The organism is Cytobacillus sp., from assembly GCF_964223445.1.
Classification (GTDB): domain Bacteria; phylum Bacillota; class Bacilli; order Bacillales; family Cytobacillaceae; genus Cytobacillus.
Map to the genome: position 1 here is coordinate 1 of NZ_CAXQGS010000132.1, position 98789 is coordinate 98789.

The 98789-nt window shown below is 39.9% G+C and carries 86 protein-coding genes; 13 read left to right on the top strand and 73 right to left on the bottom strand.

Annotated elements, in window-relative coordinates:
* Both ACEQ1T_RS22780 and ACEQ1T_RS22785 read right to left on the bottom strand, forming a co-directional pair.
* On the bottom strand, positions 1-811 hold an 811-nt coding region (locus ACEQ1T_RS22780), incomplete at its 3' end, for an APC family permease (protein WP_370224875.1).
* A 138-nt stretch (positions 812-949) separates the two neighbouring features.
* Positions 950-2338, bottom strand: a complete 1389-nt coding sequence (locus tag ACEQ1T_RS22785; protein WP_370224877.1) for an aspartate aminotransferase family protein — start codon at positions 2336-2338, stop codon at positions 950-952.
* Positions 2339-2604: 266 nt separating this feature from the next.
* On the opposite strand from ACEQ1T_RS22785, the gene ACEQ1T_RS22790 reads away from it, so the two are divergent.
* On the top strand, positions 2605-4014 hold the full coding sequence (locus ACEQ1T_RS22790) for a sigma-54 interaction domain-containing protein (RefSeq protein ID WP_370224879.1): 1410 nt from the start codon (positions 2605-2607) through the stop codon (positions 4012-4014).
* A gap of 101 nt (positions 4015-4115) precedes the next feature.
* Here the strand turns inward: ACEQ1T_RS22790 and ACEQ1T_RS22795 are convergent, their stop codons facing one another.
* The 32 genes from ACEQ1T_RS22795 to ACEQ1T_RS22950 all read right to left on the bottom strand — a co-directional run bounded on the left by ACEQ1T_RS22795 (position 4116) and on the right by ACEQ1T_RS22950 (position 40780).
* Positions 4116-5330: a CaiB/BaiF CoA transferase family protein gene (locus ACEQ1T_RS22795; RefSeq protein ID WP_370224881.1), complete on the bottom strand. Its 1215-nt coding sequence runs from the start codon at positions 5328-5330 to the stop codon at positions 4116-4118.
* Positions 5331-5393: 63 nt separating this feature from the next.
* Positions 5394-6566, bottom strand: a complete 1173-nt coding sequence (locus ACEQ1T_RS22800) for an acyl-CoA dehydrogenase family protein (protein ID WP_370224882.1) — start codon at positions 6564-6566, stop codon at positions 5394-5396.
* Between the two features lie 41 nt (positions 6567-6607).
* On the bottom strand, positions 6608-7408 hold the full coding sequence (locus ACEQ1T_RS22805; protein ID WP_206837157.1) for an enoyl-CoA hydratase-related protein: 801 nt from the start codon (positions 7406-7408) through the stop codon (positions 6608-6610).
* A gap of 33 nt (positions 7409-7441) precedes the next feature.
* On the bottom strand, positions 7442-8365 hold the full coding sequence (locus ACEQ1T_RS22810) for a hydroxymethylglutaryl-CoA lyase (protein ID WP_370224883.1): 924 nt from the start codon (positions 8363-8365) through the stop codon (positions 7442-7444).
* 196 nt (positions 8366-8561) lie between these two features.
* Positions 8562-9341 carry an enoyl-CoA hydratase/isomerase family protein gene (locus ACEQ1T_RS22815; protein WP_370224885.1) on the bottom strand — a complete coding sequence of 260 codons (780 nt, stop codon included), beginning with the start codon at positions 9339-9341 and terminating at the stop codon, positions 8562-8564.
* A 99-nt stretch (positions 9342-9440) separates the two neighbouring features.
* Positions 9441-10703, bottom strand: coding sequence for an MFS transporter (locus ACEQ1T_RS22820; RefSeq protein WP_370224888.1), 1263 nt, complete (start codon positions 10701-10703; stop codon positions 9441-9443).
* Positions 10704-10964: 261 nt separating this feature from the next.
* The gene (locus ACEQ1T_RS22825; protein WP_370224889.1) at positions 10965-12494 is read right to left on the bottom strand and encodes a 2-isopropylmalate synthase; all 1530 of its coding nucleotides are present in this window, start codon (positions 12492-12494) and stop codon (positions 10965-10967) included.
* Between the two features lie 66 nt (positions 12495-12560).
* A complete protein-coding gene (locus ACEQ1T_RS22830) occupies positions 12561-14363 on the bottom strand; it encodes an acyl-CoA dehydrogenase family protein (RefSeq protein WP_370224890.1) in 1803 nt (600 codons plus the stop codon).
* Positions 14364-14453: 90 nt separating this feature from the next.
* A complete protein-coding gene (locus ACEQ1T_RS22835) occupies positions 14454-15233 on the bottom strand; it encodes an enoyl-CoA hydratase/isomerase family protein (RefSeq protein ID WP_206837140.1) in 780 nt (259 codons plus the stop codon).
* Between the two features lie 167 nt (positions 15234-15400).
* Positions 15401-16375, bottom strand: coding sequence for an NAD(P)H-dependent flavin oxidoreductase (locus ACEQ1T_RS22840; protein ID WP_370224891.1), 975 nt, complete (start codon positions 16373-16375; stop codon positions 15401-15403).
* An 81-nt stretch (positions 16376-16456) separates the two neighbouring features.
* Positions 16457-17227, bottom strand: coding sequence for a citryl-CoA lyase (locus tag ACEQ1T_RS22845; protein WP_370224892.1), 771 nt, complete (start codon positions 17225-17227; stop codon positions 16457-16459).
* Positions 17228-17270: 43 nt separating this feature from the next.
* Positions 17271-17684 carry a PaaI family thioesterase gene (locus ACEQ1T_RS22850; RefSeq protein WP_370224893.1) on the bottom strand — a complete coding sequence of 138 codons (414 nt, stop codon included), beginning with the start codon at positions 17682-17684 and terminating at the stop codon, positions 17271-17273.
* A gap of 26 nt (positions 17685-17710) precedes the next feature.
* Entirely contained in the window at positions 17711-19852 is a 2142-nt protein-coding gene (locus ACEQ1T_RS22855; protein ID WP_370224894.1) for an acetate--CoA ligase family protein, read from the bottom strand.
* 1 nt (position 19853) lies between these two features.
* Positions 19854-21761 carry a TRAP transporter permease gene (locus ACEQ1T_RS22860; protein ID WP_370224895.1) on the bottom strand — a complete coding sequence of 636 codons (1908 nt, stop codon included), beginning with the start codon at positions 21759-21761 and terminating at the stop codon, positions 19854-19856.
* Between the two features lie 117 nt (positions 21762-21878).
* Entirely contained in the window at positions 21879-23051 is a 1173-nt protein-coding gene (locus ACEQ1T_RS22865) for a TAXI family TRAP transporter solute-binding subunit (protein WP_372530256.1), read from the bottom strand.
* 412 nt (positions 23052-23463) lie between these two features.
* On the bottom strand, positions 23464-23874 hold the full coding sequence (locus ACEQ1T_RS22870) for a Zn-ribbon domain-containing OB-fold protein (protein WP_370224897.1): 411 nt from the start codon (positions 23872-23874) through the stop codon (positions 23464-23466).
* Between the two features lie 2 nt (positions 23875-23876).
* Positions 23877-25046, bottom strand: coding sequence for an acetyl-CoA acetyltransferase (locus ACEQ1T_RS22875; protein ID WP_370224899.1), 1170 nt, complete (start codon positions 25044-25046; stop codon positions 23877-23879).
* A gap of 46 nt (positions 25047-25092) precedes the next feature.
* The gene (locus tag ACEQ1T_RS22880) at positions 25093-26277 is read right to left on the bottom strand and encodes an acyl-CoA dehydrogenase family protein (RefSeq protein WP_370224900.1); all 1185 of its coding nucleotides are present in this window, start codon (positions 26275-26277) and stop codon (positions 25093-25095) included.
* Between the two features lies 1 nt (position 26278).
* Positions 26279-27442, bottom strand: a complete 1164-nt coding sequence (locus ACEQ1T_RS22885) for an acyl-CoA dehydrogenase family protein (RefSeq protein ID WP_370224901.1) — start codon at positions 27440-27442, stop codon at positions 26279-26281.
* A 12-nt stretch (positions 27443-27454) separates the two neighbouring features.
* On the bottom strand, positions 27455-27874 hold the full coding sequence (locus tag ACEQ1T_RS22890; RefSeq protein WP_206837110.1) for a MaoC/PaaZ C-terminal domain-containing protein: 420 nt from the start codon (positions 27872-27874) through the stop codon (positions 27455-27457).
* Between the two features lie 23 nt (positions 27875-27897).
* A complete protein-coding gene (locus ACEQ1T_RS22895; protein ID WP_244671076.1) occupies positions 27898-28329 on the bottom strand; it encodes a MaoC family dehydratase N-terminal domain-containing protein in 432 nt (143 codons plus the stop codon).
* A gap of 165 nt (positions 28330-28494) precedes the next feature.
* Positions 28495-29235 (bottom strand): 3-oxoacyl-ACP reductase FabG, encoded by a 741-nt coding sequence (gene fabG, locus ACEQ1T_RS22900; RefSeq protein WP_370224903.1) that lies wholly within the window; start codon positions 29233-29235, stop codon positions 28495-28497.
* Positions 29236-29616: 381 nt separating this feature from the next.
* A complete protein-coding gene (locus tag ACEQ1T_RS22905; protein WP_206837104.1) occupies positions 29617-30420 on the bottom strand; it encodes an IclR family transcriptional regulator in 804 nt (267 codons plus the stop codon).
* Positions 30421-30782: 362 nt separating this feature from the next.
* Entirely contained in the window at positions 30783-31670 is an 888-nt protein-coding gene (locus ACEQ1T_RS22910; RefSeq protein WP_206837101.1) for an NAD(P)-dependent oxidoreductase, read from the bottom strand.
* 93 nt (positions 31671-31763) lie between these two features.
* On the bottom strand, positions 31764-32414 hold the full coding sequence (locus tag ACEQ1T_RS22915) for a GntR family transcriptional regulator (RefSeq protein WP_370224904.1): 651 nt from the start codon (positions 32412-32414) through the stop codon (positions 31764-31766).
* 48 nt (positions 32415-32462) lie between these two features.
* A complete protein-coding gene (locus ACEQ1T_RS22920; RefSeq protein ID WP_206837096.1) occupies positions 32463-32816 on the bottom strand; it encodes a Rieske (2Fe-2S) protein in 354 nt (117 codons plus the stop codon).
* Between the two features lie 19 nt (positions 32817-32835).
* Positions 32836-33933 (bottom strand): amidohydrolase family protein, encoded by a 1098-nt coding sequence (locus ACEQ1T_RS22925; protein WP_206837092.1) that lies wholly within the window; start codon positions 33931-33933, stop codon positions 32836-32838.
* Between the two features lie 180 nt (positions 33934-34113).
* Positions 34114-35199 carry an Ldh family oxidoreductase gene (locus tag ACEQ1T_RS22930; RefSeq protein WP_206837089.1) on the bottom strand — a complete coding sequence of 362 codons (1086 nt, stop codon included), beginning with the start codon at positions 35197-35199 and terminating at the stop codon, positions 34114-34116.
* 20 nt (positions 35200-35219) lie between these two features.
* Positions 35220-35930 carry a 4-carboxy-4-hydroxy-2-oxoadipate aldolase/oxaloacetate decarboxylase gene (locus tag ACEQ1T_RS22935; protein ID WP_370224907.1) on the bottom strand — a complete coding sequence of 237 codons (711 nt, stop codon included), beginning with the start codon at positions 35928-35930 and terminating at the stop codon, positions 35220-35222.
* A 29-nt stretch (positions 35931-35959) separates the two neighbouring features.
* Entirely contained in the window at positions 35960-37927 is a 1968-nt protein-coding gene (locus ACEQ1T_RS22940) for a TRAP transporter permease (protein ID WP_370224908.1), read from the bottom strand.
* Between the two features lie 73 nt (positions 37928-38000).
* Positions 38001-39014, bottom strand: coding sequence for a TAXI family TRAP transporter solute-binding subunit (locus ACEQ1T_RS22945; protein WP_370224909.1), 1014 nt, complete (start codon positions 39012-39014; stop codon positions 38001-38003).
* Positions 39015-39391: 377 nt separating this feature from the next.
* On the bottom strand, positions 39392-40780 hold the full coding sequence (locus ACEQ1T_RS22950) for a sigma-54 interaction domain-containing protein (protein ID WP_370224958.1): 1389 nt from the start codon (positions 40778-40780) through the stop codon (positions 39392-39394).
* A gap of 216 nt (positions 40781-40996) precedes the next feature.
* Here ACEQ1T_RS22950 and ACEQ1T_RS22955 point away from each other — a divergent pair, with 216 nt between their 5' ends.
* The 4 genes from ACEQ1T_RS22955 (at position 40997) to ACEQ1T_RS22970 (ending at position 45774) form a co-directional block, all read left to right on the top strand.
* The gene (locus ACEQ1T_RS22955) at positions 40997-41545 is read left to right on the top strand and encodes a hypothetical protein (RefSeq protein WP_370224910.1); all 549 of its coding nucleotides are present in this window, start codon (positions 40997-40999) and stop codon (positions 41543-41545) included.
* Positions 41546-41657: 112 nt separating this feature from the next.
* Complete coding sequence (locus ACEQ1T_RS22960; RefSeq protein WP_206837072.1) at positions 41658-43172, top strand: sodium:solute symporter; 1515 nt, start codon at positions 41658-41660, stop codon at positions 43170-43172.
* A gap of 28 nt (positions 43173-43200) precedes the next feature.
* Positions 43201-44307: a zinc-binding dehydrogenase gene (locus ACEQ1T_RS22965; RefSeq protein WP_370224912.1), complete on the top strand. Its 1107-nt coding sequence runs from the start codon at positions 43201-43203 to the stop codon at positions 44305-44307.
* 18 nt (positions 44308-44325) lie between these two features.
* Positions 44326-45774: an NAD-dependent succinate-semialdehyde dehydrogenase gene (locus tag ACEQ1T_RS22970; RefSeq protein ID WP_370224913.1), complete on the top strand. Its 1449-nt coding sequence runs from the start codon at positions 44326-44328 to the stop codon at positions 45772-45774.
* A gap of 61 nt (positions 45775-45835) precedes the next feature.
* Here ACEQ1T_RS22970 and ACEQ1T_RS22975 read toward each other — a convergent pair whose 3' ends face one another.
* The 17 genes from ACEQ1T_RS22975 to ACEQ1T_RS23055 all read right to left on the bottom strand — a co-directional run bounded on the left by ACEQ1T_RS22975 (position 45836) and on the right by ACEQ1T_RS23055 (position 63067).
* Positions 45836-46216, bottom strand: coding sequence for a VOC family protein (locus tag ACEQ1T_RS22975; RefSeq protein ID WP_370224914.1), 381 nt, complete (start codon positions 46214-46216; stop codon positions 45836-45838).
* Between the two features lie 108 nt (positions 46217-46324).
* Positions 46325-46888 (bottom strand): Fe-S-containing hydro-lyase, encoded by a 564-nt coding sequence (locus ACEQ1T_RS22980; RefSeq protein WP_206837064.1) that lies wholly within the window; start codon positions 46886-46888, stop codon positions 46325-46327.
* Between the two features lie 11 nt (positions 46889-46899).
* Positions 46900-47745, bottom strand: a complete 846-nt coding sequence (locus tag ACEQ1T_RS22985) for a fumarate hydratase (protein WP_206837061.1) — start codon at positions 47743-47745, stop codon at positions 46900-46902.
* A 22-nt stretch (positions 47746-47767) separates the two neighbouring features.
* On the bottom strand, positions 47768-49309 hold the full coding sequence (locus tag ACEQ1T_RS22990; protein ID WP_370224916.1) for an FAD-dependent oxidoreductase: 1542 nt from the start codon (positions 49307-49309) through the stop codon (positions 47768-47770).
* Positions 49306-50058, bottom strand: coding sequence for a succinate dehydrogenase iron-sulfur subunit (gene sdhB / locus ACEQ1T_RS22995; protein ID WP_370224918.1), 753 nt, complete (start codon positions 50056-50058; stop codon positions 49306-49308). The genes ACEQ1T_RS22990 and sdhB overlap by 4 nt, the downstream gene beginning before the upstream one ends.
* 18 nt (positions 50059-50076) lie before the next feature.
* Positions 50077-51852 (bottom strand): succinate dehydrogenase flavoprotein subunit, encoded by a 1776-nt coding sequence (gene sdhA, locus ACEQ1T_RS23000; RefSeq protein ID WP_370224920.1) that lies wholly within the window; start codon positions 51850-51852, stop codon positions 50077-50079.
* Positions 51853-51902: 50 nt separating this feature from the next.
* Positions 51903-52541: a succinate dehydrogenase gene (locus ACEQ1T_RS23005; RefSeq protein ID WP_370224921.1), complete on the bottom strand. Its 639-nt coding sequence runs from the start codon at positions 52539-52541 to the stop codon at positions 51903-51905.
* The gene (locus ACEQ1T_RS23010; protein WP_370224923.1) at positions 52523-53881 is read right to left on the bottom strand and encodes an MmgE/PrpD family protein; all 1359 of its coding nucleotides are present in this window, start codon (positions 53879-53881) and stop codon (positions 52523-52525) included. The genes ACEQ1T_RS23005 and ACEQ1T_RS23010 overlap by 19 nt, the downstream gene beginning before the upstream one ends.
* Entirely contained in the window at positions 53878-54795 is a 918-nt protein-coding gene (locus ACEQ1T_RS23015; protein ID WP_206837043.1) for a CoA-binding protein, read from the bottom strand. Before ACEQ1T_RS23015 ends, ACEQ1T_RS23010 begins: the two co-directional genes overlap by 4 nt.
* Positions 54796-55995, bottom strand: a complete 1200-nt coding sequence (locus ACEQ1T_RS23020) for an ATP-grasp domain-containing protein (protein WP_370224925.1) — start codon at positions 55993-55995, stop codon at positions 54796-54798.
* Between the two features lie 51 nt (positions 55996-56046).
* Positions 56047-56709 (bottom strand): GntR family transcriptional regulator, encoded by a 663-nt coding sequence (locus ACEQ1T_RS23025; RefSeq protein WP_206837038.1) that lies wholly within the window; start codon positions 56707-56709, stop codon positions 56047-56049.
* An 89-nt stretch (positions 56710-56798) separates the two neighbouring features.
* On the bottom strand, positions 56799-58262 hold the full coding sequence (locus tag ACEQ1T_RS23030; protein WP_370224927.1) for a DASS family sodium-coupled anion symporter: 1464 nt from the start codon (positions 58260-58262) through the stop codon (positions 56799-56801).
* 23 nt (positions 58263-58285) lie between these two features.
* Positions 58286-59638, bottom strand: a complete 1353-nt coding sequence (locus ACEQ1T_RS23035) for an MmgE/PrpD family protein (protein WP_370224929.1) — start codon at positions 59636-59638, stop codon at positions 58286-58288.
* Between the two features lie 13 nt (positions 59639-59651).
* Positions 59652-60512, bottom strand: coding sequence for a CoA ester lyase (locus ACEQ1T_RS23040; RefSeq protein ID WP_370224931.1), 861 nt, complete (start codon positions 60510-60512; stop codon positions 59652-59654).
* Positions 60513-60562: 50 nt separating this feature from the next.
* Positions 60563-61207, bottom strand: a complete 645-nt coding sequence (locus ACEQ1T_RS23045; protein ID WP_206837027.1) for a GntR family transcriptional regulator — start codon at positions 61205-61207, stop codon at positions 60563-60565.
* A 37-nt stretch (positions 61208-61244) separates the two neighbouring features.
* Positions 61245-62513: a TRAP transporter large permease gene (locus ACEQ1T_RS23050; RefSeq protein WP_370224933.1), complete on the bottom strand. Its 1269-nt coding sequence runs from the start codon at positions 62511-62513 to the stop codon at positions 61245-61247.
* Positions 62510-63067, bottom strand: a complete 558-nt coding sequence (locus ACEQ1T_RS23055; RefSeq protein WP_206837020.1) for a TRAP transporter small permease — start codon at positions 63065-63067, stop codon at positions 62510-62512. Before ACEQ1T_RS23055 ends, ACEQ1T_RS23050 begins: the two co-directional genes overlap by 4 nt.
* Positions 63068-63282: 215 nt before the next feature.
* On the opposite strand from ACEQ1T_RS23055, the gene ACEQ1T_RS23060 reads away from it, so the two are divergent.
* Genes ACEQ1T_RS23060 through ACEQ1T_RS23070 form a run of 3 tightly spaced genes read left to right on the top strand, consistent with a single transcriptional unit; the run spans position 63283 to position 65358 of the window.
* Positions 63283-63423, top strand: coding sequence for a hypothetical protein (locus tag ACEQ1T_RS23060; protein ID WP_206837017.1), 141 nt, complete (start codon positions 63283-63285; stop codon positions 63421-63423).
* Positions 63420-64400 carry an NAD(P)-dependent oxidoreductase gene (locus ACEQ1T_RS23065; protein WP_370224936.1) on the top strand — a complete coding sequence of 327 codons (981 nt, stop codon included), beginning with the start codon at positions 63420-63422 and terminating at the stop codon, positions 64398-64400. Before ACEQ1T_RS23060 ends, ACEQ1T_RS23065 begins: the two co-directional genes overlap by 4 nt.
* Positions 64321-65358, top strand: coding sequence for a DctP family TRAP transporter solute-binding subunit (locus tag ACEQ1T_RS23070; RefSeq protein WP_206837012.1), 1038 nt, complete (start codon positions 64321-64323; stop codon positions 65356-65358). The genes ACEQ1T_RS23065 and ACEQ1T_RS23070 overlap by 80 nt, the downstream gene beginning before the upstream one ends.
* A 258-nt stretch (positions 65359-65616) precedes the next feature.
* On the opposite strand, the gene ACEQ1T_RS23075 is transcribed toward ACEQ1T_RS23070, so the two are convergent.
* The 6 genes from ACEQ1T_RS23075 to ACEQ1T_RS23100 form a co-directional block, all read right to left on the bottom strand.
* Positions 65617-66690, bottom strand: coding sequence for a tartrate dehydrogenase (locus ACEQ1T_RS23075; protein ID WP_370224937.1), 1074 nt, complete (start codon positions 66688-66690; stop codon positions 65617-65619).
* On the bottom strand, positions 66687-67268 hold the full coding sequence (locus tag ACEQ1T_RS23080) for a FumA C-terminus/TtdB family hydratase beta subunit (protein ID WP_035330508.1): 582 nt from the start codon (positions 67266-67268) through the stop codon (positions 66687-66689). The genes ACEQ1T_RS23075 and ACEQ1T_RS23080 overlap by 4 nt, the downstream gene beginning before the upstream one ends.
* 21 nt (positions 67269-67289) lie before the next feature.
* Complete coding sequence (locus ACEQ1T_RS23085) at positions 67290-68132, bottom strand: fumarate hydratase (RefSeq protein ID WP_035330509.1); 843 nt, start codon at positions 68130-68132, stop codon at positions 67290-67292.
* The gene (locus tag ACEQ1T_RS23090; RefSeq protein WP_370224939.1) at positions 68129-68803 is read right to left on the bottom strand and encodes a GntR family transcriptional regulator; all 675 of its coding nucleotides are present in this window, start codon (positions 68801-68803) and stop codon (positions 68129-68131) included. Before ACEQ1T_RS23090 ends, ACEQ1T_RS23085 begins: the two co-directional genes overlap by 4 nt.
* A 175-nt stretch (positions 68804-68978) precedes the next feature.
* A complete protein-coding gene (pcaC, locus tag ACEQ1T_RS23095; RefSeq protein WP_035330511.1) occupies positions 68979-69359 on the bottom strand; it encodes a 4-carboxymuconolactone decarboxylase in 381 nt (126 codons plus the stop codon).
* Entirely contained in the window at positions 69359-69835 is a 477-nt protein-coding gene (locus ACEQ1T_RS23100; protein ID WP_370224941.1) for a PaaI family thioesterase, read from the bottom strand. The genes pcaC and ACEQ1T_RS23100 overlap by 1 nt, the downstream gene beginning before the upstream one ends.
* A gap of 497 nt (positions 69836-70332) precedes the next feature.
* Here ACEQ1T_RS23100 and ACEQ1T_RS23105 point away from each other — a divergent pair, with 497 nt between their 5' ends.
* On the top strand, positions 70333-70515 hold the full coding sequence (locus ACEQ1T_RS23105) for a hypothetical protein (protein ID WP_076256156.1): 183 nt from the start codon (positions 70333-70335) through the stop codon (positions 70513-70515).
* Positions 70516-70609: 94 nt separating this feature from the next.
* On the opposite strand, the gene ACEQ1T_RS23110 is transcribed toward ACEQ1T_RS23105, so the two are convergent.
* Positions 70610-72151, bottom strand: coding sequence for a DHA2 family efflux MFS transporter permease subunit (locus tag ACEQ1T_RS23110; RefSeq protein WP_370224942.1), 1542 nt, complete (start codon positions 72149-72151; stop codon positions 70610-70612).
* A 188-nt stretch (positions 72152-72339) separates the two neighbouring features.
* Between ACEQ1T_RS23110 and ACEQ1T_RS23115 the strand changes: the two genes are divergently transcribed.
* Positions 72340-73230, top strand: coding sequence for a TetR/AcrR family transcriptional regulator (locus tag ACEQ1T_RS23115; protein WP_370224944.1), 891 nt, complete (start codon positions 72340-72342; stop codon positions 73228-73230).
* Between the two features lie 115 nt (positions 73231-73345).
* The gene (locus ACEQ1T_RS23120; protein ID WP_370224945.1) at positions 73346-74836 is read left to right on the top strand and encodes a spore germination protein; all 1491 of its coding nucleotides are present in this window, start codon (positions 73346-73348) and stop codon (positions 74834-74836) included.
* 25 nt (positions 74837-74861) lie between these two features.
* Here the strand turns inward: ACEQ1T_RS23120 and ACEQ1T_RS23125 are convergent, their stop codons facing one another.
* Positions 74862-76277 (bottom strand): FMN-binding glutamate synthase family protein, encoded by a 1416-nt coding sequence (locus ACEQ1T_RS23125; protein WP_206836994.1) that lies wholly within the window; start codon positions 76275-76277, stop codon positions 74862-74864.
* A gap of 131 nt (positions 76278-76408) precedes the next feature.
* On the opposite strand from ACEQ1T_RS23125, the gene ACEQ1T_RS23130 reads away from it, so the two are divergent.
* The gene (locus ACEQ1T_RS23130; protein WP_206837721.1) at positions 76409-76567 is read left to right on the top strand and encodes a hypothetical protein; all 159 of its coding nucleotides are present in this window, start codon (positions 76409-76411) and stop codon (positions 76565-76567) included.
* 38 nt (positions 76568-76605) lie between these two features.
* On the opposite strand, the gene ACEQ1T_RS23135 is transcribed toward ACEQ1T_RS23130, so the two are convergent.
* From ACEQ1T_RS23135 to nirB (ACEQ1T_RS23175), 9 genes are all read right to left on the bottom strand, one after another.
* Positions 76606-77688, bottom strand: coding sequence for a nitric oxide synthase oxygenase (locus ACEQ1T_RS23135; RefSeq protein WP_370224946.1), 1083 nt, complete (start codon positions 77686-77688; stop codon positions 76606-76608).
* Positions 77689-78143: 455 nt separating this feature from the next.
* Entirely contained in the window at positions 78144-79829 is a 1686-nt protein-coding gene (locus ACEQ1T_RS23140) for an alpha-glucosidase (protein WP_370224947.1), read from the bottom strand.
* A 297-nt stretch (positions 79830-80126) separates the two neighbouring features.
* Positions 80127-81134 carry a LacI family DNA-binding transcriptional regulator gene (locus ACEQ1T_RS23145; protein WP_370224949.1) on the bottom strand — a complete coding sequence of 336 codons (1008 nt, stop codon included), beginning with the start codon at positions 81132-81134 and terminating at the stop codon, positions 80127-80129.
* A gap of 164 nt (positions 81135-81298) precedes the next feature.
* A complete protein-coding gene (cobA, locus tag ACEQ1T_RS23150; protein WP_370224950.1) occupies positions 81299-82780 on the bottom strand; it encodes a uroporphyrinogen-III C-methyltransferase in 1482 nt (493 codons plus the stop codon).
* Between the two features lie 22 nt (positions 82781-82802).
* On the bottom strand, positions 82803-83618 hold the full coding sequence (locus tag ACEQ1T_RS23155) for a uroporphyrinogen-III synthase (protein ID WP_370224952.1): 816 nt from the start codon (positions 83616-83618) through the stop codon (positions 82803-82805).
* A 24-nt stretch (positions 83619-83642) separates the two neighbouring features.
* The gene (gene nirD, locus ACEQ1T_RS23160; RefSeq protein ID WP_206836978.1) at positions 83643-83969 is read right to left on the bottom strand and encodes a nitrite reductase small subunit NirD; all 327 of its coding nucleotides are present in this window, start codon (positions 83967-83969) and stop codon (positions 83643-83645) included.
* A 15-nt stretch (positions 83970-83984) separates the two neighbouring features.
* A complete protein-coding gene (gene nirB, locus ACEQ1T_RS23165; protein ID WP_370224953.1) occupies positions 83985-86399 on the bottom strand; it encodes a nitrite reductase large subunit NirB in 2415 nt (804 codons plus the stop codon).
* Positions 86400-86455: 56 nt separating this feature from the next.
* The gene (locus tag ACEQ1T_RS23170) at positions 86456-88591 is read right to left on the bottom strand and encodes a molybdopterin oxidoreductase family protein (RefSeq protein ID WP_206836972.1); all 2136 of its coding nucleotides are present in this window, start codon (positions 88589-88591) and stop codon (positions 86456-86458) included.
* Positions 88592-88613: 22 nt separating this feature from the next.
* Entirely contained in the window at positions 88614-90986 is a 2373-nt protein-coding gene (nirB, locus tag ACEQ1T_RS23175; protein WP_370224954.1) for a nitrite reductase large subunit NirB, read from the bottom strand.
* A 322-nt stretch (positions 90987-91308) separates the two neighbouring features.
* Here nirB (ACEQ1T_RS23175) and ACEQ1T_RS23180 point away from each other — a divergent pair, with 322 nt between their 5' ends.
* Positions 91309-92820 (top strand): NarK family nitrate/nitrite MFS transporter, encoded by a 1512-nt coding sequence (locus ACEQ1T_RS23180; RefSeq protein WP_206836969.1) that lies wholly within the window; start codon positions 91309-91311, stop codon positions 92818-92820.
* A 56-nt stretch (positions 92821-92876) separates the two neighbouring features.
* Here the strand turns inward: ACEQ1T_RS23180 and ACEQ1T_RS23185 are convergent, their stop codons facing one another.
* From ACEQ1T_RS23185 to ACEQ1T_RS23205, 5 genes are all read right to left on the bottom strand, one after another.
* Positions 92877-94883, bottom strand: coding sequence for an LTA synthase family protein (locus tag ACEQ1T_RS23185; protein ID WP_206836966.1), 2007 nt, complete (start codon positions 94881-94883; stop codon positions 92877-92879).
* Between the two features lie 648 nt (positions 94884-95531).
* Positions 95532-96206 carry a lysozyme family protein gene (locus tag ACEQ1T_RS23190; protein WP_370224955.1) on the bottom strand — a complete coding sequence of 225 codons (675 nt, stop codon included), beginning with the start codon at positions 96204-96206 and terminating at the stop codon, positions 95532-95534.
* Between the two features lie 214 nt (positions 96207-96420).
* Positions 96421-97344 (bottom strand): NAD(P)-dependent oxidoreductase, encoded by a 924-nt coding sequence (locus ACEQ1T_RS23195; RefSeq protein ID WP_206836960.1) that lies wholly within the window; start codon positions 97342-97344, stop codon positions 96421-96423.
* Entirely contained in the window at positions 97341-98102 is a 762-nt protein-coding gene (locus ACEQ1T_RS23200) for a hydroxypyruvate isomerase family protein (protein WP_370224956.1), read from the bottom strand. Before ACEQ1T_RS23200 ends, ACEQ1T_RS23195 begins: the two co-directional genes overlap by 4 nt.
* A gap of 36 nt (positions 98103-98138) precedes the next feature.
* A partial coding sequence (locus tag ACEQ1T_RS23205) for an MBL fold metallo-hydrolase (RefSeq protein WP_370224957.1) occupies positions 98139-98789 on the bottom strand: 651 nt, incomplete at its 5' end.

A 98789-nucleotide genomic window follows, 5' to 3' on the forward strand; every position in this document is an offset into this window, starting at 1 on the left:
TAACAAGATTGGATTGAGCAATTTCAGAGGGACTTAGCACACGGGAAACGCCGATAATTACCGCAATATACCAAACAATTGCCATAATAACAGATACAATTAATAATTTACCAATTTGCTTCTGTGGAAGCTTTATTTCTTCTGCTGCCTGTGGAATGACATCAAACCCAACAAACATGAATGGCGTCATGATCACAACGGTAAGTATCCCTGCCATTCCTTTTTCAAATAATGGCTGCATATTTTGTGTGTTTCCTGAAAAAGAACTGCCTGTTATTAATAAAACACCCGCAATTAAAATTAATAATGTTAAAATGAACATGGCAGCAGTAGAGAATTTAATGCCGCGATAATTTATCCAGGCGATAAAAATAGAGCCTATGATACCTACCCCTGCCCATGTTATCGTAACATCCCAATCTGCCACTGTGTATAAGTAGCCTTTACTATAATTAGGGATCAAATACTCAAAAACCGTTGGCAGTGCAACTGCTTCGAACGCAACTACAGAAACATACCCTAAAATTATTGCCCATGTAGTTATAAAACTGGCTACCCTGCCCATGGCTTTAAAACTATAAACATGTTCCCCGCCTGCCAATGGAAGAGCCGATGCCAATTCTGCATAGGCTAGACCAACAAAAGTAACAAGCAAGCCTCCAATAACAAAGGCAAGAATAGCACCCAATGAGCCAGCTTCTGTAATCCATAGGCCTGCAGTAACAACCCAGCCCCAGCCTATCATTGCCCCAAATGCAAGAGTAAGTACATCACGGTTTCCTAGTGTTTTTATAAACCTGTTTTCACTCATTCGCTTACCTCCACTCAAATTTTTTTGATGAAGAAAACCCAAGCAAACCCTCTATTAGTCTAAATATAATTAATTTTCTGATTTTTTATCTGTTTCTAGTGCCTACTCTAATGAATAGGCACCAATCAATATTAACTATTAAACACTTTGTAATTTTAAACTCTTTTCAACCGCCTGAATGGCATCCGAGAAGATCGAAATCATTTTTTCAATTTCTTCTTTATTAATAATAAGCGGTGGTGAGAGGGCTATTATGTTTGTTCCTCCAAAGGTAACGGCCCTCACAATTAATCCTCGGGTTAGACATTCTTCAACCAGCTGTTGGGCAGCCATTTTCTCAGGTTTAAAGGGAATTCCCTTTTCCCTATCCTCAAACAATTCAAATGCGCCAATCAAACCCTTTGCCCGTGATTTTGTCACCAGCGAATGATTCTCAGTCAAATATTCAAAGCCTTTTTTCAGTTCTTTTTCCATCTTACTTGCATGAGCCGGCAAATTTTCTTTTTCAATAATTTCGATATTTTTTAAAGCAACTGCACAGGCAGCGGGATGACCGCTATAAGTAAATCCATGGAATAAGACATCATCCGACAATTCAGCCAAGCTGTCCCTTAAGCGTTCAGTAATCGCGACCGCTCCCAGCGGAATATAACCACTCGTTATTCCCTTCGCCATACACATGACATCAGGTATAACATTCCAATGATCGACTCCGAACATTTTTCCTGTCCTGCCAAAACCGCAAATAACTTCATCAGCTATCATTAAGATGCCGTATTGATCACAAAGCTCCCGCACAGCTTCTAAATATCCATTCGGCGGGATAATAACTCCGCCTGCCCCCTGAATCGGTTCCACTATAACCGCAGCAATCTTTTCGGGACCTTCATTTTCAATAATCCCCCGAATGCTTCTGGCAAAGTCCGGATCGTTCTTGTCACCTAATTCACAATTCGTTTTGTGGGCTGCAGCATGGAGAAAATCTGGGGCCAGTGAGGTTGTCATATTTTGAAATTGCTGAATTCCCGTTGCGCTTGTCGCCCCTATTGTAATTCCATGATACGCACGCTCTAAACCAATTATCTTGTTTTTCTCCGGCTGCCCCTTCATTTTCCAATAATGCCTCACAAGCTTAAATGCAGTATCATTTGATTCAGATCCGCCAGAAGTATAGAAGAACACATTTAAATCACCGGGTGTAATGCTTGCCAGCTTCTCTGACAGCTGAATAACCGATTCGTGGGATAGGTTATTGAAAGAGGAACTATAAGCAAGCTTGCCCATCTGCTGGCTCGCTGCCTCCCCGAGATCTTTCCTGCCATGTCCTACATTTACATTCCACAGTGATGCCAGTGCATCAATATAACTTACGCCATTTACATCGGTTAAGTATATCCCTTTCCCTTCTGTAAAAACCCGTTTCGGACCGCTCTCCTGATGCTGTCTTAATGAAGATGTTGGATGCAAATAATGCTTTTTATCTAACTCTAAAAGTTTCATGATTTGATCTTTATTATACGTGGTCATTGCGATTACCTCCTTATTATGATGAATAATATAAAAGTTACATAAAAAAGTATTTTGCAAGTTTTATGCCAACAATCTATTACTGCTAGATAGAGAATCAATGAGCTTCAGCTGCGAGTTTAATGCTTCTGTGCATTAGTAATAATGCATTTCTGCATTAATATTCATTATTCTAAATATTATGAATTGTTGATAACTGCTTAATATGCTATTATTTCATTACCAGACTCTATTACCTCAATTTATTAAAAAATGCGGGTGAATTTATGGAAATTTGCGAGCTCACACATTATAAGAATTTGAACCATGAATTGGAGACAATTATTAATACCTGTTTTGATGAAATTTTTGTTACTGACGGCATTGGTACAGTCCTTAGAGTGAATCCGGCCGGAGAGGCATTTTATGGGATGAAGGCAGCTGAAATAGTAGGAAAAAATACGGAAGAACTGGCGAGAAAAGGGCTGTTTTCCCCCTCTTTGTTTCCGATTGTTAAAGAGCGGAAAGAGAGGGTATCAATGATACAAAGAACAAGAACAGGGCAAACTATTCATTGCATCGGAAATCCCTCTTTGGACACAGAAGGAAATATAGAGTTCATTGTTTTTACCTCCAGGGATCTGACTGAAATCAGACAGCTTCGCAATAAGATTGAGCGTACCGAACATTTACTTGAAAGCTTTCAGGAAGAGCTAGAAGAATTAAGGCGGTTTCATAATAAAGATGAAGAAGATTTTATTTCTTTTTCACCCGATATGCGAAAAATAGTGAAAATGGCAGATAAAATTGCGAAGGTCGATTCAACTGTTCTTGTTACAGGAAAATCCGGTGTCGGAAAAGGTGTAATCGTATCTCACATCCATAAAAAAAGCAAAAGAAGTAAGCAGCCTTTCATACATATTAATTGCGGTGCAATACCGGAGTCTCTTATTGAATCAGAACTTTTTGGGTACGAACCAGGCGCCTTTACAGGTGCGAAAAAAGAAGGCAAAAAAGGATTATTCGAAGCGGCAAATGGCGGTACATTATTTTTGGACGAAATAGGCGAGATGCCCCTTAACCTTCAGGTAAAACTATTAAAAGCCCTTCAGGAAAATGAAATTCAGCGGATTGGCGGCACCAGACCAATACCCGTAGATACCAGAATTATTGCTGCAACAAATAAAGACTTGGAAACAATGGTGGAGGACGGAACATTCAGAGAAGATTTATTTTACAGGTTAAATGTGATTCCCATTTATATTCCTCCTTTAAGTACAAGACCAGAGGACATTTCATACTTAATGGATCACTTTTTAGAAAAATTCAATAAAAAATATGGAATATCTGCCTATCTAAGCCTGAAAGCAGAAAACAAGCTAATTAATTACAGTTGGCCTGGAAACGTTAGAGAATTGGAGAATTTAATGGAGCGTTTAGTTGTTATAGCCGACAGGGATGAAATTCAATTATCAGATTTGCCGCAAAAGATTGTTAGCTCAACAAACGGCCATAAGCAATATACAGTCCATATTAATGAAATTTGCACACTAAAGCAGGCACACGAGGAATTGGAAGAACAATTAATAATAAAAGCTTATAAAAAATACCGAAGCTCCTATAAAGTCGGCAAAGCCCTTGGCATAAATCAATCAACTGCATATAGAAAAATTCAAAAATATATAAATGACCATTAAAATAACTCCTGGCTATTTGGCCAGGAGGTTAGAATTCAATTAAACTCTCCTGTTGGCTTCTGTACAAATACTTACCTGGATATAACAGTAATCTCTCTCATTTACCGGGTTTGTGCTTTTTCTTCATATGTTTGAACAATTTTATTATTTAACAGGGCCTCAATCTTCGCTTCATCATACCCAATCTTTTTCAAGATATCCTTAGAATTTTCTCCCAGCTTTGGAGGAGCTTGTTTAATCTCTGCTGGTGACATGCTTAGTTCAAAGGGAAGCCGGGGAAGCTTAAACCCTTCGATGTTCGAATGTGCCAGACTCTCCCACATTTTAATGGCTTGAGCCTGCTCATCCTCAACAACTTCTGAAATCTTTTTTACCTTTGAGCTCGGCACCCCGGCTTCTGCTAAAAGTTTTACCCATTCATCAGCTGGTTTTGATTGCAGTATGTTTTCAATGGCAACTCTCAAATTTTCTCTATTTTCAACTCTTTTAGGATTCGTCTCATATCTTATGTCTGTAACCCATTCCTCTTTGCCCAGCACTTTGCATAAACGGCTAAATAATGAATTATTGGATATTCCAATCATGACGGGTGCATCGCTTGCATAAAAAGCCCCATATGGTGCAAAGGCAGTATGGCCTGCACCATTCTTTCGGGGTTCCTTTCCTGTAGCAAGCCAGGATAGCATATGATAGCCAACCCAAAAAACACCTGTTTCATAAAGAGAGGTTGTTACCAGCTGGCCTTCTCCCGTTTTTTCTTTATGAAAAAGGGCAGAAATAATGCCAATGGCTCCCCACATTGCACTTCCCTGATCCAGTACGGAAACTGGAACTCTTGCAATCTCTGACCCTTCTGCCCCGTTAATCCCGATAATGCCGGAATCTGCCTGGGCGATTGCATCGTACCCGGATCTTTCCCGCAAAGGTCCGTTCTGTCCGTAAGCCGATAAAGAACAATAAACAAGGGAAGGATTAATTTCTTTTAATTTTTCGTAACCAAGTCCCATTTTTTCCGCTTTCTTGTAACGGAAGTTCTCTACAAACACATCAGCTTTCTCAACAAGATCGTAAACAATTCTTCGGCCAGCATCCTGCTTGAGGTCAATGACAACAGACTTTTTATTGCGATTTATATGAAGGAAATAAACGCCTTCCCCTTCCCAAAAAGGTCCCATGCCTCTTGAGTCATCTCCAGTAACCGGCCTTTCAATTTTGATAATTTCAGCTCCTAAGTCCGCGAGAATCATAGTTAAACTGGGGCCGGAAATATTTGTAGTAATATCCACAACAGTAATACCTGATAACGGTCCTGCCATCCTTGTTCCTCCTTCTTATTAAAGAGAGGACCAAATAATATTATGGCCCTCGGGTTTTGGTTTTTAGAATGAACGCGGCAGCCCTAGAACATGCTGGCCAACATAGCTTACGACGAGGTTGTTGGTAATAGGAGCTACGATAAACAGCCGGGCTTCTCTAAATTTACGTTCAATATTGTATTCCTTAGCAAAACCATATCCGCCATATGTGTCCATGGCTGCATTTGCTGCACGCCAGGTCGCTTCTGATGCAAGGTATTTAGCCATGTTTGCTTCTGCACCGCAATCCATACCTGCATCAAACATCTCGGCTGCCTTATCACGCATTAGCTTCGCTGCCTGAATATCCATATAGGCCCTTGAGATTGGGAATTGCACTCCTTGATTTTGCCCGATTGGCCTGTTAAAAACCACACGCTCATTTGCATATTGAACCGATTTATCTACGAAATACATCCCATCCCCAATCGATTCTGAGGATATTAAAATGCGTTCTGCATTCATTCCTCCAAGCACATAGCGGAAGCCTTTGCCTTCTTCGCCAATCAGGTTTTCAGCTGGAATTTCAGCTCCTTCGAAAAAGACTTCAGTTGTTGCATGATTGATCATCGTATCAATGGGCCGGATATCAATTTTATCTGCCTGTTCCTTCATGTCCAGAATAAATAGGCTAAGTCCATCCGTTTTCTTTTGCACCTGGTCTTTCGGAGTCGTTCTAGCCAGGAGCATCATTAAATCTGAATGCTCAGCCCGGGAAGTCCAAATCTTTTGGCCATGAACGATATATTTGTCTCCCTTTCTCTCAGCAAAAGTTTGGATGCTCGTTGTATCACTGCCTGCTGTTGGTTCTGTAATGCCAAATGCCTGAAGCCTTAATTCACCACTGGCAATTTTGGGAAGAAATCTTTGCTTTTGCTCCTCGTTTCCGTGCCGAAGCAATGCACCCATTGTATACATTTGAGCATGGCAAGCTCCAGCATTGCCTCCTGAGCGATTTATCTCCTCTAAAATAATGCCTGCTTCTTTCATCCCAAGGCCAGCTCCGCCATATTCTTCAGGAATGAGCACTGACAGCCAGCCTTCGTCAGTCAAGGCTTTGACAAATGCTGTAGGGTAGGCATCTCTCTCATCTGTATCTCTCCAATACTCTTCAGGAAAGCGCTCACATAAAGTGCGAACACTTTTCCGAATCATTTCATGTTCAGTGTTTTCCATTGTTTGTGTATTATTTGCCATCTCTGTTCCCTCCAAAATAATAAATATATTTAAGAATTTCTTTACTTACCTTTCCAATGGGGTGGGCGCTTTTCATTAAATGCATAGATCCCTTCCAAACGATCTTCGGAATTTGCACATCTATAATAAGCCTCCAGTTCAAATGCCAGCCCTGTTGCTAAATCTGTTTCTGTTCCTTTATTTACTGCTTTTTTTAATGCTTTTAAAGAAAGCGGTGCATTAGCAGCAATAGTTTCGGCCAGTTTAACCGTTTCTTCAATGAGTGTTTCGCTTGAGAAAATATGATTGATGATTCCAAGCTGCTTTCCTTCTTCAGCGCCAATCCGTTTGCCTGTGAAAAGCAATTCCTTAGCTATCCCTATAGGAATGATGCGAGGGAGAAGCTGTGTTCCCCCAATACCCGGAATAAGGCCTAATTTAGATTCAGGAAGGCCCAATCCTGCATGCCGGGCCGCAGTTCTAATATCACAGCTTAGGGCAATTTCCATACCGCCTCCTAATGCATATCCATTTACTGCTCCAACTACCGGATATGGAAACTCATGGATTTTCTCTGTTACTTGTTCAAAATAGTCATGCTGTTTTTTCCATTCTTTTTGTGACATGCCATTTCGTTCTTTAAGATCAGCTCCAACGCAAAAACTTTTCGTGCCAGATCCCGTCAAAATGAGTACCCTTACATTTTCGTCATATTTTAATTCATCCAGCACTTGAATTAATTCCAATGCCATTTTTGTATTCAAGGCATTCATTGAATCGGGCCGGTTTAAAGTTAATAAGAATATGCCTTCCTGTTGGCCAGGACTTTCGAGTTTAATCGTTTCATATGTTTGGACCAGCATCTTACTCATCCCTTCAAATGTATAATAGTTGTTTCAGTTCGGTACCGGATACCTTCGGGAACTCTTTCCTGCTTTGGCTACTTGCCCCGGCAAATCATGGCCAAGTATATCCTTTAATTTTTCAGAAGCAGCAATTAGTGTATCAAGGTCAATGGAGGTTCTCACTCCCATTTCCTCCATCATGTGAACAACATCTTCTGTACATACATTACCTGTAGCGCCAGGAGCAAATGGACAGCCTCCGATTCCTCCAATTGATGCATCGTAAAGTCTGATGCCCGCCTCCATACCTGCGAGTATATTTGCCATTCCCATCCCTCTTGTATTATGAAAATGACAGCCGAATTCAAAATTTCTCCATTCATCTGAAACCGCTTTTGCTAGGTCATATACCTGTTTTGGATTAGCCATGCCAGTTGTATCTGCTAGTGTAATTCTTTTGATGTTATGTAAAAGGAGGGTATCTACAATTTTCATGATGCGATTCTGAGGGACTGTTCCTTCAAAAGGACAGCCGAATGAAGTTGCGACTGTTACATTTAATCCAATATCATACTTAGATGCAAATTGTGATAAAACCTTAAAGCTATTCAGAGATTCATCCGTTGACTGGCGGACATTTTGCTGATTATGTGTATTACTTGCTGACAAAACATAATTAACAGACCTGACTCCATTTTCTTTGGCAATTTCAAGCCCTTTTAAATTGGGGACAAGGGCAACAAGCTCCATCTTTGCCTCATGCTGCTGAATCTGAGAATAGAACTCTGACGTGTTCGCCATTTGCGGCACTAACTTGGGATGGACAAAAGAACCAAACTCTACCTCAGAAACCTTTGCCTCATGCAATAAATTAAATACATCAAGCTTCTCTTCTGGTGTCAGTATCATGGATTCAAGCTGAAGGCCATCCCGAAGACCGACTTCATAAATCATTACTTCGTTTACTAACTTCATAGAATTATTCCCCCAATAGACAGCTGGAAAAATATTAGCTTTATATAAATAGGATACTGTATCCAATCTACAATTTCAATTATTATTATGAATATTCTTAAATTTTTATATATTTAAATCTTATGACCTTTGTTTTTTGTTTTTCCTCCTTCATTCTTGGGAAGCATACTATGGCATTACTTTTATCCATTTACACCTATTTCCCATGAAACTTTGGCTTCCTCTTTTCCAGAAATGCCAGCGTTCCTTCTTTTTTATCTTCAGTTGACATTAAAAATGCCTGGGCTAGTTTTTCTAACATAAGTCCTGTTTTCAAATCGGTTTCTGTTCCGATATTTATTGATAATTTAGCGAGCTGGACTGCTAGCGGGCCTTTATTAATAATGAATTCAGCAATTTCCTCTGTTTTTTCCTGAAGTTTATTAGGTAAAACGACTTCTGAGACAAGCCCACACATTTTTGCCTCTTCAGCAGAGATGATTTTTCCTGTCAGGATCATTTCTAATGCCTTTCCTTTCCCTACAAGCCGTGCCAATCTTTGTGTGCCGCCTGCTCCTGGGATGATGGACAAATTTAATTCCGGCAGGCCCATTTTTGCATTTGTTGAAGCAATTCGAATGTCACATGCCATTGCAAGCTCGCATCCGCCTCCTAGAGCATAGCCATTAATCATGGCAATAGTAGGTTTAGGATAGCTTTCAATATATTCATAAACCTGCTGCATCCCTTTTTTTCTTAAAGTTTCCAATGCTGTTCTATCCTTTAACTGTGAAATATCTGCACCTGAAGCAAAGGATTTTTCTCCCGCCCCAGTAAAAACAATACATCGTATTGATTCATCCAATTCCAACTCGTTAAGAGCGGTTTGAAATTCATTAACCGTTTCCGAATTAAGTGCATTCCTAACCTCCTGACGATTTATTATTATATAAGCAATCTGACTATTTCTCTTGACTAAAATGTTTTTATATATCATCTAAATCCTCCTCGATATTTCAACTAATACACTATTATCAATAGTGTTTGAGAATAATATTTTCAGGGCTGAATGCAATCTGAAATGCATTTGAACAATTTAACTCTTGGTATTTACGACAGCTTGACCGCCACTAATATTCGTATTTTGAGCGTGCCCGAGTTTCTCAGGTAATTTAAAGGACGCCCAGCTTGCAAGTAACGCAAAAACAGCCGCTAATCCAAAAGATATTAAATGAGTGTCAAACCTTTCATATCCCCACCCTCCAATAAAAGATCCAATAGCACCTCCTATCTGATGTACTAAAAAAGCCCAGCCATTTAATATTCCCAAAAGTTGAATTCCATAAAAATCGCCTAGAATGGCAGACGATATTGCTATGGACCCTGCCCATACCAAGCCCCCAGTAACTGATACAAGAAACAGCTGCCATGGACTTGCCGCGTATACTAAACCAAGGAAACCTCCGCCGCGGACCAAATAGATCCAAAAGAGAATATTTTTTCTTGGGTAGCGATCTGCAATCGATCCTAAAAATAAAGTACTGAATATAGCTACAACTCCAATTGTCCCGACACCGTAGGAAGCAGTCATAGGCTTAAAATGATGATCCATTAACATAGGGACCGCATGGGATCCCATCAGATTCATGCCAAAACCACAGGCAAACATCCCAAATACAATCTGCCAATATGCCTTTGTTTTAAAAGCATCTTTCCAAGTAATTTCCGGCAGTATATCCTTCAAAATTGTATCCCTGTGAACAACGGAACCATCTGCCCCCTCAGGTACATCTTCCCGCATTACAAAAATTGCCGAAGGAAGCACTACACATATGAATAACACTGCAAACAATAGAAGAGTTTGCTGCCAGCCAACTAAATCAATTAATATAGCTTCAACAGGAGTCATGATTGCGATTCCAGCCATACCGCCTGTAGAAAGGTAGAAGAGTGCCTTTCCCCTTTTGAGAACAAACCACTTGCTGACGATTGGAGCTAAAGTAATATTGCTTAAAAAGGAAAGACCCAGTGAAAGAAAAATTCCAAATGAAAAGAGGAATGAGAAAAATCCTATTGAATTTATTGTCCATAATATTGATAAACAAACTGTAAGTAAGCCGGTTAACAAAACAAATTTAGTACTATAACGTTTTAAAAGCAATCCAGCCAGAGGCATTCCAATGCCATAAATAATCATGCCAATTGCAGCGACTATGGAGAACTCAGTTCTGGACAATCCAAAATCGAGCATTATCGGATTAACAAGCGGACCAATTCCCATTCGAAGTCCCATGGTGAGAAGCACGATCACAGAAGCTGAGGCAACTATGTACCATCCATAATATATATCCTTTGTCATGGCGTGATTCTCATTAAAGTTAATGCTGAATCCCTCTTATCACTAAAACCATACAAATCTATGATTTCAACAGCCCCAATCATATAACTTCCTCCCTCTTCTTCACTCCTAAATTCTTTCCTTTTCCATCATCGGTACTTAATTCAAAGGTGCTTACTGCAATAAAAAATAAAGGAATATTATGATTAACATTCCTTTTTCAAGATGGCAGTATTAAATTTATATTCTAAAAGGGATCACCAATATATTTTAAAAGTAAATTTATAATGTAACATTTTGTTCAATTTTATTTTTAATTCGATTAACTGCCATAATGTATGCATAAGCACTTGCTTCAAGGATATCGATACTAATTCCCCGCCCCTGCGAGACTGCCTCTTCATTTTTTATTTGCACATAAACTTCTCCTTGAGCATCCTTCCCCTTTGTAACTGAAAGAATTTTATAATCAAGTAATTCAATATTCAAATCAATGATTTTATCAATAGCATTAAAAATAGCATCAACTGCACCATTCCCATATGCGCCTTCCTCTTGCACCAGTTCGTATTTATCAAGTAATTGAACGGATGCGTATGGCTGTTCTGGTGTGGAATACGAGATATAAAGTGCTTTCAATTTATAGTATTCAATTTCATTCGTTATCTCCTTATCCAGCAATGTAATTATGTCCTCATCTAAAACCTGTTTTTTTCGATCTGCAAGGTCCTTGAACTTTTTAAATACAAAGGATAATTCCTCATCACTTAAACTATAGCCAAGCTCAGCCAATTTTCCCCTTAATGCATGCCGGCCGGAAAGCTTCCCTAATATAAGGCTGCTTTCTTTTAAGCCAACTGTTTCTGGTTTCATAATTTCATAAGTCTCTTTATCTTTTAATACACCGTCCTGATGGATGCCGGATTCATGTGCAAAGGCATTATCCCCAATAATTGGCTTTGTAGCGGAAATTGGCATGGCTGTTAAACGGCTAACAAGCTTACTAGTTTTAGCTATTTCTTTAAGATTCATCGTTGTTCTCTTTCGGAAGTAGTCATAGCGAGTCTCCAGTGCTAAAGCTACTTCCTCTAAAGGAGCATTACCCGCCCTTTCTCCAATACCATTCAGGCAGCCTTCGACTTGAGTAACTCCAGCTTCAATCGCCGCAAGCGAATTCACGGTTGCCATTCCTAAATCGTTGTGGCAATGGCAGCTTAATATTACCTTATCAATCCCTTCCACACGATTTTTAAGTATTTTAAATCTTTCACTATATTCCCATGGAGTTGTATATCCTACGGTATCCGGATAATTTAATACTTTCGCTCCAGCCTCAATTACTTTTTCAGAAATAGAACATAAAAAGTTCATATCGGAACGGGTTGAATCTTCAAATGAGAATTCAATATGATCAAAAAATTGCCTAGCATATCGAACTGCTTCTATTGATTTAGATATCACTTGTTCCTCTGTTAGATTTAATTTTTTCTCCATATGAATAGGAGAGGTCGCTATAAAAATATGAATTCCAACATTTTTTATCCCTTCAAAAGCTTTTACTGCAGCATCAATGTCCTCTTTATTTGTTCGTGCCAAACTCACCACTATCGGTTCATTTACAGCTTTTGCTACAGCGCGCACTGCATTTAAATCTCCGGGAGACGCAGCAGCAAAACCTGCCTCAATAATATCAATGCCCAATCTCTCCAGCTGCAGGGCTATTTCAACTTTTTCCTTCTGGTTTAAATTGACACCTGGAGTTTGTTCCCCGTCCCTTAACGTTGTATCGAAAGTGTAAATTTTTTTATACATATTTATAGCTCCTCCCTATTTAAATATATCTTTCTATAAACAATAAACTAAGCAGAAGCAGTTCATTCAAACACAGCTTTTTAATATGCATGCCTCTAATTCATTTAAAAGTTCATTTACAGCTTCAGAAGGTATGTCCTCCCAATCAATTATTGACTCTAACCACTTATCTAATGATCTATCAAAAATACCTGTTTCAGCTGGGGGTTGAACGTATCTTTGAAAATAATGCATAAATACGAACAACTTTCTGTATCCGCCATTTTCCGAGATCTGATAATCTGCTTCTTGCAGCAGCAGACTGGAAGCACAAATATGATACATATTATTCATAAGGCGTTTTGCTGATATTTCATGTTCCATGGTCTGTTCTAAAGTGATTGAATCAAATTGTCTTTGCAGTTTCTCTGCTTTCTTCAGGCAAAGTTTAGCAGCACGCTGTACAAAAGCATTGTTTAGACTGGATAGCCGTTTTTCAAAATCAGTCATGAATGCATTTCCTGCATGGTCTTTATTTATGGCTCTTAAAACATCCAGTGCAACAATATTTGTGGTACCTTCCCAAATGGAGCCTAAATGGGCGTCCCGGACTAGTTTAGGGTTAACCCATTCTTCTATATATCCATTCCCTCCGCGTATTTCCATTGCTTCTGCTGTTATATAGCGAGCGCGCTTGCAGATATATCCTTTAAGCAAAGGTGTCAATATTCGAAGTATGAGTTTATATTCCTCATTTCCGCAATCTGATTTATCAAAAACATCAGCGGTGTAAAAGATCATTGAAGCTGCTGCTTCAGTATCAAGAAGTATTTCAAAAATGTTCTCTTTCATCAATGGCAATTGGATAAGTGCATGGCCAAAGGCTTTTCTCCCTCTGGCTGTATATAGCGCTTCTAAAAAGCTTCTCCTCATCATCGCAGCTGAACGAACTGCATTGGATAGCCGGGATGAATTTACCATAGACATCATTTGCTTAAATCCTTTATCAATATTACCGACCACATATCCTGTGGCCCCCTCAAAAGAAACCTCCCCCGAGGCCATATCCTTTGTGCCCAGCTTATCTTTCAGCCTGTTTATACGATATCGGTTCCGCTCTCCGTTCTCCAGCTTATTTGGCACCAAAAACATAGCCAATCCTTTTGTTCCTTTTTCAGCTCCTTCTGGGCGAGCTAATACTAAAGCAACATCAGCACTTACATTTGAACAAAACCATTTATCACCCCAAAGCTCCCAATGATCCCCAGCCTTTTTAGCCACTAAAGTATTCTCCCCAACATCGGAGCCGCCTTGTTTTTCTGTCATGAATTGAGCAGCCGTCCAAAGCTGGCTCATATCTGTACTTGTCAGCCGGGATAAAAAAGATTTCTTAATTTCTGGCGAGGCAAATTGATCTATGACTCTAGCTGCAGAATCGGTCATGCTCATAGGACAGCATAGTCCAAATTCGGATTGAGCAAATAAATACCAGAAGGAATATTTTAATAGTCTTGAAAACCGAGTTGGCCACCCCATTACACCAGGCTGATGAGACATTGCTACAAGCCCAAACTGACTGTACCCAATTTCCTCCATTTGTTGATAAGCTGGGTGATAATTCACCTGATCAACCCGGTCTCCGTATTTATTAAAATGATTTAATTCCGGTGGATGGCGATCCGCTTCCCTGGATAAATCATCTAATTTTCCTCCGGCGACAGCGCCAAGACTCGATAGAAGAGGGAGAGCGCGTTTATATTCTTCTTGGGGAACGTAGAAATGAATTAAAAAATCCAAATTCAAATCAATGTCATAAAAATTAATTCCTCTAGGCTCTGGCATTCCACCTAGTTTAGCTTTTGGTTTCAGTTCGTTAAATATTTCTTTCATCTTTTAACCCCTTTGCAAAAAATTAATAGCCATAATTATGACGAAATTAATTACTCTGCCTGTCCTCAAGAATAAACGAATTTATCTAAGTTACCTTCCGGAAAAGTTAGGTTCCCTTTTTTCAAAAAATGCTTTCACGCCTTCCTTAAAATCCTCTGTCTGAAAACAGATATCTTGCCCCTGGGCTTCCAATTCCAAAAGGAGTTTTAAGTCCTTATGCAAGTGCTGATTCATCATTTTTTTTGTCATCCCTATAGAAATGCCTGATTTTTTAGTTAACTTTTCTGCTATATTTATTGTTTCTTGGAGTAAAGATTCAGCAGGTACAACTCTATTAACAATACCTATACGCTCTGCCTCAAAAGAAGAAATTCTTTCACCCAAAAACATTAGCTCTCTTGCCCGATGGGGTCCAATTAGCATAGGAAGGAAATGTATGGCTGCGAAGTCTGGAATTAATCCAACGTTTACAAAACTTTGGACAAAAAATGCCTCGTCTGAAGCAATAATTAAATCGCACAGCAAAGTAAGGCTAAAACCCGCTCCAGCTGCTGCTCCGTTGACTGCGGCAATAATTGGTTTCTCAATTTCAAGTATCTTTAATAATAAGGGGAAAGATTTTTGAAGCCTTTTTCTGCCTTCAAGGGGTTTTAACTCTTTCAAAGCAGATAGGTCTCCTCCTGCAGAAAATGCTTTATCCTGACCGGTAAGGATGATACATTTTATTTCGTCATCATTTTCTGCTTTTTCCAATGCAGAGAGCAATTCCATTCTCATATCCATTACTAAAGCATTGCGCATTTCAGGTTTATTCAGCCGAAGAAGAGAAATGCTGCCTAGTTTTTCCTCCAAAAGATATTTATATTCCAATAGAACCTCTCCTTCCTAATTTTTATGAATTTTAAGAAGCTAAACTTAACAAAAAGTTTTATTAATATAAAACAGCGAAAACATCTATATATAAGGAGAAAATGCAGAAGAGGAATTAAAGTGTTTTCCTTATAGGGAAAGAAAAGCTTATTTATAGTTACCCAGCATTAATGCCCCACTGGCTGCCAAAATTGATTCATTTTTTTTATTACCGATTCTGCTTCTATAATGATTCCATCAATGATTTCCTGAACGCTTGGATATTGATTGATCCGGCCAATTACCTGCCCAATTGATAATACACCTGCATTAATATCACCTTCACCAATCAGTACTTTATAAGCTTCACCTCCAATAATCGGCAATAATTCTTCTATTTTGGCATTCTGGTCTTCCAATTCAAGTACTTTAAGGGCAGCTTTATTTTTATAAACCCTGTTTGGTTTATTGATAGATCGTTTAATAACTAAAGTGTCTGTTATATTGGCGTTTGTTAATGTTTCTTTAATATTTTCAGGCAAGGGTGATTCCTGACTCATTACAAATCTGGTTCCCATTTGTATACCTTGTGCTCCAAGAGATAAGGCCGCAATCAACCCACGCCCATCATTAAAACCTCCAGCTGCGATTACTGGGATATTAACTGATTCTACAACTTGAGGAATCTTTACCATCGAGGTAACTTCATCTGCTCCAGGGTGCCCGCCACATTCGTAACCAACGATTACAACAGCATCACATCCTAATTCCTCAGCTTTTCGTGCAAATCTAACAGATGGTACGACATGAACAACTTTTACTCCCGCTTTTTTTAATGGATCCATAAATTTAGCCGGGCTATTGCCAGATGTAAATACAATGCTAACCCCAGATTCAATAACGCCCTCAACATATTCGTCCATAGGTTTCCGAATTCCGATCGCCAGATTCACACCAAATGGTTTGTTTGTTTTTTTACGAACGAGCTCTATATCATCTATCATTTCCTTTTTTGAAGGATATGTACCTGCAGTTATTAATCCTAAACATCCTGCTTCTGAAACAGCTGAAACGAGGGGCTCACGCCCTAATCCTTGTAAGCCGCCTTGTATAATAGGATATTTTATTCCCAGCAATTTAGTTATATCCGTTTGGATTGTCATAAGCTCCCCTCCTGTAATATGGAAAATTTAAATTGGATCATACTCTGAAATTAGAGTATGACCCTTTAAATAAAGGAAGGTTTATCCTTTATAATCAGTATGTTCTTCAATGTAATCGAACAGCTGCTGGCCGATACTTTCCTTTCTGCCAAGTTCGATTTCTTCTACAATATGAGCCACTAATCCAACAGCTCTTGAAGCAACTGCAAATGATTTTACAACACGGTAATCTATCTCCATGTCAGCCATTATGGCACCAATTGCACCAACAGCATTTAAAGTTATTGTTTTTCCTTTTTTCTCACAAAATTGTCTATGAATCTCTTGAAGAAGTTGTGAGTTTTTCCCTTTAAAACCTAACGTTTCAGCAATCTCGAATAATTTGACAGTTCGGGGGTCGTCGGGTTTATGAACGGGATGGCCAAACCCTGGGAGCTGTTGCCCGTTTTCTTGTCTTTCATTTATTATGATAGAAGCTAATTCTTTAATATCGTATTCTTCTCCATATTTTTGAAATGCTTTTTGAAGCATTTCGGCAACATACTCCATTGCACCAAGATAAACAGTTCCTGCTCCCAGCAATCCAGCCGCTACTGCGGATTGAACAGACTCGGGTGCACCCAGATAAGTTAAACGGGTTGAAATGGAGCTTGGCGTAAAACCATGCTCACAGATAGCCACTAATACTGCGTTAAGCATTTTGGATTCATTTTCTGTTGGTTTTCGATGCTTTGCACCCAGGAAAGCCATATCTGCAAGTGTAATATTTCCAATTAAATCCTCGGTCAAGTTATACCCATGTACAAAAATCTTATCTGTGGCTGATTTTCCGATTTTAGTTTGAAATTCCAATTTTTCTTTTCCTCCAATACGTTAAATTTAGAAAACATAATCACTACTTCAAAATGGCAAATGTACCCAATGCAGATCCAACAGTTAGTCCCTTTTCATTAAAAGCTTTTGACTCTACAAATTGAATGCGGTTACCTGAGTTAATTAGAGCAGCACTCGCATACAAAGTACCTTCCTTAACAGGTGCAATAAATTGAGTTGTTAGAGAAATGGTCGCAACTCGCACTTCTCTTTTAGATCGAATTGCTGCTCCAATAATTGAGTCTAAAATAGAAGTTAATGCTCCTCCATGCATTACGCTATTTGAATTCAAAAGCTCTTTTTTTACCGGCATTTTGATAATGACATCCCCCGGCTCTAAGCGGTCAAAAGATATACCCATATGCTTCCAAAAGGGTGACTCTTCAAATTCATCTTTCAACCATTGTAAATACGCACTGGCACTGGTATTTTCCATTTTATCTCTCCCAGTCTAAAAATGAATTAAACAGAAACAGATCTTTCGACTCTACTCTTCCAAACAATAATTCCATCTAATGCTGCTATCCCTTTACCCTCTTCAAAAACCCATATAGGATTAATATCCATTTCACCAATTGACCTCCTATGATGTGAGGCAAATTGGGATACCTTTACTAGTGCCTCAGCAAGAGCTTGAATATCTCGCTTTTTTCCACCTCTTATACCCTCAAGCAATGGATATCCTTTTAATTCTTTTAACATATCATGTGCTTCGTGAATTTGGATCGGGGCCCGTCTAATGGAAATATCTTTTAGTACCTCTATGAAAACACCTCCAAGCCCACAAACAATCATTGGTCCGAATTGAGGATCTTCCTTTACACCGATAAACATTTCAGCTCCTTCTTCCTGAATCATCTCTTCTGCAAGAATTCCATCAATTTGGGCATTTGGAGAATATTGAAGCACTGACTGCAAAATTTCATTATATGCTCTTTCCAATTGAACAGGATTATGAATGTTAACCTTAACACCACCTGCATCTGTCTTATGCAGGACATCTGGGGATATCACTTTACATACTAATGGATAGTTTAGGTTATCTTTTACTTTCTCCAGGTGGCTTCTATCTTTTATTATCGTTCCATTTGGAACTCGAATTCCTAATATTGAAAGTTCCTTCTTAACGCGTTCTTCTGTCCATATTCCCGTCAATTCATTCGATCCGTCATCTTGTAAAAATGCTGGTGCTGACGAATCTAACATCTGGTCGTTACTAAAATGCGAAAACTCCACTAAGTATTTTAAGGACAACATTGTCTTATAAGATGTAGGATATACAGGGACCCCTGCTTCCTGTAAAATTGTACGCCCCTTTCCTGTTAATTCATTTGTTCCGGTTATCGTCACTATAATTGGTTTATCTGTTTTTCGATCGATCTCAACTATTTTCTGGCAAATCTTCGTTCCAAGTTCTCCTCCAAAAGTAGTTTGAAAGACTATTGCGTCGACCTGATCATCTTCGATTAATACCTCTAGTGTCTCGGTCAAAATATTTTGTTCTTTAAGAGCTTGTGCAGTAACGTCAATTGGGTTTAATGCAGATCCATATGATGGAATAATTGATTCTATTTTGGCTGCCGTTTCTTTGGACAAACGTACCATCTCTAATCCCAATACTTCACTATAATCGGCCATGGCAATCCCTGCTGCACCAGAGTTTGAAATCGTAACAATACGATTCCCATTTGTTTGTTTACCCCTCGAAAAAATCTTCATTGCATCAATCATGTTATCCACGTCATTTACTGTAATTAATCCAAACTGTTTTGCAATAGCCTGGAATGCATCTTCAGATCCTGTTAATGAAGCAGTATGGGACATTGCTGCTTGTCTGCCTAATTCCGAACGCCCAGACTTTAATAAAATGACAGGTTTTTTTAACGATTTAGAAGTTTCTGATAATTTTATCAGCATTTCTCCGTCCGGGATTGCTTCAAGATAGCCTGCAACAACATTTGTATCCGGATCTCCCAGCATATACTCGATACAATCAAAGGAATGTATATCCATCTGGTTGCCCGTATTAACTACATATGAAAAACCAATGTTTTCCTCTTGAGCTAACCCAAACAGCGAAAAACCTATTGCTCCACTTTGTGATGCAAAGCCGACATTCCCAGGTTTAAAACCTTTTTTTGTTTCAAAGGAGGTTGCAAACCCTAATGGAATGCTCTCTTTGACGTTAAGCAAACCGACACAGTTTGGACCTAAAATATGAATCCCTGCTTGCTTGGCCTTTGCAAAAACTTTTTCTTGAAGTGCCTTTCCTTCCTCACCAACCTCTGCAAACCCTGAACCAAAAAGAATTAAGTGGTGAACTTGTTTCTTTTCACATTCATCCAGAATTTGCAGCATTCTTTTGGAAGCTACAGCAATTAATGCAACATCCACTTCACCCGGTATATCCAAAATACTTGAAAAGCAGGGTATGCCCTCGATTTCTTCATATTTAGGATTTACGGGATAGATGTTTCCTTTAAAGTTATGGTGAATCAAATTTTTAATAGGCTTGCCGCTAATGGATGAGAAATCCTTTGAAACTCCTACAATAGCTATTGATTTTGGGTTTAAAAAACGGTCAATCGCATCAACTTTCGACATGTTAAACCTCCTGATTTTTTTCTATACTTACATTTATAGGTTTTATAAATTTATGTGAAAATAAAATAAGTAGAGCTATCGTTAAACCGATAATATCAGTCATCAGTCCAGGAATTAGCATACAGAGACCAGAAATTAAGACCAGCAAACGTACAAAATAATTTTGTAATCTCCCAATCCCCACAAGATAACCTTCTAATGCAGATGCAAGAATAAAAACTCCTATTAATGCTGATATTACACTGGTCACGATTTCAAGCGGATCACCGCGGCCAATTAATGCCGGCTGGTAAACAAAGAAAAATGGAACTAGAAACGTGACAATCCCTAAACGAACTGCTGTGAACCCTGTTTTCATTGGACTGGCCTTCGCGATCCCGGAAGCTGCAAAAGCTGCTAAGGCGACTGGTGGCGTGATGTATGAAACGGTTGCCCAATACACTACAAACAAATGAGCTGCTACAGGATCCACACCAATTGTCACGAGTGCCGGTGCCATAATAATAGCCAAAAACACATAGACAGCAGATACGGTCATACCCATTCCCAAGATAAAACTAGTTATAGCTCCGCCAATTAAGATTAGAATCATACTATCTCCAGCTGCAGCAACGAGTTCCCTTGAAAACGAGAACGAAACCCCCGTTGCTGATAATGCCCCGACAATAAAACCTACACCTGCAATAATACAAACAATTTCAGCTAGGACTTTTCCTATATCTACAAACATATTAAATAATTGTTTTTTGTTCATTCTTGTGCTTTTGTTAATCATTGCAATTATTAACAGCACTAAACTTGCATAATAAGCTCCCTGTCCTTCAGAATTCAGAACGACTAAAAAGACAACCAATAAAACAAGAGCAAATAAATAATACCAGCCACTTTTTAATGTTTGGAGCAAAGAAGGAATCTTTTCTTTGGGTAATCCTTTTAAATTATTTTTAGCTGCATATCCATCGGCTTGGACAATTAACCCCATGTAATATAATAAGGCAGGGATTGCTGCTGCCAGGGCTATTTCATAATAAGGGATAGCCAAAAAGGAGGCCATGATAAAGGCTGCTGATCCCATGATCGGTGGAGTAATTGATCCTCCTGTTGATGCCACTGCTTCAATGGCACCCGCATAATGAGGTTTATATCCTGACTTTTTCATTGCAGGTATTGTCATTGCGCCAGTTGTAATAACGTTTGAAATGGCGCTCCCACTTAACATGCCGAAGAAAGCACTACTCACAATTGCAACTTTTGCCTCTCCGCCCCGGTATCTCCCAAATAAGGATTGTGCTAATTTAAAAAAGAAATCTCCTCCACCTGAGTGAGTTAATACTACCCCAAAAACAAGGAAACCAAGAATTAAATTACCAACTGTTATTAAAGGAATTCCTAAAACACTATTGGAACTCATAATATGATTTCTTGCTATAGTTAAGAAATCATATGATTGTCCTTGAAGGAAACTAACTGGCACACTTGTAGCTATTAAAGGATAAAGCGAAATTAGAAAACAAACAATTGATAAAACTAGTCCGCCTGTTCTCCTTAATGCTTCAAGTAAAAGAACCCAGATAACGATACTGAAATATGTGGCAATAGGAGGTGCTGTCCATTCCCACCCTTCTAAAATCATTCGTTCTCCGTTTAGCCCAAAATAAATCAATATACATAAAGAAACTGGTGCAAAAATGTAATCAAACCACTTTACTTTTTGCCCTTTTTTTGCTGGAAAAATAAGAAAAGATATTGGTATGAAACAAGCTAAAATATAGTAGAGATAGGAATTTTGTATCGGATTAAAACCAAAAAGCTCCAAATAAAAAAGCATGTTTATCGAAAGTAAAAGGCCAATGATAGTAAAAACAACTACAATAATCTTTAATACTTTATTTAACCTTTCGACATTCATTAAATTTCCCTCCGAACAAGTAATATTTTTGATTTTATTACTCTCCTTTTCCTAAATCCGTATTAAAAAATAATGTCAGCCACCCTTGCTGGCTGACATTATTTTTTATATCGGGAATTACTTAACAAGTTCTGCTTTTTTCTCTAACCAGAATGCAGGGAAATCATCTTTAGAGATTCCTTCTTTTTTAGCCTCTTCAACTGCTTGATCCCATGCAGCTTTTAGATTGTCATATCTTGCAACTAATTCATCATTTTTTGCTTGCTTCTCATCATCCCACATACCCTTTTCCTTAAAGAATTTGATAGTTCCTTCGTGGAATGGAATGCCCTTCGGTTCTATCACAACTTCATCCTTGGAATATAGAGCTAAGTTAGGCATGGCATCTTTATAGGCGGTAAAGTGTTCATCCATCGCTTTTATCAATTCATAGATAGCATTTGGATCTTGATCTGCATAACCTCCAATTAAATAGCCGTGTCCCATGATGTCTGTGTCTTTTTCCATTCCAGCCCCGTTATCCATTGTATAAGGAATCATCCAGGAGGCAGTTTCTACTGTTTGCTTCCAGCCTTCAGCATCTTCAGGGTCCATTTCAAGCCAGCGAATGCCGCCTTTGCTGTCTGCTTCGAACATAGCTGAAGCAGTTGGATTAATACCTGCAACGTCGATTTGTCCTTGAATCAGCGCTTCACCTTGACCTGCATAAGAAGTAATATCAACAACTTCAACGTCATCCCAGGTTAATCCGCCAAATGCCAATATTGCCTCGTTTTTTATATTTACCGATGCATTTCCAGTAACCTTCGGTACCTTCTTGCCTTTTAAATCTGCAATAGTTTTAATATCTGAATCTTCCCTAACAGCGAATCCAAATTGACTGATAGGTGCCCAGATCGCACGAACGTTCTGAGGACCCCAATCTTGTTGTGCAAACTCTTCATTTCCTTCAAATGCAAATTGTATCTCATCACCTAATTTACCAATAGAGGCTACTTTGTCTCTTAAAGGAACCATACGGCCAACACCGCTGGCTGATGGCAGCATTCTGACTTGCATACCATATTCTTCTGTTAGCGTGTTTGCGATTGCTGACATCTCTGCGTAACCGCCTGATCCAACATCATATACACTCCAGGTCATTTGTTTAGGGAGTGAGCCAGAATCATTACTTGAGGATGAGTTTTCATTAGAAGCAGGTTTCTGTGTTTGGTTACTGCTACAGCCTACTACCAAAATTAATAGCAAAAAGATTGTAAACAAAAAGCTAACTGGTTTGTTAAACATCATTATCCCCCTTAATTTAACTCATCTTTTAAAGCAAAGAATGGATTTACTGGTACACCTCCCGAAAAGAAATCGCTTTCATTAATCTCTCTAAAAGTATTTTATATATAAAATTTATTTTCGTCAATGAAATTTTAAAAGATTCTGTATATTCAGTAAAAAATTCTTTGTTTTAATTATGGATATAGTGATTAAGCGATTAGGAGTATTTTAGAAATTTATTTTCCTTTTTCATGTGGTTCTCATGGTGGAGATTTTATGATATAACTTGAGGAGTCTTACAACTTTTCTAATATACTAAAAAAAACTAAGTCTAAATAAATTTCATTATATTAGGAGGGGTATGTGTTTTTCTTATAAAGGCTAATGAAACACTTAGCGGATGGTTCATTAGCCCACTTAATGTAAATTGAAATTAATCAAATAGAGGCTGAAATTTAGGTAATGAAAAATCTCCCTGTTCGTCAAACACCACTTCAACAGGTAAATCACATTTCACTTTTTCAACATCAATATTAATGATATTACTAAACATTCGAACTCCTTCGTCCAATTCAATTAATGCTACTGCATATGGGGAATCATCTTTGAATGCTGGTCCTCCGCCTCTGCGGGCAATTGTATAAGAATAGATTTTTCCCTTTCCAGTTGATTCGACCCACTCTACTTTTTCAGAAAAACAATGCGGACATAATATTCGCGGGTAAAAAATATGTTTAGAGCAATTTTTGCATTGTTGAATCAGCAATTTATTTTCTTTACAGCCTTGCCAAAAGATGTGTGAATCACCATCAGGTATGGGCATTGGTTTTTTCTGTTCAGCCATGATTAATCCCTCCCTAAAATAACAACTGATGTAGAAGACAGGGTTCCGCCTGTACCATTTACAAGTGAGAGTTTTGCATCTTTTATTTGTCTCTCTCCGCATTCACCTCTTAATTGACGGACAGCCTCAATTAAGAGAAATATGCCATACATCCCTGGATGAGCGTAGGATAAGCCCCCGCCATTTGTATTCATAGGGAAATCCCCGCCAGGAGCAGTACGCTGATTACTAATAAAATCTCCTCCTTCACCAGTTTTACAAAAACCAAGAGATTCCAAAGTTAATAGGACAGTGATGGTGAAGGAATCATAAATTTGAACTACATCGATCTCGTCATGTGTAACTCCTGCCATTTCAAATGCCGTTTTACCGGATTGAACTGCTGAAGTAACAGTTAAATCTGGCATAGCCTGTATGGACCAATGACTATGTGATTCACCTTGTCCTAAAACCCATACAGGTTTCTTCCTGCAGTCTTTCGCTCTTTCAGCAGATACTAGTACAAGTGCGCCTGCCCCATCTGTAACTAAACAACAATCCAAGAGATGGAGCGGATCTGTGATCATTGGGGAATTTAATACATCTTCAATGGATAATGGATCCCGCATTGTCGCATGAGGATTTAATTGTGCCCACTTCCTGGTAGCTACCGCTATTTCCGCCAGATGCTCAGGTTTGGTTCCATATTGATGCATATGACGGTTTGCTGCCATGGCATATGCACCCGCAGGGGATGGCAATCCGAATGGTGTTTCGTACTGAGCAGTAAGTACAGGCGGTCTTCCAGCTAATGAACGCGATTTCTCTGAACGCTGAGTACTTCCATATAAAATTAAAGCAACCTCACATAACCCTGATTGAATAGCTGCTGCAGCATGCCCTACATGAGCCTCGAAAGCAGATCCTCCTATTTGAGTTGAGTCAGTATATTTTGGCTGAATTCCCAAGTACTCAGACAATATGACTGACGGAAATGAGCCAACACCAGGTAATCCCCAGAGCCCGGCAACAAAAATGCCATCAACATCATCTTTGGTTAATCCTGCATCTTCAAGAGCCCGTTTTGCGGCAATAGCCTGAATTTGCAGGACTGATTGTCCGTCTTTTACCTTCCCTTTTTCAAGTTCAACATCCCCTACACCAACAATAGCCGCTGCGTTTTTAATTGACATTTCTCCACCTGCCCTTAAATATTTATAGAAGACAAAAATACTCTTTTTACTCCATTTGGTTGTATTGGAATTCTCTTGAATATTCAGATTTTGATAGCAAGTGCTGGAGAATAAATTCAGTCATGATTGCTGGATGTGTAATATGGGATTGTTGAAACATTGATGCTTTGTACCAATAGTGAATGCTTTCTTCCCATGTGAACCCCATTCCGCCATGCAGCTGTATAGCATCTTCACATACTTTCTTATAAATATCTGTAGTAAAAAGGCGGCTGGAAATAGCATTTAATAGGGTTTCATTTGATCTCTTCCCAGTTTGAGATGCTACATACACACTATAACTGCGGGCTTTTTCAATTGCTATATGCAAATCTGCAATCATGTGTTTTACTGCTTGAAAGGAGCCCACAGGAACGCCAAATTGTTTCCTTTCTTTAACAAAAATAACCGTTCTATTCAGAACTTCATTTGCTCCGCCTATTATTTCACCGTTTAAACATAATAAATAATCAATAAGTTGTTTATTTAATAATTCTTTATGGTTGCTTTCATTTCCTCCGATAAAATCATCGTGATTTATCCACACTCCATCTAGTACTAAAGTACCCTGAGGTTTGGACAAATCTGCCGATTGCTCAGAAATTATGTTAACTCCTTCATTTTTGGCATTTAACAAAATAGCTGAAGTATGTCCAAATTTGCCTTTTAACGGTACTAAAATAACATCTGAGTGTTGTAAAAACTGTACGTGTTTAATTTCGCCGCTTAATTGAATTTTATCGAATTCTTCATTTAGAATTTTTATTTCAGGCCAAATGAACTCAATCTTATTTTGTGACTTTTCCAGTTTAGGTAAAGCAGAAGTTATGAGTTTTTCTCCAGAAATAACTATATTCAATAAATCCTGCTGCTGATTCGTTAATTTCATTTGACTTAATAATGGGACGATAAATCCGGCTACCAAAGAAAACGGACCAGGAAAAAGTTTCTCTCCAACCGATTCAGATAGGTACATTAAGTCAAGGGGGCCAACGTCTTCTAAGGTTTGCCATTCACCTTTCGCCAGGACGCCCAGCCATCCATTTTCTGCAAGCTTCTTCCATGCACCTTTAGAAAACCCATCTTTATTCTCAGCAACTTCACTAAAAACTTCAATAGGCATTTCCTTTTTTAACAATGAATGAAGAGCCTGTTTTAACATTTGCTGCTGCTCAGAGAATCGGTATTCCATATTATTTTCCTCCTTTCGAACTAGGCAACCCTAAAGATTTTGCGATAATATTTTTTTGGATTTGTGTTGTTCCTGCATAAATGGTTTCAGCCCTTGATAAGAGGAATTTTTCCATCCAAACTTGATTTTCACCTTTCAATAAGGATTCTTCTCCTAATAACTCTACACCTACATTAAGTAAATCCTGATGGCTTTCACTCCAAACCAATTTTGCTATTGCCGGCAATGCACCGGTATCATCTCCTTGTGCAATTAAGGCAATATTACGTAAACAAACACTTTTTAATATTTCGCAGGATAAATAGGATTGGACTAATTTACTTTGCATGATAGGGCTATTTGCGGGAGAGCTTCCAGCTTGTATCTGCTCTTGGAATAGTGTAATTAGCTGCTGGAATTCCTGCTGCATTTTTAAGGAACGTTGAGCGAAGTGAATCCCACGCTCATGTGCAAGAGCATAGTTCGCCATTTCCCAGCCATCGTTTATATCTCCAACTAAATCTCTTTTGGGAACAATTGCATCGTCCAGGAAAACTTCAGCTAGTTCTGATTCGCCAGCAATATTTTTAATCGGCTGGACAGTCACGCCCGGCTGATCCAGGTCCAGGATCATCATGCTAACCCCTTTGTATCTCGATTCAGCTGTACGGACTAAGATATAACATTTATTCGCATATGGACCATAAGAAATCCATACTTTTTGGCCATTTAACACATAATGATCTCCGTTATCTTTCGCCTTTGTTTGTAGTCCGGCCAAATCTGAACCAGCATTCGGTTCCGAGAAGCCTTGACACCAAATATCTTCGTGATTTAGCATACGAGGAAGATAATACTTCTTTTGATCCTCTGTTCCATAACGGATTAAAGTCATCCCAAAAATACCTATTCCATTTGAATTCAATACTTCAGGAGCATTTATTCGAACCAATTCTTCTATATATACTAATTGTTGTTCAATAGTAAGACCCAGACCTCCATACTCCTTTGGCCAGGCTGGTGCCACCCACCCACCCTGACCTAACATTTTCCCCCACTCCTTACGCCTTTGAACCCACTTCTCTCCTGTTACCTCCTGATTCCATTCTTTCGGAAAATTCGCCTCTAACCACCTTCGAAAAGAGTCACGAAAACCCTCAGCTTCCTGTGAATATTCAAAGTTCATGCTTTTTCCTCCTTAATGTGCAATTTTTGAAGGCAATGTGGCTTCAAAAGTACCAGATACTTTAACTTCACCCTCGTCATTCATAGCAATGACTTCACTTACGATTAGATTGTTTTCCTTCTTTTCTAATACCTTTCCAGTAACATGAATCCGCTCACCGGGAAATGTCATACTCCGAAAGCGAATTTGAAGGGAATTAACATACATGCGGGGAATCCAGCTGGTTACACCTTGTGCAGCCATTCCCATAATTAACATTCCATGTGCAATAATGCCGGTCCCTGCTTTTTCACCTGCTTTTTCAACAGTATGGAGGGGATTAAAATCTCCTGAAGCACCAGCATACTTCACTAATTGAACACGGGAAATCGGTTCCTTTAAAATTTTGGGAAAATGGTCTCCAACTTTCAAATCATCGTAATACTTCCACATGAATATCACATCCAAAATGTTTTTTAATGCCGCTCAATTGTTACATTTCTAGAACGGGCGACCAGTTCGTTAAACTGATTTCTATATTCAAATTCCAAAGTAATCAGGTTCATCCCTCCAGAGGACCCTTGCTTGACTTTAACATCAGCAACCTTGCCTGAAACAGTAAGTTTATCACCCGCATATATTGTTTTAAGAAATTGATAACCTTGTTCCCCGTGTAAGATTTTAACCGGATTTAAATTTAGCATTTGGCATTTTTGCTCAAAACTATATCCACCCCATAAATCAATCACTTGGAGGAAGGTTAATGGAATAGGTATTCCATCAAAGCCTTCATTTCTTGCTGCATCCTCATCGTAATAAATAGGATTAGGATCACCAATTGCCGCAGCCAACTCTTTAATTTTTCCTTTTTCTACTGAATACGTATATGGAGCAAGCTCCAAACCCATTAGCTCTTTGACAGCACTCAGTTTTGTTCACCTGCTTTTCTATTAGATTATCGTAAATGACCAAATGATTATCTAAGTATTCTGCATTCACTTCTGAAAATTTATATATACTTACCTCAAACAATTTTTGGGATAATGTAAAACTTAAAATCTACTAAACAAATACTACATAAATCTTCCACCGGTTACTTCGAGCACATTCCCTGTCATGTAATCGGAATAATCAGAGCTTAGGAAAAGAACAGCTTTAGCAATATCCAATGGTTCGCCGACCCTCTGCATAGGTATTTCGGCAATTTTAAGCTGCCGAACTTTCTCAGGGACTGCACGTGTCATGTCAGTATCGATAAAACCAGGCTGAACAGCATTTACATTAACTTGGAATTTAGCAAGCTCTTTCGCTGCAGCCTTTGTCATGCCAACAATACCAGCTTTTGCTCCTGCATAATTTACTTGACCCATATTTCCGACTTTTCCTGCAATGGAAGAAATATTTACAATCTTTCCTTTTTGCTTTTGTCTCATATGGACGGCGGCAGCCTGCATACACAGAAATGTACCTTTCATATGAACATCCAACACTTGTTCAAATTGCTCTTCCGTCATTTTATGTAGCATAGCATCTCTAGTAATCCCTGCATTATTTACTAAAATGTCAATATCACCAAAATGGTCGATTGCAGCTTGGATTAGTCCTTGGGCACTTTCTTTTTCGGCAACATCAACTTGCTGTGCAAAACCTTTAGTTCCTATTTCTTCTATTTCATGGGCAACCTGTTCTGCAGAATCCAGGTTTAAATCTCCAACAACAACATTTGCTCCGTGCTTTGCATAAAACAATGAAATTTCTCTTCCAATTCCCTGTCCGGCTCCCGTAACTACTGCAACTTTTCCTTCCAGATTCATCTAATTCCACTCCATCCCATTTTTATTTGATATTTAAAACAGTGATGCTTGTTGAAAACCACTAAGAAAGGGCTTACATTTATCTTAATTAAATTTTATATAAGAAAAAAGTTTTTGTCAATGAAATTTTAGAAAATTCGGACTAGTGGGAATCAATTGAAAATCACCTGTATTAAAGAGAATTTTGCTGTGTCTTTTTATGGCCGGAAAATTGAACAGCGTATTTTCAATAGGGGATATTACCAGAAAGTCAATTCAAAATTCAAAAAAAAATCTCCTCAAACTTTGGATGTGGGCAAAACTCTTGCTGATCCAAAATAAAAGGAGAATATGCAAATACAATTTATGAGTATTTGTCTAGGTACTTAAATTGTCATTATATTATTGCGGAAAGTTTCCGCCTAATCTCATACTGATTTCAGTCGCAACACCTTTGATTTTCTCTCCCATCTTCCCAATATCCTGATCCTTCAGCTGGGCAGTCATTCCAATAATCGCAATGGCCATTTCCACACTCTCCTCATTATTAAAAATGGGAGCTGAAACACCAACGATACCCTCAATGTACTCACCAAATGTAGTAGCATATCCATTTTTTCGTATAGCGGGCAGCTCTTCTTTTAATTCAATAATTTCTTCTTCACTTAGCTTACGCAGGCCATCATTCATTCGTAATAACTCATCTGATTCCTCTTCATCCATATAAGCTAATAAACACTTTCCATATGCCCCATCAACTACTGAAAAATGTCTTCCTACTGAAACGTTAATTCCAAATTCTTCACCTTCAACTTTAGCCAATATCGTGGAACGCTTTTTGCCAATTCTATTAACAAGAAACGTAGTAAGTCCAGTTTGCTCAGAGAGTTTTTCCAAATAAGGGAGAATAACTGAAATATCAAACAGATTTTCTTTTGCCCTTTCTCCAAGAACAACTAAATAAGGTCCCAGGCTATACCGTTTTGAGCCTTTATCATAACGAACAATTGAAAGCTCCTCTAATTTCTGCAGGATACGATAACATGTTGTCGGAGTTAAAGAAGTAGCTTTTGCAATTTCTGTTAAATTGCTTTTATTAAATTTTTTTCTGCTTAAAAGCGCCAGTATTTTGAAAGCGCTATCAACTGCTGGAACATTGTATTTTCTCTTTCCTTTACTTTCCGCTTCACTTAATTTATTTTCCATTGACTTTCCTCCTGACAAAGTTGTAGTGACTTAACAAATTTGGTAAATTTATAACAGAAGCAGCTATAAACTAAGCAAAGTTAATATATTTACTTCTAATAATTATTTTATATATAAAAAAGTTTTTCGTCAATTAAAAAATTGATTATTCTAAATATTGAAATATCAAAAAGTGTGATGCCTTCCCATGAGTATCGCTTTGTAACTTACTTTAGTAACTGACCAATAGAAAGGATTAAATCCTATTTTTTTTTAATTGAAAGGTTATCTATAGAAAAAAGCCCCTGCAAAAGAGGGGCTTTAATAAGATATCTTTTGGCTAAAAAACGCACTCAGAATCTATTTACTATATACTTTAATTTTCACACTTTAATCTCAACACCCGCCATTCCCTCTATAAATTTCGCAATCGCAGTATGATCCATCTCCCCTCCGCCTTGAGACTTTGCATATTGCCATACTTGAAACACAGCGCTGGAAATAAATGCAGGCACCTCTGCTCCTTGAGCTATACCACTGGCAATGGCAAGATCCTTACACATTAAATCAATTGTAAAGCCCACATCAAATTTTCTTGATATTACTTGCTGAGGAAATTTGATTTCACTCGAGTGGCTCCTCCCGCTGCTTGTATTAATTACTTCCAGCATCTTTTCGGGATTAAGGCCAAGCTTGGTGCCAATGGCAAGGACTTCTGCAGTGGCGGCTAAAGTAGCAGCACAAAGCATATTGTTAAGAGCTTTTATTGTATGGCCTGCCCCTAATTCTCCAACATGTGTTACATTGGAGCCGATGTCATTTAATAGAGGATAGGCATCCAAGAAAACGTCCTCGTCTCCACCAACCATAATGGCCAGGGTTCCATCTTCGGCTTTCTTAACACCCCCGCTTACTGGGGCATCCAGCATATGGATATCATATTTCAGCAGCTCATTGCCAACTTCTTTTGTGATTTCCGGGACGGAACTAGTCATGTCAATTAAGGTGCTTCCTCCTGAAAATCCGGATAACAGCCCGTTAGGACCCAGAGTTACGTTTTTAACTATTTTGGCATTTGGCAGCACAGTAATAACATAGTCGTTGTTCCTTGCCAGCTCAGAGGGAAATTCATATGTAATTGCACCAAGTTCTGCAAAAGTTTGTAACAATCCCCGATCTAAATCATATACAGATAGTTTATACCCTTTTTTTATTAAATGACGGGCAATTCGTCCGCCCAAATTTCCTAAACCAATTAATCCAACGTTCATTTTCAGCACGCTCCCCGTATTAACGGAAGTAAATAAGTCACGCTCTGGGCAAAAAATAATCAGGAACGTCTTAACTGGATGTTAGTTTGTTGTTCATTGGTTGTTTACGAATTTCTCCAATATAGCCAGAGCCCGCTTTTCCTTCCTTTTTAAGCTATCAAGTATTTTATTTTGATTTTTTTCTTTTAAGCCATTCAGTATTTCGCTGTATTCCCTTATTGAATGTTCCATACTGGTAGGGTAGGAAAGAGAAATATATCTAAAAGGAATCAATTGACTATTAATTCTCATATATAAATCTTTTAAAACTGTGTTTCCAGAGAAGATAAAAAAATTCATTTGTAATTCTTCGAGCAGGTCAAAATATTGCTTAACCTTATTGCCTTCAAGTGTTTCCCCCATTTTAATAATTAGAACACTAATTTCTTCCAATTGTTCATCGGTACATGAATCATTCAGTTTGGTTAAGGCTATTTCTAATAACCTGTACACAACTTCATAAAGATCAAGAAGCTCTTTTTTGGTTCTTTTTTTTACAAAGACGCCTTTTCGGGGTACCCTCTCTACAATTCCGTCCTTCTCTAAAATGAATAATGCTTCACGGATTGGAGCTCTGCTGGTGCCAAATTCTTCAGTCAGTTCTAATTCCAATAACCTGTCACCCGGTTTAAGGACACCCTCAGAAATTTTTATAGCTATTTCTTCAGAAATTCGCTGTGATAATGTTGTATTTTCAAAGCTCATTGTTTTAGTTTCCTCACTTATAACAGTATGATTCTAGAAAGTTACTAACTATCCCATTTCTACGTAAATCATACCATCTTTAACCTGAACAGGGTAGGTCTTAACTTTTCTATTACTTATGCCAAAAAGTGCATCCCCTGTCTCCAAGCTAAACTCCCATCCATGCCATGGACATCTCAACACTTTTCCTTCAAGACCAAACTCAAACTCTGAAGGCTTACTTGGAAGCATAGTTCCGCATACTGCACCTTCACATATTGGTGCAAGTTTATGGGGGCAAACGTTTCTAACTGCATATACTTTTCCATCTTCATAAAAGACTCCGATAGAAGTTCCATTTAAATCAGTGATCAGTGCCTTTCCTTCCGGAATTTGGTTAAGATCCCCTATACAATATGCCATCCCTTATGTGACCTCCTTATTATTTGGTAACTCCTGCTTTATCTAAATTAAATAGTTCAGCAGCATTATCATAAAATATTTTCTGTTTTAATGTGTCGGGCATTGATGAAAAGGTGTTATCTGGAAAATCATTATCCCAATGCGGGTAATCAGTACTAAAAATTAATGTTTTCTCTGCATGCATCATTTCGAAAATCTGCATTAGATATTTTCCTTTTTCAGGCTCTTCTACCGGCTGGGAGGTAAAACGGACATGATCTAACAAGTATTTACTAGGTTCCTTTTCAAGCCATGGAACTTCCTTTCTGAAATTACGCCAGTTTTGATCCATTCTCCACATAATGGAAGGAACCCAGCTGTAACCAAATTCTGCGGCCAGGACTTTTAGTTTGGGGAAACGCACAAATACTCCTTCAAATACCATACTAACCAAATTTCCATATGCAATCTGAGGGAAATCTGTATGTCTTTCAATATAACTGGAAGGTACTCCTCCAGCCATGGCAACACTTGTTGAAAAGCCGCCTTCTGTGCCTGTAGGATGAATAAGTATTGGTAATCCCAGCTCTTCTGCAGCTTCATAAATAGGAAAATAGTAGCTGTTCCCCATTAAAATATTGAATAAAGGCATAAAGACAGCAACCACTCCTTTTTCATGGCCAATTCGCCTAATTTCTTCTGCGGCTTTCAACGGATCGTGAACTGCTACACACATCGCCAATTTATACCGTGAGTCTACTGTCAGCCATTCATTTATAAAATAATCATTAAAGGCCCTGGCTAATGCTGTGGCTTCGATAGGATTGGGATAGACAACTATTTTCCCTGCCTGTACTGAAGTTAGAATTGCATGTTCAATATAGTACCGGTCCAGCAAAACTTCACTCATATAGATTGGATCAGATCCACCAGCACCTCCACCTGGGGGTTTTGCATCAAGTCTGATGGAGGTTGATTTTTCCAATGGCGGACGCAGCGGGTGATCAGGTAATGACAACCTGCCATCGAAAACTTTTTGCATAGATTTGCTTAAATAAGGCAGCAGGCCTTTAATATCCCCGTTAATCCAAGGATGTACATCAGCATCGATAATTTTTTTCCTATTGTTTGCTTCCATATTGTCCCCTCCAAAAAATAACAAGCTATAAAGTATATTGTCGACAATTTGATTTATTATTTGAACCTTACTCAATGTGGAGGATGAATAAGGCCAGGCAATAAATTTTCCATGGTAATTAATTTTTATAAAGTTTACTTACTTCTATTATATATAGATTATAAAGTTTCATATATAGACTCAGTTATTACAATATGCTTCCAGTAAGTTTATTCCGATTTCATCACGGGCAAATGAATTAATTAGAGAAACAGTAGTCTGCTTCAATGGAATTCCATCAACTTCCCTTTTTTTCTTTAATTCAGCTTCTATTTCTCCCGGTAAGTATATTCTTTCATGCCCTTTTGCTTTAGGGGAGCCCCGTAAAGTACGGCTTAAATAGGCAACTCTACTCTGGAAGTTTTCACCATTTCCAAATCTGTTTATATTTATAGCACCAAAGACATGTCCACAGCCCCATGCAGCCTGTTCATGGTTCTGCAGTTCACTTTCAGCCGGCCCTTTAGAAATTCCTCCAACTTCAAAAGAAAATAGCGCTCCTGTTAATGCCGCAGATAAAATTTCGTTAATCACAGCTATTCCATAGCCTTTATAACCTCCAAATGGCAATACGGTTCCCTCGACTGCTTCACGCGGATCAGTTGTAGGTTCTCCATCTTTCGTAATTGCCCAGCCTTCAGGCAACGATTCATTTTCACGTGCCATCATTCTGATTCTTCCTCTGGCAGATACACTGCATGCCATATCAAGTACGATGGGGGGTTCGTCTCCAGCTGGTATAGCGTAAGAAAATGGATTATTGCTTAGTAGTGCCTCTTTTCCGCCCCATGGAGCCATAACCGCAGGACCGTTTGTCGTGCAAAATCCAATTTGATGATGGTGCAGTGCTTTCCTTGTATAATAGGCAGCAGGTCCGAAGTGGCTGCTGTTTTTAACTCCAACAATACCTATACCGTATTTTTCTGCCCGTTTGATCGCTGCATTCATTGCGATATCAGAAGCAAGAACTCCAAGGCTCCCTTGCCCATCAATCACTGTAATGGGTCCTTTGTCCATATCTTCATATTTAACTTCCTTCTGAAGATGCCCCTTTAAAAACCCTCGTGCCCACCGAGGCAAATTTTGCACTCCGTGGGAATGTACTCCTCTCAGATCAGCATCTATTAAAACCTCACTAACCAACCTTGAGTTTTCATTATTTAACCCGACTTTTATAAATGCGTCCTGTACAAATTTCTGCAGCCCTTCTGCACTTACAGTAATCATTGTTTTCCCCCTTTAACCGCTCATACTTTCATAGAATGATATTTATCATTAAATATTGGGATATCACTTTTTTCAAGTGCAATATCCATATGAAAAATTTCATAAGGCGTTTTGCCCTGAAGTAAAAGCTCCTTTATTTCTTTCTCTCTGTCAGCTCTTTTTTGGGCCTTCTTTAAAACTTCTTCTGCTTGTTCAACAGGTACAACAACCACTCCATCATCATCTGCGACTATGATGTCACCAGGGTTGACCAGAACTCCTCCACAAACTGCCGGTACGTTTATTCCACCGATTTTCTCAACACTGCTGGTTTTTGAGTAAATAGATTTAGCCCACACTGGGAATTGGTTTTCAACTATTGCCTTGACGTCCCTTACGGCTCCATCTGCAATAACACCGGCTATTTTCCTTCCAATTCCGGATAGTGTTGCCATTTCTCCCCAAATAGCATTAGATGAATGATTGCCCATAAACCCAGTAACTAAAATATCTCCTGGCTGAGTAAGGGATAAGCCAAGATGCATAGAGAGATTATCCCCTGGTGTATTAATAGCTGTAACAGCTGATCCGGCGATAACCTTCCCATTGCAGATAGGCCTAATGGAAGGGTCCATTAGTGTCTCCTGATCCATTGCCTCGTAAACTGTTGATACACCCAGATCTTTAAATTGTTCAATTACTTTTGGATTTGCTCGTTCTATTTGAGAGTATATTTTACCGAAGTAGGACATTGACATTTTACCTCCTAATTTTCAACCTGCTATTTGCTTATTGCATGCTCATTTTTCCGCGAAGCAATGGCACCCTTCCAGTGTATAAGGCACATAATTACAAATATGCCTATACCAAAAATATCTGTTATGTGACCAGGGATGAGCAATAATATCGCCGCCGCAAACGCAAATATTCTTTCTGCTATGTTAGCCTTGTTTATTAAAATCCCCATTGTAGCCACTGCTAATATCACAACGCCTGCAAGGGCTGTAGAGACACTTAAAATAATGTCGATTGGTTCTCCTTTCATTAATAGAACCGGGTCAAGAACAAACATAAACGGAATAATAAAAGCAGTTAAACCAATTTTTAAGCTGTACATTGCTGTTTTCATCCAATCTCCTTGAGATATTCCGCAAGCAACGTATATCGCTGCACATACTGGTGGGGTAATGGCAGATAATACAGCAAAATAAAGTAAAAACATATGTGCTGCTATACCTTCAATACCCAGATTTATTAATGCAGAACCAACAACAGATGCAGATAGCACATAGGCAGCCGGAGTAGGAGCACCCATTCCCAGTATGATCGTAATGACCATTGCCAGAACTAAAGCCAAAAAGAGATTTCCCTGGCTAAATGACATTGTCACTAAGGAAAACTTTACTCCCAAACCGCTGGTGTTAATCGTTGTCACAAGAGTCTGTGCTGCCGCTATCAGCATTACAATAGTCACCATGCTCTTAGCTCCGCTGTCCAATCCAGATATAATCCTTTTAATTGTTGCTATAAATTCCTTTTTCGATCTTACATTGCAGATAAAATACAAAACAATTGTGCCGATATACATCGAATATCCAGCTTTTCCTGCCGTGTATCCTGAAAATAACAATGCGACTAATAATATTAATGGAACGAATAAAGGAATAAATGTTCTCCAATTGATTGCCTGCTTCCAAGTAGGAATCTCTTCATCGGAAAGACCAGTTAATTTATTCGCCCGTGCATAAAAATAGATTGATATCATAATAGACACAAAAAACAATAAAGCTGGTATCAATGCTGCAATCATTATATCCACGTAATTGAGAGCCAGTAGTTCAGCCATAAGAAAAGCACTGGCACCCATAACAGGAGGCATAATTTGTCCGCCGGATGAGGCGACAGATTCAACAGCACCAGCAAAGTTTTTATCGTAGCCAAGCCTTTTCATGAGAGGTATGGTGAAATTTCCAGTTGTTGCTACATTAGCAACAGTACTTCCATTAACAGAGCCGAATAACGCACTTGTTACTGTAGCAAGTTGCGCAGCTCCCCCTCGCCACTTACCAGTTAACTTTGAACCTAAATCAAAAATAGCATTCCCTAATCCCAAGCTAAGAATTAAAGATCCATATAAGACGAAAATCACTAAGATATTTGTAGAAATAGACATTAATTGTCCCCAAATCCCTTGCGTTCCCAATAAATAGGTTTGCATCAGTCTCTCATAGCCTATCCCAGCATGTCTCCATATTCCAGGAAAATAGGGTCCCAGGACGGCATATGCGATCCCGCAAATCACTAAAAAGGGAATAAACCAGCCTAGTACTCTTCTAGCACCCTCAAGAACAATAATTAACAAAATCGTTGCCATTATAATATCTGTTGTGTTATAAACTCCATGCTGTTCAATTATTCTTGGATAAATGGAAATAACATAAATAGTAACCATACATGCTAATAGGATTAACAAAATATCTAATCTCAAAAGCCACTTATTGTTTTTTAACTTATGAGAACCTGAAAAAATGAGGAAACAGATGATAATCGCACCAATTAAATGGATAGAACGCTGAATAATGCCTGGCAAAGTCCCAAATCCCATTGTATAGATATGGAAAAGAGCCCATATTAGTCCTGCTAATCCGATAAAAATAAGATAATTTTTTGATAAATTACGGCTATTCTTTTTTATCTCTGATTCATCTTCAGTAAATAAATCACCTAGTTGGTTTACTAACTTTGACATAATAAACCTCCTTTCATAGTGACTCCCCTTGTAAAAATTCTCTTTTCTACAAGGGAAGAAGGAACCATTTAGATTAATTGTTAACCTCTTTATATTCTGGCGGAATTAACTCTTCGGGAACTTCATATCCATTTTCCTTAAGAAATTGAACAGTTCCTGAGTGGAGAGGAATGGCAGATTCAAGGGTAAGCTCTGGTATGTCCACATCGGCTGCTGCTGAGAAAGAATTCAGCCAGATTTTCTTCCCTTCTTCTGACCACATAGCTTCCCACATTTTATACCCCGTCTCTTGTGAAACGGAGCTATCCAGAAGGATACTCATCGTAAATTGCACTGTTTGAACATCCTCATTCACTCCTTCATAAGAGCCTGCTGGAATGGTACTTGTTCCGATATAAGGGAGTTTTTCAGTAATGTTTTCGATCTGCGCATCTGTTAAACCAAGAAGCTTAATTTTTTGTTCTGCTGCCGTTTTTTGAACATAAGAATCGGGAGGAGTTCCAGTCTTTGTCAAACCTACAATTCTTCGGTCAGCAAAAGCAGCTTGTGCATCTGACATACTTCCAGCATAAGATTTAGGTTGAATACCAAGAGTTTCAAATACAGCGGTTGTTACTTTTTCAGTTGAGGTTCCTGATCCACCAAAAGAAAAGTCTTTTCCATTTAGATCTTCAAAACTATTCACGTTTGCTGATTCTGAGACAATTAAGTTAAATGGTGATGGTACAAAATACCATAATGCCCTAATACTATTATTTTTAATATCCTTAAAATCTCCTTCACCAAAATAAGTCTGGTAGTCACTTGGAGAAGTACCCAAAGCCATCTTTCCCTCACCTTTACTCAATCGCTGCATATTATCACTTGAACCGCCAGTTTCAACTACTGATACCTGAATTTCCGGGTTTAATGTACCAATTGCGTTCGCTATACCTACATTGTAGCCATAATAGGAAGAAGAACTATCTGTTGCAAATAAGCTGATAATTTCTCCTTTTCCTTTGCCCTCTTCTCCATTAACATCTGCGGAACAAGCAGCTAGTAACGCCATAAGAAAAATAACTAACAAACCTTTAAAAAATTTCATAATATTTTCTCCCTCCTTGATCAATTTTCTTTAAATAAACTTAAAAAATTTTTCACACTCCTTCCTCTTAAACAGAAAAAGATGCCCTTCTTTCATGAAAGTCTTTCTCTTGTAAGCTGTAAAACAATTAATCGGCAAATATAAAGCGTTTACATTCTCTCGAAATACATAAAATTGAAAGGAATCTCAATAATCTTAAATAAAATATTGTCGACAATATTTTATTCAAAACTGATATTATCATATATTTTAAATATTGTAAATATTACAAATATATTTATCTTTTTTATAATCAATAAGTTGTGATTTAGACAACTTTAAAAACAAAAAAGACCGAATAAAATCTATTCGATCTCTGCGCTTAACTTTTTTTATCTCTATTGTACGTATATCCCATACCTCTGGCATTTCCTTGTCAATGTTGATGCGTCAACCCCTAGTTTTTTGGCTGCCTCTCTTAAACTTGAACTTTGTTTCAGCATATCTTCAATTATGTCCCTCTCAAGGATTTGCATCTTTTCTTTTAATGTATTAGCATCTTTACTAACTTTATCTGCAGCAATGTTGGCCGGAAGATCCTTAACTTGAATCGTGCTTTCATCTGTCATGATAAAAATCCGTTCAATCACATTTTCCAGTTCCCGGATATTACCTGGCCACTGATAACTTTCGAGTATTTTTATTACGTCTGGAGAAATTGTTTTGAGTGTTCCATACCTGGAGGATAGTTTATCAGTTGTTTTTATTATTAAAGGGATAATATCTTCCTTTCTTTCTCTCAATGGAGGTAAAGTAATTGGCAGAACGTTTATACGGTAAAATAAATCCTCCCTGAACTCTCCCTTTTCCATCATTTCTTTTAATGGCCGGTTCGTGGCACAAATAAGGCGGAAACTCACCTTCTTGGGTTTTGTGCTTCCAAGTCTTGTTACCTCGAAGTCCTGAATAACCCTTAATAACTTTACTTGAAGCTTTAATGGAAGTTCTCCTACTTCATCCAAAAATAAACTTCCGTTTTCTGCTATTTCAATCAATCCGGGCTTTCCTTTTTCACTTGCGCCTGTAAAAGCCCCTTTTACATAGCCAAAAAGTTCAGATTCCAATAAATCACCGGGAATGGCCCCGCAGTTCACTTTAATAAAAGGACTGTCACCGCCATGACTTGTCTCATGTATAAGCCTGGCTAAAACTTCTTTGCCTGTACCAGATTCCCCTAATAATAATACTGGAGAATCCGCTTTGGATATTTTCGGAACTAAATTGAGGAGTTGTTTCATTTGCGGGCTATTTGCAACTATTTTTACCCTTTTTAAATGTTCTTTATATAAACTAAGCTCCCTCAAATATCTTTCAGACCTTTCCTCAGCATCATTTAATTGATTTTCCAGCTGAGTTAATTCAGATAAATCTCTTGCAGTTATGACTATTCTAAAAAGTTTACCTTCTTTATATACAGGAGTCCCTGTAACGAGTACGTTTTTGCCGCTCCGGAACTTCTGTATCAAAGAAACCACCTTTTTTTCTCTCTTAACAATAACTCCAACAGCTTTGGAAATTGTCCCGTTTTCCTCAAGTTCAATGCTTGTCCTGCCAATTAACTCTACTTCTGTTAAACCTGTAATTCTTGTATAGGCAGAATTTAACCTGACACATTTCAGGTCTGCATTGCAAATATAGATTCCTTCCTGACATGCATGGATTGCTGCTTCAAGCTCAAGACAATCTTCATAATGATTATGATGCTTAATCTGTTCAGTTTCAACCATCACTTCATATAGCTCCTTTCTATTGCAAAACAGCAATATCCGTTGCAAAATCGCAACATAAACCGATCGAGATTAAATTCAGAGTTGTGTAAATAAATTTTATTTTCTGTCAAATATCAATACCTTCATTATATCAAAGAGGAAATATAAAGTCAGCGATATATTTTGGCACGGCTCTTGCATTATCAAATATGACAGCGCTTTCGGAGGGATTTGATGATTAAGATTAATAGCTTGAAAGTATTAAGCGATCAAGAAATACAAAAGTCATCTTCACAATTAAAGGGAAAAAAACTTGAGAAAGAAGGAACATATTTTTTTCCCGTCCTATTCTCAGTTTGGAACATTGGATATAAGAGTTTTTTTCGGAAGGATCGAAAAAGCCGGTCAATCACTGGGGCAGATCTAGTTAGAGGCAGCACAGGGCTTTCTGACCATTTCCCTGTTTATGGGGAATTTGAGGCAGATGAAACAGCAATAATTCCCCCTTCCCATTCATTAACTGAGCAGCAGAAAGTAAGCAGGGAGTTCATTAGGACTTACTATATTCATTATAAAAGAATTTGGACACCGCCTGTCATCGAATTGTCTAAAGAAGAAGTTATTCATATGCCTTATACCATCTTGATTGATTCAAACGGGAAAACTGAAAGGACAAAATTTTTTCTGCTGGAGCATTCCTCCAATAATCTGGACCTTCTTTCTAACTACCCTCATATTAAAGAATGTTGCTTAGGTGTTTTGAAGGGAGGTGACAATCTATGATTCTGTTTTGGTACCTTGGATTAGTATTGGCTTCCTGGATTATTATGGGATTCATATTATTTAAAACAGACTTAATCAATGATGACTAATTAGATTCTTGGAGGTGTATGAAATGGTCAATAATGCAACAATTATGTATTCCTGGATTTTTATGGGCCTTTTTCTAATTGCAATGATTTATATGGGATGGCTGGGCATGAAGAAAACAAAAAACTCCGACGATTTTGCAACAGCTCGCTCCTCATATGGCTTTATTACACTGGGTTTGGCCATTACTGCAACAATTGCTAGCGGCTCAACCTTCATGGGTATGCCGGGATTAGCCTATAGCATGGGTGCTCCAAGTCTTTGGTACCCTATTTTATATCCTATTGCAACTGTGTTCGGTATGCTCCTGATCGCATCCTATGTAAAAAAGTTCGGAGATAAATTTGGCACCAGGACCATTCCTGAATTTATGGGAGAACGTTTTAATAGTGATTTTTTGAGAATAGTATTAGCTCTTGTTTCAGTTTTGTTAATTTTCTACGTAGTCTCCCAATTTGTTGCTGCTGCAACTATGTTCCAAACCATGTTGGGGCTTGATTATAACTTGGGGCTGTTTTTAACAGGCATTGTGTTAGCAGCATATGTGTTTATGGGAGGGTCGCACTCAGATATAATGACTGATGCAGTGCAGGGCTTTTTAATGCTTGTAATCGCCGTTGTCGTTATAGTGACTTTCCTTACAGGAGGCGGGGTCGAGGGCGGTTTTTCAGGCATGATGGACCTAATTAAGGAAAGAAGACCAGAAGGCTCCTTAGATGTATTATTTAAGCCCGGCGATATTACTTATGGCAGTGCATGGCTTGTGTTCCTGTTATTTGTGGCACATATCCCATTCAGCATCCTTCCGCACATCGGAAATAAATTCATGGCCATTAAATCAGGGAAAGAACTTAAAAGACTAATTATGTTCTGCACAATTGTGGCAACTACTTTGCCGGCTATGACACTAGGAGGTTTGCTCGGTATTGCCTTAATTGACCCCGGTGCCAATATTGCAGCTGACCAGGTAATCCCTGTTCTGTTCAACGAACTGTTTCCTCCAATCATTGCCGGACTTTTTGCAGTAGCTGTTCTTTCAGCCATTATGTCAACCTCTGATGGACTAATTGTTTCTCTGACTCAAATTCTGGCTAACGACATCTACCGTAAAACAATCGTGCCCAGAAAAGGAATTGACCCGGAGAAAGCAGAGAAAGTAGAAATGATAATCAGCCGTTATGGGACATTTGTTGTATTAGGAGTTGCTATTTTGATGGCATGGAACCCTCCTCAATCACTTTCTGTCTTCCTTTGGATAGGTATTGGAGGAATTGTTTCAGCGACAGCAGGACCATTATGTGTGGGAACTTTATGGAAAAGATCAACAAAGACAGCTGCCATTTCATCGATGCTTGCGGGTTCCATATCTTATTGGGTTATCTACCTGCCAATCGGCTTCGGCTTTACTAATCCGTTTGGTGCAGCAGGAATCTCCGTGTTAATTGGCATGGCAACTATGTATATAGTTACTTTAGCAACTGCAAAACCAAGTGAGAAAGAAATTGAAAGAGTATTCGGGAGCAATGATATCTCGGCATAAATATTAAGATGATAGGAGAGTGTTAAAAATGTCAGAAAAAACAGCCGTAAAAACTGGCAAAGTAGCCGTAATGACCGAACCTTTGAATCTCAAATACCAGGAATACAGCATCCCTTCTCCACAGCCAGGTTCACTTGTAGTTAAGGTAACCAGGACAAATGTTTGCGGATCTGAATTGCACATTTGGAGAGGGCATCATCCCAGTATTAAACGGGGAGTTCTGGGACATGAAATGATTGGAACTATTCATGAGCTTGGAGAAGGGGTAACAAAGGATTACGCTGGTAATCCCGTAAATGTCGGGGATCGGATTGTTTCAACATATTTCCTCACATGCCGTAAATGCAGCCCTTGCCAGGAAGGCAGGTTTCACCTTTGTGAAAATGCCTATGAGTTCTGGACAAAACAGCCGGAAATTGAACCTCATTTTCATGGTTCATTTGCTACTCACTATTATATTCACGAAAATCAATACTTTTATAAAGTACCAGAAAATGTATCAGATGTTGCTGCAGCAAGTGCCAACTGTGCCCTTTCCCAGGTATACTTTGGCATTGAAGAGGCTGAGCTTCGATATAATCAGACCATTGTAATTCAGGGTGCTGGCGGATTAGGCTTATACGCTTCTGCAATCGCAAAAGAAAAAGGTGCAAAAGTGATTGTTATAGATAGCATTAAGAACAGGCTTGAGCAAGCCAAAAAGTTTGGTGCAGACCATGTTATAGACATGAATGAGTATACCACTCTTGAGTCCAGGGAGAATGCCATACTCCAGCTTACTAACGGCAAGGGAGCGGACATAGGCATGGAGCTTGCCGGTGTGCCAGCTGCATTTGCTGAAGGTATACATTTAATTCGCCCAGGCGGAAAATATGTTACAATCGGAAACGTTTCCATTGGCAAATTTGTTGAATTTGATCCAGGCTTATTAACAAGAAAATCTATTAAAATACTGCCGATAGTTAGGTATAACCCATGGTACTTAAGAAAATCACTTGAATTCTTATCTGCGTCAATTGAAAAATACCCATTTGATCAAATGCTGGATGCCGAGTTTACACTTGATCAAATACAGGAAGCCTTAGATAAATCCTCAGCACGCGAAGTTACTCGGGCTTCTATTATAGTAGACTAATTGAAAGGGTTGATTATTTTGAGCACTAAAGTTGCAGATCTTAATAAGTTGTATATAAATGGAAAGTGGGTTCAGGCCGAATCAGGGAAAAGCTTTGATGTTATCAATCCGGCTACCGGAGAAATTGTCAGCCCAGTTCCAAAGGGCGGAGAAAAAGAAGCGAAACTTGCTGTTGATGCCGCTCATGAAGCATTAAAAAGCTGGTCCAAGACAACCTCTTATGAAAGAAGCTCCTTGCTTAAAAAGTGGCATGATCTTCTTATTGAAAATAAAGAAGAAGTTGCAAGAGTCTTAGTGGAAGAGCAAGGGAAGCCTTTGTCCGAGGCCCTGGGTGAAGTGGGATATGCAGCCAGTTTCATTTCCTGGTATGCAGAAGAAGCAAAAAGAATTTACGGTGAGACAGTACCCGCTTCTTTTCATGATAAGAGAATCCTATTGATTAAACAGCCAGTTGGTGTTGTAGCAGCAATAACACCATGGAACTTTCCGGCAGCCATGATTACCAGAAAGGTGGCTCCTGCCCTGGCTGCTGGCTGTACAGCCGTAATCAAACCAGCAGAATTAACTCCTTTGACAGCCATAAAACTAGCTGAACTTGCAGAAAAGGCAGGCATCCCAAAAGGCGTTATCAATGTTATCACCGGGGATGCTCAACAAATCGGGCAAACTTGGCTTCAGGATGAGCGTGTTGCCAAGATTACATTTACCGGATCAACAGAAGTAGGCAAGCTTCTGATGCGTGGGGCTGCAGAAACTGTTAAGAAGGTTTCACTTGAACTTGGAGGTCATGCACCTGTCATCGTTTTTGGCGATGCAGATTTGGATAAAGCGGTCAGCGGAGTAATCGGATCAAAATTTAGAAACTGCGGCCAAACTTGTGTATGTGCAAATCGAATTTATGTCGAAAAATCAATTCTTCCTAAATTTACAGCTAAGCTTAAAGAGGAAGTGGAGAAAATTAAAGTAGGTTTGGGCTATGAACCAGATGCGGAAATTGGACCTTTAATTAATGAAGCAGCCTATACGAAAGTAAAGAAGCATATCGATGATGCAGTTGAAAAAGGTGCAGTCATCGAGCATGGAGGGAACAGGATTAAGGAATATAGCAATGGCTATTTCTTTGAACCTACCATCTTGAGCGGGGTTCATGAGGAGATGGTGATTATGCAGGAGGAAACCTTCGGCCCAGTTGCCCCGATCATTGAATTTACGAGTATAGAGGAAGTAATTGAAAAGGCAAATAGCTCCCGTTATGGCCTTGCTGCCTATGCCTTTACCGAAAACTTAAAGACAGCGATTACAGCATATGAGAAATTGGAATTTGGCATAGTCGGAATTAATGATGGGGTCCCTTCTACTGCACAGGCACCATTTGGAGGATTAAAGGAAAGCGGGCTGGGCCGAGAAGGCGGACACCATGGTCTTGATGAATTTTTGGAAGTAAAATATGTTTCAATAAAGCTATAAAAGAAATCCCAAAGCTATGATGGCTTTGGGATTTCTTTTAGTGAATGCTATAAATGCGGTATTAATTGGAGTTTGATAGTTCGATAAGATTTCCATCCGGATCTCTAATATAGACTGAAGTAATTGCTCCAAGAGCCCCCGTTCTTTCAACTGGCCCTTCTTCTATTGCAATATTGCAACACTCTAAATGTTTTATCACTTCATTCATACCAGTTTTTGTAATGAAGCATAAATCTCCTGATCCAGCTGCTGGATAAAGGGCTTTGGGCTCATATTCATTCCCTTTTTGGTGAAGATTTATTTTCTGGATTCCAAACCTCAAGGCTTTTCTGCCTTCACCAAATGTTATTATCTCCATTCCCAATACTTTATTATAATAGTCACAAGTCTTTTCAATACTTTGTACCGTCAGCACTAAATGGTCCAATCTTTCTATTTTCATTCAAATCCCCTCCTTAATTATAAAAAACGCCTTTAATAACTAAAAAAAACAAAACCCCGGACAAACACTTCAGAGGTTTTGTTTTATCAGCAATCTTCCTGCTGCATTTTACTGATCTGCCTGCTGCTTAAATTGCTCTTTTCCCACTTGATACCAGTCTGTTCCTTCGCTATCAATAATTACGACTGCCGGGAAGTTCTCTACAGTCAGTTTATAAATCGCTTCAGGTCCTAAATCCTCATAAGCAATTACTTCCATTGATTTAATAGATCTGGCGATCAATGCTCCAGAACCGCCAATTGCTGCAAAATAAACCGCTTTATTTTTCTTCATTGAATCGATTACTTCCTGGCTCCGGTAGCCTTTTCCGATCATCCCTTTTAAGCCCCGATCCAGCAGTGAGGGTGTATATTTATCCATTCTTCCGCTTGTAGTCGGCCCGGCTGATCCAATAATCTGTCCTGGCTTTGCTGGGGTTGGTCCAACATAATAAATGGTTTGGCCTTTAATTTTGAAAGGAAGGTCTTCCCCTTTTTGGAGGGCTTCTGACATTCTTTTATGAGCTGCATCTCTCGCTGTAAATATCGTTCCGCTGATCAAGACACGGTCACCAGCTTTTAAACTGATCAATACTTGTTCATCTATTGGGCTGCTAACTATATTAGCACACAAATGAATTCCTCCTACAATCTGACTTCTTTATGTCTGCTTGCATGGCAGTTTAAATTAACAGCTACAGGCAATGCAGCAATGTGGCAAGGCTCTATCTCAATTTTCACATCAAGTGCAGTTGTATTTCCTCCCATGCCCTGTGGCCCAATACCCAGTTTATTGATTTCTTCCATTAACTCGTTTTCTAATTGGGCAAGCTCTGGGCGTTCGCTTCGGTGGCCAATTGGTCTGAACAGTGATTTCTTCGCTAAATAGGCACATCTTTCAAAATTGCCTCCAATTCCAACTCCCACCACAAGAGGAGGACAGGCATTTGGCCCTGCCATTGCAACCGTATCAAGGATATACTTCTTAATGCCTTCAAGACCATCTGATGGCTTGAGCATTTTTAGACTGCTCATGTTTTCACTTCCGCCCCCTTTTGCAGACATATGGATGACGATTTGATCCCCAGGTACAAGTTCAATGTGGATTATGGAAGGAGTGTTATAGCCCTTGCTTTTTTCCCGGGTAATAGGGTGATCCACGATTGAATGTCTCAAATACCCTTCTTCATAACCTTTTTTAACGCCTTCATTTATAGCATTATAAATGCTGCCTCCAGCAATATGGCAGTCCTGTCCAACCTCAACGATAAATACTGATACTCCAGTGTCCTGGCACATTGGAACCCGTTCGCTTTTTGCAATATCAGCATTTAAGATTAGCTGTTCCAGTATGTCTTTGCCGGTTTCAGAAGATTCATTTTTTAATGCTGATTGAAAAGCTTCCACTACGTCCTGCCCTAAATCAAAATTTGCTTCCTGACACATTTTCGAAACTCGTTCAACAATTTCCTCATAAGTAATTGTTCTCATACGATCTTCTCCTTTTTCATCTTTAAGGCATCTCAACTTTGGAAGATAACGGAGTAAATTGCAGGCTAGTTTTGTGTATTCTGTTTTTGCCCTGCCACTCCTTCTTTTCTTCTTTTACATCCTGAATTTTATGTGCTCCGCGGCTTTCTTTCCTTGCAGCTGCGGAGATTGCTGATGCCCATGCGGATCGTACTTTATCACAAATCTGGAGAGCCTGAATACTATTTTCATTCTCCAAATTTAACGCGATTAAATTTAATTCATCTGCAGCTTCCTTCAAAGAAAGGGAGGTTCTTTCAATCCCCACCTTCTGCCACATAACGTCTTTTACTTTTTTGATCATTTCAGATTCCCCAATTATTGGAGAGTTATCTATTAATTCTTCTGTTCCTGAGGCCATAATGCCGGCAATGCTCTCCATCGATTTTTCCTGTACAGCCATCTTTCCCGCACGGTATCCAAAAACCAGTGATTCAGTTAAAGAGCCCCCGCCTAAACGATTCGCCCCATGTAGTCCGCCCGTCACTTCTCCGCAAGCGTATAGACCTGGAATGTTTGTTCTTCCCCATTCATCTGTCTGGATTCCACCCATACAATAATGCTGTACAGGACTCATAACCCATTCTCCCTCATGCCCTTTTTGATACAGACGATACAGATATGGACTGTCAAGCTGAAGAACATTCCCCGCCACCGCAGAAAAATCCAGAAGTACTTTATTTTCCTTAAACATCGCATAACTGAGTTTATCTCTTGTTTCAAGCTCTTTTTTAGGATACTTTTCCATAAACCGTTCCCCTCTTTCGTTTACAAGAAAAGCTCCTTTCGCAAAAATTTTTGTCATGATATCAATATTTCCCGGATGCTGCAAACGGTATGGATAAAATTGCACAAACTCCATATCAACAAGAATAGCGCCATGTCTCCATGCCATGCCAATTCCTTCACCCGATACATCCCTTGGATTATCCGAAGATTGATAGAGTCCTCCAAAACCCCCGGTTGCCAATATAACAGCCGGTGAATAAATAATATAAAACTTCTTGTCTTTTTGGAACAGCGCACCTTTTACTTCATTATTATCTTTTATTAAATCAACAACTGCAGATTGTTCATGAAAATCAATACCTATTTCTATTGCATAATCACGCATCGGCTTTGTAATATTTTTTCCAAGTCCTGTTCCGGCATAAACTCTTCTTGGATGAGAATGGCCAGGAGTAATAACCACCTTTTCCCTTTCTAAATGAATTCCAAATTTGCTTTCTAATTCATTGACTCTGACAGTACACTCTTCAGCTAAAATTCTAGCTAACCTTTTATCTGATAAATGCCTGCCTCCTTCTAATAGATCCTTTAAGAACATATCAGGTGAATCTCCTGGAGAAAAAATGGCGGAATGCACACTATCTGAAATAACAGATGAACCCCCAAGCCCTGCTTTTCCTTTTGTAACCAGAACCACTGACGCACCCTCTTCTTTAGCAGAAATGGCAGCAGCCAAAGCAGCCTCTCCCCCGCCAATTACCAATACGTCATATTGTTTATATTGAATTGCCCTCATCTCTTTAACCAGCCCCATAATGCAAATTTATTTGCATCTTTATTTAGTTCAGCAATGGCAGTTGTTAATGGGATTTCCTTAGGGCAAACCTGAACACAGTTCTGGGAGTTTCCGCAGTTAGCTAACCCTTCCTCCCCAATCATTACTGATAATCTATCATTCTTCTGCTGTGCTCCAGTAGGGTGCATATTAAAATATTTAGTCTGCCCTAATACCTGCGGGCCAATAAATGGTGAACTGCTATTAACATTTGGGCATGCATCCAGGCAGCATCCGCAGGTTATACAGGTTGAATACTTATAAGCTTCTTGCTGAACATCTGAGGAAATTAGAGGACCAGCCCCCAATGCATAGGTTCCATCTATAGGGATCCAGCCTTTTATTTTTTTGAGAGCACTAAACATGCGGTCTCTGTTTACAACCAGATCCTTTTCTACAGGAAATGTTTCCATTGGCTCTAATTGAATTGGCTGTTCCAGCCGATCCACCAAGGTAGAGCACGCCTGGCGAACTTTTCCATTTATTCTCATGCTGCACGCTCCGCAGACTTCCTCCAGACAGTTATATTCCCAAGCTACTGATCTTACTTTTTCTCCCTTTGCGTTAACCGGATTTTTCTGTATCTCCATTAAGGCAGATATTACATTCATATTCTTCCGGAAAGGTATGTTAAATTCCTCCCAGTAAAAGGGAGAATCGGAAGAGTCTTTTCGCTTTATTTTAAGCTTGATATCTACTGCAGCACCCATCTTTTCACCTTCTTTTCCTTATACTTTTGATTCCTCTTCTTTTTGTCCTGATGTTACAATGTCATATCTCCTTGGCCTTGGAGCAATATATTTAAGATCAACTGGTTCATAAGAAAGGCTTGGACCAAACGGGGTATATGTAGCAATAGTAGTTTTTAGCCAATTTTCATCATCCCTATTAGGGAACTCAGGTTTATAGTGAGCACCCCTGCTCTCATTCCGGTTAAGAGCGCCAAGCGTAATGACCCTGGCAAGCTCAAGCATATTTTTAAGCTGACGGACAAACGGTACGGTTCTGTTATGCCACCTTGATGTATCATCAATTCCAATGTTTCTGAAACGCGTCTGAAGTTCCTGGAGCTTCTCATCTGTTTTTTGAAGGCGGTCATTATATCTGACAACGGTCACATTATCCACCATCCAGTCACTCATCTCGACATGCAGCTGATATGGATTTTCATGCCCGTTCATTTTGCAGATTTTTTCAACTTCTTCTTCTTGCTTTTTCTTTTCCTTTTCAAAAATGAATGGTGCAAGGTCTTCACAAGATTTTTCAAGGCTATTTATATAGCTGACCGCATTAGGGCCCGCTACCATCCCGCCATATATAGCCGAAACTAAGGAATTAGCTCCAAGACGGTTTCCGCCGTGAAATTGGTAATCACATTCTCCGCATGCAAAAAGGCCGGGTATATTTGTCATCTGATCATAATCAACCCAGAGGCCGCCCATTGAGTAATGCATAGCCGGGAATATTTTCATCGGGAGTTTTCTTGGATCATCGCCTACAAATTTTTCGTAGATATCAAGTATTCCGCCAAGCTTTTTCTGCAGTAATTCTGCTGGCAGGTGGGAAAGATCAAGGTAAACCATATTTTCTCCTTTGATGCCAAGCTTGAGGTCAACGCATACATGGAAGATTTCCCTTGTTGCAATATCTCTTGGCACGAGATTTCCGTAAGCAGGATACTTCTCCTCGAGAAAATACCATGGTTTACCCTCTTTATAGACCCATACTCTTCCACCCTCACCGCGGGCTGACTCTGACATCAGCCGAAGTTTGTCATCCCCTGGAATTGCAGTTGGATGAATCTGAATAAATTCGCCATTTGCATATCTCGCACCTTGCTGGTATGCAATGCTATGTGCACTTCCTGTATTGATGATCGAATTTGTACTTTTTCTAAAGATGTTGCCTATGCCGCCTGATGCTAAAATGACTGCATCTGATTTAAATGTCTGAATTGCCATCGATTTTAAATTCTGAGCAGAAATGCCTCTGCATCTTCCTTCATCATCTTTAATAAGCGATACTAATTCCCAGTATTCAAATTTTTCAACAAGACCCTCAGCTTCATATTTGCGAACTTGTTCATCCAGCGCATAAAGAATTTGCTGACCTGTTGTCGATCCAGCAAAAGCCGTCCTGGAATATTTAGCACCTCCTAGCCTTCTAAAATCAATATGGCCTTCTTCTGTACGGTTAAATTGCACACCCATTCTAGCCAATAAATAAATAATGTCCGGTGCAGCTTCGCACATTGCTTTTACAGGAGGCTGATTGGCTAAAAAGTCACCGCCATAAATCGTATCATCAAAGTGCTCCCATACAGAGTCCCCTTCTCCCTTTGTATTTACAGCCCCATTGATGCCACCTTGCGCACACACCGAGTGGGAACGGCGAACCGGGACAAGAGAAAACAATTTCACTTTCTTTTTGGCTTCTGCTATTTTAATAGTGGCCATCAATCCTGCCAGGCCGCCGCCAATCACAATAATTTCCTGGTTTTTCATAATATCCCCCTTTCCGTCTGAAAGCATAAAACTTACTATCCTAGGTGACGTTAACTAACAAATGAAATTAGACTTCCCAATCCCAAGACAGTTAAAATAATAAACAATCCAAAGCACAGATTTCTGACCGTTTTTTGGGATGAAGGACCAATTGTTAACCCCCAGGTTATGAGAGCAGTGGAAATTCCATTTGTAAAATGATAGGTTGTGCTTAATACACCTGCCATATAAAAAATCATCATAACAGGGTTTGCCAAATGTTCCCCAACCACCTGATGATTAACCTCATTTCCACTGATTACAGGACTAATTCTAAGTGACCAGACATGATAGATAACAAAAATAAAGGTAATAATTCCTGTAACCCTTTGGAGAAGAAAACTTATATTTCGCTTGTATTTATATACATGTGCATTCGGTTTGGAAATGAAAGATAGATAGATTCCGTAGATAGCGTGAAATAATAGGGGAATGGCTATAAATCCAATTTCAAGCAAGAGCAAAAATGGGAGATTGAGCATAAATTGAATATGTTCGTCATATTTCTCGCTTCCTAGGATAGCCAATGCATTCCCCATTAAGTGCTGTATTAAAAAAAGGCCTAGCGGAATAAGCCCCGCTAGTGAATGCAGTCTTGTAAGAACAAATCTTCTCGAATTTGAAAGAGTCGCTACTGTATTTGTTTGCACGACTCTTCCCCCGCTTCCATCATTTCAGCTGCGCTAATTTCTTCTAATTGTAAAATTGCCTGAACCTTTTCTTCAGCGTTCCATACTTTGTCTAAAGTCATAGTTATAAATTTTTGAATCAGTTCTTCCTTATCCGCAGGTTTTTCCGGATCACCCTTTGGATAATCTGTTCCTTCACTGAATGTTCTGCCATCCTTCATTTTAATGACTACCTTTGCCCCCCATTTTTCAGGATAAGCATTTTCGTAATAAGGATCGGCTTCAACACTGACTTTTTCCATCAGATTTCTTAACTCTGGTGATTGTAAAATTTCATTATTATAATCGATTAATGAGGCAGTACCCTTCATTGCAATTAGAGCCGCGCAAAACTGGCTGCTAAATTTAGAAGCATACACAGTATCAGGGTTTGGGTTATCTGTTATATTCAGGACAGTTTGATAGGTTTTAATTGAGATGCTCTGTATTTGCTGATGGGTGAGGGTGTTTTCCTTCATGATGTTTAATATACAATCCATCGCTGGATGTGTGTGGCGGCAGGAGGCATGGATTTTAAAACTATTTTCTATAATTTTAAATTCTTTGCCAAGATTCCTTGTAATTTTATCTGCATCATATTTCTCTGACATTGCATTAAAAAAGCCCCTTCTGCCTTCCAGAATTTTGGATGCTGAAGTGAAATCTTTTTTTGCCAGCAAGGCAGCAAGTGCGCCATTATAAGCTGCTTTTGCAGTATGCAGCTGTTTTGTGTTAGCTCCATCCTCAATAAACTCCCATAAACCGGCTGCTTGTGTGCCAGCATTTCCGAGAGCATACATAATTTGCCCGACATTTAAGTTAAGAAGCTTAGCTGCGGCTGCAGCAGAACCAAAAGTCCCGCAGGTTGCTGTGTTATGCCAGTAATAATAATGGGAAGGAGAAACAGCCTCTCCAATTCTGTAGCAAATTTCATAACCCACAGCTACGGCAGTAATAAGGTCTTTTCCGCTTAATCCATATGCTTCAGCAACAGCTGCAGCTGCTGGAATGACCACCGTGCCTGCATGGATAATGGATGATTTATGAATATCATCCAGCTCTACAATATGGCTGGAAGCTGCGTTGACTAAACAGGCATTGCCAATCGAAGACTTTCCCCCGGTAATAAGCGTTGCTTGTTCATTCCCGCCCCATTCTTGAGTCAATTCCAATATGGATAGAATCTGTTTTTCATCTTTTCCCGCAAGTGCTGAGCCATACCAATCCAAAATACATAGTTTGGTATACTCAACAACTTCATCAGGCAAATCTTCAAATCTAACATTACTCGCATATTCAGCTAACATTCGGGTTAATGTCATTTTACCTCACCTACTTTTGCACCTAATACCGCTTGTAAAACGCTAATGATATCATCATACTTCTCCACAACATGTGCACCTGAATCTTTAAGCGCTTTCATCTTTAATGAGGGACGTCCTGAGTTTCCGGAAATCATTGCACCGGCATGGCCAAAAACTGTCCCTTCCGGCATGGATTCTGTAAACTTCCCGGCAACAAAAGATATTAACGGCTTTGTAAAACCGCCTTCCTTTAATAATTGGGCAGCGTCCTCTTCAAATGAGGTTCCAGGCTCTGAAAAAGTAACAACAGCTTCTGTTTCATCGTCTTTTTCAAACAGAACAAGAAGGTCTTTAATAGTGGTTCCGATCAAACTATCTCCGCCAATTCCTATACTTGTTGTAACACCATACCCGGCCCTCTTAACCATCCAGGAGGTTTCAGCAGTCATCCCACCGCTTCTTGAAATCACTCCGACATTTCCAGGAACGAAACATCGTTCAGGCCGATCTCCACCTATTGATCCCATCTTTATGCGGTCCTTTGGATTGATCATGCCAACCGTATTAGGACCGATGATCGTAACATTTTGTTTTCGCGCAGCGTATAGCAATTTTACTGCATCATGCTGAGGTATATTTTCTGTTGTAACAACAATCAGCTTAATTCCACTGGAAATTGCTTCGAGAACAGCATCCAATGCAAACGCAGGAGGCACAACAATCAGAGATGCATTTATATCATGCTTTTTAACAGCTTCTGCAACCGTGTCGTAAACTGGTACTCCTTGTACATGCTGTCCTCCTTTACCTGGTGTAATGCCTGCAAAAATATTAGTACCATAGGCAAGAGTATGGCTGACAATCATAGAAGCTTCCCGGCCTGTAATTCCTTGTACAGCTAATCGAGTGTTTTGATTGATTAGAATTGACATTTAGGATACCCCTCTCATCTTTTTAACCATTTCTGCAGCTGCTTCTTCAATTGTTAAATCTTCTCCGAAATAAGTAATACCTGCTTCAAGAAAAATTCTTTTTCCCTCTTCGTCATTAACTCCTGCTTCCCTCACAACTATGGGAAACTCTGCAGGGTCTACGCCTAATTCTTCAATGGCCTTTACAATTCCCCGGGCAAAGACATCGATTTGTGTATTATTGGTTATGTTGTGTGCCACAAACAGGCCCTTTACTCCTTCCTTGGAGAGAATTCCTTTTGTTAATCCCGTTACTTTTTCTTCTGGCGGATTACCTCCCGTTTCTGTGTAATTTGCAGGAGAGGCTCCTAAATTAATAAGGGCGTCAAAACTTAATAAGCTTCCTCCTCCGCCTCCGCACATAAAACCAATTTCACCGCCATCCATTTCAGTATAGCGTGCTGTTCCGCGATAATCTGCGTCATTAACTTTTACCATATCCTTCTCAAGCTGGGTTAAAGGCCTCCAGGAACGTTCACTGCCTGATTCCACTTTGCCTTCAAGTTCCGGGTGGCGATATAGCGCTGAATCATCCACACCCATTACCGAAGCCGCTGCCATTACTTCTTCGTCCCTTGTAAGTACCAACGGGTTAATTTCCAATATATAACAGTCATACCTAAGAAAGATATTATATAATTTGCATAGGATTGCTGCAGCTTTTACTAAAGGCTTGCCCGTAACTCCGAGTCTGCTCCAAATTTCCTTTGACTGGTATGGCTGAAGCTCGGCAAAAGGTTCAACATGATAAATTACAACTTTCTCAGGGGAATCTTTAACAAGATCTTCTACTTCAACTCCACCTTCTGTGGTAGCAATAACTACCGGAACCTGTTTTTGAGGGTCAATTGTAATAGAAACATACCATTCTTCATCAATATCAATCTTTTCTTCCAACAAGACCTTATCTACAGGAAAATTTCTAACTGTCATACCGAAAATATCATCTGCTTTGCTCCTTGCCTCTTCAACAGTGTCTGCAAACTTGACAGCCCCGGCTTTTCCTCTTTTTCCTACGGGAACCAAAGCTTTTAAAACACATGGTTTTGATAAATGATGTTCAGTTATTTCTTCACTACCTGAAATAACTGCATGGCCTGGCACAGGGACACCATGTTCTTTTAGAATAGTTTTACTAACATCCTCCAGCATTCTGCCCATTTTTCATTTCTCCTTTTTGGATATTGGATCCAATTTATAAAGAAAGGGAATTTACTTCCCTTCTTTCTTCAGGCTTTCTATTAATGATTCTCCTGTTCGGTAGATATGCTCCGATACAATATTAGCAGCGGTTTCTTTATCTTTTTTTACAACTGCTTCAAGGATTTTTCTATGCTCTGTATTTGAGGTTTCAATTTGTCCGGTTAGAAGGTGTGGTGTTTGCTGCGGAAGGCCATTCCACAATGTGCCAATAAATGAATTAAGACGTTCCCAATTACATCTTTTTACAAGCAAACGGTGAAAGTCAATGTTATACTGTACAAAAGTGTCTGCATCATCGGCCTTTTCCATTTCTGCTACAAGCGAAGAAAGCTGGGTGATATCTTCGTCTGTTAAAAAATCAACGCTTTGGTAAACAGCCATTTTCTCCAGCTCAGATCTTAAGGCATAAATTTCTTCAATGTCCTTAATGCTGATTGATTTCACTACGGCACCTTTATGCGGCTCCAGCTTAATAAGTCCCTCTGACTCCAGTTTTCTAAATGCTTCTCTAACAGGCATCCTGCTAACGCCCATTTTTTCTGCCAGATCTGATTGCTTTAACCTTTCACCCGGCTTGAAATCCCCTCTGATAATCGCTTCTCTTATTACATTGCACACTTTTAAATGGAGTGTATCCCTATTCTCAATTCGTAAGTCCTGATTCATAGACATATTTCAAATACCTTTCCTTATCCTATTTTAGTTTTAGGATACAGGATCCAAATATTATTGTCTACACTTTTCTGACACTTAAGTTTATTTTACAAAAAACCGAGCCAGTTCCACCACGTTACAGCCGTTAATATTGTAACGACCATCATAATAATAGTCATATAGATTCCCGGGATAATAAACTCTTTTTGCTGGATCTGCCCAGTGCTATGGACAATAATATTGGGAGTTGCTTCAACTACAAGAATATATCCATGGAGGCAGGCTAGTGAAGCCGTAATACATATTAATACCGGATCGGCACCTGCCTTGCCAGACAGCCCGATAAAAATAGGAATTAGCGTCACAACTGCTGTCGATACGTTGGCAACAGCCAAATGCAGGATTTGTGTGATAATTAAAATGGATGCAACAGCAGTAAGCGGTGTGCGAAGCAGATCAATAATCCATCCCGCACTTAAAGTAGTCCCTACAAGTTCCGCTGCCCCCGAATGATTAAAAGCATAGCCAAGCGATAAAGTTACACCCATAATGAGAATAGTATCAAAATTGATTTTTACCATACTATCCCACTTCGAACAGCCTACACCTGGAAATGCCATTAATATAACACCTATCAGGGTTGGAATGCTTGGGTGAAGTCCATGCAGCGGTTCGCTAAACCATAAACATACAATAAGAATTAAAATACCGATGCATTTTTTTTCATCTGTATTGATAGCACCTAACTCTTTCAGCTTTTTGTCCATTTCCTCCTTCAAATGATGAAATTCTTCATTTTCTTTTGGCAAGGGAAATACCTTGATTAATAACAGCCAGGATAGGGGAATTAAAAGCAGCCATATTGGAACCGTGTACATGAACCATTGTAAATAAGTTATTTGAATCCCCAAAAACTGCTTTAATAATTCTACCGTCAAGATATTTCCGATTGCTGCCGTCATGACAATCGTTCCGCTTATTGTTCCGCCAAATGCAACACCAAGCAGTATCATTTTCCGCAGATTTCCATCCTTCTTAACACCTATATGATCCAGCGCCATTAAAGCAACAGGTAATATCAGGGTAGCTCTTACAGCTACTGCAGGGATAAAAAAAGCCTGAACCTGAGGGATGAGCAAAATGCTTGCTAATAAACCTTTTGCTGTGCCGGCCCACTTTGCCAAAATCAAATATGCCAGTCTTTTAGCAAGTGGGGTATCATTGACTCCTCTTGCCAGCATCATCCCCCCTATTATCAAAAAAATGGCTGGTGAGGAAAAACCGCTGAAGATAATATCCATGGTCACAATTTTAAATAACAGCATTAACACCAGCAGCAGTACAGCAGTAACCCCGAGCGGCAAGGGCTCAAATGTCCAGTAAAAGACACTTAAGACTAAAAGGGCGAGCATGATTTTGGCAGAAACACTGCTTCCAGGCAAAACAGCGTAGACAGATGCAGACAGAGCAGCACCAAGCACTAGGGTAAATGTTTTTGAAGACCCAATGGAATTTACCCAGGATGACTTTGGCATAAAATTTACTTTTGCCTTGGTATTCGGAGAACCCAATTTACTCTCCTTCTTTCTTTTGCTTAAATACGGCTGGCTGATTCAACTGGTGTGCACATCTGGAAAAAACCTTCCAAATCTTCTATTTCTTCTAGGCGGAATACCTGATCAATAAGTAATTTTTTTGCTTCCTCACTAATGATATTTCCCGTAACATCCATGAATTTATCAATCAATTGCTGATCAGTCATAGGCTTATCCATACTGCCAATAGCATGTTCAACGAAATGGCTGAGTTCCCTGCCATCTTTCAATTTTACTGTTAATCTGACCTGGTCTTCTTTAATATTCTCATCTATCTTCAGCTGTATTTTTGTCCTTAAAGCCTTTACTTCAGGTTTATTAACGAAATCATCAGTAAACTCATTCACGCCAGCTCTTAAATGAAGGAATCCTGCAGCGACGCAATGGTAAACACTAAATTTCCCTTCAAGACCTGTTTTAAAATCTGTTTTGCCGGTTAGTTCTTTAACTAGAGGATGTCCTGTAATATGAATTTCTTCTACTTCTTCTGCTTTTAAGTTATGTGCTCTCTGTATGGCAATGATTCCTTCAATGGACGGATGGGTTACAATGCCGCTGGCAAATGGCTTATAGCTGTTTTTCTCAATTTCCCATTTATCTCCCCATTTATCTGTCAGCAGTTCCATTTTAGATTCTTCTGATAAAACATTGATAAATCCTCGCTCTGCTTCCAATGCTTGTTTAGAACTTGTAAACCCTTCGCCTGCAATGAATGCTGCAAGCATCCCATTCATCGCTGCTTTTCCCGGATGATAAGGCTTTGTCATTGTTCCAAACATTTCCCTTAATCCGGTAGGATCGGTTGCGGCTATCCCAATAGCAAAGGAAGTTTTCTCCTCGTCAAGCCCTAAGAGCTTGCTCATTGCTGCAGCAGCGCCAATTCCTCCAACGCTTCCGGTAATATGCCAGCCCCGCCAGTAGTGGGAAGGGTATACAGCCAGGGCAAGTCTGGCCTGAACCTCACAGCCTAAAATGAAAGCCTCTAAAACCTCTTTACCGGTTTTTTTCTTATATTGGCTATATGCTAATACAGCAGGAAAAACAGGGGAAGAAGGGTGAAGAACTGTTTCAAGCAGTGTGTCATCAAAGTCATAAATATGGGATGACATGCCGTTTAGCAAAGCTGCGAAAAGCATATCAGTCTTTTCATTTCTTCCAAGAATAGACGCCTGCGGGGTGCTTTCCATCAATTTTGAAACATTTAAAACTTTATCCATTGATTCATGATAGGCTGCTCCCATAGCAACACCGAGCCAGTTCAATAGACTTCTCTTAGCTTCATATACAGCATTTCCGTTTATTTGTTCAAAATTTGTATGATTGATATTTCTAGCAATTTGGGTGGTTACCATTTTATCTCTCCTCTTATAAACATGAATAGTTTAAAAGCCCTTTTGCTTTTTTATATACTGGATAATCCACTAATTTATTTCTTACCGAAATGGACGCACTCCCATTAAGTTCAGCCTCTTCAAACGCTTCTACTATTTCTCTTGCTTCTTCCAAGGCTTTTTCGTCCGGAGTAAAAACCTGATGAATGGCATTTATCTGTTTTGGATGAATAGACAGCTTGGATTTAAATCCTGAAATTCTAGCCCGGACAGCCTCTCTGTATAACCCTTCTTCATTGGATAGATCTGGATATACCGCATCCACTGGGCTGCCGACCCCTGCCGCCCTTGATGCATTAACAATTTGTGACCTTGCAAAATAAAGCTCTTCACCTCCATCAGTTAGCTCGCAATCTATATCAAGTGAATAGTCAATTGAACCAAACACTAGCCTCGGAACCAAAGAATGAGAATTTGCAATTTCATAGGCAAAGTGAACACCTGAAGCTGTTTCGATTAGTGGCAGCACCTCAAAATGATCTCCTTTTCTGCCCGCCCTTTCAAGGAGCTCAAGCACTGTTTGGCAGATAACTTTCATATTGCTGCCGCTTTCAGCTTTCGGGACAATGATTCCCTTCGCACCTGATTCAACTGCACACTCGATATCTTTTCTCCAATACACTGTTGTAAAGTCATTGATTCTGATATACACATCTTTTTCAGCTGGGTAATTTAGCAAGTAATTTTTTGCCCTTTCTCTAGCAATCTCTTTTTCATTAATGGCAACGGCATCCTCCAGATCAAAAATAACACTGTCTGCTGCACTGGATAATGCTTTTCCCATTATTTTTTCAGAAACTGCCGGTACAAATAAGTAGGATCGTTTAGGTGCCATTGTTAACTCCTCCTTCGCGGATATTGGATCCAATTTTATGGAAGAATAGCTTACTCAATTACTTGAGTAAGCGCATTCCCTGCCCTCATGATATGGCTTTCGACCAGCTGTCTCAGCATGATAGGATCCTTTAATTCAAGGGCTCTTAACATTTGTTTATGCTCTTCATTCGAAACAAACATTGTTTTTGGAATGAGACTTGGAACATGAGCTGGGTATCCCTCAATAAATTCCTTCGTCAGCAATTTAATCTTTTTCCAATCACATCCCTTTTGCAACAGCATGTGAAACTGATGATTATGGCTAATAAAGGAATCCATATCATTGTTTTCAATATCCTGGTCCATTTTTTTTACAAATAGATGTAAGTCTGACTTATCCTCATTTGTAAGAAAATTCATTGATTTTTGAACAGTGATGCCCTCCAGGAGTGCTCTCAGATAATACAGCTCTTCTATATCTTCCCTTCTAAAGCCAATTACCTGTGCTCCTTTATGGGGAAGAAAGGCTACTAGTCCTTCCCTCTCGAGACAGCGGAGAGCCTCTCTTACAGGCATCCTGCTCACCCCAAATCTTGAAGCTAATTCATCTTGAATCAATCTTTCCCCCGGTTTATAAACCTGGTTGAAAATAGATTCCCTAATCATATCTGTAACTTTTTCTTGTAATGTATGAAACTCTTTTACCTGATTCATTTAAAAACTCCTTAAGCATTGTAAAAACTGCCAAGAATTATTTTGCTAATAACAGTGAAATCTGCGGGAAAATAACAATTAATATAAGGGCCAATACCATAAGAGCGAAGAAAGGCAGGACTCCCCTTACTACTTCCCCTACTTTTTCCCTAGTGATTCCGCTTACTACAAAAAGATTCAATCCTACAGGAGGAGTAATCATTGCCAATTCCATATTAATCGTCATAATAATCGCAAAGTGAATAATATTAATATCAAACATCACTAGAACCGGAAGTAAAATTGGCAAGGTAATTAAGATAATCGCTACAGCTTCCAGGAACATTCCAAGCACGAAGAACATTAAATTAACACCAATCATAAAAATCCATTTATTCGTTGTGCTTTCTTCAATCCATGCCGCGAAACTTTGCGGTACTTGCTCTGTCGTTAAGAACATTCCAAAGATCATAGCTGAGGCAATAACCAGGAAGATCATCGAAGTAATATTGATGGATTCCTTAAGTACTTCCCTGAATTTAGGAAACGACATTTCTTTATAGATAAATACTGAAACAATGATTCCATAGAAACATGAAACAAATGCTGCTTCAGTTGGGGTTACAATTCCAGAGTATATTCCTCCGAGGATAATAACAGGAAGAAGAAACCCCCAAATGGCCTTATAGGTCTTTTTCCAGCGTACATTCATTGGCACCTTCGGCAATTTGCCATAATTATGAATGCGTGCGTTAACAATTGCAGACACAAGTAAAATACCGCCCAGCAATAAACCCGGGATAATCCCCGCAGCAAATAGTTTACCTACAGATTCTTCTGCAACAGACGCATAGATGATTAATGGTATGGAGGGTGGAATCAGAATTCCAAGTGTCCCTGCTGCTGCAACTAATCCCATTGCATAGCGCTTGCTGTAACCAGCCTTTACCATTCCTGGTATCATAATGCTCCCGATGGCTGCTGCTGTAGCGGGACTTGAACCAGATATTGCAGCAAAAATCATACATGCAAGGATGGTAACAACCGCGAGTCCACCGCGAATATGGCCAACCCACGATTTAAGTGCTTCAATCAAATGAAAGGATATACCGCCTTTCGACATAATAATTCCAGCAAATACAAACCCTGGAATAGCCATTAGTGTTGCTGAATTTAAGGAGTTAAACATTTTTTGGATGACAGTATATAGAGTAAAGTCGATCATGGACAGAGCTACAACACTTGAAAGCCCTAAGCTGACCGCAATAGGCACTCTAATAAGGCAAAGAATGGCAAAGACCAAAAACAATACTAGAACCGGACTCATGCTCCTACTCCCTTCTGATCAGATTCTTTCTTATTTAACTCCTGCATTTCTTCATAAAGGTGCTCAAGTTCTCCTGTAATTTCACGTTTATCACCTGTAAATGCCCGATAAGCCTTCACAATAAAGTAAACCCCCAGCAAACTCATTCCTACTGGCAGAACCAGATACGTAATCCAAATCGGAATTCCGACATCGATGGTAGTGATCCCCTGCTCTTTTGAAAGCGTTATCAATTCGAGGGATGAAAAAGCTAGATAAAAGGTGAAGCACGCTCCAATGATATTACTAATACCTGCAACGATCTTTTTTAATCCTTTTGGCAGCATATCAAACAATAACTCTACCTGAATGTGACGATTGTCTTTTAAAGCCATTCCAAACCCGATAAAAATGGACCATACGAGTAGAAATTCAAAAATCTCAGTGACCCATGCCTGTGGTGCATTTAACACATATCTGGTAAATACACCATATAAACTGACAACTACTCCTCCTATAAATAGCAATCCAGCTGCGCCTTCTTCGATGTGATCAAGCCATTTAAAGAGCTTCATACAATCAACTCCTTTTTTGGATTGTATCCAATCCTTGCTTGGTTTCTTTTTCAATATACAAGAAATAGAAATAAAAATAAACAGAAAATTTTATTTTTTTATTATTTTTTGTGTATTCACAATATTCTACTGATTTGTTATACTATTTTTATCATCCTGTATTAGCACCTCGTAAATTTTAATTTGTATCCAAAATCCAAAAAGGAGGTCGAAAGGTGGTATTAGAAGAAAGTACTTTGGCACTAAAGAAAAAACCCTCTTTAGTCAATGAGACTCTGGAAAATAATTCTCTTGACCAAAGAAGAAAAAAGGTTCCTTCTTTACATAAGGGGCTTAAAGGAGATGTTCTTTTATGAAAGAAAATATTGGCTTTATCGGACTGGGGAAAATGGGTCTGCCAATGGCAAAGAATCTCCTTAAGAACGGATACCATGTTTTTGGGTCAGATGTGAATGAAAACGCATTAATCGAACTCCGGGCATTGGGTGGCAATACCGGCAATATGAAAGAGTGGATTCATAAAGTACAGTATGTTGTGTTAATGCTCCCTTCCTCTGTCATCGTTAACAAGGTAGTGGAAGAAATTATTGATTCAAGATCTTTGGTTCCGCTTCAAGATCAGAATTCTCTCATGATAATTGATATGAGCAGTTCTTATCCTGCGGATACAAAAGAAAATAGCAGAAAACTGGAACCTTATAATATATGCTTTGTTGATGCTCCAGTAAGCGGCGGAGTAAAAAAAGCAGTTGATGGGACATTGACGATCATGGCTGGCGGTTCAGCAGAGCAATTCGAAAAATGTAAGCGTTTGCTGTGTGCCTTGGGCAGCAATATTTCTTTAGTTGGCCCATCCGGAAGCGGCCATTTAATAAAAGCAATTAATAATTACTTATCAGCCACCCATCTTTTAGCATCTTGTGAGGCTGTGCAATTGCTGGAGAACTTTGGTGTGGAGCCTGAGAAGGCAATCAATGTAATTAATCAAAGTACCGGCAGGAGCGGCTCGACAGAATATAAGTTCCCAAGTTTCATTTTGACAGAAACTTATAATTCCGGATTTTCTCTTGAATTGATCAAAAAAGACATTGGCATGGCAAGTCAGCTTTTTAAAGATGCAGATGCTGCTACTTCACTTCCAGAGATCGTATTTCAAAAATTTAGTGAAGCAAGCATTGCCTTAGACAAAGAAGCTGACCATACAGAGATAAATAAATTCGTATCAAATTACTTATTAAAAAGGGGGATTATAAATGAAGAAAATGAAAAAGTTGTTCCTGGCGGCTCTGGCTCTGGTAATGATGTTCGCCCTGGCGGCGTGCGGCAATTCTGAGAAAACTGAAGGTTCAGGCGGCGGTGCTGAAAGCGATGGAGTACAAGAACTAACAATTAAAATTGCTCACGTTGTAGCTGAAAATACTCCAAAACATCAAGGTGCTCTAAAAATGAAAGAGGTCATTGAAAAAGAGTCAGACGGCAAGATTAAAGTACAAGTATATCCTAACAGCTCTTTATTTGGCGATAAGGATGAATATCAGAACCTTGTTGCAAATAATGTTCAATTCATTTTACCTGATATGTCTAAGCTTGTTGGGAACGACCCTGGATTCAATATTCCTGCAATGCCTTTCCTCTTTGAAAGTGACGAAGCTGCTAATGCGTTCTGGGATGGAGAAAAAGGGCAGGAAATCTTTAAGCGTCTTGAAAAAGACGGAGTGCTTGGAAAGGCTATGTGGCCAAATGGCGCAAAGCACATGACTAATGATAAAAAGGCAATCAAGAAGCCGGAGGATTTAGATGGGATGAAAATCCGGACACAAGGCGGACAATTGCTTGAAGCAATCTATGCTGAACTGGGAGCTGGGTCTGCTTCTATTCCTTTCGGTGAATTATATACTGCCCTTCAGCAGGGAACAGTTGATGGACAGGAAAACACTTTCAGCAACATTGAATCCAAGAAGTTTGATGAAGTGCAAAAGTATATGACGATTATGGGGCATACCCGTGTTGATTATGCTTTGCTGACTAATACAAAATTCTGGGAAGGCTTAAATGATGAAACAAAAGCAATTGTACAAAAAGGCGTTGACGAAGGAACAAAGCTTGCAAGAGAGTCTGCTAAAAAGCTTAATGACGATGCATTGGCAAAATTAAAAGAAAATGGGCAAGTTGAAATCAATGAGCTTTCTGATGCTGAAATCGAAGAGTTCAAGAAGACCCTTGAACCAATTTACAATGAGTGGGCTGAAAAAATCGGCAAGGATATCATTGAGGACGCTGAAAGCAAATAAAACTGCTTTTTTAATAGTAAGACGCAAAGGGCAACCGCACCAATCAAGGAGCGGTTGTTTTTTAATTATTTAAAGACATGTCTATCAATTATGCATGTAAGAACAGGCTCCCTTTCTCACTCGAAAAGAAAGAGCATGATCGCCGGACCGTCCCTTATAGCATAAAGCCATGAGAATAAATCCAAAGTAAAAATAACAATCCCTAAAAAAAGAATCCCAGATTCGAATTCTGGAATTCTGCTATTACGATATTAAGAGTTAAACTGAAACCGCCTTTTTAAGCCGTCTGCAAATCTCATCTCCAACCTCTTCTGTTGATGAAGTTCCTCCAATATCCGGAGTCTTTATACCATCATTTGTGACGTCCTCTATAATATCAAGCAGCTTACTGCCCAATTCCTCTTCACCGAAGTGGTCCAGCATCATTTTGGCAGTCCAAATTTGTCCGATTGGATTAGCAATTCCTTTCCCTACTATATCTGGTGCGGAGCCATGAACCGGTTCAAACATGGATGGATACTTTCCGTTAAGATTGATATTTGCTGCAGGAGCAATCCCAATGCTTCCCATAATTGCTCCTCCAATGTCGGTCAATATGTCCCCAAATAGGTTGCTGGCTACAATGACATCGAATATTTGCGGACGAGTTACAAAAAATGCAGCAAGGGCATCAATATGATAAGAAGCAGTCTGTACATCCTGATGCTCTCCCTTGACTTCTTTAAATACTTCATCCCAGAATGGCATGGAATGAAAAATCCCATTAGACTTGGTAGCTGATGTCACATGGCCTCTTCTTTTCTTTGCTAGTTCGAAGGCATAGCGCATCGCTCTTTCTGTTCCCTTTTTAGTGAAAATAGCATTCTGGATGGCCAGTTCATCATCACCTTTATGAATTCTTCCTCCTACCTCACTATACTCTCCTTCACTGTTTTCCCGTACTACAATTAAATCAAAATCATTAGGGTTGACCAGCGGCGACTTTAACCCTTTAAAATACTTTGCAGGACGAATATTAATAGATTGTTCAAATTCCCTTCTAATCTTAATTAACAGACCCCATAAGGCAATGTGGTCTTGAACTAAAGCTGGATTACCGATGGCACCAAGAAAAATAGATTCAAAGTTTTTTAATGTTTGTAAGCCATCATCCGGCATCATCTTTCCGTGTTTCACATAATAATCGCTGCTCCAAGGGAAAGATTGAAAATCAAATTTTATTCCACCGTGAACTTCTGCAACCGTTTCTAATACCTTTAAAGATACAGGTACTACTTCTTTTCCAATTCCATCCCCAGGTATTACGGCAACTTCAAATTTTTTCATCATCATACAGCTCCCTTATTTGTTTTTTGATTGAAATTTTCATATTTTGCAATCTCTTGCTGGTATAAATCGTCACCGTTTGAATCATATGCTACAAGCAAAGGGAAATCCTGAACTTCCAGTCTTCTTATCGCTTCTGGTCCTAAGTCTTCATATGCAACCACCTGGACGGCTTTCACTCTCCTGCTTAGAATGGTTGACAATCCACCAATCGCCGCAAAAGAAACTGCGCCATGTTTCTTGCAGGCATCCTTCACCATATCTCTCCTCGGGCCTTTCCCAATCGTTCCGACAACGCCATATTCGTACATTGCGGGTGCGTATGGATCCATCCTAAATGCAGTAGTCGGTGCTACCGGTCCTATTACCTGGCCAGGCTTTGGAGGGCAAGGACCTGCGTAAAAGATGACTTCCCCTTTTAGTTCCACTGGCAAAGGCTTATTATTTTCAAGCAGCTCTACCATTCTTTTATGCGCAGCGTCTCTGGCCATGAAAATCGTTCCTGTCAGCGATACAGTATCGCCAATTTTTAATTTCTTTATATCTTCCTTGGTTATAGGTGTTTGCAGCCTGTATTCCGGCATCGAATCCCTCCCAGCTTTCATTTAAATAACAATTGTTTTCTTTCTTGCAGCATGACACTGAATATTAACTGCCACAGGCAAGGCTGTAATATGGCATGCGAATGTTTCGATAGGCACCCATAATGCTGTGCTCGTCCCGCCAAGTCCCTGAGGTCCAATCCCTGTATTATTAATGGCTTCCAGTAATTCCTTTTCAAGCTCTGCAATATGTGGGTCAGGGTGGTGAACACCAATTTCTCTTAATACAGCATGTTTCGCAAGAGATGTTACTTTATCAAAACTGCCGCCAATCCCCACTCCTACCACAACGGGCGGGCACGCCTTCCCCCCGGCATCTTTAATTGTCTGAAGGACAAAATTCTTAACACCTTCGACACCTTCCCCTGGAAGCAGAAATTTCATGGCGCTCATATTCTCACTTCCGCCGCCCTTTGGCAGAACGGTAATCTTAATTTGATCACCAGGCACAATTTCCGTATGTACGACTGCTGGGGTATTATCTCCTGTGTTTACACGAAGCAAAGGATCACCTACAACAGATTTGCGTAGATACCCTTCCCTGTATCCAGTCCGAACTCCTTCTTGAATGCAATCTAAGTAATTTCCGCCTATAATATGCACATCCTGCCCGATCTCAACAAAAACAACAGCCATGCCAGTATCATGACAATAAGGCATATGATTAGTTTTAGCTTCCTCTGCATTCTCCATCAGCTGCTGAAGAATGGACTTCCCGATAGGTGAAGCCTCTGTTTTTTCGGCTCGTTTAAACCCTGCCAAAACATCATCAGGCAAATAGTAGCATGCTTCCCAGCAAAGCTTGGCAACGCTTTCAGTTAAAACCTCAGCATCTACAATCCTCATTTAATCTCCTCTTTTCCCTCAATAAGATATATCAGGTTTTTTAAATCCTCCTGGGTATGTTCCATTAAACATTGTGCTGCTTTTTCTGGATTTCTTTCACTGATCGCTTTAAAGATTTCCTTGTGGCCTTTTAAAATAATAGGTCCACGCTCATCACCCTCAATATTTAAAAGCCTGTAATAATAAATTAATGAATGAAGTTCATCCACTAGTTTTTTTAACCTTTCATTTTCACTTATTAAAATGATTTTCTCATGAAACTTCGTGTTCCAATTTACAATTTCTTCCTTATCATTTTTTTTGATTGCCGCTTCTGTTCCAGCTATGATACTTCCCAGTTCTGCTATTTGTGCCTCTGTTGCCCTCTCTGCTGCCAGAGCCACAGCAGCCGATTCCAGTGCAATCCTGCAGCCATAGATATCTTTAACATCTTTCAATGTTGGCTTATATACCGTGATTTGAGATTTTTCATCCATACACAGAAGGCCCTCATTAATTAATGTCCGGATCGCTTCTCTAACAGGGCTGCGGCTGATGGAGAATTGCTTGGCAAGCTGGGCTTCGTATAACCGGTCTCCTGGTTTATATTCTCCGTGCCAAATTCGCTCTTTAATAGTTTGCTGAATTTGAAGGTAAAATGGAAGTGCTTTCTCAAGAGGTTTCTGGCTCATATTCCCACTCCTTTCACTTTTTAATTGGTGATCTGTCGGCTGTCGACAGCTTTAATTTTATAATAGTATTAATTATCAAAAGATTCAATAAATAAATTTATAAATAGGGAAACACCATTCTTCTTTAACCTGGCAGAATGGTGTTTCTAACTAGAAGCATGGCTAAGACAAACTATTATTCTTCTATTCCCATTTCCTTAAAAATTTCCTGGGCAGTCTTAAAGCTGTCCAATGATGCTGGTACTCCGCAATAAATGGCAGTCTGTAAAAATATTTCCTGAATCTCTTCTTTTGTAACACCATTATTGATGGCGCCTCGTAAGTGAAGCTTTAATTCATGGGGGCGATTTAGTGCAGTCAGCATTGCTAAATTAATCATGCTTCTCGTCTTTTTAGGCAAACCTTCTCTAGTCCAAATTTCTCCCCAGCAATACTCTGTCACTAATTCCTGAAGAGGCTTTGTGAAACTGGTAGCATTATTTATGGAGTTATCAACATACTCAGCCCCTAAAACTTCACGCCTTACTTGTAATCCGTCATCAAATTTTACACTCATTATAAATTCCCCTCCTTATGTTTTAAAAAAAATGTTCCCAATGCGATCGCCACTGCCTGTCCTTTTTCATCCAGAATTTTGCACTCTGAAACAACAGTACTTCGGCCAAGATGAACTATTGTAGGTTTGGCATACAACTTTTTTCCTTTGCCAGGCCTAATATAATTCATTTTCAACTCCAAGGTGTAGACTTCGGAATCTTTTGGTATCTGGGTCATTATGTGGAATCCAATAGATACATCTGCCAATGTATAGAGAGCTCCACCTTGGGCAACATCATATGTATTGGCATTCTGCATGCCCAATTCCATGCTCATTTCTCCATTTTCTTCAAAACCGATTCCTAAAAGCCTCCCTGTATAATGCAGTTCCTTTTTTGGCTCTTTTAGTGCCCTTATAACGTGGTAGATCTGATCTAATTCTTCGCTTGAGAAATTCTCAAGTTTTTTTAAAATATCGCTGGCAGCTGCATTCACGTTTATAATCCCAACCCTCCTATCTTAAGAAAACTTTAGCCATCTAATATTAGGATACTGGATCCAACAAAAAACGTCTATACTTTTCTGAATTTTTTAAATTTAAAAATAGTAACGGTATTTATTATTATAATTTTTTGCTCTTTTGGTATAAATTGTTGTTTTTCGCTTTCAATTTTGTCCGTTTATTTCCGCTCCAGGCTGCTCGCTTTCCGCGGGGCAGGCGGTGAGCCTCCTTTACGCTGCGCGTCTGCGGGGTCTCACCTGTCCCGCTACTCCCTCAGGACTTTGAATAAGCAACTTGTATAAACACCGCACGAAGGAAATGCGAATGTATTTTCGGGACCTCGCACCTTCCGCTACAATCAACTCAGTAAATAATATACAAAAGCAACAAACCTTGCGAAAACAGCTAGTTTTAAAATTGCTTAATCCCTACTTGACTAATCGGATAAATATGAATTAAAATATAACTAACAAAAGGGAGGGTTCAATACATGCCATTAAACAGAGAAACGTTAATCAGCAAATTATTATCTCTATCTAAATTCCAGCATAATCACAGCTTGTTTAATTTAAGTGACAGAAAGCTGGAAGCTCTGTATCTGGATCATATTCTATTTTCACCTCACCCTCACAGCGGACATCAATCAATCAAATTAATTGGAAAAAATAGATAATAAGAAGGCCTGCAAATGCTCAGAAAGCATTGCAGGCTTTTTCATTTAAAACCTATATAAAAAAGAAGGAATCCTAAGATTCCCCCTCTGGTAATTAACTTTTTGCCAATTTAGGCACCATATTCTCCTGCTTTGACTCTTCGACCGCGTCTTCCATTGGTGTTGCACGTTTAATGAAGAAGGCCAGAACCAGTGCAGCTGCAGCGATAAAGGTTGCTACGAAGAAAGCATCGTTGATTCCCTCAAGCATGGCTTTCGTTAATACCTGCTGCTGCATTTCCGCCACAGCGGCTTCAGTCATTTGACCGCCATTAGCCATAGCCCCGCCTTTCATCGCTTCTTTCGCGATTTCCGCAGCATGAGTTTCCGTCCTTGTTGACATAACTGTTACCAATAAGGCTGTACCAATGGCACCTGCCACCTGGTTCAGCGTGTTGTTCATTGCTGTTCCATGAGGATATAATCTTCTTGGCAGCTGGTTCAAGCCATTCGTAGAAACTGGCATCATAACCATGGACATCCCGAACATCCTGATTGAGTTCAGAATAATCAACTGTGTATAAGTTGTTTCCAGAGTCAGCCTGCTGAATACATAAGTAGTTCCTACTGTAATGGCTAACCCAATGATCGCCAATATCCGCCCGCCTATTTTATCGAACAGCTTTCCTGTTAATGGCGACATCACGGCCATAACAATGGCTCCTGGAAGCATCATCAATCCTGCATCCAGCGGTGAAATTCCCCTTAATGTCTGAACATAAATCGGAATCAGAATCATCCCGGAGAACAGCGCCATATTAACCGTCATGCTGATAGCTGATGACAAGGCAAACATCGGGTACTTATAAACGCCAAAGTTGAGCATTGGACGATTAGATTTTGATTGTTTTAGGATAAACCATACTAAGCTGATAACACCTACAGCAATGGTCAAATACACGTGAGGACTGTCCCAGCCTTTATTCCCTGCAGAACTAAATCCATAAAGTATTCCGCCAAAACCTATACTTGATAGAATAAGGGAAAACAGATCCAGACGAATATTCACTTTTTCCTTTTTGTCTTTCAGCATGACCGCGCCAAGCACGAGTATGACTCCGGCAATCGGCGAAAGGAAATGGAATAGCATTCTCCAATCATAGTGTTCAATAATCCAACCGGAAAGAGTCGGCCCAATTGCAGGGGCAAACATTAAGATCAGGCCAAATACACCCATGGCTGCCCCGCGTTTTTCCACCGGGAAGCTGATCAGCATAACATTCATTAATAATGGCATCATGATAGCCGATCCTGATGCCTGCAGCATCCTGCCTGCAAGCAATACCGGGAATGCATGAGCAACCCCCGCTACAAGCGTACCAATTGTAAATAGCCCCATTGCCACAATAAATAACCTGCGGACTGTATATTTTTCAATTAAAAAGGCAGTAGCCGGGATTAAAATACCATTTACCAGCATAAAACCGGTGGTCAGCCACTGCACAGTTGCCGCTTCAATTTCCAAATCTGCCATAATAGATGGCAAGGCAATATTTAACAATGTATTATTCAAAAAGGCAATAAATGCCCCAATCATTAAAACAGCCAGAATCCCATAGGGCGGTCGATCTGTTTTATTATTTATTGCTTGTTCCATTGCATTTTTCCTCCTGTACTATCAGTTCATTCTTTTATACTCGCGTTACACACAAACCATATAATATACCATGAGTACAATTTATGCAACAAAAAAATCCTTGTTAAATAGAGGGTTTGTGAAAAATCTCAGAATGATGTACTATTAGATTATACACACAGTTCAAATAAAATGACAGGTGATAATAAATGAATGATAGGAAACTTCATGTAATAAATAAAGCACATCAATTATTCCTGGATAAAGGTTTTCAAGCTACCTCCATTCAGGATATTTTAGAATACAGCGGCATTTCCAAAGGAACATTCTATAATTATTTTTCTTCAAAAAATGAGCTGCTTATGTCCATTTTTAAAACATTGCATAAAAAAATGGAAGATGAACGCAATAAGCTTCTTATTGGCCAGGATCCAAGCAGCTTAGAAGTCTTCACACAGCAGATAGAATTACAAATGAATATGAATCGAACAAATAAATTGGTGGCCCTTTTTGAAGAAGTGCTTGTTTCAAATGACCCTGAACTCAAGCAGTTCATTAAGGAAGGTCAGCTTAGAATGGTGGATTGGATTTTCAACCGGTTTATTGAGATTTTTGGAGAAGACAAGAAACCATATTTACTGGACTGCGCCGTGATGTTCCTTGGAATCCTCCATCATAACGTAAAATACTATACAAAATTCTTTGAGTTCTCTTCAAGCATTAATCCTGTGGTCCGTTATAGTGTAGAAAGAATCAGGAAGGTCGTTGAAGAGGTCAGTTTTGCCGATGAGTATCTGCTGAAGCCTGAACTGATTGAAAACAGATTTAAGCAGTCAGATCATAGAAATGTGCATATTCTTTGTAAATCCATATTGACTTTAAAAAAGTCCATACAACAGGAAGAACAGAACGATTGCATTGATCTTCTGGACTTTATTCAAGAAGAAATGGTCCATTCGAAAAAACCAAGAAAATTTCTCATTGATAGCGCACTGAATACTTTGCGCAGCTGCATCTCCTTTTTGGATGCTAAAGAACTTGAGAATCTTGAAATTCTTGTTTCTGCCTGTTTTAAACAGCCGGATGAAGAATCCGTTTAGTTATCAAGGCCTTCCTCATGATCAGGAAGGCTTTTTTTTAGTTATTATTCATTCATAATCCTTCCAAAAACGGTAACACTAACACATAATGCCATAACAAACTGGTGATTTGTGTATGAAAAAAGAGTTAAAAAAGAAGAAAAGTATATCCGAGATTGAATTTAACGAGCTGGAGAAGTCATTTTCACGATCTCATGATTTTCAAAAAGTATATTACAGCAATAGACAAACAGGCCTCTGTTTTTCTTTTATTTATTTTAAAACACTAACAGACCAAAAAATGATCACCAAAAGTTTGCTCCCTCAGCTTCTTCAGGGTAAGTTCAGCGAAATCGATGATTTGAAAAAGCTTTTGCCGTCCGCAAGCATACAAATTTGTGAGGATCTTTCTAAAGCAGAACATTTGCTTTTGAATGGCTATGTGATGGTTACAGTGGAAGCCGAAAAACAAAAAGCGGCTTTTATGGCTGCTAAATGTTCATACGTAAGGGAGCTGACTCATCCGGAAGTCGAGCAAACGGTGATTGGACCGAAGGAAGCATTTGTTGAGTCCTTAGGCAATAATTTGAACTTAATCCGCAAACGGCTGCCCATCTCTGAACTGATCATTGAGGAATATATAATCGGAAGTATATCCCGAACAGTGGTTGCCGTCCTCTATATTGAGGGAATCACGAATGCAGATTATGTCAGCATGGTTAAAGAAAGAATCGAAAATATCGATTTTGATGAAATTACTGACAGTTCATATATTGGACAGCTCATTTCTGATAATAAGAACTCTCCATTCCCGCAGCTGCTGGATACAGAAAGGCCGGACAGGGCAGCCGCTGTCCTTGCTGAAGGAAAAATCGTGATCGCCATAGAAGGGTCGCCGCATGTGCTGATTACCCCTACAACGTTTTCTGAATTCTTCAGTTCCTTTGAAGATTATTTTTTAAATTGGACTATCGCGTCTTTTGCAAGAATTCTGCGGGCCTTTTCAGTTATTTTTTCCATACAGATCACGTCTATTTATGTTGCAACGCTTACTTATCATATGGAGCTCATCCCCACGGATTTGTTAGGAACACTGGTGACTTCAAGACAGCATATTCCTCTGCCGCCTTTCTATGAAGCATTAATGCTTGAACTGGTAATTGAGCTTTTAAGAGAAGCTGGAGCCAGATTGCCCACGAAAGTCGGGCAGACAATCGGTATCGTAGGAGGGATTGTTATTGGGACTGCATCTGTGCAGGCAGGGCTGACAAGTAATGTCCTGTTAATCATTATCGCACTGGCAGCTCTTGCCTCTTTTACTACACCTGTATACAAGATGAATAATACGATTCGATTTCTAAGATTTCCGTTTTTATTTTTCGCAAATTTATGGGGTTTTGTAGGTGTGTTGTTCTGTTCATGCATCTTGTTGACACATATGATCAGGCTTACTTCTCTTGGAAGGCCGTTTTTGGAGCCTTTCTACCCGCCAAGATACCGGGACTTGAAAGATTCATTTCTGAGATTCCCTTTTCAGCCTTTAAGGCCTGTGTATTTAAGAACGCAAAATCCGCATCGGTTTCAGCCCCCGAAGAAAACAAAAGTTAAAAGAGACATTGATGAATAGCAGCCTGGCTCCATAAGCCAGGCTGCTATTCTGTTTTCTTTGATTTGTCTTCCCAAGGTTCAAAGGAAAATGGAATCCCGATCATTTTCGCCGTCAGCTCATCATAGGACACAAGGTCTTTCTTGGACAATTCTTTTAAAGACTTTTTCCCCATGGCTCGCAATGCCATTTTGATTTCCTCCGTGCTCGCGGTTAAAAACTTTTCTGCAGATTTTGTCCCATCTTCGATTTTAAAGGTATCCTTGAATTTACCTTGGTTCCAGACAGATTGTGTCGGCGGTTCAAAAGGCAGCGAATTCAAAGTCTGCTTATGGGAGACAGTAAACAGCATGACAGAACCAAGGTAGACAGCATCCGCACCAAGCGCAAGGACTTTTAAAAAGTGTCCTGGTGTGAAGAGGCCGCCTGATACAATTAAGCTGACTTCCCCTTTCTTTTTTCGTTTTTCAAGGTGATTGGATGCACGGTTGAGAGCATGCAAGGTTGGAATTCCAAAATCATCCGCCAATAAAGGCGGCGCACCCACAGAAGCTCCCTGTCCCCCGTCAACTGCTATAAAATCAACCCCGATTTCGATTAGATGGTCAATGTCTTCTTCTATTTTTCCTCCTGCCCCTATTTTTGCACCAATGGGGACACCTCCGGTCATACTGCGGAGTTCATCCACCAGCTCCTTTAAATCCTTCAATGTCTGTTTATCAAAAAAATGTTCCATTATATGGGCAGTTTCATTTTCCTTTAACCCCATTACTTCCCTTGCACGGCCGGTTAGATTTTCAGGAGATATGTTTCCTCCCATCCCCATTACTGCTCCCTGCCCCAGCTTAATTTCAATCATGTCAGCACGCTTGATGGTTTTTTCTTCCTTTCCCCACTCGGTTTTGGAAAATTGAAGGATATATTTTCCTGCACTTTCAAGCTCTTCAGGAAGAATACCTCCTTCGCCGGAATTGACAGCCGTACCTGTATTCTTGGCAGCTGTTGCCAGGGCAATTTTCACTTGCTCACTCAATGCGATTCCATAGGCCATTCCGCTAATCATCAGAGGTATTTTGATTTTCATTGGTTTTTTCGATTTTGGCCCGATGGTCACCTTCACATCAACATCTTCATCCCCGTCTATGGGAAATGGCGAGGTCTGAGCAGGAATAAAGGTAATCTCATCAAAATGAGGCCATTTTTTCGATGATCCAAATGGGCGGTGCAGGACATCACCCGTTTCGGCACGCAGGTTGTTTTCAAGTGCATTTTGAATGCCCATATGCTTAAAACCAGGGATCAGCTCAATCAGATTTTCCTGGTAGCTGTCTGTCATTATTATTTTCCCTGCCTGCTTAACGAGCCGCTTCATGATCCAGCGCCAGCCGATCAGCATTAAAATTAAAAAGATAAATAATATAAAAATCATAGCCAAAGTTGCAATCAATAATATATTTGTCATACTTTTTCTCCAAAAGTTCTTTTAGCCTCCATTATTTCCATTGGCAGGGAATTTAACCTATGACTTCTCGATTTTTGGAATAATCATGAAGCGGGAAGTAAATTCTATGAAAAAATATTAAATGAGGTGAAATGATGGACAAACGCGAGCATACTCAGCCAGCTAGTACGGAAGAACAGAATCAAGGTAAAGGAGGTCTTCTTGAATCAATGATGGAGCCTATAGATCAGCTTTCAAAGATTCCTCCTGAGAAGACAGACCGGAGAACCAGTGATGAAGAAATGATGTAACCAATGAAGAAAGCCGGCATGATCGATGCCGGCTTTTATTATTGATAAGGAGTATCTTGATAGAAGTAATTAGGCATTTTCACTTCATTATTATACTGTTTATGAAAAATCTGTGTAGCAGCAGGGGATACGGGCGGGATCAGCCAGGTCCAATCACCGGTCAGATCCCTTCCCTGACCCTTTTCGTTCTCTTCAAATTTTCTGAATTGCTGTGCAGCAGTATGATGGTCTACTATGCTGACCCCTTCTTTTTTAAAGGAATGCAATACGGCTGCATTCAATTCCACCAGTGCCCGATCCTTCCAAAGCGAAGAATGCTTCCTGGTATCCAGCCCCATCAACGATGCAATCTGCGGGAGCATATCATAACGAAAATCGTCTGCAAGGTTCCGTGCACCGATTTCAGTACCCATATACCAGCCATTGAAAGGGGCTGACTTATAAGAAATGCCCCCAATTTCCAGTCTCATATCCGATATCATCGGGACTGCGTACCATTTCAAACCGAGATCACTGAACCAGTTATATTCTGGATGCTCAATCCCTACTTCAAGAATCAGCTCTTCAGGTATTTCCCTTAATTGGGGAGTTTGATTGTTTATTTGTATTACTAATGGAAGCACATCAAATTTGCCGTACTTCGGCTTCCAGCCCAATTTCATGCATTGCTTGGTAAAAGGGATGGAATGGGGATCGCCAATAATTCCATCGGCATTCTCATAGCCTGCATACCGGATTAGCTGATGATTCCAAATTCTGATTTTGTGTTCGGAATTGTCTGGAGAGAAGATGGTGATGGCCGAACGGAGCCTGCCATTGTTCGTGGCAAATTGTATATGTTCAAACAGAGCAGAAAATACTTCATCCTCTTGTTTCGCATTCCGTTTGTCCAAAACCGTCAGTTGATCCCAAAAAAGCCTTCCTATGCAGCGATTGCTATTTCTCCAGGCAGCTTTTGCACCAAATTCCAGTTCTTCAAAAGTTTGTTCATAAAACCCATGCTCTGCAATTGAATATTCAATTTCCTTTAGTCTGTTGTTTAGTTCAGCAGGACTTTTATTCTGTTCACTATAAAACATTTTGATAAATTCTGCTGCATTTTCAAGTAAGTCCTTTTTCAAAGATGAATCCTCCCAGAATAGACTATTTGTTAATGATAGCATAGGGAGGGTTGGGGAGAAAGAAATGATGTTCTGTGGTTTGCAGGATTTTTTGGATAAGATGCTTTTTAAGAAGGAGCGGGAGCGGGTTAATTTTTGTTATTTTTTATTGTAATTGACTCGCATATTGGGAGGCATGGCTTCTATTTTTGTGGTTATTCCTTCAGATTAACTACCATTCTTACTGCACTACCTTCTTTTTCGGCGTTATTCCTCCGATTAACTACCATTCTTAGTGCACCCTCTTCTTTTTCGTCGTTATTCATCCAGATTCTCTTTTGTCTTCAGTTTATCTCCTTTTACTGCCGATTTTTGCCCAGTATTTGGTAAATTAGCTGCTGGGCTGGCATCCTTCATGCTCTGCATCAATTTTTCAACATTTCTACTTAAAAATAGGGCCCTAAACAGGCCCTTCTTTATTTCTTCAAACGATACACTCTAGCTTCATATGGCTTTAGCGGCAGGTTCTCAATTTCTTCATTTTCATCTGCATTCAAGTTGGAAATCAGCAGTTCCTTAGAAGAGTACCGGACATGGGCTGGCAGCTTAAAGTCAGGAGTTTCTTCACTGAAGTTGCAGATCACAAGAAGCTGGTCATCACCAAGAGTTCTTGTATAGGCGAAGATATCCTCATCTTCTTCCATAATTAAATCGAATGTTCCATAAACAATCACTTCATTTTGCTTTCTAAGCTGAATGAGCTTCTTATAAAAATGGAAGATGGAATCTTCATCTTTTAAAACTGCTTCGGCGTTAATCCCCTCATAATTTGGATTCACATTGATCCAAGGGGTTCCGCCTGTAAAGCCTGCATTCGGGCTGGCATCCCACTGAACAGGCGTTCGCGCATTATCCCTGCCTCTCTCATGAATGCCTTTAAAGATTTCATCATGTGTTAAGGAATCCGGTGTAAGATCATGGTATGCATTTAACGTTTCAATATCACGGTAATCATTGATATCATTGAACTTGACGTTTGTCATGCCAATTTCTTCGCCCTGATATATATAAGGTGTCCCCTGCATCATATGCAGGCATGCAGCAATCATCTTACCAGAAGTAACGCGGTATTCGTCAGAGTCATTTCCCCATCTGGAGATGGCGCGAGGCTGGTCATGGTTGCTCCAGTACAAGCTGTTCCAGCCGTCTTCCTCAAGACCCTTTTGCCACTTGCTGAAAATCTCTTTCAGTTCAGTCAGTTTCCAAGGTCGTGGATCCCATTTGCCGTATTGACCGTCGCCAAGCCCGACATGTTCAAAATGGAAGACCATATTCAATTCATTTCTGTCCTTGCCTGTATAGAGCTTGCCTTCTTCAACTGTTACGCCAGGCATCTCGCCAACCGTAATGGTGTCATATGGGCTAAGGGCTTCTTTGTTCATTTCCTGCAGGAATTCATGAATTCTTGGTCCATTCATATAATACTTGCTGCCGTCCCCATATTTGTGTCCTTCACGAATCTCCCCCTGCGGATAGCTGGTATCTTTTGAAATGAAATTGACGACATCCATGCGGAATCCATCAATGCCTTTGTCCAGCCAGAAGCGCATCATTTCATACACTTCATTTCTTAAAACAGGATTTTCCCAATTCAGGTCAGGCTGCTTTTTGCTGAAAAGGTGCAAATAATATTCGCCTGTTTGTTCATCATATTCCCATACACTTCCGCCAAACGCAGCGCCCCAATTCGTTGGAGGTTCCCCGTTGTCAGTTTTTTTCCAGATATAATAATCTCTGCTGGGATTATCTTTAGATTTTCGTGATTCCTGGAACCACTGGTGTTCATCGCTAGAGTGGTTGACTACAAGGTCCATCATGATTTTGATGCCGTGCTCATGGGCTTTACCCAGCATACCGTCAAAGTCCTTCATCGTTCCGAAATCGTCCATGATATTGCGGTAATCTGAGATGTCATAGCCATTATCATCATTAGGCGATTGGTAAACGGGGGATAGCCATATGACATCGATCCCCAGTTCGCTTAAATAGGGAATTTTTTCAGTAATTCCGTTGATATCGCCAATTCCGTCCCCATTGGAATCATTAAAGCTTCTTGGGTAGATTTGATAAATGATACTTTCTTTCCACCATGTTTTGTTCAATATTTACAACTCCGATCAAAGAATAATTTTATTTTATTGAACCTTCATCACACCGCAGATAATCCAAATCTGGGCAAAATGTACACAGTAATCATTGGCGCAAGCAGCGGGAAAATGACTTTCCAGAAAACACCCCATGCCGTTGCACCTTCCGGATTAGCACGAATGTAGTCAAAATAGATAAACACATTAAAGGAAAGATTGAAAACGATATATAATATGATTAATCCAACCACTGTTTTTTTTAGCTTAATTACGTATACGTTTACGTAATTTGTGCTGAGAAAAAGAGAGTTGTTATTTCCTCTCTTTCACACTCATTCTTTTAATTATTTTATGCGGCATAATGCGGCTTTCAGGAGTTTCGCCAGTTTCCATTATGGTAAAAAGCATTTCCGCAGCAGCCTCACCCATTTTTGCGAGAGGCTGTTCAACTGTGGTCAGCGGCGGAATGGACATCTCAGCAAGGTCCAAATTATCGTACCCCATAACAGATATCTCATCAGGGACCTTAAATCCCAAATGATAAGCTGCTGATAAGGCACCGATAGCCATTTCATCACTTGCTGCAAATATCGCCGTTACATCCGGGAACTGTTCGACAAGCTTTTTAAAGCCTTCAACACCATCAGGGAATGTAAACCCCCTGCTGAACACAATATTTTCGGAACCCAGTGGTATGCCATGATCAAATAGAGCTTTTTTAAAGCCTTCAATCCTTGGAATCCCCGCGATGATATCATCCTTGTTTCCGCTTATCATTCCAATTTTTGCATGCCCCGTGTCGATTAAATGCTTAGCTGCAGCATATGCTGCATGAAGATCATTGACCTTTACAAAAGGCACCGGGTACGCATAGGACTCTGTCGAAAGCAGAATCATCGGCATCTTGGTTTTGGTTACAAATTGATAATACTCATCTTTTAATACTTCACTTGCGAAAATTATCCCGTCTACCCTTTTTTCGAAAAGCAGCTGGAGATATTTCATCGTTTTCTCACCATTTGATTCTGTATGGCAGACGATCACACTGGAACCGTTGTCATTTGCTGCCTTTTCAATACCATCCAGGAGATCGGTTACCAGAGAACTGGAAAGCTTAGGGAAAAGCACCCCAATCGTATGTGTTCTTTTGTTTATTAATCCTCTTGCCACTGCGTTTGGCTGGTATCCCAGCTCTTCAATCACTCTAAGAACCTTGAATTTTGTTTTTTCCGAATAGCCTCCCTGGCCATTCAATATCCTGGAAACTGTTGCAATGGATACATTTGCTTTTTTGGCAACATCTTTGATTGTATAGGACATATCCCACCTGCTTTAAATTGCTGTATTATATTCGTTGCGAAAACGTTTACGCTGTAATATTATCAGGTTGTGTAAGCCTTTTCAATATTTTTCTAAAATATAGGCTTCCCAATAAAATAAAAGCCGGCACCTAAATAGGTGGCCGGATTAGAGTACCGTTATGATCATTTTATGCTTTCCAGCTCTTTCTCCTGAATTAAAGCCTTAGCTAATTCAAACTCATTTGGGGCTGACAGGACAAAATCAGGTGTATAACCGTATGCGTTTATTTGCTGGCCTGAACTCTTTCCCATACATACGATTGATAGCTTTTTGATCAAGTCATCTGGCTCTATGCCATAATAGCCCACACTCTCCATAAAGGCATCGACAGAGGAACTGCTGGGGAATATGATGGTGTCTATAGTTGCCTCCCTTAGCATATGTCCAACAACAGGAATAAAAGATTCATCAAGGATTGTATCACTGGTTTGGAGAATATCATGATTTCCATCCGGCTCGATATAAGGGATTTTTTTTACATTCAAACTCCGATTCCCCACGACCAGCAGCGGTCCACCCAAGTTCATTTCAGCTGCAAGCCGGCCGGTTAATCCCCGTTCGTTCATGACTTTCAATGATTTTTTGGACAAACAATATAAATCGGCCTGAACATTTCTTATATCTATATTTCTATTAATCAATAAATCAATGAACTCATTCGTGCATTCCGGGGATGTGAATAAAATGCGTTTATACGTGAAAAGCTGATTGAGTATTTTATCATTTGAAGGAACATCTTTTTTCGTCCATTTCGGAATCTCGATTACATCTGCCCCCTGTTCTTGCAGCTGTGCTGCCAAAGTGCTTCTTGCAGTGCCTGTACGTGCTAAAAGAATCTGCCTTCCGTAAAGAGGCTTGTTTTCAAACCATTTTAATTTATCTCTTAAAGAAACAATACCGCCAACTAAAGTAATTGCCGGATTTTGTATTCCTGTTTCCTTTACTTTTTCTGCAATATCCCCTATTGTACCCTGCACTGTTTTCTGTCTGCCATAGGTTCCCCATTGGATAAGGATCACTGGAGTTTCTTTCGGCTTGCCGTGAAGGATGAGGTTATCTGCAATATATGAAATATTGGTTACTCCCATGTAAAAGCCAATCGTGTCCACGCTTGAGACTAATCCGCTCCAATCAATATCAGGTTTCCCTTCATTGGATTTATCATGGGCGGATACCAGCGCAAAAGAAATTCCATATTCACGATGTGTCACAGGGATTCCTGCATATAAAGGCACAGCAACTCCTGAAGAAATGCCTGGTACAATTTCATATGGGATTTCTTGTTCCGCCAGTGCTTCCGCTTCCTCCCCGACCCGGCCAAAAACTCCCGGGTCACCGCCTTTTAAACGGATTACATTATATCCCTTAATGGCTTTGTCTATTAAAATCTCATTGATGATTTCCTGTTTCAGAAAATGCTGTTTCGGAAACTTCCCGCAATAAATCAGCTCACAATGAGAAGGCGCAGATTCCAGCAATTTTGGATTAATCAGGCGGTCATATAAGATTACATCAGCTTTTTTTATGGCTGCTAACCCTTTAACAGTAATTAAGCCTTCATCCCCAGGGCCTGCACCAACAAGATATACTTTCCCTTTCTTCAAAATCCCACCCCTATGCTTCCTATTATCTCTCGGAGTTTTTATGATAATAGCTGGACAGCTCTACAATTGCGCTGCCCATCCTTTCGTGTTCCGGATAAATAACCCGGTCAATTCCTTCATCAAATAACGCTTGTGCTGTAACTTTTCCGACTGCCAGCGCAATTACTTTTTGCGAGAAAACCTCTGTCAATTGGTTTTCAGCACCCTGTTCACGCGCAAAATGCAATAAATGTCTCACTTGCGGGGTGCTGGTAAAAACAGCCGCATCCAGTTCCCCTCCCAGCAGCTCCGAAAGAAGTTTTTCCATGACTTCCGTTTCCGGCGGATTGTGAATATAGGGAAGAATTTCTTCATATTGAGCTTTCTGCAAATCAAGCCATTGAATCAGCTTAGGTGCAGGATCACCGTGAAGCTGAAGAGCCACCTTCTTGTTTTCCAGTGAATAGCTTCCGAGGCTTCTGATAAGTCCTGCCGTGCTTCCATCATCATCCCGAACCTTTGGTGTGACACCCAGTTTTTTTAACATGTTAACTGTTTTATACCCTCTTGCTGCAATTTGGCAATTTTGAAGAACCTTAATAAATTCTTCTCCCTTTCCTATTTCCTGAGCGGTATAATACAAGGTCTCTACTCCGATTCCAGTTGTAAAAATAATCCAATCAAACTCACCTGAGGTAATAAGGCCAATATGTTCTTTCAATTTTGTGTCTATACGCAGGGACGTTCCTTGCGCTGGCCTGCTGATGGCAGCACCTCCCAGGTTTTCTACAATTTTTGTTATTTCTTCGATTTTTCTAGACCCCAATAGAGCAATTTTCTTTCCTTCCAGCTTTTTCATCCGTATACCTCCAGCCTGATCTTATTATTCTTCTATTATAAGATAGACTGTCTCATTCTCAACAATTGTTTTATAAGTCTGGACACAGCCGATATCTGGCGCGTGAACTTTGCCATCTTCCAGACAGATTTTCCAATCATGCATGGGGCAAAAAACGGAGTCTCCGCTGACCAAGCCCTCAGTCAGTACACCGCCTTTATGTGGACAGCGGTTTTCCACTGCACGGACCTTGCCATTAGATAAACGGAACACAGCGATATCTATTCCGCCAGCCTTCACTGTTTTCCCCAATTTCACGGGCAAATCTTGTATGGAGCCAACCAGAACTTTAATGATGCTTTTATTAACCAAACGAAACTCCCCCTTTTAAGTTCTTACGAGATTCTCAAACAATTCCGTTTTTGTTTTATTGTTATTAATAATCTCTTTCCATGGGTCTTTGTGAACTGACAGGGCCTCATTCATTCGTGCATTTAACTCTTTTCGCTTCTCTTTATCATTCAGAACAGACTGGACGTGAGTCAAACCAACCCGTTCCACCCACGCGGAGGTACGTTCCAAATAATTAGCCGTTTCTCTGTAGTATTGAAGGTAAGCGCCTGTGACTTCCATTAATTCGTCATCTGTTTTTACCTTATATAGTAAATCTCCCCCTCTTACATGGGTGCCTCCATTGCCGCCAACGTAGATTTCCCATCCTCCATCAATTCCAATGAAGCCGATATCTTTAAAGCCTGATTCAGCACAGCTTCTCGGGCAGGCGGATACTGCCATTTTCACTTTATGCGGCGTCTGCAGTCCTTCAAATTTCTTTTCCAGTGCTATCCCAACGCCCATGGAATCCTGTGTTCCGAAGCGGCAGAATTGCTCACCGACACATGTTTTGACAGTGCGAAGTGATTTTCCATATGCATACCCTGATGGCATATCCAGATCGGACCAAACTTTAGGCAAATCCTCTTTTTTTACACCGAATAAATCAATCCTTTGGCCCCCTGTTACTTTTACCAGAGGAATTGCAAATTTATCAACGACGTCGGCAATCTTGCGCAAATCATTCGAATTTGTCACTCCTCCGTACATTCTTGGAACAACCGAATAGGTTCCATCTTTTTGTATATTGGCATGCATCCTTTCATTAACAAAGCGAGATTCCCGTTCATCATCATAGCTGGTTGGGTTGACCATTCCCAAATAATAATTGATGGCAGGTCGACATTTAGAACAGCCTTCTTCTGAATCCCAGCCAAGGACACTCATTACTTCTTTTACATGGGTTAGTCCCTTCGATCGAATTTCTTCTACCACTTCATCTCTCGAAAAGGAAGTACAGCTGCAAATCCCCTCCTTTTGAGCACTCTCGTCGAAATCCGCGCCAAGAGTATGCTGAAGCAGTTCAGCTACAAGTGGTTTACAGCCGCCGCATGAACGGGAAGCACTTGTGCATGCTTTGATTTGATCTGCTGTTGTGCAGCCTTCCGATTGTATGGCTTCAACGATCATTCCTTTGGTAACACCGTTGCATCCGCAAATAATTTCCTCATGAGTCATTTCACCAGCATGGCTTCCTCCTTCTTCACTCCCGATCGGCTGCAATAGGGAAACCTTTGCCGTATCAGAAATGTCGGCCTGCTTTTTAATCATTGAGAACAGGCGATTTCCATCCTGGCTCTCGCCAAACAAAACGGCACCAACGATTTTATTTCCACGAAACACGACTTTTTTATAAACTCCTTCATGGTCATCGAATATTTTTAATGCTTTTTTCTCTTGATCCTCCAAAAAATCTCCCGCGGAGAATACTTCTACTCCCGATACTTTTAGCTGGGTAGAGAGAACGGAACCTTTATAGGGATCTGTTTTCTTTCCACAGATATGTTTGGCCAGCACTTTTCCCTGTTCATAGAGCGGGGCGACCAGGCCATAAGGAATTCCTTCATGCTCGGCGCATTCTCCGACTGAATAAATATGGGAAATGCTCGTTTCAAGATAATCATTGACCACGATGCCCCGGTTGACCTGTAAACCGATCTCCTGCGCAAGCTTTATATTTGGACGGATGCCAGCTGCCATGACTACCAGATCAGCTTCAAGCATTGTGCCATCACTAAACGTTAATCCTTCTACTCGTTCATTCCCAATGAGGGCCTCTGTATGCTTTTCAAGCAAAAAATTCATTCCTTGATCTTCTAGCTCTTTTTGCAAAAGCTTTCCAGCTGTTTCGTCCAGCTGCCTTTCCATCAAATAAGGTGATATATGGATCACTGACACTTCCATACCTAAATTCAATAAGCCTCTCGCAGCCTCCAAACCAAGCAAGCCACCGCCAATGACCGCCGCCTTTTTATATTTTTTGGATGCTTGAAGCATTTTATCAGTATCCTCCAAATCTCTGAAAGCTGTTACCCCTTCCTTATCTGATCCGGGTATAGGAAGAATGAATGGAACGGAGCCTGTTGCAAGAATAAGCTCATCATAAGACTCTATTCTCCCTTTATCAGAGATGACAACCTTCCTGTCCGGGTCTGCCTTTACCACCGTTTCTCCTGAATATAATGTAATGTTATTTGTTTTATACCACTCCCAATCATTCAGTGTAATATCTTTTACATCTGTATCCCCCTGTAAAACTTTTGATAGCAGAATACGATTATAATTGGGATGGGGCTCGCTGCCAAATATAGTAATCTCAAATTTCTCAGGAGCAGCTTTTAAAATTTCTTCTACAGTCCTGACGCCAGCCATTCCATTTCCAACAAGAACCAATTTCTTTTTTCCCATTAAAAAGCCTCCCGGTCATTTGATTTTTTTATGGATTATTCTCGTCCTGCTAATGGTCATTCTAAACGGCTTATGTTAACAGCTGTTATTTTAAAACCAGGCATACGGCAAACTGGATCGAGCTGATTCGATACCAGGAGATTGACGTTTTGAGTCTCAGCCCAATGAAATGGAACGAAAACTGTATCCTTCCTAATAGCCGCCGTCAAATGGCTCCTAACCACAATACTGCCTCTTTTTGATTCAATCTTGATAAGCGTCTTGTTCCCAATGCCAAATCGTTTGGCAGTTTCAGGGTGTATTTCGGCAAAAGATTCAACATTCCTGGCTGCCAGTGAAGCACTCTTTCTTGTCTGAACTCCTGTCAAATAATGTGAAACGACTCTGCCTGTTGTAAGGTAAAGGGGATAATTCCTATTAGGTGTCTCTTTTTCTGCTTCTGCCCTGCTGGGTACAGGAATCATGACTGCTTTATGGTCTTTGTGGGCAAAACTGTTTTCAAAAAGCCTATCTGTTCCCGGATGGGCAGAATCAGGACAAGGCCACAGAACCCCATCTCCATTTTTAAGACGCTTATAGTCAATTCCGTAATAATCTGCAATACCGCCTCTGCTGGCTTCTCTCAGTTCATTGAAGATTTCTTCAGGACCTGAAAAAGAAAAATACTCTTCCTTCCCTAAAAATCTTGAAATCTCACAAAGTATTTGCCAATCATGTTTTACTAATCCTGTGCTGGGCATGGCACAGGGACGATGCATAACACGTCCTTCAAGATTCGTCATTGTTCCCTCATTCTCCAAATAAGAACTCACCGGCAAAATCAGATCTGCCAGCTCGGCAGTTTCAGAGATAAATAGATCAGCCGCAACAAGGAATTCGAGTTTTTCCAATGCGTTTTTAACAAACTCTGCATTGGGATTCGAAACAATTGGATTTGAGCCCATCAACAGCATTCCTCTTATTTCACCCCGGCCGATTTTCTCCATCATTTCATATGCAGAAACACCTTTGCCGGGCAAATCCGATTCGTCTATATTCCATACTCGTGCGAGATAGCGTCGGTGTTCCGGATTTTCAATGGAACGGTATCCTGGAAGCTGGTCTGCTTTCAGGCCATGCTCCCGTCCGCCCTGGCCATTTCCCTGGCCGGTGATTGCCCCATATCCGCAGCCGGCTTTGCCGATTTTTCCTGTAACTAATAGAATATTTATAAAATTCCTTACAGTTTGGTATCCATCCGTATGCTGTTCAACGCCCCTTGCTGTAAAAACCATCCCGGTTGCAGCTTTGCCAAACAGGATAGCCGCTTTTCTAATTTGGCTGGATGGCACTCCGGTCAATGCCTCAATGTCTTCCAGCTTAATCGTTTCAACAAAAGCCTTAAGCTCTGCAAAGCCGTTCGTTCTTTCGTAAATAAAAGAAAGATCAATCTCGTTTTCTGCAAGCAAAACTTGTAATATCCCGTTTGCCAATGCTGAATCAGTGCCTGGCCTCGGTTTTAAATGCAAATCAGCCATTTTCGCTGTCGCAGTTTCCCGCGGATCTATTACGATAATTAAGGATCCGTTTTCCTTTGCTTTTTCAAAATAAGGAAGAAGTGTTGGCTGGCATTCGGCTATATTCGTGCCGGCCAGTATAATGCATTTAGCCAGCGGAATATCATTCAGTCCATTCGTCATTCCCCGGTCCATGCCAAAAGCATGATTAGCAGCAGCCGCTGCTGAAGACATGCAGAACCTCCCATTATAATCAATATATTTCGTTTTTAATGCCACTCGAGCAAATTTGCCTAAAAGGTACGCTGTCTCATTCGTTAAGGATCCCCCTCCATACACGGATAAGGCATTGAATCCATGCATAGCTTGTATGCATTGGAATTTTTCCTTCATAATTCTCATCGCTTTATCCCAGGAAATCGGTTCGAACTTACCATTTACTTTAAGCAATGGATACTGCAGGCGGTCCGGATGCATGGCATGCTGGTGGGCATTCATCCCTTTAATGCATAAACGTCCATGTGATGCAGGATTCTCTTTTCCTAGAACCCGATATTTTTTCCTTGTTACGACGGACTGTTCAATCACCTGCTTTTTGCATTGCATACTGCAGAAAGGACATTGCGTATCATAAATTCTTTCTGACTGAACTTCCCGCTGCTTTGTTCGGAAATATTTTAATAAGAGTTCTGTCATAGTCCATTCCTTTCCGCCTTTTCTATTTAGTTTCATTGATAAAGACAGGATCGTGCAATCTACTTTGTCTGTCAGATGAATCATTTTCAAGTCGGCGAAGCAAGATGCTTCTCAGATCTAAGTCGAACACCACTTCTCGCAGATGAATAATCCCCATTCGTTCTGCCCATTCCTTTAAGGTCTCCCGGTATCTGGCAGATTCTCTGAAATACTGAACCAATGAGCATACCATTTCTTCCGTTTCTTTTACAGTTGAAGCAATAGCCAAAGGTTCACCCCTTAATTGGTTTCCTCCAGTCCCTCCGATATGGATTTCCCATTCCTCACCGTGCACCTTTATCCCGATATCATGACCGGCCATGCTATTTTTTCCATGAACGCAAGCCGCGATTCCAATCTCGAGCCTGTTTGGCAACAGCAAGTATTCCGTTTTTTTCTGAAGCTGTAAAGCCATATTCCTTGAGCAGTCTTTTATGCAGCTGCAGTCTTTGAAGCCAGCCAGCAGCAAAACACGAACGGCATTATCAAAGGGAATAGGGATTAATTTCGTATTTAGGGTCTCCCAAATGGCCGGCAGATTATCTTGTATGATCCCTTTTAATATGATCCGTCCATCATGGCTCAAAGTAATTTCAGGTATGCTGTATAGCTCGGCTGCTTCTCCTATCTTCCTTAATAGGCCGCCAGACACTTCATTTCCATATATTTGAGGGATTATGGTAAAGGTACCATCTTCCTCCTTAACAGCATTGTGTGTTTCTCCAAAGCAGACCGATTGCCCATCTCCTTCATAACCAGGAACAGCCATTCGAAGAATATAATGTAGAGCCGACACACAAAAGTGGCAGCCATTTTGATTACGCCATCCCAAAACAGCAAAGACTTCGTTTATGCTTACTAGCCCTCGAAGCTGAATTTCCTCTATTACTTCTTCTTCACTTAAATTTGTACAGGAACAGAATGCGCAGGGATCAATATCCTCATGGAAATCATCACTCTTTATATAGGAAAGCAGCTCTTCTAATAAAGGTTTGCAGCCACCACATGTACCCGAAGCCTTTGTGCATTTTTTCACTTCCTCAGCAGTTTCCAGCCCATTTGCTGAAACAGCTTCAATAATTGCTTTTTTTGTCACACTATTACAGCTGCATATGATACCGGTCTTAGCCATTGAGCTGATAGGGTATTCTTCCTGGAAGGAATTCAGCAAAAGCAGCTTTTCCTCATCTGAAACCTTCTGCTTTTTTTCCATCATGTCCATAAGCCTCACATGTCCATTTAGGTCCCCTACTAATAAAAATCCTGCAATTTTGTTATGTTTATACACTATTTTTTTATATGTTTTTTCATCCTCATCATAAAGTGTCATGGCTTGAGTAAAGCCTTTTTCAAAAATATTGCCTGCAGAAAATACATTTGTTCCTGATATTTTCAGCTTTGAAGATAGAATAGAACCCTGATATGGCGGTACATCCTTTTCACAAATATGTGCAGCGAGTATTTTGCCCTGCTCATACAGCGGTTTTACCAGCCCATAGATCACCCCTCTATGTTCAGCGCATTCCCCTACGGCATAAATAGCAGAGTTACTTGTCTGCATAAAATCATTGACAACAATTCCCCGGTTTGTTTTTAATCCAGATGATTTGGCTAGCTTACTATTTGGAATCACACCTGCAGCAATAATGACCAGATCTGCCACAAGTTCCAATCCATCAGTAAAAATAAGCTTTTCGACTCGTTCTCTTCCCTCAAAGTATCCCGTTTTCCTATTCAGCAAAAAGTTCATCCCTTGAGCTTCGAGTGAGTTTTGCAGGAGTTTTGCCGCTTTATCATCCAGCTGTTTATTCATAATTCTGTCAGCATTATGAACGACATGAACGTCCATACCCATTTGGATCAGGCCCTGAGCAGCTTCAAGCCCAAGCAAACCTCCCCCAATAACTGCAGCTTTTTTGCCCTTTTCTGACTCATTCATAATCCGCCTGCAATCTTCTATCGTACGGAACGTCAGGATTCCTTCTTTGCTGACTCCTGGCAGTGAGGGGACAAAAGGTGTTGATCCGGTCGCAATAATCATTTTGTCATATGAAACTATTCTTTTTTTGTTAGTGGTTATTGTTTTTCTGGCGGTGTCAATAACCAATACGGTTTCATTTGTAAAGACATTGAAGTGGTTTCTGGCGTACCAGTCTGATTGTCGAATGGTCAGCTGTTCGATTGAAGAATTCCCTTGCAGGACAGAGGACAATAAGATGCGATTATAATTAAGATACTTTTCACTTCCGAAAATCGAAATCGAAAATCTGTCCGGATCATTCTGAATGATTTCCTCCACACAGCGTACGCCTGCCATCCCGTTTCCAATGACAACTAGCTTTTCTTTAGCCATCATACTCCCTCCCCATGCTATTACCCGCCTTTCCTCATTTCATTTTTGTTATGTTAGATAATATCACATCAAAATAGTAATTAACATAACTTTTTGATTATTTTTAATATTCCTCTACTTTTGCCCTATCTTTTCCAATTGGCACCACCCCTTCTTATTACCCTGATTTACATTGGTATGAAAGCGTTTAATCCTGGTGATATCAAGAGGTTGGATTAATTATAGATCTTTTGTTATATGTTAGAAAACCTAACACAACAGTTACATTCAATTAAATTATATGAAATGATATTAAAATATTCAGGTAATTGAAGGGGGATTTTAATTGAAGTTAGCTGACATTTTTAAATTTAAAGATGAGCGAATGAAGATTTTGCATTTAACATGGATGGCCTTTTTTATTTCATTTTTCACCTGGTACAACATGGCACCTTTAGCCACGACGATGCTGAGTGAAATGAATTGGCTTACTGCCGAGCATATGGCCGCGCTAGGAATTTTGAATGTAGCCTTAACCATTCCGGCAAGAATTATTATTGGCAATCTTTTGGATCGGTTCGGACCTCGAATTATCTATTCCTCTTTATTAATTGTCATGTCCGTTCCTGCATTGGTTTTTGCGTTTGCAGATAACTGGCTGCAGCTCATGATTTCCCGCTTGGTTCTCGGCAGCATAGGAGCAAGCTTCGTTATTGGCATACGCATGGTTTCAGAGTGGTTCCCGCCAAAAGATGTAGGGTTTGCAGAAGGTATATATGGAGGATGGGGAAATTTCGGCTCAGCAGCAGCAGCGATGGTACTGCCCTTTATAGGACTTACGCTTTTCGGCGGAGAAAATGGCTGGAGATATGCCATAGCCCTGACAGGTGTCATATGTTTTGCTTATGGAATCTTCTATTATTGTGCAGTTAAGGATACTCCTGAGGGAAAGTCCCTTATTAAACCAAAAAAGTCGGGGGCAATGGAAGTCAGCACTTGGGGGGATATGTTCAGACTAATCTTGTGGTCGATTCCGCTTGGAGGTGCTCTGGCAATCAGTGCATGGAGGATTGAAAATCTGGGATTTATTGAGGAAAACACTTTATATATTGTCTGGAGCCTGATTGGCATAGCTTTCATCATACAGCTTTATAAGATATTGGAAGTGAACATCCCAATCCTGAAAGCAGGAGTGCCAGATGAAGATCAATATAATTTTAAAAATGTGGCAGCATTGAACAGTACATACTTTGCAAATTTTGGAGCAGAGCTCGCCATTGTATCCATGCTGCCCATGTTCTTTCAGCTGACCTTTTCCCTGACTCCATCGACAGCAGGATTAATCGCAGCTTCATTTGCTTTTATTAACCTAATCGCCCGGCCTCTTGGCGGGATCCTTTCAGATCGGATGGGAAATCGCAAACGGGTGATGCTTGTATATATGCTAGGAATCTCTGCTGGCCTTCTTGGAATGGGCTTTATCGATTCCAGCTGGCCCCTCCCTGCTGCTGTTCTCATGACCATTCTGACATCCATGTTCATACAGGGTGCAGAGGGAGCAACCTTTGCGGTTATACCAATGATAAAAAAACGGATAACTGGCCAGATAGCCGGAATGGCAGGCGCTTACGGCAATGTCGGCGCAACGATATACTTAACACTCTATACCTTTGTTTCACCGCAGACATTCTTTTTTATTCTTGCAGCTGGTGCTCTGATAAGCTTCTCCATGTGTGTGTTCTGGCTTGAAGAGCCAAGAAACTCGTTCAGCTCAGAATACTATTTATCCCAACAGGATCATCAGCATAACACATCTGCACAGGCCAAAGAAAGCATCCGCGAACAAAAGGCTTTATGAGGCCTACAGTCTATAAAAAAGGCTGCCTGGTGGACAATCCAGGCAGCCTTTACTAGTTATTCATTTGATGGCTTATCTGCTTCTGCAGTTTCTTCATTTACTTCGTTTTTCTTGTTTACTCCATTGTTTTCAGCTTTGTAATCGTATTTCGAACGGTCAACCGGTTCGAAGTTTTCCGGGGTGTAGAAGCGGAGAAGATCTCCGTTTACAACTTTATCAGATAGCGCCAATTTCTGCTCGGCACTTTCCTGAAGTTTTTTCGCTTCCTCAAACCGGCTTTCCTCCAGCAGTTCACCAGTTGTTGAGTCATAGAACTTGCCGTCAACAGATGAAATGGTAGGACTCATGAAATCTCCGTTACGGAACGGCACAAGGTCATCATGATTTTCTGATAATAAGTCAGTACCGAATTGCAGATACTGTTTAGTATCGATGCCAAGCAAGTGCATCAATGTCGGCATCAGGTCAATCTGTCCGCCAAATTCGTGATTTACTCCGCCTTCCATACCAGGTACGCGGATGAACAGAGGCACACGCTGCAGACCGGCACTATCGAACGCTGAAATTTCCTTGCCAAGCACTTGCTCCATAGCTTTATTATGATTCTTGGAAATACCATAATGGTCACCATACATGACAATTACTGAGTTCTCATACAGGCCGGAAGCTTTAAGCTGTTCAAAGAACTGTTTAAGCGCTTCGTCAGCATAACGGGCTGTCTGGAAGTAATTATCCACTGATTTGTCCCCAGTTGTATGAGGCTCAATTGTCGCCAGTTCCTGATCCATATGATACGGATAGTGATGAGATACGGTAATAAACTTAGAATAGAACGGCTGTTTTAGCGACTTCAGGTACGGCATGGATTGTTCAAAGAACGGTTTATCCATTAGACCGTAATCAGCCATGTTTTCAGGTTTTAAATCATAGTAATCTGCATCAAAAAAGTTGTCATATCCAAATGATTTATAAATTTCATTACGGTTCCAGAAGCTGCCTGAGTTACCGTGAAAGACTGCAGATGTATATCCTTTATCTTTCAGAATTGCAGGCGCAGCATTGTACGTATTCATGCCCTTAGTGGTAAAAGCAGAGCCCTGCGGCAATCCATATAGGGAATTTTCTAGGATAAACTCAGCATCTGCTGTTTTCCCTTGTGCAGTCTGATGGAAGAAGTTATCAAAATACGTTGTATTTTCTTCTTCAATCAGTGAGTTCAAGAATGGTGTTACTTCTTCACCGTGCAGTTCATAGTTCATTAAGAATGTCTGAATTGATTCCAGGTGAAGGTAGATCACATTCATGCCTTCCGCTTTTCCGAAGTACTTCGGATTCGGTTCAGCATAATTCGATTTCGTAAAGTTGATGACTTCGGTTGTATCACTGCTATCCGCCATAACTCTTTGCGCGGATGCCTTCGTGCTTTGTACTGCATCATAAATCGTATAATTGTACATACCTAAATACTTAACAATATAGTTGCGGTCAAAACCTCTTGTCAAAAGCTCCGGGCGGTCTGTTTCAGCCAATCCCAGGTTAGCAAAGGAAATGGCCAGAGAAGCATAAATTAAAGCTGCTGATCTGCGGCGCGTCATATCCTTTGTTTCAATTTTTACGGCTTTAAATACAAGCAAGCCGGCAAGCACGATGAAATCAAGGAAGAAAAAGATATCAGTCGGCTGTAATAATGAGCTGATGCTACCGCTGACGTCACCAAAATTCTGTGTCTGCGTCAAGGTCGGCAATGTAATAAAGTCATTAAAGAAACGATAGTACACTGCATTGGCAAACAGCAGGAACGATAGCAAGAAATACATAACCATCAAGGCGATATATTTTCTTCTGCCCTTAAAAAAGAATGCAATTCCTAAAAACAGCAATGAAGACCCAAGCGGGTTAATGAATAAAAGGAACTGCTGCAAGGCACTTTCAATGCCCAGGTTAAATTGTGTCATTTGAGTAATATACGTTTTCATCCAGAGCAGAACTACTGCTAAAAAGAAAAAGCCAATATATTTATTTAATATATCCTGACTTTTATGAAGTAAAGTATTCAAAATCATACACCTGCCTTCTAGCACATTATTTTAACATATTTCGCTAGTAATTTAAAAATCTAATGTTGGCAATCAGCCCAATTATTAGTTTACCTGATAAATATTAATAAACTATGAACATGCAAAAAAAGCACTGCACAAGAATATAACTATACTCGCATTTCACAAAATGTCAAGCATGTCCAGATAAAATGCTCTTTAATGACTATGGACAGAGGGTAAGCCCCGTTCACAGCCTTAGCTGGCTGTTGCACCTTAATTAAAGCTGCACGTCTATATAGACGAATGAAATGCAATTTGGTTTCACTTTTTATGTAAAAAACTTATAGATCTATAATTTTCAAGGAAGGATAAAAAACAGACAACAGCCTATATATATGATTCGTTTAAACAAATTATACATAAAAGCCAATTCATTTAAATGAATATAATGGAGGAAATTTATACACCTCTTAGACCGGTTATGACCTAAAACCATTCCTCTTTTTAAGTATTTTTAAACCTTTTTATTCATAACCACGAATACCCAGGTTGAGAGAGGATCCATAAAATCTGGCTATTCAAACCTCCCTTCGGTATGAATGGAAATAAAAAACAAACCGCACTTTTTAAAAAGTGCGGTTTTAGTTTACCATAATATTATTATGTTTCACTTCACCATACTGATTTAAATTCTCCGGATTTTCCTGTGTTACTTGCTGTAAGAATCTCAATATTTTTCGTTACCTTTGTAGTATACGAGAAATCCCCATAACAGTATGGATAGCGGAAATTATTCTTGTCGCCTCCGCAATTATAAACTTCCGGTTTTTTTTCGGCCTGTTTGAGAGAGAATTCTTTCGCAATTTCTTCACTATGTTTTCCTCCCTGTTCAGCAACAAAGTCTATATATCCGATTCCCATATTGTAAGCCTGGATAACGGAAGGGAAGTCCACCTTTTTTTGACTGCCATAATTTAATGCTTTCTGAAAATGTTTAACACCCTGCTTAATGCTTTGTTCCGGATCCTGAATGGAATTCGGGGGCAGTCCTGCGGATTCCGAAGCCTGCATCGGGTCTCCGCCCTTTCCTTTGCTTTCCTGCTGCATGATTGCGGCCAATACGAGAGTATATTCTTCAAGGTTAACTTCCTTCAATTCCTTCTGAAGGATCGGCGTATAATTCTGAACATCCCTTGAAACAGTATTAGGCAGTAAGGAAATCGCTGTTTCCTTAATATTAAGCTGCTTGAATTGATCAAATAGGACAAAAATCAGAACCAAAAAAAATAACAGGAATGCTACATTTGATCTGCGTTTTGTACGCTTTTTGCATTTTTTGCGTTTCATTGCTGCTCTCCCGGTTTCACTATTATTATTTCAGATTATCATTATAGCAGAAAATACTGATATTTTAATAGAAATAGCTCCTTTTAAGGGGGCCGGAAGAATCGTAAAGTTCCGGTTTTTATCGTCGGGGTATAAATTATATCATCCTGAATTTTGGCACATCCCAGCATTCAGTTTGTTCACAGTGCATTCTGCTATACATATCAAATGAATGCTAATAACCAAGCCTTTCTGTGTCCGATGATGACTTCTTTCTCTTCACAATAATTCCTGTCTCTTCCTCCAGCGCCTTTATTACTGCCGACATATCCTGGTCGCAGCGGCCTTGCTCAGCTGCTGTCTGGAATGCTTTTTCGGCCATCTGACCTGTAAATCTGCTTAGGCCAGCTTCCATTAAAAGCTGGTTGGCGAGCCGGACATCCTTATGGACATATTTCACTGCCCCTCCTGGTGTGAATTGGCGGTCGAATACATATTGTTCCATATGCCTGCGCAGGATTTTGCTGTCGCCATAGCTTGCCTTCAGGACTTTCAAGAGCAGTTCGGAGTCCAGTCCATAGGCAGATCCGGCTACCATTGCCTCTGATGCAGCCAGAGAGTGTACAGCAACAAGATACTGATTAATCAGCTTGGCAATGCTGCCTGAACCCGAAGGTCCCAGATATTCTATTGTGTCACCGAGCACCTTCAGTACCGGCTTAACTTTTTGAAAAGCCTCTTTCTCACCGCCTGCCATGATCGTTAATTTCCCGCTTTCAGCTCCTTCTGGACCGCCGCTAACCGGACAATCCAGATAACTGATCTTTTTAGCATAAGACATCTCAAAGATTGTTTTACTCGTGTCGGCCCCTACTGATGTAAAGTCAATGCATATCGTTCCGGGCTGAGCACTATGAATGATCCCCTCTTTACCTGTATAGACGTTCAGAACATCGTCTGGCATAGAAAGACATGTACACACAACTTGACTTTGATTGGCCAGGCAGCTGATCGTTTCCGAATATATGGCTCCCAGCTCAATAAGGGGCTGTGCTTTTTCAATTGTGCGATTATGAACCATGACGTGAAAGCCATTGTCCAGAAGACGCTTAACCATCCGCGAACCCATTACTCCTGTACCAATAAATCCAATCTTCATGGTGTCACCCCTTTCATCCAAGCAAAACTTCCTTCACTTCTGCCTTGTGGATTATATTCAAGACCAATCAAGCCTCGGTAGTGTTTGCTCAAATATTGAAGGATTTCGGTATAATTTATTTCGCCAGTCCCCGGCTGCTGTCTGCCCGGATGGTCAGCAATTTGCACATGCGAAACCATCTCAGCGTATTTTTGATACACGGAAAGAGAATGGCCATGAATTCTTTCGATATGGTAAAAGTCGAATTGAAGCTTCACATTAGGCAAACCAACACGCTGGATAATGCCGGCAGCCTGCTTGAGATCACTTAAGAAATAACCAGGCATGTCGAATGGATTGATAGGCTCAATTAATAAAGTAATCCCGTGCTTAGACATTGCAGTGCCCGCATAAAAGAGATTTTCAACAAACACTTCCCAATTATTATCCGGGTGTATCCCTGCCATGCAATGTATCTTTTTAACTCCAAGACCATTCGCATAACAGATTCCTCTTTCAACTGATTTTCTAAATTCCTTTATGCGCGACGGGTCTGCCGCCAGTCCCCTGTCACCATCTTCCCAATGACCTGCCGGCAGGTTTATTAAGACCATTGATAAATTATTATTCTCAAGCTCATTCCTGACTTCTTCTATTGTATATACATATGGAAACTGGCACTCCACATAAACAAAACCAGCTTCACGGGCTTTTTTGAACCGATCCAAAAAAGGAACTTCTGTAAAAACAGTTGATAGATTAACAGAGTAATTATTCATGACACCCTCCCTTAAAAAGGATTTTTGATTTACAAATTAATCTGCATAAGTTTTTTGCAAATCATAACCATTTGCAAAGTACTGTATCGTTTCAAGCTCATTGTCATTCAGTTCACGATTGACATAGGATTGATAGGCATTCTTCATTTCTTCCATCTGCCCTTCGAATTCTTTTGTAAGCTGTGCAGACTTCCGCATTAAGGCCGCTTCCTCCTGGTACTCTGACTTTGAGATGGCAGTCCCGTGGGATAAAATATATGTATCTGCATCAAACTGATCCAGTGCATCCATTAGCTGAAGTACGCGGTCTGCTGTGTAATTCCATTTACTTGCGTAAAGATTCGCGTATATCGCATCACCTAAAAATAATATTTTTTCTTCCTTTATATATACCACCACCGAATCTGAAGAATGGTCCCCGCCGACTTGCTGCAGCTGGCAAGTCACTCCGCCAAGATCTATTTCAAGCTTTTTCTCGAACGTAATATCTGGAAGTTTAATTTTAATGCTTCGATCTTTACCATACTCTTTTTTAATGGCGTTCGCGCAAAATTCTATTTCAGCCCCGCTCTCCACACGCTCATCCAATGCATCATCTGTCCATCGATAAGGGATTAGTTTTTCCATTTCCGCTTTGGTGAGGCACGAAGCTACAGATGGAATATCCAGTGCAGGCAGGCCGAAAAT

Coding starts and splice junctions, on each gene's coding strand:
- ACEQ1T_RS23075 (WP_370224937.1), bottom strand. CDS start 66,690: ATGATGATGAAAAAATTTGAAGTTGCCGTAATACCTGGGGATGGAATT.
- ACEQ1T_RS23090 (WP_370224939.1), bottom strand. CDS start 68,803: ATGAGCCAGAAACCTCTTGAGAAAGCACTTCCATTTTACCTTCAAATT.
- ACEQ1T_RS22850 (WP_370224893.1), bottom strand. CDS start 17,684: ATGGAAAATACCAGTGCCAGTGCGTATTTACAATGGTTGAAAGATGAA.
- ACEQ1T_RS23065 (WP_370224936.1), top strand. CDS start 63,420: ATGAAAGAAAATATTGGCTTTATCGGACTGGGGAAAATGGGTCTGCCA.
- ACEQ1T_RS23195 (WP_206836960.1), bottom strand. CDS start 97,344: ATGAAGATTGGATTTATTGGTACAGGAGTAATGGGTTCGCGGATGGTT.
- ACEQ1T_RS22830 (WP_370224890.1), bottom strand. CDS start 14,363: ATGAAAGAAATATTTAACGAACTGAAACCAAAAGCTAAACTAGGTGGA.
- ACEQ1T_RS23055 (WP_206837020.1), bottom strand. CDS start 63,067: ATGAAGCTCTTTAAATGGCTTGATCACATCGAAGAAGGCGCAGCTGGA.
- ACEQ1T_RS22825 (WP_370224889.1), bottom strand. CDS start 12,494: ATGTATAAAAAAATTTACACTTTCGATACAACGTTAAGGGACGGGGAA.
- ACEQ1T_RS23015 (WP_206837043.1), bottom strand. CDS start 54,795: ATGTCAATTCTAATCAATCAAAACACTCGATTAGCTGTACAAGGAATT.
- ACEQ1T_RS23200 (WP_370224956.1), bottom strand. CDS start 98,102: ATGAATAATTACTCTGTTAATCTATCAACTGTTTTTACAGAAGTTCCT.
- ACEQ1T_RS23155 (WP_370224952.1), bottom strand. CDS start 83,618: ATGAAAAAGCTGGAAGGAAAGAAAATTGCTCTATTGGGGTCTAGAAAA.
- ACEQ1T_RS23080 (WP_035330508.1), bottom strand. CDS start 67,268: ATGCCGGAATACAGGCTGCAAACACCTATAACCAAGGAAGATATAAAG.
- ACEQ1T_RS22915 (WP_370224904.1), bottom strand. CDS start 32,414: ATGAGCTTTGAAAATACAACATTATCACAGCGAATTTCTGAAGAAATA.
- fabG (WP_370224903.1), bottom strand. CDS start 29,235: ATGAATCTGGAAGGAAAAGTTGCAGTAGTTACGGGAGCCGGACAGGGA.
- ACEQ1T_RS22940 (WP_370224908.1), bottom strand. CDS start 37,927: ATGTCAAAGTTAGTAAACCAACTAGGTGATTTATTTACTGAAGATGAA.
- ACEQ1T_RS22875 (WP_370224899.1), bottom strand. CDS start 25,046: ATGTCAATTAAAAACGCAGCGGCTATTGTTGGTGTAGGGGATGTTGAA.
- ACEQ1T_RS23045 (WP_206837027.1), bottom strand. CDS start 61,207: ATGAATCAGGTAAAAGAGTTTCATACATTACAAGAAAAAGTTACAGAT.
- ACEQ1T_RS22990 (WP_370224916.1), bottom strand. CDS start 49,309: ATGAGGGCAATTCAATATAAACAATATGACGTATTGGTAATTGGCGGG.
- ACEQ1T_RS23125 (WP_206836994.1), bottom strand. CDS start 76,277: ATGACAAATATATTATTGATTGCAACTTTGGCTATGATTTTTATATTA.
- ACEQ1T_RS22810 (WP_370224883.1), bottom strand. CDS start 8,365: ATGAAGTTAGTAAACGAAGTAATGATTTATGAAGTCGGTCTTCGGGAT.
- ACEQ1T_RS23105 (WP_076256156.1), top strand. CDS start 70,333: ATGCCATTAAACAGAGAAACGTTAATCAGCAAATTATTATCTCTATCT.
- ACEQ1T_RS23115 (WP_370224944.1), top strand. CDS start 72,340: ATGAATGATAGGAAACTTCATGTAATAAATAAAGCACATCAATTATTC.
- ACEQ1T_RS22820 (WP_370224888.1), bottom strand. CDS start 10,703: ATGACAAAGGATATATATTATGGATGGTACATAGTTGCCTCAGCTTCT.
- ACEQ1T_RS23035 (WP_370224929.1), bottom strand. CDS start 59,638: ATGGTAACCACCCAAATTGCTAGAAATATCAATCATACAAATTTTGAA.
- ACEQ1T_RS23145 (WP_370224949.1), bottom strand. CDS start 81,134: ATGTCCTATACAATCAAAGATGTTGCCAAAAAAGCAAATGTATCCATT.
- ACEQ1T_RS22950 (WP_370224958.1), bottom strand. CDS start 40,780: ATGGTTGAAACTGAACAGATTAAGCATCATAATCATTATGAAGATTGT.
- ACEQ1T_RS23085 (WP_035330509.1), bottom strand. CDS start 68,132: ATGAGGATTGTAGATGCTGAGGTTTTAACTGAAAGCGTTGCCAAGCTT.
- ACEQ1T_RS22805 (WP_206837157.1), bottom strand. CDS start 7,408: ATGCTGGTCCAAACATATGAAACGATTAAACTCGAAAGTCCTGGCCAA.
- ACEQ1T_RS23120 (WP_370224945.1), top strand. CDS start 73,346: ATGAAAAAAGAGTTAAAAAAGAAGAAAAGTATATCCGAGATTGAATTT.
- ACEQ1T_RS23185 (WP_206836966.1), bottom strand. CDS start 94,883: ATGATTTTGAATACTTTACTTCATAAAAGTCAGGATATATTAAATAAA.
- ACEQ1T_RS22840 (WP_370224891.1), bottom strand. CDS start 16,375: ATGACAATCCAAACGGATATAACTAAATTGCTGGGAATAAAATATCCT.
- ACEQ1T_RS23170 (WP_206836972.1), bottom strand. CDS start 88,591: ATGACAGAACTCTTATTAAAATATTTCCGAACAAAGCAGCGGGAAGTT.
- ACEQ1T_RS22790 (WP_370224879.1), top strand. CDS start 2,605: ATGGAAATTTGCGAGCTCACACATTATAAGAATTTGAACCATGAATTG.
- pcaC (WP_035330511.1), bottom strand. CDS start 69,359: ATGAGTGTAAAATTTGATGACGGATTACAAGTAAGGCGTGAAGTTTTA.
- ACEQ1T_RS22800 (WP_370224882.1), bottom strand. CDS start 6,566: ATGGCAAATAATACACAAACAATGGAAAACACTGAACATGAAATGATT.
- ACEQ1T_RS22910 (WP_206837101.1), bottom strand. CDS start 31,670: ATGAACGTTGGATTAATTGGTTTAGGAAATTTGGGCGGACGAATTGCC.
- ACEQ1T_RS22885 (WP_370224901.1), bottom strand. CDS start 27,442: ATGAACTTTGAATATTCACAGGAAGCTGAGGGTTTTCGTGACTCTTTT.
- ACEQ1T_RS22960 (WP_206837072.1), top strand. CDS start 41,658: ATGGTCAATAATGCAACAATTATGTATTCCTGGATTTTTATGGGCCTT.
- ACEQ1T_RS22815 (WP_370224885.1), bottom strand. CDS start 9,341: ATGATATATAAAAACATTTTAGTCAAGAGAAATAGTCAGATTGCTTAT.
- ACEQ1T_RS23040 (WP_370224931.1), bottom strand. CDS start 60,512: ATGGCACCTAAACGATCCTACTTATTTGTACCGGCAGTTTCTGAAAAA.
- ACEQ1T_RS22955 (WP_370224910.1), top strand. CDS start 40,997: ATGATTAAGATTAATAGCTTGAAAGTATTAAGCGATCAAGAAATACAA.
- ACEQ1T_RS22795 (WP_370224881.1), bottom strand. CDS start 5,330: ATGGCAGGACCGTTATCAGGTATTACTGTTGTGGATATTACTACAAAT.
- ACEQ1T_RS23020 (WP_370224925.1), bottom strand. CDS start 55,995: ATGGGCAGAATGCTGGAGGATGTTAGTAAAACTATTCTAAAAGAACAT.
- nirB (WP_370224953.1), bottom strand. CDS start 86,399: ATGGGAAAAAAGAAATTGGTTCTTGTTGGAAATGGAATGGCTGGCGTC.
- ACEQ1T_RS22860 (WP_370224895.1), bottom strand. CDS start 21,761: ATGAATGTCGAAAGGTTAAATAAAGTATTAAAGATTATTGTAGTTGTT.
- ACEQ1T_RS22785 (WP_370224877.1), bottom strand. CDS start 2,338: ATGACCACGTATAATAAAGATCAAATCATGAAACTTTTAGAGTTAGAT.
- ACEQ1T_RS23050 (WP_370224933.1), bottom strand. CDS start 62,513: ATGAGTCCGGTTCTAGTATTGTTTTTGGTCTTTGCCATTCTTTGCCTT.
- ACEQ1T_RS22930 (WP_206837089.1), bottom strand. CDS start 35,199: ATGATTACTGTAAGTGCAGAAGGGCTGCAGAAATTTGTACAGGACGCA.
- ACEQ1T_RS23010 (WP_370224923.1), bottom strand. CDS start 53,881: ATGACATTAACCCGAATGTTAGCTGAATATGCGAGTAATGTTAGATTT.
- ACEQ1T_RS22935 (WP_370224907.1), bottom strand. CDS start 35,930: ATGTCCTACTTCGGTAAAATATACTCTCAAATAGAACGAGCAAATCCA.
- ACEQ1T_RS22985 (WP_206837061.1), bottom strand. CDS start 47,745: ATGAGAACAATTACTTATGAGGAAATTGTTGAACGAGTTTCGAAAATG.
- ACEQ1T_RS22975 (WP_370224914.1), bottom strand. CDS start 46,216: ATGAAAATAGAAAGATTGGACCATTTAGTGCTGACGGTACAAAGTATT.
- ACEQ1T_RS22965 (WP_370224912.1), top strand. CDS start 43,201: ATGTCAGAAAAAACAGCCGTAAAAACTGGCAAAGTAGCCGTAATGACC.
- ACEQ1T_RS23025 (WP_206837038.1), bottom strand. CDS start 56,709: ATGTCTATGAATCAGGACTTACGAATTGAGAATAGGGATACACTCCAT.
- ACEQ1T_RS22890 (WP_206837110.1), bottom strand. CDS start 27,874: ATGTGGAAGTATTACGATGATTTGAAAGTTGGAGACCATTTTCCCAAA.
- ACEQ1T_RS22855 (WP_370224894.1), bottom strand. CDS start 19,852: ATGTCGAAAGTTGATGCGATTGACCGTTTTTTAAACCCAAAATCAATA.
- nirB (WP_370224954.1), bottom strand. CDS start 90,986: ATGATGGCTAAAGAAAAGCTAGTTGTCATTGGAAACGGGATGGCAGGC.
- ACEQ1T_RS23110 (WP_370224942.1), bottom strand. CDS start 72,151: ATGGAACAAGCAATAAATAATAAAACAGATCGACCGCCCTATGGGATT.
- ACEQ1T_RS22880 (WP_370224900.1), bottom strand. CDS start 26,277: ATGGAATACCGATTCTCTGAGCAGCAGCAAATGTTAAAACAGGCTCTT.
- ACEQ1T_RS22945 (WP_370224909.1), bottom strand. CDS start 39,014: ATGAAATTTTTTAAAGGTTTGTTAGTTATTTTTCTTATGGCGTTACTA.
- ACEQ1T_RS23190 (WP_370224955.1), bottom strand. CDS start 96,206: ATGAAACGCAAAAAATGCAAAAAGCGTACAAAACGCAGATCAAATGTA.
- ACEQ1T_RS22920 (WP_206837096.1), bottom strand. CDS start 32,816: ATGGCATATTGTATAGGGGATCTTAACCAAATTCCGGAAGGAAAGGCA.
- sdhB (WP_370224918.1), bottom strand. CDS start 50,058: ATGGGTGCTGCAGTAGATATCAAGCTTAAAATAAAGCGAAAAGACTCT.
- ACEQ1T_RS22870 (WP_370224897.1), bottom strand. CDS start 23,874: ATGGCTGAACAGAAAAAACCAATGCCCATACCTGATGGTGATTCACAC.
- ACEQ1T_RS23130 (WP_206837721.1), top strand. CDS start 76,409: ATGATGGACAAACGCGAGCATACTCAGCCAGCTAGTACGGAAGAACAG.
- ACEQ1T_RS22925 (WP_206837092.1), bottom strand. CDS start 33,933: ATGGAAGCAAACAATAGGAAAAAAATTATCGATGCTGATGTACATCCT.
- ACEQ1T_RS22905 (WP_206837104.1), bottom strand. CDS start 30,420: ATGGAAAATAAATTAAGTGAAGCGGAAAGTAAAGGAAAGAGAAAATAC.
- ACEQ1T_RS23070 (WP_206837012.1), top strand. CDS start 64,321: ATGAAGAAAATGAAAAAGTTGTTCCTGGCGGCTCTGGCTCTGGTAATG.
- ACEQ1T_RS22865 (WP_372530256.1), bottom strand. CDS start 23,051: ATGATGTTTAACAAACCAGTTAGCTTTTTGTTTACAATCTTTTTGCTA.
- ACEQ1T_RS22895 (WP_244671076.1), bottom strand. CDS start 28,329: ATGGGTTTGGAGCTTGCTCCATATACGTATTCAGTAGAAAAAGGAAAA.
- sdhA (WP_370224920.1), bottom strand. CDS start 51,852: ATGAAAAACCAGGAAATTATTGTGATTGGCGGCGGCCTGGCAGGATTG.